The following is a 96008-nucleotide window of genomic DNA, read 5'->3' as shown; positions in this document are numbered from 1 at the left end:
CGCTTTCCAGACCTTAAAAAGGCATACGAGCTGGCATTGGAGCTCAGTAACATTTTCACGACTACAAAAGAAAAAATATACGGACTGACCAGGCTGGCTAAGTGGCACGAAAAGGTCAGGCAATCCGGCTTCAAATCATTCAATACCGTTGCCCGCTCGATTGAGAATCACTACAAGACCATTGTTAACTATTTTGATAACAGAAGCACCAATGCATCCGCTGAATCTTTCAATGCGAAGATCAAAGCGTTCAGGGCGCAGTTCAGAGGAGTCAGGAATGTAGAATTCTTCCTTTACCGCCTTACCCAGTTATATGCTTAATCCAAGGTGCTCCACAACATTTGGTCTTGATCCTGTAGTTCGACGCTTTGCGAAAAAAGACGCTGGAAAATACCCGTAAGACTCTGATTGACAACCCGTTTACGACGTAAACATCTTGTCTAGAATGGCTGGTAACGCGATATTTAACCACTTAAATGTTAGCGTCATGTTGGAAAAAACTTTCGGCCTGTTTTTCTATTTGAAACACGCCAAGAATCAAAAAGATGGTTTACGTTACGTTTACCTCAGAATTACCGTCGACGGCAAACCTGTCGAAATGTCTACAAAACAACTTTGGAGCCCCGCCAGATGGAATGCAGATGCGGGCAGAGCAATTGGCCAAAAAGAAGACACCCGCACGCTCAATGCCTATCTGGACATGCTAAGCGCAAAAGTTTTTCAGGCAAAGAAAATTTTGATTGAGGATGATAAGGAATTGTCAGCCGAAGCATTGAAGAATGTGCTGCTTGGCAAGAGCAATGAGACTCGTACAATCCTTGAAGTATTTCAGCGGCACAATGAGCAAATGGAAGCATTGGTCGGCCAAGAGTTCGCCCCGCTCACCTTGAAGCGGTACAAAACCGCCAAGGAGCATACCGCTTCCTTTATCAAGTGGAAGTACAAGAAGGATGATATGGCGATCAGGGATTTGAATTATGAATTTATTACTGAATTCAATTTCTGGCTGCGTAGCGCCCGAGGTTGCAATCACAACTCGGCGATCAAATACATGAGCAATCTGAAAAAGGTTGTGCTGATCTGTGTTAATAACAAATGGTTGAAGAAGGATCCGTTCCAGGGCTTCAAGTTGACGAAGAAGGAAGTTGTGAAGAACCCACTGTCCAGGGACGAACTAAAACGGCTGACAGAAAAAGTTTTCGAAGTTGAAAGGATCAACCAGGTGCGGGACATCTTTCTATTCTGCTGCTACACTGGACTTGCTTATGTAGATGTGAAGCAATTAAAAACGACGGATATTGTTGTCGGCATGGATGGCGAACCGTGGATTGACACTACCCGCCAGAAAACGGATGCGCCTACACGCATTCCGCTGCTAGATACAGCGCTGGAAATTATCGAGAAGTACAAGGAACATCCGCAATGCTGTGCGGCTGGTGTTGTGCTGCCGGTGTTGAGCAATCAGAAGATGAATGCTTATTTGAAGGAGATTGCGAACCTGTGCGGGATTTGGAAGACTTTGACTTTTCATATTGCGCGGCATACGTTTGCGACCACTGTGACGCTGAGTAATAAGGTACCGATTGAGACGGTTTCTAAAATGCTCGGGCATCGGTCTTTGAAGCAAACTATGATTTATGCGAAGGTACGATTGTAATACAATCGCCGGTTGCTGCGCACCCGATCTGGCCTTCCCCTCCAAAGTCGGTTCAGGTTTGTGAAGGAGTTTTTAATGTTTGAAAGTGTAGATAGGATCGTGATGAAAGAAGAAAAATCGAACAAGACAAAGCATGTAATCTTCCGGTTAACACCCAAAGAATACGCCAATCTGGAAGCCAAACGAAGCCGCACAACTTGCCGGAAATTAAGTGAGTTCTTACGGCTCCTGATTTTCAACCGACCGGTAACTGTGATCGAAAGGAACGGTTCACAAGATCAGATGATCGGCGAACTGTCGGAGCTGCGCGAAGAGCTCAACCGGCTTGGCAACAACTTCAACCAGGCGACCAAACGCCTCAATGCGGTCAACCAAATTTCAGAATTCAGAAACTGGATCGCCAGCTACGAAGCTGAAAAGACATTCCTGTTTTCAGTCCTGGACAAGATCAAATCGCAAACCGATAAATTGGCAGACAGATGGTTGCAGTGATCCACACCAGCAGCCGACTTCGGTCAGTACTGCATTACAATGAAAACAAGCTGGAACAGGGACATGCGGAATGCATTTCGGCTATCAACTATCCAAAGGATGCGGATTCTCTGAGTTTTGATCAAAAGCTGAACCGGATTCAGCGGCAGCTGGCTTTGAACAAAAGGACAAAGGTTAATACGGTTCACGTGTCTTTGAACTTTGATCCGTCGGAAAAGCTGAGCAAAGAACAGCTTGCGGAGATTTCAATAGCCTATTTAAAAGGTATTGGATTTGAGAAACAACCCGCGCTCGTATACGAGCACCGGGATGCTGGTCACCCACATGTGCATATTGTGACGACCAACATCAAAGCTGACGGAAGCCGGATCTCGTTGCACAACCTGGGCAAAAATCAATCGGCGAAAACCCGGAAGGAGATTGAGATAGATTTTGTTTTAGTGAGGGCACAAGATCGAAAAACGCAGGAGTTTACGTTGAAGCCCGTCAGCATTAAAGCAGAGTATGGAAAGTCAGAAACCAAGAAGGCCATTGCCAATGTGCTCGAAAAGGTTCTGAACGATTACAAGTTCACCACGATGGGAGAATTGAATGCAGTGCTCAACCAATATAATGTTGCAGCGGACATTGGCTCAGAGGGTTCGAGGATCAGAACGAACAATGGCATTTTATACCGTGTACTGGATAAGAATGGCAACCGGGTTGGAGTGCCCATCAAAGCAAGCGACTTTCATTTCAAGCCAACACATAGAAATCTGAAAGTGCGTTTTCTGTACAATGAGATGAATCCGAACCGTACGAAGGATTCGTTACGTATTAAGAATAGGATTGATTTTACATTGTATGGCAAACAAAACGTGTCATTGCCCAGGCTGATCAATATTCTTCAAAAAGACGGGATTGATACGGTGATTCGAAAAAATGAGGAAGGCAAGCTGTACGGGATCACATATTGTGATCATCGTACTAAATGTGTTTTCAATGGAAGTGAATTGGGCAAGCAGTATAGCGCGAAGGGCATTACCGAGCGATGCATCGAAGATCCTTTTCCTCTTCATCAGCAAAAGTCTCAAAGGATTGGGATGGAAGTGGGGAAGGCTGCCAGTTCGGGTAATGTTTGCCAAGTCGGAAATGGTGGTTCGTTGGAGAAAGAAAAGTCTCTTGATTCTTTGTTGTCTCCCGTTAAGGAGGGTGAGTACACGCCGCATCAGTTGAAGAAGCCGAAACGGAAGAAGCAGAAAGGGCTTTCGATGGGGTTTTGACTTATCGAAGAATTGCGCTTGCACCACAGCGCAACGAAAGGTACAAAGCAAAAAGTGACGACTTCAAATCCATGCGGCTTTTTACCGCGGCTGTCGCCGCTCCTTAAACCGCCTTATGGATTTGCAGCCAAGGGGTGAACCCCGTCACTTTTTTTGCTTTGAGTGAGATTGGCGAATGCGCTGAGGTGAAAAAGTAATAGTTTTTAATCAGGCGTCAATCCGAAACAACTGAGGCACTGCCTTTCCATTTCCTGGCAACGCCCCGGTGACGGCTCGTTCCGCAGCTATTTTTCTGAGCTAAAACAAAAAAGGACTGTCGCCAACAGTCCTTCAATCTCTAAGCTTTCGCCCCATCTGTTCAAGGACTTCCCAAAGTACTTTCAGGTCAAACAGCGCTAACTTTTCAGCCTAATCAAACGGATATCCGATTGACAAAGAACCAGATCATGGATCATTTTGAACGATTGGGATAATTCTCGACGGCCCTGACAATCGACGATATACAGAAACTTTACCTGCCGTTTCGTCAGCGGAGCTGCGACTTCTAATCCGTGACGTGGATCATTCGTTGTGTTGACTCAATCTTTGTTCAACACCTGGGTCATTTGATATTCCAAATTGAAATGGATTTTGATGGATGAATAAGGAGAGGTCACTGCAAACATCAACAAATGGAACTACATCGATCAAGCCTCGGGGCTTTCATCAGTCTGCCTCATCAGGGCCATTTTTGCTGATTTCCACTACTCGTTCCATAAATATTAGGTATGTTTGAGGGGAAGATATATGGGAAAGTTCTCTTTTACAAGGTGATAGAACACACCTATTGATTACAAAAAAATGTAAATGGATCGATCTCAATCTTTTTACTAAATTGAGGCTTCATGCCTTCATTAGGTATTGCCTGTAATCCAGCCAAGTGAAGCATAATATGATATATTCACTAATTAACATGATCAATGACTTGTCTAAGGGATGCTGCATCACCAAACTCTCATACAAAGTTGAAGCTTTTTGCCGATTCAGCGGGCTATTGCCAAAATCCTGATTGTAACGTCAATTTATTTCTTACAGTTGGTCAAACGGAATTTCACATTGCTGAAATGGCTCACATTATTAGCGCAGGACAGGGAGGCCCAAGAACTAATCAATCAACCTCCGAACAAGAAAAAGGAGATTTTTCAAATTTGATTCTTTTGTGTCCAACATGTCATACGAAGATTGACAAGGCTGAGCAAGAATATCCCGAAATAATAATTAAGGAATGGAAAAAGCACCACAGCGAAAAAATAAATTCGGTTTTTAATATAAAACAGTTTAAAAATAGGACCACCGCAAGGCAGGCAATTGTCCCCATTTTAAATGAAAACAAGGCAGTATTTGATATTTACGGCCCCTTAACTGATTATCGATATAATCCCGAAAGTGAAATCCCTAAGTTATGGTTATCGAAAATACAACAGATAATATTGCCCAATAATAGAAAACTACTTCGAGTTTTGGACAATAATTATACACTTATTTCGGACATTGAAGCTAAAACCGTTGAAATTTTTAGACAGCACGTATTAGATCTAGAAGCAAAGCATATCAATCAAGAGGAAATAGAGGTGTTAAAATTTCCGAGTCAATTGCACCTGATTTTCGAAAACTAACTATGAACAATAATCGCGCATACAAATGGCTAACTGAAAAATTAAGTGATAAAGAGAACTTTTCGTCCGTAAAAATTGATGATTGTGGCATAATGAATATATCCCGAATTGAGGGACCAAAACTACGTTTAATAGGTTCTTCACTGGAAATTTTTACCTTAAATGATGTTGTTAATCTCGCTGATTTAGATCACATTGATTTCATCTTGCACGTGCATAAAGATCCATTCATTTATGGTGAAGTGTTTGAATACCTTGATTCGAAGCGTAAAGTCGTCGGTGGCTATGGTGACGTATTTAGAATTGTCGAGCGACATCACAATTGGCCATATTTACCGAAAGATGTCCAATTTATAAAACGTGGATTGGAGCAGCACGATAAGGTCAAAAATGTTCGAAGGTTGGATACCAAGCGTTATGAAGTATCACGATATGGATTAGAAACTGTGACAATTGTAGCCGTTGATGATTACGATATTGTAGCAGAGTCAATTCGAAGTACACTTGACAAGTATAAGAAATTTGATGCCGTGTTTAAGGCAAACCCATACGGCAAAATAAGCTCATCAGCATATAATCTTGCTAGAAATCTAAATATAAAAGTCCTCAGATGGAGTGAACTTTTGGGTCAGCTTAATAATAAATGGAATTAGAAGCAGTATTACTCGGCTTAGTAGAAATTGAAAAACGTATACGTTTAAAAATATCGGGGGTTGAATGTTATATATTTGGTTCGATATTGAAAGATTCATGGAATTCTAACGATATTGATATTTTAGTTCTTTACCAAAATGAACAGCACATCTCGATTGTAAGAAGAGAAATGGAAGAAACCAAAACTGAACTCCCTCTTCATGTATCTTATCTAACGTACAATGAAGAAACTGAGCTTAATTTTATTTCTCGATACGGTGCTAAATTGGTATTTAGAACTTAAAATTAACAAAATGACTCTTTCAAATTTAGTATTAGATGCGCAGACTTTTACAAGTATAGTTAGCCATAGAGGTAACAGGCAACCTATGCTTTGCAGCTTTAGCCTTTTGTAAGAATTCATCACATTCTTCGATAGTCATTTTGCTTGTTCGCAAAGCCTCGCACAAAAAATCCATAGTAGTTATATATGTGATGCTGTGCTCATTGCAATAATCACAAATGTCTTTCAAATTACTACTACCTAAGATATTTTCATTAAACCGTGCAACGGCCATACAGGCGCTTTCACCAACCCCAAATTCTCTTGATAGGCGCAAATATTCTTTTTTGATTTGCGGATTTGTTTCGGGAAAGTTAATTTTTTCAATTAACCGTAGATTGATGAGGTTATCCACTTGTACCCGCTTGCTATAAAAACCTTCTAATTCAGCATAAACTTTATCGATGATCTTCATCGGGTGAGTAAAAATCTTAGGCAGTAACAAAATATATCCGCCCGTCAAAAAATGCGAGATTACGTCAGCATCAATTAGTATAATCTTGTTAACGGTCTTCACTTTCATGCAAATCAACATCAGTTACAGAAAACCCGAGATCTTGCATCAGTGAGTAAAAATGGTGCTCTGAGATTATTCCTTTGTCTAAAAGGTTGTTTGCAAGAGGTGCATATTCCCCAACAGCAGCTTCGGCTGCACTTTTTTCGTATATATATGGGCCAAAGCCTAATCGAAATGCACTGGACTTTACAAACTTTTGGAAATCTTGCGCCTCGTCGACTGAGATTAAACCTAAGTCCCGCAACCTAATTAATAGAAATGCTCGAGAACATTCAAAGATATTTTCAATCTTGCAAATTGTTGCTAATGATATGTTCTTACTTTCCATCTCGCCATGAGGAATATTTGCATATATGGCTTCTCTTGGCATCAAGAAATATGCAGCGAAATTATCAGCATTATACTCTTCCGGGTCACCTTTATCAAATGTGCCTACACGGCAAATTCGGGATTGAAAAAATTGCTGTACGTAAAGGTGATAAAGCTCATGACAGACGGTAAAGTGCTGATGTCCAACAGACATATTTGCGTTAATCAACATGAATCGGTAAGTCTCATCTGCCTCAACTACGCGAAGACACATACCTGAAAACCCTTCGCTCATCGGCCTAAAAAGTGCTACAACGCCAATTTGAAGAAGTAAAGCACGAAGTGGTATTGGCTCTGAACTACTATAACCCCAAGACTGACGTAAGGAACGAGCTTTATCTTCAAGAACTAGTTTATTTTCTTTCCTGGCCTTCATACCTTTTTAACTTATTCTTCATGCTGATGAAATTTCTAACGACAGTCCGAAATCTAGCAATTTCATCAAGATCAGTCGGCTCCAACTCCCCGGCACGAAAAGCGAATGCTGTATTGGCCGTTTTGTTTGCTGCGTTTTTTTCATAGAAGTCATAGGCACTGATACCAAATAAGGACGCAGCTCTTTCCAAGGAATCAGTTGGCACACCTCTTTCTCCATTCTCATAATGACTTATACAGGACGCAGTAACATTTAGGTAAGCAGCTAACTCTTGCTGACTCATTCCTAAACGCACCCGAAATTGGCGTAAGTTACTGCCTATTATATAGTTATCGTTCTCCACTGACGTGCTTTAGTTGTAACAAATATCGTAAATATTATTTAAAAACGACAATTTAATGACAGGCTCAACAAATGCATTTTAGATTTTGTCACAAACTGAAACCGGATTAAGGCTGCCTTTTAACTAATCCCTTACCAAGTCGCTATGCCCCGTGGGGGTGCCTGGTGAGTCTGCGAAAGGCTATCAAAGTTCTGTATGTGCCTAATAGTTCATTTCACAAACACATTTGCTCGCAGTCCAGCCGAATTTCGCGTCTTACAACCTTGCCCAGTTCCCTGAACCATCTCGAGTGATCTTTATCTGCTAGCGTTCCTGCATTTTCAACTCGAAGTATGGCTTTGATACTTCAGTTACAGACTAAAAAGCCTATTAGTTTTCCTCTGGCAGCCATTGCGTAGCGTTGTTTACAATCTTCTTCATTTTCGTTAGCATCCCACTCACCCGAACTTACTTTGGCAATCAGTTCGGATATGACCCGGTAGCGTTCAATGGAAAGTGATTGATAGGCATCCGTAATGTAGATGTCGTCTATGGTTTTTCGAAACGCGTCGCGGTTATCAGGAATTCCGGGCGACGCGGGAAAGTTTGCGATTACGGTTGACGCATCTGCACCCACATCAGACGTATACGGTTGGCGTATGGTGAGCGTTCACGAGGGGACAATGTCAGATCTAATTTTGCTATCAAATGGATCTGTTTCGCGGATGTCATAATCCGCCTGCTTAAAAGTCTCAACAATCTGGTCCGCTATTCTACCTCTATCGATATTCCTGAAAGCCCCTGCCAGTCGTCCCGCTAAGGTGGTGTGCCCGTTTTCTAAAAGTATATTTAGCAACTCTGAAGCATCTCTTACCAACGAGAGCGCTGTACTTGGATCAATAGCATTTCGTATATAGATGGTTGCAGAACTATATATTAGTGCCGCTCGCAGCGTATAAATGTGCTTTCCGTTTGAAGCTACTGTAAGCTGATCTGCCTGTGGCAATTCGCCCCACATGTTAAATCGCGAAGTTTTGTATGCTAGCGGCGTAGGGTTGTTGTTCCCCAGCGGAGATCGCATAAGCAACTGCTGTGGGACCGCTTGGTTTCCTGCACGGTTGCAATAGTTTGGCAGACAGAGAGCAGTTATTATCATACCTGTATTTGAGAAACACGGCAACAAAATCCCAGTAGGAACAATATCAGGCTGTGGTTTCGCCATATCAATCTATCAAATCAAGCGGTTGTCAATCTATTGAATCTCGATGTGTCACTACTATTAAACCGCGTTGTTGTAATTATATTAAATATGGTTGTGATATTTCTATTAAATCGTGTTGTGATAGATTTATTGGATCGTGACAAGCACAATTAACGCTTTTAGCGATAGATTGCCCCCTGTTACACGATCAAGCGCCAGAAGATACTTACCATTGAAGTCTATTCGCTAGGTTTACCAAGCAACTTCAAATCTTGCAACTTTCTTCCAAGCTCGTCATCTGCGGCCAGTTTAAGGAAATCTTCGTGCAGATTTAGAACCCTCAAAACATTGAAATAAGCCCCTATCGATACACTAGGGCTGCCTTTTTCGATATGATAAAGTGTGGTACGGTCGATTCCCGCACGCTCAGATACTTGAATGGTCGTAAGTTTTCGGCGTTTGCGAGCCAGTTTTATATTTTCGCCCAGCTGCTCAAACATCTTCACAAATTTCGGCAGAATGACATGCTTTCTTGTCTTCATATGTTGCTTATTCCAAACAAAAAAGATAACAATGTTGAAAATATGCAACATTATCCGAACTATCGAGTGATCGTTCCCCGATTTTGCCAGCTTGGACCTTCACAAACTGCCCGCAGCAAGTTTCTTCCCAGATCAAGTAGAGACTTACTCGTACAATGATTTGAGAGTGGAACCCTTGACCTAGATTTACCAAAAACTAATGAGCGTTTATGCTACTACTAACTCTTAGACGTAATTACATCATGATCTTTACTCCACATCACCTTGACCAGAAAAATAGTTTTCAGACTCTGTTTGTTCTGCATGCCACCTTTCCCATTGGTCCTTTTCGTGTTTGAAGATTTCTGCATTGATCGTTCTTGGTATAAATCCGGGAACGTCGTCATCAGCCGTTTTTCCAAACACATATCTATGAGCATGTTCTGCGATCATACGACGTAGAATGTTCGTTTGCTCAACGGAAAATCTGGTACCACGTTGCGGCGGTTTCTTACCAACACGAGTGTAAAGCATATGATCAGGACTGAGCGGCATTAGTATTTCTGAACCGTTGTTTCCAAGGCCACCTTTGAAATCATACTTCCCAGGTGAGTAGTAGTTCAACCGAATGACCGGCTTGTCTGTCGTGATCCAACTCATTCCTTTTGCCGGACGCATAATTGTCCATTTATGCAGGTGCAAAATTTTGGCCGTATTATTCAGTTGGTGTTGCATTGTCCATAACCACGAATTTCGTCCTGCGGCTGTCTCAACCTTTAAAATACCGAACTCTTCGCCTTCCTTTATGTCAGTATATACTTTTATGGGAAGAGTTGGATTAATTTTCTCCGTGGCACTCTCGCCCTCGTTATGCTGATGTTTCTCTAATTTTTCAGGAAGTTCCGCCAGAACTCCGTCCATTATTTCCATTATTGTTTCAGAGTAATTTGTCATGTGTTCAATCAGTCGAGCGGGAGTCCTGAGATCGTGTAAGGCCAAGAATCGAACCAACTTGTGCCAGTCATCAGAAGTAAGCCGATCCTCATTTACCACCTTCTCAATACAAGCTTCTGCCGGGAACTCGAATTGCTCTGCAAACCGACGCTCAATCTCATCACTTTCCACTCCGTTAGATCTCAGGGCATAGAGGTATTCTTGATAGGCAGTTTTTGCAATGCTCTGCTCATTCCAAAACGGAACATTCTGGTGTGAGACCAATCTGTGGTAAACAAAAACCTTTTTGGGAGAAGACTCCCAGCGTTTGAGATACCCCTGCGATAGATAATGATTGTCTTTGCGGAATTCTGCAGCTGCCATTTGTCCTCTACTTTTTGAGATAGTGAATTAAAATATGTACAATTTAACCTTGCGCAACTAAATTATAAGACTAAGTATTTAGCTTTCAAGGGAGAGTGAAATTTCGTAACTTCGCCCCAGTAATATCGCACTTACCACCGCCAAAACCCACAGGCATTTTCCAAACTTTGAACACCTAAAACCACCCGAAAACGCACTCAAAAACCAGCGAAAACCATCATCAAACCAGCCAATTTTCGCCAAAAGAATTATACATAACAAATATACTGTTGTACTATATGTATAAAAAATAGTGAGTCATTCGTGTAGTTTACCTCAAATAAAGGAGACAAAATCTTGATTACAAGCCGATTAAGAGCAAAGTTCGAGACCCGTCTCCCTCTCCAACATAAGATCCCGATTTTTCAGGACCTCTTTTGTGCCCAACATTCCAGCTTTGCTAGCGCGCTATTTGGAGACAATTTTAATGCGGACTGGCCCCTTGATATGCTTAACATCAACAGGCACTCCCTTTTGTGTGATCACTATGCTGCCTTTGTTATGCAAATCAATTGCCACCTCGCGTACATCTTTCATGTGCTTACGCCAGTCGTCAGGAAATAGTATGCGTGCAATTTCAGAAGGGCAGGTACTTTTTTCAGCGCCGCGATGGATGGCAGTGGATAGGATGGTTGTCGCTATTTTTTCGTAATGCTGCATGTTATACTATTTGCGCTGGTGACACTTCTATCACATTATTTTAGTGGTGCTGCAAAAAATCGTCTCTCTGTTATGCAGCCCTTTACTTCCCATTCAAACCCAACCACTTTCCGCCACAAATCCAAAAACTGGACCATGCCGTTTCCAATATGGCCGCGTATATTTATACTGGCATCGTGATTAGCCAACACCATTGAACCAATCGCCCATCAGGGGCGTATCTCAGATGGAGGCATCACTTTTCCCACAATACATTACAAGACGGTAACAACTAAATATATGGATTTACGTACGACATTATCAGTAAATGAGAGCTTTATCGAAATGCTGGTAGATTGCAAAAACCGCGGGGCGAAGGCGGAAATGATTTTGGATATCAATGGGCTGGAACGGGCTGAGGGTGTGATACAGCAAATTCACACGGATGATCCCAACCCTTACATTGAACTGCAAGACGGGACAAAGATTGTAGAAAAAACCATCATCGCGCTCAATGGTATTTTCCGGCCTGAGTATTCCGGATGTTAGCTTCCTGGGCACAAAGCAAAAAGTAACAGCTGAAAATGGATAAATCGAACGGGTACGAAGCCTACGCAACGACATTCATTCGGTGTCGCTCCAAGGGCATCGATGGGGTTGGCGCGTCATCGGTGCGGCTCTGGGCCAGGTCGCTGCCTTCAAATGCGACGGTGCTGGATGTGGGTTGTGGCGCAGGCGACCCGATTTCGAAGGCATTGGTAGACGAAGGTTTGAATGTTTATGGCGTCGATGCGTCAGCTTCGATGGTGCAGACTTTCCAGCGGAACTTCCCGAATATTCCCGTCGCCTGTGAAGCCGCAGAAGATTCCTTGTTTTTCAATCGGCAGTTCGATGCCATCATAGCCTGGGGACTTATGTTTCTTTTACCGGAAGAAACACAGGAAATGGTAATTCAAAAAATGGCCAATGCGCTGCATAACGGCGGAAAGCTGCTGTTTACGGCTACTTCCCGAAAAATGAAATGGGATGATGCCATTACCGAAGTTGAATCACGATCGCTTGGAGCGGAGCGATACAAAGAGCTGCTGGCCGCATCGGGACTTTCGGTCATCGAGGAGTTTGAGGACGAGGGGGAGAACCATTACTATCATGCGGTGAAGCTTTAAGCCCCCTTACCTACCCTCCTTCACCTTCACATCCTTAAACATCACTGCATTATCACTAACCCGTACCGGCTTCCCGCTGGCGGTGGTGACGTTTCTCAGTATCACCTCATTGGTTTTTACATAAGGATATTTTTCCTGGTAGGAACCGTCCTTCATTTCCGGGTTGAAATTGGCGAAAATGGCCGGGCCCTGGTAGGCTTCCGGATGCTGGGAGTCGTCGATCCGCAGATTTTCGATGGTAATCCGTTCGGGCATGTAGCAGGTGTAGCCGAAATCGTGCTGGCCTGAGTAAGAGCCGCTTACCAGCGACGGATTGGCAGGCTTGCCGTTCACCGGGACGAATACGCAGTCGCGGATCACGACTTCCCCCTGCCAGGTGCTGCCGTAATCGGGACGAAGATTTACAATGCTCCTGCCACGAATGGTGGAGTTTTCGATCAGTAACAGCCCGCTGCCGATGGCATTGATGCCCATATGCCCGAGGGTCGAGTTGCGGATGGTAGCATTGGCAACACCCTGGTGCGCATCGAAGCGCGAGAGCGTGCAATGATCGTAAAGCATATTCTTGCAGAAGTTCGAGCCCAGAATGCCCCAGTAGGTATTATCGTTGATATCGTTTGTCTGGGTACAATTCACAAACGATATGTTGAGCGCCCGGTTAGCCGAAAGGTCATAAGTACCCATGGTAACAGGCTTGCCGGCCGCACCAATGGTACTGTAAGTTTTGTGGCCGGTGAGGACGGCATTCTTCACGGTTACGTAGGAGCAGTCGCCGATATTGATAAAGCCTCCATAGGGCGCGCCGTGGTCGCCTTCGCCGGTAATTCGGTGTTCCAGACCTTCCAGAAGCACATTCGAGCGCCTCACCGCGATGTTGCGGTTGTAATAGGTATACTTGGATTCAGCCTGGTTGGCGATGGTGGTGAAACGCCCGCCAGTGATTTTCAAAGGTTTTTCGTCAATGGGCAATGCGGTGATCTCGGTGATCTGGTCGAAATTCCAGATGATCGGCGCATTCATGTCTACTTTTCCGTTCTTGTCGACCACAAAAATGTCGGTCTGGGAAGAGCCGTTATTTTGATTCAACCCAAACCTTATGTACTGTTTTACATTGGAATTGGTAACCGTAACCAGGCACGGACCGGGCAGCATTGCGTCGATTTTTTCCTGGTTTCGTTTTAATGACTTGACGGTTTCGAGCTTAAATGGTTTCAGTCCTGAGCTGACGGTAAACACGGATGCATTGCGATTTTCCACTTCCTTATCATCGATAATAAATGCCGCTTTGCCGAAATCGGTGTCGGTCTGGATCACCGCGGTGCGCTCTTTTCCGCCGATATAGTAGGTCGCGCCGTCGTCGGCTTTCACCGCAAGCCCGTGCAGGTTGGCGAATGCATGCGTCGCCGCAATTGCATCTATGTCGTCGGCTTTACCATCGCCCCGCGCGCCGAAATCCCCATAGCGGACGCTGCCGGCCGCTTTGTACTTCCTGACGTCTTTCGGCGCTACATTCACTTGCAGTTCACCTTTTTCGTTGGTAAATACTCCCGTTTTCTTGTTTTCGGAAGTCACCACCACACTTTTATCCTGCCCCAGCGTCAGCAGCGGGAAAGTAAAAAGAGCAAACATCAGTAGCATGTATTTCGCCATAAGGGTCAGTTTTTTGTAATTATTAATTTCAAAAGACGCCCGCAGGAAAAAATACTTTTTACATCGATCAATACTTCAAATCCCTGATTTTCTTGACCACTCTGTTTGCAATAATCTTATAACCAAAGTTATTAAGGTGAATCTGATCCGTAGGGTTCGGGGCGCGCATTCGATGGGGAAAAACTCCCTTTGCGATATCCTCCGAATCTTCTGCGGTAGGGGTAAATCCAATGTCATTCATTTCCGAATCGGTGGGCGGCGTCATCCCCACGTAGGAATCCCGGTACAACATCGCCAGCTCGTCGTTGAGCGCGGTAACCTTGGCAAAGCCGTCCGTTCCCTTGTGTTCGCTGGATGCGAGCATTATCCCCAGCACCAGGTATCGCCGGGGCTCGGTAATGTAATCGATCGAGCTCTTGATTGCCGAAAGAATGCCATCCACGGGTTTCCCTTCTCCAATGTCGTTCCGCCCATACCAGAGGATTTGCGTAGCCGTCCGCAGGCGTGTTGCGTCATCCAGTTCGAAAACGGAATCATCGGGAATCTCCGTGTCGACCGGCTCTTCCGCCGGGGTTTCTGCCGTTAGTTCCGTGTCGGTCCGCAAAACGGGCTCTACCAGGTAGCGTTCGCCAACATCCGGCAAAAACTTACGCGTGATCGTACATTTCACACCTGCAAGGGTACCGGTCCTGCTATAAACGTCTTCGTCGAGCCAGGTCGACAGGAACCAGGTACTGATCTTCGTAACAACCACTGGCTTAGCACCGTTGAACTTGCCTCCTTCTACCGACAAGGTGATGGGAATACCACCCTGCCTTACCGCGATCGATAACGAAACCTGGCCGTTGATCCCGTCGCTAAAAACCGGACGTTCAGTGAAAACATCTCCTACCCACTCACCGAACGGCCTCGTGCCGCCCGTGCCGGCAGTGAGGCTGTCGCCGAAGAAAGCGAGTGTTTTATCGCGGTTATCCTTTTTGGGAGGGATGATTTTGTCGAGCAGGTTATCGCAGGAGCTCAGGAGCATTGTAGAAAGGGCGGCCGCCCCAGATTGACGAAAAAAACGTCTGCGGCTCATTTCCCCACCGCTCTTGCGTCCGGGGACAGTGTGTTGGAATGCCTTCATTTTCATGGATGGAACGTTTGCGTGTTGCGCATACGGGGTACGGATGCAAATTATCTACGCAATAATCGTTCCACAGTGCTGAAATTAGCTGCAAAGGCTGTCAGGGAATTTCTACAAGTTTTCAATCAAAACGATTAGGATTATTTCCAATAATATGGATTAAATCCATTTTCTTTGACCATCCAATATTGCTATACATAAATTGGGTTTTAGGGTTGTATAAATGATGACATTCCGGAAGTATTGCCTCCGGAATGTTTCTGTTTTCGGGACAAAGCCAATTATTCCGACCGCAGGCTTTTTACCGGATTCATTAGTGCAGCCTTAATGCTCTGAAAGCTGATCGTAAGCAATGCCACGCCCACCGAAAGTGCCGCAGCCAGCACAAAAACCCAAAGTTCAATATCGATTTTATAAATGTAATCTCTTAAAAATGACTGCATTGCATACCAGGCGATCGGCGCGGCTATGACGAATGCGATGAGCATCAGTTTCAGAAAGTCGCGCGAGATTAGCTCCACAATGCTGTAAACCGTAGCACCGAGCACTTTCCGAACGCCAATTTCCTTGGTACGCTGCGTCACTACAAAGGAAACCAGGCCAAACAACCCCAGCGAACCGATTAGCACGCCTAGTGCGGCGAATATTTGCAGGAAATTGGAAAGCTTGCGTTCGCTATCGTAGAAGCTTTTAATGTCGTCTTCCAGGAATTTGGGCTCGTAATAATGGTTGGGAAACATGGCTTTCCAATGCTCGCCGATATGCGCGATGGCTTGGGATTTTTTAGAATTGTCGATCCGGATGCTGGCCAGTTGAAAATTCCAGCCCGCGTACACATACACATGCGGCATGAGCTTGGTTTTGAGATCTTCGGAATGGTAGTCTTTCACCACGCCCACGACATTCAATTTCATCCCCCAGAATTCCAGTTGTTGGCCTATTACTTTTTCGGCTTTCCTGAAACCCAGGTCACGTGCTGCCTTCTCGTTGATCATCACGTCGGCAAACTGAGTGCCTTTGCTTTGGCGCGTCGTGTCGCTGGCTGTCAGCATACGGCCGGCAAGCAACGGAATGCGGAAGAAGTGGAAGTAATTGGTGTCGATATGTTGAAGACGGAACGTTTCCTCGCCGTCGGGCAGGCCCGGATGCTTCATCGTTCCCCACCAATGGTTACGCTTGCTGGCCGGGGTAGTGAGGCCGAATGCGACTTCACGAATCTCCGGATGCTGTTTCAGCTGCTGTCCGAAACGCTCCCGGAGAACGGAACTCCGGTCGGGCATAGTCACAGTCACGATGCCGCTTTTATCGAAGCCAAGGTCTTTTTCATAAAAATACCGGATCTGCTTCATCGCCAGCAATGTGCATATTACCAGTACCTGCGCAATCACAAATTGCAAAACCACCAGCGACGAACGCAGCGAAATACCTCTGCCCGGCAACATCACACGGTTTTGCAACGCCCTCACCGGCTGAAAACCCGAAAGAATGAGCGCAGGATACAGCCCGGCAAAGAGCGTTACCGCAATCGCAAGCACACCCAGGAACAGGAATGTACCGGCATTCCAGACTGTGGAGCCGTCGATACGCGTATTCAGAAGCTCCGAAGAATAGGTAACCAGCTTGCCTGCGAGCAATGCGCCCAGAAATGTTGCCAGCAACACTACCAGACCCGTTTCTCCGAAAAACTGAAAAATCAGCTGTTTTCTGCCGCTGCCCAGCACTTTGCGTACCGCCACCTCACGCCCCCGTTGGATAGCTTGTACGGTAGCGAGGTTCACGAAATTGATACAGGCGATAAATATGAGGAATATGCCAATGCTGGTGAGCGTGTAAAGCATCCACTTTGGCATGGAGTAATTGAATGGATCTTTGCTGGTGTCGAAATGCATTTCCGAAAGAGGCTGCAATTCAACTGAGGTTACCGTTGTTTCCTCAGGCCGGCTTTTCGCAAAACGGGTAAGCGCTGCCTCGATCGGTGCGGTCGATGCGCCGGGTTTCAGCAATACAAAGCCCTGATGCATGGAATCACCGCCGCTGAGCTTGTCTTCTTGCGCCAGATCGGGTTGTATTTTCTTGATTGTCTCCCATGAAATGATCATTTGCATCGGGAATTCGGTATTAACGGGCAGATTGCCGATCACGCCGGTTACGGTAAGTTCGGTTTGGGTATCGTAACGCAGCTGCTTACCCATCGCATTGCCTTTGAAAAGCTTCTCCGCGGTTTGCTCGTCCAGCACCACCTGCCCCGGGGCGCCGAGCGATTGCTTCGGATTGCCGGCGATCCAGCGGACATCCAGCATTTCCAGCATGGCTGGTTCGGTAAAAAAGATATTGTTCTGGTTGAAAATAGCCGTTCCCACCTGTACCGCCGCGGGGTTCATTCCATAGAAATTGGCGGCCGATTCCACTCCCGGAAACTGGGTTCTAAGTAGCTTAACCGTCGTCTGGTGTACATGCGACTGCTTCTCACCAAACTTGTCGGTCGATTTGACGCGGTAAATGCGGTCGGCTTTGGCATGAAAACGGTCGAAGCTGTATTCAAACCGGACAATCCAGAAAAGCGTAATGGCTACGCCCAGGCCGAGGGTAAGGCCCGTCAGGTTAATGGAGGAGTATAACCTGTTCTTTTGCAGGCTCCGGTAAGCGGTTTTAAAGTAGTTTCCGATCATATTTCAAAGCAGTTTACATTTGAAACAGCACATTCTAGATGTGTTTCAAAAATAGTCTGCCAAGCAAAAAAGGCCGTCAAAAACGGCCTCTGTACGCTGATAATGAAGAAGTTCAAAAATGCGGCTGTCCGCAACCGGACAAAATCCGTTCAGCATTGGACAGCCTCAAACCACTATCTCCACACCAAAACCTTCTGCTGCACCACCCGGTCGTGCCCGGCCATGCGCACTACATATATACCCGAGGCCGTATTGCCCAACGGGATGTTGACAGGCCCGCTCCTGCCGCCTATTTTCTCGGTTAGTATGATCTTCCCGCCGGCATTGACGATCTCGACGGTCTGGAAAGGCTCGTCCACGAACAGGTTCATCTCACTGCTGCTGATCAGCGAAGGCCGGACAAACAGGTCGCCCGAGCTCTCCCCGCCGCGGCTGACCGTGATGATTTTGGAATACCTGAAACTCTCGTCGGTATCCGTCATTTTCAGACGGTAATAGAGGTTTCCGTTCTCCGAAGTACTGTGCGAGAATGAATACAGATTGCCGGTTGGTGCATTAGCGCCCTGGATAATGCCTATCGCCTCAAATTGTCGGGCATCCCGACTGTGCTGGATCTCGAACGATTTGAAATCCTTTTCCATCACCGTTTGCCACGCAAGCCTCACACCCTCTGCACTGGGCGCCCCCGAAAAATCAACCAGGGTAACCGGCAGCGGGTCTTCTGCCTCTATGCGGTATACCGCAGTGGCCGTCACCGCATAAATTTCCCCGGCCTCGTCCTCCCCAATATCCCTGACGCCCGTGAATGTCGAAGTCTGGTATTCTTTCACCGAGCCATCCGAATTAATCTTATGAATATCCCCCGAACCGTAGTCCATTCCGATATAATAGCCGTTCATCACGGGCCAGTCGTTTCCACGATACACCACCCCGCCTATCACCGAATTTCCCCTTGCCGTGCGGGTTCTGTATGTGTAGGTAGGTTTGATAAAGCTCGCCGAATCGGGGCATTCATTGATCGCGATACCGGGCGTGTAGCCATTTCCTTCGAAGCAACGCCATCCAAAGTTGGCAGACGACGCATTACCAGCCGTAACATGGTTGATCTCCTCCCAGCTATCCTGCCCAACGTCACCGATCCACAGGCCATAATTTTCGCGATCGAAACTCCAACGGAACGGATTTCTCAGCCCGCGGATGAAAATTTCATTGCCAAACGGGTTGCTGGGCGGTATCACATAAGGCAGGCCGGAGCCTAATGGCGGGTTCACATCGATCCGCAGGATTTTGCCCAGCAAACTCGAAGTGCTTTGACCGTTGATATTCGGATCGTAACCTGCGCCGCCGTCGCCGGTGGATAAGTATAAGTAGCCATCCTCATAACCGAAATGCATTTCACCTCCGTTGTGGTTGTCATTCACGGGATGCTGGATTTTCAGGAGCTCGACCCGTGTGCTGGCAGGCACCACATTGCCCAACGGATTTGCAGAGGTATACCTTGCGAGCACAAGGTCACCGTTTGTATCGGTATAGTAAGTGTATACAAATCCATTGACATTAAAATCGGGATGGAAAGCGATACTCAGCAAGCCGCCCTCGCCCGCCGTTCCAACGACTTGCCCGCCGCTATTCATATTCAGAAATTCGATGGGAGTAGTTAAGGCCCCCGGGTTGAACGCCGTAATGATACCGGAGCGCTCTACAATAAAAATCCTGTTTGAATTATCTCCTGCATGTACAAGCTGCATCGCGGACGTCAGCCCGCTGATAACTGCTGTCGAGTTGATTTGTACATCGGGAATTTGTGCGCTGATACGTAACGCACCGAGAATAAAGCAACATACCAGGAGGTAATTCCGCAGTATGGGATAGTGGTTGATATGTTTCATACTTAACGTGGTTAATAGATAACACTACTTCTACTATTTTCTACGAAATGATACTACAATTCTCGTGCCCGCATTCGTGTTGGGAAATTTGGGCAAAGAAAAAGCCTCCGGAACGTAACTTCCGGAGGCTCAATATTTTGTACCAGACAAAAGTCGGTCAATAGTAGAATGTGCCGTATTCGCTGCTGATGGTGAGTTTTTTCTCGTTTGAAGCTTCTACCCGACCGATTACCTGTGCATCGATTCCGAATGATTTCGAAATCTCGACCACCCGCGCCGCGTGGCTTTCGGGCAGGTAAATTTCGAGCCTGTGCCCCATATTGAATACTTTGTACATCTCCTGCCAGCTTGTGCCGCTTTCTTCCTGGATCAGCCTGAATAATGGCGGTACGGGAAGCAGGTTGTCTTTGATAATGTGAAGGTTATCAACAAAATGTAGAATTTTTGTCTGAGCTCCGCCGCTACAATGTACCATGCCATGGATTTGCGGCCGCATTTCGTCGAGCAGCGCCTTGGCTACGGGTGCGTATGTACGTGTGGGTGAGAGGATTAATTTACCAACATTTAAGGGGGCGCCGTCTACTTCGTCGGTCAATTTTTTGTTGCCGCTGTAAATGAGATCGTCGCTCACTTCGGGATCGAAGCTTTCGGTGTATTTGGAAAGGTATTTACCCAAAATATCATGTCTTGCCGAAGTAAGGCCATTGCTGCCCATGCCGCCGTTGTATTCGCTTTCGTAGGTTGCTTGTCCGTACGAAGCAAGGCCCACAATCACGTCGCCTGCCTGGATATTGGCATTATCCACCACTTCGGAGCGCTTCATGCGAGCGATTACCGTGCTGTTGACCGTCACCGTGCGCACGAGGTCACCTACGTCGGCCGTCTCGCCGCCTGTGCTGTAAATCTCGACGCCGTAGCTGCGAAGCATGTCCAGCACTTCCTCAGCGCCATTGATCACCTCGGCGATTACCTCACCGGGAATGCGGTTTTTGTTACGGTCGATCGTCGATGAATAGAGCATCGGGCCGGTTGCGCCTACGCAAAGGAGATCGTCGGTGTTCATTACGATCGCGTCCTGTGCAATGCCTTTCCAAACGGAGATATCGCCCGTTTCTTTCCAATATAAATACGCCAGGGAAGTTTTGGTACCGGCGCCGTCGGCGTGCATGATCGTGCAGTAGTCGGGATCGCCTGCGAGGGTATCCGGTACTATTTTGCAAAAAGCCTTTGGAAAAAGCCCTTTATCGATCTTTTCGATGGCCTTATGCACATCTTCCTTTGAAGCCGATACACCGCGCTGGAGATAACGGTCGGTAGTTTTCATCTGAGCGTATTAATTAGTAAGCTATCCTTATTCCGCCACAAAAGTACGGAAAAAGGGGGCTCGAACCTTTACTTTCATGAAAGTAGTGGTTAATATTGGCCCCTTAAAGTCCTGAACCTACTTTCGATTTCATGCTTTTTCTGATTCGTTCAGTTGTTGTAGTAACCTTTTTGTTTGCCGTCAGTTCGCTTACCAACCGTTCTTTCGCACAGGCCCCGAAGTCCCGGGAGGTCGCCGCAGACACATTGAACCCGATCGAGTCGCTCGTATCGTTCGCTACTGAGCATTTACATATTCCCTATCGCTCCGGCGGCTCATCCAAAAAGGGCTTCGACTGCTCCGGTTTTGTCCGGTACTGTTTCAACCAATGGGATATTGCGCTCCCGCATTCCAGCGCCGCCCAGGCCGAGCACGGAGAGGCAGTAGAACTCGACAATGCCAAACCCGGCGACCTGATTTTCTTTAAAGGGCACAGTACCAAAAGCAAGCGCATCGGCCATGTAGGCATCATCACCGAAGTAGCACCCGGCTACGTCAAATTCATCCATTCAGCCTGGAAAGGCGGCATCCGGTACGATTTGTTGAATGCAGCATATTATAGTAAGCGGTTTGTGGCGGTTAAAAGAATGATCGGTGGCGGGACGAATGATTGAATGATTGAATGATTGAATGATTGAATGATTGAATGATTGAATGATTGAATGATTGAATGATTGAATGATTGAATGATAACCAAATTCTTTTTCCTTATTCATTTTTATCTCTGTTCATCTTTTTTATCTCTGCTCTTTCTCCTTTCCTCTCAATCTCAATTTCTTCTCTCTCCTGTGATCCGTCGACTCAAGTCGACGGCAAGATGATGCTCCTCTGCCGTCGACTTAAGTCGACGGAAATAGGAGATAGCTAGGAATTAGTTTTTTTGTTTGAATTTGTCCAGCCATATTTCAGCATGAATCTGTTGATCTCTGTTTCAAAGGTTTTGCCTTTGTGGTGCTCTTCCTGCCTGAGTATGTAGCCACGGACACGCGTTACATGCGCCTCACTGACACTTACAGCCCAATAATCATCCTGCCACACAAACTTGGTTCTCGTCAACTTATTCTTATTGATCCAGTAAGCTGATTCTCCCTTGATTATCTTCATTACATCCCCGAGTGTCTGCTCGCGGGTGAGACACAACAGGCAATGCGCGTGGTCCAGGTAGCCATTAATCATATCCAGCTCGATCCCCTTCGACATTGCATATTCCTTCATATGCATAAACACTTTCCTCCGAATCTCGTCGCGCAACACAGGTGCGCGATACTTTGTTGAAAAAACAACATGAATCCAAATCCGACTCCAACTCATACAGTACAAGTTTAAAACGCGTCCAACAACTAACCCCTGGCGGTCTTATTGATACGCTAAGTCTCAAATTTGGTCACACACAAAAACACAAAAAATCAATGGACGTCGACTTCAATCGACGGAAAAAGGTTATAAATGAGCCAATGATGCTAAATTTGTAGTGAAATTTTAGATTTTAAATTTATCATTCCTGCATTTTGAAACTCTGGCAAAAGGAAAATACTGTCACTTCTGAAAAAATAGAACGCTTTACGGTAGGGCGCGACCGCGAGATGGATTTGCATCTGGCCGAATTCGACGTGCTGGGCAATATCGCCCACGCCACCATGCTCGAAACCATCGGGTTGCTGACGGCCGACGACCTTGCTGCATTGAAAACCGAGCTCAAAGCCATTTACGCGCAAATCCAGAAAGGCGAATTCGTTATCGAAGAAGGCATCGAGGATGTGCATTCGCAGGTAGAATTGCTCCTTACCCGCAAGCTTGGCGATACCGGCAAGAAAATTCACAGCGGCCGCTCGCGCAACGACCAGGTGCTCGTGGATATGAAGCTGTACACCCGGGCGAGGCTTTTTGAAGTGGTGGAAGCAACAGAGAAGCTTTTCGATGTGCTGACCCGCAAATCGGAAGAACATAAAAACGACCTGCTGCCCGGCTACACGCATTTGCAGATCGCCATGCCGTCGTCGTTCGGACTGTGGTTTGGCGCCTATGCCGAGGGCTTGATCGATGATATTATCCAGTTGAATGCCGCCTATCGCCTCGCCAACCGCAACCCGCTGGGCTCCGGTGCAGGATACGGCTCCTCATTCCCGCTGAACCGGCAAATGACGACCGAGCTGCTCGGTTTCGAAGGAATGCACCATAATGTCGTATACGCGCAGATGAGCCGCGGGCGTACGGAACAAGCCGCATTGAGTGCGATAGCATCTTTGGCCGCAACGGTGTCACGACTCGCCATGGACGTTTGCCTTTACAACAGCCAGAATTTCGGCTTCATAGTATTACCCGACGACCTCACGACCGGTAGCAGCATTATGCCGCACAAAAAGAACCCGGACGTGGCCGAACTCCTTCGCGCCAAAACCAACCGCATGAAGGCATTGCCGATGGAGGTAACGATGGTACTGAGCAACCTGCCGTCGGGGTACCACCGCGATATGCAGCTGCTGAAAGAAATCCTGATGCCTGCATTCGACGAAATCCTCGACTGCCTCGACATCGCCGCATTCATGCTGGAACATGTGAGAGTAAAACAAAACCTGCTCGACGATCCGAAATACGACCTCCTGTTCAGTGTGGAGCGTGTGAACGAGCTCGTGATCGCCGGCGTACCGTTCCGCGATGCCTACAAGCAGGTAGGTGCGGAAATAGGCGATGGTACTTACACCGCGCCGCGCGAATTGAAGCACAGCCACGAAGGAAGCATAGGCAACTTGCAAACGGATGCTATCCGTCAGCGAATGGAGCATGAAATAGCCGCGTTCGGTTACGAGCAGATAACCACCGCTTTGGAAGCATTATTAAAGTAATACAATGAAAACCCGGTCCGCCATCGTCTGGATGCTCTGCTGCATTGGATTTGCCCTTGCGGCAACCACCAGCGCGCATCGCTCCGCCCATGCCGGACCGGGTAGTTTCAAAGTCATTTTCTTCCTCGATCCCGAATGCCCCGTCTCGAACGCGTACATGCGCGAGATCAAAAGCATTCATTCGGATTATGCAAAAAGAGGCGTCGCATTCGAGGCCGTATTCCCCGTCCCGACCGTCAACCGCGAAGACATCAGGCAATTCTTACTCAAATACCAAGCGACCATTCCCGGTTATCAGGATGCAGGTTTGCAAAAAGTAAAACGGTACCAGGCTACCACCATGCCGGAGGCGGTTCTAGTGAATGCAAATGGCGAAATACTCTACCGCGGCGCGATCGATAACTGGTATTATGCTTTGGGAAAAAACAGGGCGAAAGCTACGGAGCTGTATTTAAGGAATGCTATCGAGGCCGTTTTGAATGGCGAAATGGTAGTTAAGAGCAGGACGGAGGCGATCGGGTGTTTGATCAATCAGTAATCCGAAATTCGGCATCATACAAAAAGGCAGGCCAATGGCCTGCCTTTTGCGTTATTTAACTAAATCTATATTACAATTATTGCTTATCCCACCATACGCGGCCTTGTGCGCTTGCAAGATCACCGAAGCCCGGCTGTGCCGCCATCGCATCGTAAGCTGCTTTCTTGTTAGCAAAGTTCGGGTCCGAAGATGAAGGAAGCGTGATCGGCGAACGACGTGGAACTACCAGCGTTACGCTCAGATAGCTCATTTTAGGCAAAGGAACTACCGAATTTTCGTTTGGCAAACCTGTGCGCTTCCACAACGCCCATCCTTCCTGAGGCTGTCTCATGAAGTTCAGGTAGCTCTGGCTTGCAATCTGATCCATTGCTTTCGCCGCTTCGAATGCGATACCAGGCTGAGCGAGGTATGCCATGATTTCTTCTTCCTTGGTAGCCGTGTAGTTGGTCAGCTTCGCCCCCTGGCCAACTTCGTCGTAGAATTCAAGTGAGCTACGAACACCTGCTTCGTACCAGCTTTTCGCAGTGCCTGTTCCCATAGATTTGGTCGCAAGCTCCGCACGCATGAAACAGAATTCGGCATAAGTGATAACAGGAATGTAAGAAAATCCTGTACCTGGGTTACCCGCTGCATCCGAACGGCCCGCATTGAAAAGGCGGGGCTGAACGAATGACAAAGTGTCCACAGTTGTGCTATTAGAGGAGATCAGCTTCGGCGTGTAATAACGCTGGATAGTCGCAGTCTGACGCGAAACGTCAGGACTTGTGAAACTGCCGACATAGCGTCGTCCTTCTTTGATACCTGCCGGCAACTTTTTGTCGGCGATCAGCAAGTCGATATTTGCCTGGGTATATTGGTTAGGCGCGAAGAACGCATCGATCCGCGGATCTTTCTTATCCCACATAAAGTCAACCATCGGCTTTGGCGCGCGGAGTTCGTCGGTCGCCCAGTTTCCACCTGCGGCATCGCCGGTGAATGTGGCGTTACCGATAAACACCCAGCCGTCCTTATTACTGCTCATCAGGTCGGTAGCCGGCATTGCCAATACTTCGTTGATAATCGCGTTACCCGCAGCGGCGTCAGCCTTTTGCACGCGCATCGCCATGCGAAGTCTCAATGCATTGGCAGCCTTCACCCATTTCGCAGGATCTCCGTTGTAGTATTGGTCGAATTCTACCAGCGAGTATTGCGGCACGGTAGGTGATTGCTTCAATACTGCAACCGCAGCTTTGATTTCACCGTCAAGCTTGGCGAACAATTCCTGCTGGGTATCGTATTTAGGCTGCAATGTACCGCCGTAACGTCCCTGGAAAGCCTCTGTGTAAGGAATGCTTCCGTAAATATCGGAAACATAGAATGCATAGTAAGCTTTCAGGATCCGTGCGATCTGGATCATCTGGTTGTAGCGAGGCTGCTCTTCGGCGCTCAATTTGCCTACCAGTTGTTCCAGGTCGTAAAGGCGGTCGCCTACCCCGTTGTACAAACGTCCGTAACGGTTTGCGAAGTTATCGTAATTCAGGGTAAATGAGCCCTGGTTACCGTTTGTAGGCGTATTGTACTGCATCCAGGGCATGATACGACGGTAAAGGTCGTAGAATGCCTCGAAATCCTGACGGTGGATACCATCGGTTGCTTGCAGGAACTGGTTCTGAGGTGGGATCTCGGTAAGAGCGTCCGGGTTTTTGTTGATATCAACAAAGGCTTGTTTCTCGCAGGAGCTCAGAAATCCTACGGCCGCCATCAATATGAGTTTACTCTTGAAAGATTTCATAAATAATGCTGTTATTAAAATTTGGGCTGTAATGAAACTGATTACAATCCTACGCTAACTGAAACACCGAGGTTACGTGAGAATGGCAGACCGCCGTATTCCATGAACTCGCCCGCTTTGTTGCTGTACAAACCTTCGGGGTTGATACCGTCTTTCGCAGTTTTGTACAGGTAACCCAGGTTACGTCCAACCAGGCTAATACGAAGGCTCTGGATTTTCGCTTTGCCCAGCAATGAAGCAGGTACGTTATAACCGATCGAAACTTCACGCAATGCAACCCATGAGTTTTCGAAAGTCGAGTACTCGCGGATACCTGATGACCATTGGGTCAGGTTCAGATAGTAAGCATAAGCGGGGATTGGTTTCACATAACCGGCTGTTACCGCATCGGCATAGCTCATTCCACCCAGATCCTTAGGCTGGCCGTCCACTACTACCTGGAAGCCTTGTGCAAGCACACCGTCAGGAATGATACCGTCGTTTTTCACAACGCCGTCCGCATCGGTATAAGTTACACCACCCAATTCCGTGTTACGACCTGGCAATGTGAATTTGAATGCACCTGTCGAAGAACCGTACTGGTGCGTCGCCGACGACATCAGACCGCCGATTTTAGCATCAGCCTGAACAGTCGCTGTGAAGTTTTTGTAACGGAAAGAGTTGACATTGCTCGCCAGGAATTTCTCCATTACCGTTCCAAGCTCCTTCTCGGCCTTGTCTCCGTATGAACCATTGCGAACATAACCGACACCACCTTCACCGGAGATACTTCCGATTACACGCTTGCCATTGGCAGGATCGCTCGGGTTATCCGACTTGTAAAGCGCGAAGCCATAAGGCGTAATAAGCGTTCCGTAATCTTTGCCTACACGCGCCACAGATTTAATATCCGCACCAAATCCAAGTGAAAGTTCGTAAGTATCTGTTCCTTCAACCAGTTCAAGCACTTTGTTACGGTTACGGGAGAAGTTCACGCTGGTATTCCATTCAAAATCATTTTTCTTGATCGGCGTCGCGGTGATGAGGATTTCCACCCCTTTGTTCTGAATTCTACCGGCATTAACGATTCTCTTGCTTACACCCGACTCAGGAGTCGTGTTAAGGCTGAGGATTTCGTTTTTGGTAATCTTGTTATAAACCGTCGCATCGATTCCCAAACGGTTGTTGAAGAAACGGATGTCAGCACCGAATTCGACTTCTCGCGCCAAACGGTTTTTCAATGCATAGTTCGGCAATGTGTTATCCCGGAAACCAGACCAGTTTACAGTACTTGACCCGTTAGGTAGCGTATAAGCAGGTTTTGGCTCGTAAGAACCGGTTTGGTTAGTAGACCACGGATCCGTGTCTCCACCTGTGTAACCCAAGCTCGCACGAACTTTACCGAATGACAACCAGGTAGGAAGGTTTTTCAACGATTCAGTCGCGATCCAGGACAAACCTACCGATGGATAAGAGTAAATATAATCTCCGCTTCCGTTAGCGTAAGTCAATGTCGACGACCAGTCGGTACGATAGCTCGCGCTCAAAGTGATCGCATCCTTGAAAGTCAAATCACCGTAAGCATACAAAGCGTCGATGCGTTTGGATGGCAACAGTTCGTTTCTTTCAAACAACAACGGGTTGATACTGTTCGCCAATGAGAAGTTATCAGGAACGCGAAGACCGCCGTTTGTTTTTACATTAAACCGGCGTCCACCGATCAAACGGTTCGTTTCACCACCCGCAGACAAGCTCAGGTTGAAATCAGTACCCAATTGCTTGTTGGCAGTCAAGAGACCCTGGAAACGCGTTTGTGTCTGATTCTCTGAATATTCGCGGTATTCACCACCAGAGAAACGTACGTTGTCACCTCTGTCTTTATTATTTCCTGTGTAAAGCTCGTTTTGCACGTTACCACGTACGAGGAAGCTCAACCAGTCGGTAATGTTACCTGTCAGGTCAATGTTTCCACGGAATACTTTCTCGTTTCTGACCTGCTTGTATTCAAATGTCTGGAACATGAACTCCGTAATGTTGTACGGGTCGGCAGTACCGCGACGACGTCCGCCTGCAACCGGATCGATATAGTTTTTAGACCAATACTCGATATCCATGCTGCGTGGACGGTTGTAAACGAAACGGAATACAGGGTTGTAGTTACCGCCCTGACGGATCGGGTTCACCATGTCGTTGTCGGTATAATCCGCGCTCACATCGAGGTTCAGTATTTTACCGATTTTCTGAGTACCGCGAATGTTGAAGTTGTTTCTCTTCAACTCGGTACCGGCAGCCATGATAGACGTGTTTTTCAAAGAAGAGAAAGACGCACGGAATGAGCTGCGGTCGTTACCACCTTCAACTGCTAGGTTGTGGTTGATGTACTTTCCAGTCTGGAAGAAACTCAATGGATCGTTTGCTTTCCAGGTTACCATACGGCCATCCAGATCACGTACCTGCTGTCCTTCGAATTTAGGACCGTACGAGAATGGGAAGTTAGGACGATCCACCTCAGGCACACCGTCGGCACCGTTGGCAAATGTAGGGCTCAAACCTGCACCGTAGTCGTTCTGCAGATCGAGGAATTTATAAGCATTCTCGAATGTAGAAGTATGGGTATAAGTCACACCCAGGCCTTTATCCACACGTCCCTTTTTGGTTTGAACGACCACCACACCGTTCAAAGCCTCGGAACCATACAACGAACTCGCAGCTGAACCTTTCAACACGGTCATCGACTCGATGTTGTCCGGGTTGATGTTCTTCATGATGTTACCAAAATCCTGTGCAGCACCCCAAGAGTCGGCACCGGATGTGTTCGGGCGAATCAAAACACCGTCCACGACGAAAAGTGGTTGCGTGTTAGGGCTCAACGATGCATTACCACGAATACGGATACGCGATGAAGCCATCGGACCACCGGTTCCCTGGTTGATCATCACACCCGCCACTTTACCTTGCAGCGCGTTGACCATGTTGGCATTGTTGGCACGGGAAATGTCGGCACCTTTTACTTCCTGGATGGAATAGGCAAGTTTGCGGACTTCGGTTGACATACCGAAACCCGTGATGACTACTTCATTAAGCGTTTTGTTGTCTTCGTCGAGGTTGACGGTCAATTGGGTGGCGTTACCCACCGGTACTTCTTTTGTTACAAATCCAATGGATGAAAAAACAAGCACAGCTGAACTGGAAGGCACAGCAATGCTGAACTTTCCGTTGGCGTCTGTAGCGCCGCCCGTGTTGCTTCCTTTAATGAGGTAGGAAACGCCGGGCAAAGGATTCTGATCCTTGTCAAGCACCGTCCCGTTGACGGTCTTTCTGTCTTGGGCAAAACTCCAGGTACTTCCAGTGAGGAGGAGGAGCAATGTTACCAGACGTGTTAAAGCAGTACACTTTTGTCTCATGGTAAACTTGGTAAATTGAATTTTTAGGTGGTTTAAGTTAACTGAGTTACATACTCTGATCCGAAGACCGGCAACCAACTTACGCTGGCTCCCACTTTGCACATCAAAAGCATTGTAATGTCAAAAATAAATATTTTTATTAACAAAAATATAACATTTATTAAAAAATATTAATAATTAACATACAATTGTGATAGACTATTTGCCGATTGACTCTTTTAACCGTATTTTCTGAATGACCTGTAACCCAACGCCTCTACCCTGCGTCTGGCCGTTTACAATGGCCGATCGGTAGTGTATCCCGCCGTAAAGCCGACTGATTCCCGCCTCCTCTGCCGCTGCCGAAAATGAAGCAAAATGCCTCACCGGCAGCCCGTACGGCGTTTCCGTATTATCATCAAATGCAAATCCCTTTCCTAATTGCGCTTCCAACACCTCAGCGGCAGCTGTCGAGATCACGCTATGCCCGCTGGTGTATTCGGGAAAAGGCGGCGTTTGCAGCAAAGGGCGCCACTTTTCATCCATATAGGCATTGATCACCGTTTCAGGTCTGATGAACTGGCTGCGGTACTTTTCGTCCCAGCAACTGATAAAGCCGTCGAACAATGCAATGGAAGTAAGCAGGTACACGGCCGACGATTCAATCCAGCTTTTACCGGCGCTCTCCGTGGCTTGTCCGGCAATCGATACCCAATGGCCGCCGGGCGAAAGCTTCTTCGTCGCGAAGTTCAAATGTCCCTGTGTGTTGAGGTAAAATGGGTTGCAATCCCAGAAACTCGCGATCAGTATTTCCTCTTGACTAAGACTGCGGGTTTTGTCATAAACCTCTTTTACCTCTTTCATAAAAATACTCGCAGGCGCCGTATCGAATGCCGGTGGCGGCAGCGGCTTGAATTGCGCCGCCGAATCGAGCGAAACCGGGCGGATATGGCTCCAATAGGGCTCCACGGCATCGATGTAGCCCGGAGGCGTCGGCGTCCATTTGCCTTTTTCCTTACTATATGCGTACCGGCGCTTTTTCCGGGTGGCGGCGTAGTTGTCGCGTGCCGACCACGACAGAATGCTGTCGCTTACCATTTCGCCAAGCCGCAGGGAATTTTGAAAAACAGCCTCGTCGGGCTCGCCTACGCTTGCCAGAATGCTTTCGGCGCTGTCTTTGAGCATCGGTTCCGAAAAGACGAGCCGACCGCCGGTCCGAAAAAACGCGTATAATGCGGCCAGTTCATAATTCACGCCATTCGATGCGGCCATTCCCGGCGCGTGGGGCGCTTCGATCCTGGGGAATTCGTTGGCCTGGCCATGCAGGCTTTTATAACCTTCATGGCCGAGAACGAGTGTTTCGTAAGCCGCGGCATTCGCATATAAATAGATCCTGCTTGCTACCGGAGGCGAGAATATATCATGCACGATCACGCGCGTGAGGTTCTGCTCGGCGCGGTGCAGCAGCGCGGTACCCGGTTGCGCATGCACCACGCCCGCGAGCACGCACATTACGTACACGAAGCATTTGACGGCCCTATTTCGCATCACTTTTTCCATTCCACCAACACGGGCTGATTGTTATTAACGGTATATAATATACGCTTTTTATTTAACAAAACCGCAGAGCGAATATCGCCGCCTGCCCATAAGCCGCTTTCCGAAGGTGAAAGCACCTCGAAACGAAACGGCGCCACCTGCTTCAATACCGTTCCAACAGACGCGTCGCAAGGCCCGAGCTGAACGCGGTAAGGCGAAAAATTACCGGCCAGGACCAGATCCGTTTTATTATCGCCATTCAAATCGTGTGCGATAATGCTGCTCGTCCGTGAAAACTGTACGGCTTCCGGAAGCGGGTGTCGTTTGAAACCGAAGTTGCCCAGATTTTCCAATACTATGCTGCTCAGTTCTTTGCAATGGACTTTTCTGCTTTTGTCAACGGCCTCTTTACCAAAAACATCTTCAACCGTAGCATCTGCGTAACCCGCGTAATTGGTATACTTTCTTTTGAGGGCGGTTATCTGGTCGAGCATTTCGTCGCGGGAGAACATGGGGTAGCTTTTCTCGCCGATATAGTAAGTGCAAATCGGGTCGATCACGCCGTTTTTGTCGAAATCGTCGTAATAGATCGTCACCGGCTTCTCGGGTGTTGGTTTGTATTGACTGTTTAAACCTCCATTACCGAGTATAAAATCCAGGTCGCCGTCGCCGTCGAGGTCAGCGGCTTCGATGGCTGCCCACATTCCATCGGAGTTTTTCAATGCTTCAACAGGCTGATTTTCAAATGTGGTACCTGTGTTTTTAAAAGTCATGACCGGCATCCAATCGCCTGCGAGCGTCAGGTCAGGCTTTTGGTCGGCATTCAAATCCGTGAAAATGGCGGCGGTAACCATGCCAGGATTGAGCAGGGAAGGCACTGCCGGGGTAGTATCCGTAAATTTCACATTGCCGCCCTGCGTATCATTCCTCAGCAGATAACTCCTCGCCGGCATCGGAAACGACCCCGGTACCGCCCGGCCGCCTACAAAAAGATCCGGATCGCCGTCACCGTCCACATCCGCGGCGGTAATGCATTGTTTGGGGTTACGCATCGATGGCAATGCCAGTACCTCTTCGCGGAAAGTGCCTTTTCCGTCGTTCAGATACAGGTGATCGCGGTACTCGGGTGCATTCTCTTCAAACTCATTTCCTCCGCTAACTACATAGAGATCAAGGTCACCGTCGCCGTCCGCATCAAAAAACAATGCATTTACCTCCTCGCAATTCACATTCTGCCGCCAGGGCTGGGCCGCGGCGCCTTCGAAGGTTCCGTCCTGTTTTTGAATGTAAAGCACGCCAAACTGGTGCGAAGCGCCGCCGAGAAACACATCGTCCAGCCCATCGCCATTTACATCACCTTTGGCTAATGCAGGCCCGAGCCGGGAAAGCTGGTAAGGCAGCAAAACCTCCACTTTGAAATCCACAAAATCATTTTCCTGATGCACAAAATCAATCCCCGCTGCTTGTGCAGCCACATTGCGAAACAACGGTGCAGGAGCATTCGTATTTTGCTTTGAATCAACAGCTTCCGCCTCTTTCAATGTTACCAACCCGGCCGGCTGATTGACGAGGAAAGTAATTTTTCCCGAAGGCCACGAAACCCTAACCGAGTCCGCCTTTCCGGCATTAGCCAACCCGAAATGCAGGTCGGTAGTGACCGTCGACTGGTACCCTCGCACGGGGTAGAGCTCGGCATATTGCATAACTCCTCCCACATACACCCGCGCCGTCGCGCCGAATGCGTGCGAATTGGCATTCAAGCCCTGCAAACGCAGCGTCAGGCCCTTTTTATTGATTTGATTCTGATAAATAGAAACCGGCTCATTAATGTGCGAAATGACGATATCCAGGTCGCCGTCGCCGTCAAAATCGGCGTAGGCGGCTGCATTGGAAACCGCCAGTTCATTCATGCCCCATTTTTCGGAAACGTCTTCAAAACCAAAACCTTCCGGCCTTCCATTGTTCCTGAAAATGTAGTTTCGGAGCTTGTTAGAAGGCATTTTCTGCACCAGGTCATAGGTTTTGAAATTCAAATTACCCTTTCCCGCTTCCTTCATCTGCTCGTCGGCGACGGTGTATTTCAGGAAATCCATATTGGTAAAATCCCGCAGGTAGCCGTTGGTAATGAGCAAATCCTTCCAGCCGTCGTTGTCGAGGTCGGCCATGAGCCCCGCCCAGCTCCAATCGGTATTGCTGATGCCCGCCAGCTGGCCTATTTCGCTGAAACGGGTATTCCCCGCCTCATCGAGCCCACGGTTCAAATGCAGCATATTACGCATATTCTGGTGGTAATAGCCGCTGTCGAGCAGCAAATGGTACTGGTCGTACATATCCGGACCTTTGAGCAGCTTCTGGCGATGGTTATCCTCGGGCAGCATATCGAGCGTCAGCACATCGGGCAGGCCGTCGTTGTTGAAATCGGCCACGTCGGCACCCATCGAGAACTTCGAAACATGCGTGAACGACTTACGCAACGACTCCGTGAATGTGCCATTGCGGTTATTGACATAATAGCAATCCACCTCGGTGTAATCGCTCGTCGTGTAAAGATCCGGCCAGCCATCCTGGTTGATATCCGCCACCACGACGCTCAACCCGAAGTTCAGCGCATTGTTGATAATGCCCGCTTTCTGCGTCACATCTTTGAATTTCAGCTTCCCTTTTTCGCTTACGTTTTCAAACAGCCGGTTGCCGAAATACGGGTTCGGCGTCGCCCGCATTTCCCTGGTATTCAGGAATGGATTGACCGTATGATTGGAATGATTGAGCAAAAACATGTCCAGGTCGCCGTCTTTGTCATAGTCGAAAAAAGCGGCCTGCGTGGACTGCGAGCCAATCGCATTAAGCCCCGCTTCCACGGCAACCTCCTTGAAAACCGGCACGCCGCCTTTCACTCCCTGGTTGATGAACAGCTCATTATTCTTATCAGCCAGTTTTCGGTAAAATCCTGAATGACAAACATAGATATCGGGCAACCCATCGCCATTCACATCCGCTACGCTCACGCCCGTGGCCCATTTGCCATTGCCTTCGAGCTTTGCTTTGCGGGTTACGTCCTCAAATGCAATGCTACTTTCCGTCGACCGGTTCAGGAACAGCTTGTTGGGAACCGTATTACCGGAAATAAACAGATCGGGCTTGCCGTCCGCATTGAAATCGCCCACACCGATCCCGTTTCCGTTGTAGAGATATTCATACCGGAAAATGTGCAGCGAATCGTTCTCTTCGATCCGGTTCGTGAAATTCACCCCGGTTTCTTTCGGGGGCAACTTCCTGAAAACAGGTTGGGAGAAAACGGGAAATGGCAGCAAAAACAACAGATAATAGTGTTTACCCATGCAATACCGTTTATGAACCAGTAAGAATCAATTCCACTTGAAAACCAGCGCGTCGTCACCGGGCTCCCGGTCGACGTACATCAGGATGAGCGTCATCATCTCCTGATCGCTCCGCATGTTACCCGTCGACAGCACCAGCTGCGGCGGATTATGCGGGTTTGCGGGGTTACTTGCCGTATTATCGTAAGTTGCTTCCACCGTCACCACGGCCCCTTTGGGCAGCAATACCGGCTTTTTGTATTTGTAAATTTCCTGCCAGCGGAAATCCCACGCAGGCACATGCACGAGGGGGATCGTATCGCCCGCAGCCTGCGTCGCATACGCCTTGAACTCCTTGCCCAGGTAATGCATATGCGGCCACGCGTACAGGAGCGAAATGTCGGGCTGGTTGTTCGCAATGCGCAGTTTAAAACTGTTCACCTCGTTGGCGAAGATCATCAGCGGCGGGGTAATCTCCTTCTCCCCGATTCCGCCCGACCCGAGGCTGATCACCTTTACTTTGCGTTTAATGGGTGTTTTTTTGAAGAAAACATTCAACCCATCAATGCTTTCGGCATCCAAGGAGCTCGGGCCGAAATGCACCGTAAGCAGCACCACGCCCCGTTTGGGCATTATCCAGCCCATATCTTCGGGATAAGCTTCCACCGTCGTGCCGGGAATCCAGCCGCCGTAATAGGTCATTTCTTTTTTATACTTGACCCATTCATAATACTTGTCACCTTCCGCTCCGCTCAGGTCCACGACATTCACGGTATTATGCAGGTCCACCGAGGCGTCGGGCACCGGGTGGATCGCAAAATTGGCGTGATGGATAAGCTTTTTGTTATTCGAAGTAAATTCAATGGCCTCCACATTGGCCTCCTGCGCCATTTCAAACGGGATCTTGAACATGACGAAGCGCTCTTTGGCGTCGCCTTTCAGCGTGAACGCCTCTTTCATGCTCAGTTTGAGGTCAGGTTTGCGTTTATAAGCGGTTCCGGCATCGAGACGGGCCTGTAACTCCTGCTCGGCTTTCGCATTGGCCTTGCCTTTGGGCGTACCGGCGTCGATCCATTCGACGATTGCTTTGATATCTTTTTCGCTCAATGAGCGGTCGTTCGCAAAGGAATTGTAATGGTTATCGGCCTTCCAAGGTGGCATGTACCGTGAGCTGACGACCTGTTTGATGAATTTGGAGCGTTTGGTAACGTCCTCGAACGTCACCAGCGGGAACGGAGCTGCCTCGCCCGCACGGTGGCACGGAACGCAATTGGCATGAATAATCGGTTGTACATCCTTATAAAACTCGGGAGCCTGGCCTGCACACCAATCACACAAAAGCAAAAAAACCAGAACTAGGCCTTTTCGAAACAGCATGGTAATGAGTGGGTTTAACTCATGCAATTTAAGAACTTTAAATTTAATTTTAAGAAAATTTAATAATTAGGTCATAAAATTGGGTTAAAGCTTGTCTAAGTCACCAATTGAATACACAGTTCCAATGCTTCTAGACTGATATTCAGTACCTCCGTATATTAAATGCAGGCTGACTTCATTTGCCATTTTCTGAAAATAGGTCAGCCCGCTGAAAAAGTCATTCTGAATTGTTTTCCCAGACTTAATTTCGACTGCCTTGGTGCTCATTCCTTCCTGAATGATCAAATCCACTTCATGCTGCGAATAGTCCCGCCAAAAGTAGAGTTTCGGTTGCCGACCGGTATTCAAGATGTTCTTTTGAATCTCATTAATAACCAGATTCTCGAATAGCGCACCTTTCGCAAAATGCACATTCAACTCCTGCACACTGGTGATGCCAAGCAAATGCGACGCCAGGCCCAGGTCGTAGAAATAAACCTTCGGCGTGCTGACGATCCGTTTACTGAAATTCTGGTGATACGGTTGCAGCCTGAATGCGATAAAGGAGGTTTCGAGTACCGACAGCCACGCGTTTATCGTCTTATTATCAATACCGAGCTCGGTACCAAGGCTTTGTTGATTGAAAAGCTGCCCGATCCGCCCGGCCAGCAACTGAACGAAGCGCTGAAACAAACCCAGATTCAGGATGTTTTTCAATTGGCGAACGTCTCTTTCGATATAGGTTCTGAGATAATTATCGTAAAAAGTGGTGGAATCGATGTCTTCCGTCAATTTTCGGGGATATGAACCCGAAATAATGTATTCCTCCCAGCTTTGCGGCTTATAGGTCGAAGTTCCAAGTTCTTGCAGCGAGAAAGGCAACAGGTAGAAAATAGCAACCCTGCCGGCCAGAGACTGGGTTATCTGCTCCATCATGAGAAAGTTCTGGGACCCCGTTAATATGTACTCGCCTTTCCGCTTACGATCGTCTGTGAAAACTTGAAGGTAGGAAAACAGTTCCGGCACATACTGGACTTCATCAATGATCACCCCGTTCTGATAAGTTTCCAAAAACCCTACCGGGTCCTCCTGCGCAAATGCGCGCGTACTTAGGTTTTCCAGGTTTACATACTGATAATCCGGCCTGACCATCCTAGCCAATGTCGTCTTCCCCGATTGTCGTGGGCCGGTCAGGCTGACGATCGGGTATTTTTCCAGCATTTCATCGACCTTCGTCGCAAGCTTCCTTTCTATCATTCTGTAAATTTAGGAATTGAATTCCTAAATTTACAGATATCTATTTAATTAGATAACTATCAATACAATAAGTTGTATTTACAACACAATCGCCGTCCCCGCTCCGCCCGAAACCGCATTCGCCAGCTCATCGGCATGGCAGATCGTTACCTGCGTAACCCCGGAGTTTAATGCGGCGAATGCATTATCCAGTTTTGGAATCATTCCCTTGTTAATGGCGCCGGTTGTTTTGTATTCTTCGTAAGTAGCGGGTATCAGTTTAGCGATTACCGCGTCATCGTCGTCCGGATCGGAGAGCACGCCTTTTTTCTCGAAACAATAAATAAGGTTTACTTCAAATGCTTCCGACATCGCTACGGCGGTGGCAGAGGCCATGGTATCCGCATTGGTATTGAGCAGCAGGCCTTCCGCGCTGTAAGTCAATGGGGCGATGATCGGCGTGAGGCCGCTGGAAAGGATCGCATTGATTTGTTCGCCGTTTACAGCTTCGATATCGCCGACAAATCCGTAGTCGATCGTTTTCACGGGGCGTTTCACGGAGCGGATAATGCCGCCGTCGGCACCCGTGAGGCCAATGGCATTACATCCTTCGGCTTGGAGTTGGGCTACCAGATTTTTATTAACGAGCCCTCCGTAGACCATCGTTACCACGTCCAGCATTGGCTTATCGGTAATGCGGCGGCCGTCGACCATCTGCGTTTCGATCTGCAATTTCGCGGCTACCTGCGTGGCTACCTTTCCGCCTCCGTGAACGAGGATTTGGGGGGCGTCGAGCTGTGCGAATGCTTTCAGGAAACGGGCGCAGGCTTCGGGATTGTCGATCACATTACCGCCGATCTTGACTACGTATAAGGTCTGGGACATGTTAATAACTGTTAACTGAACTGGATTTGAGGCGACAAAGGTAGCAGAAACGCGAATCGGTGTAAAGGGAATTTCAATTGATGAATTTTTTTGTGAAAATTACGTTCGATAAGAAAGCTCTATCAAAATTGTAGATTGTTCGCCGGGCGACGTTCGCCGGGCTGGCATCATAGTTACAGCCCGGCAAAGCCATTTCCCCAAATCATCGATATGAAACGCGGTATTATATTCATTCTCAGTATTTGCCTTTTTGTAGCCGGCTTCGCGCAGGCGCAGGTCCAGAAAGCCAAGGCGCACTGGACTTACTCTTTTTCCAAACCGGAAGTCAAAAAAGGCGAGACCGTAGACCTGGTTTTTACCGCAACCATCGACAAGGACTGGTACATGTATTCCTCCGACTTCGACCCGGACCTGGGCCCGATGCTGACCACATTTACATTTGAGAAGAACAAAACTTTCGAAACCGTCGGCAAACTGAAACCGCAGAATCCGAAGACGAAATTCGAGGAAGTATGGCAGGGAAATGTGCGTTATTTTGAAGGGAAGGGTGTTTTTAAACAAACTGTCAAAATTCTGGCCGACAATCCGGTTATCAAAGGGACTTCCGAATACCAGACTTGCAGCCACGTCAGCGGCCTGTGCATTCCGGGCGGGGAAGATTTTGAATTCAAAGGATTAAAAGTAGCCTCCGCAGCCACCTCCGCTACTGAACAACCCACCGTAGGCGCTGCCAAACCGGACGATAAGTCGGCAGTGGCCCCAAAGACAGCGCCAACCGCTCCTACAAATGCAACAGACACCGCCGTAGCCGTTTCCGCATCCGACATTCCCGCCGATACCAATAGCGCTACCACCATCGAAACGGCACAAAAACCCGCTTCCGACGATCCTAACTCGGGTGGTTCATTGTTAGGTTTCGCATTGGCCGCATTCCTTTCCGGTCTCGTCGCATTGCTTACCCCGTGCGTTTTCCCGATCATTCCGATGACCGTGAGCTTTTTCACGAACCAGGAGAAGGGCAAATTGAAGGCGTTTGTATATGGTATTTCAATTATTCTGATCTATACATTAATAGGTACCGTCGTGTCGCGGCTGAACGGGCCGGCATTTGCCAACTTCCTCAGCACGCACTGGCTGCCTAACCTGCTCTTTTTCGCCATTTTCATCACATTTGGTTTATCGTTTCTCGGCCTTTTCGAAATTGTACTACCGAGCGGTTTTGTCAATAAAATGGACCAGAAAGCCGATCAGGGCGGTTATGCCGGGGTTTTCTTCATGGCATTCACATTGGTACTGGTTTCATTCTCCTGCACCGGGCCGATCGTCGGCAGCTTGCTCGTAGCCTCCGCGGGTGGAGAAGTGGTGAAACCGATAGTAGGTATGGCCGCATTCTCGGCGGCTTTCGCAATACCATTCACCTCATTCGCATTATTTCCGCAATGGCTAAAATCGCTGCCGAAATCAGGCGGCTGGTTGAATACCGTGAAAGTGGTATTGGGTTTCCTTGAACTGGCTTTGGCATTGAAGTTTTTCAGCATTGCCGATCAGGTATACCACTGGCATTTGCTCGACCGCGAAGTGTACCTCGCCTTCTGGATCGTCATTTTCGCATTGCTCGGTTTTTATTTATTAGGTAAAATCCGCACGCCACACGATTCGCCGATTGAAAAAGTGAGCGTTCCCCGCCTGCTGCTTTCCATTATCACATTCACCTTCGTCGTGTACATGCTCCCCGGGATGTGGGGCGCGCCGCTCAAAGCATTGGCCGGCTACCTGCCGCCGCAATCGACATTGGATTTTGATTTGAACAAAAGAACCGCCGCAGCGGCCCCATCCGCGATTTCCGCAGAAACCCGCAAATACGCCGACCTTTTCCATTTGCCTCATGAACTCGAAGGCTTCTTCGATTACCAGGAAGCATTGGCTTACGCGAAAAAGGTCAACAAACCCGTTTTCATCGACTTTACCGGCCACGGCTGCGTAAACTGCCGCGAAATGGAAGCACGCGTATGGGTTGATCCGGCCGTATTGCAGCGCCTGAACAACGATTACGTGATCGTCGCCCTCTATGTCGACGACAAAACCGAGCTTCCCGAGGCGCAATGGTACACTTCCAAATACGACAATAAAGTAAAGAAAACCATCGGCGCCCAGAATGCAGACCTGCAAATTGTGAAGTATAACAACAACGCGCAGCCACATTACTGCCTCGTCGATCACGAGGGAAATCTGCTGGTGCAGCCTAAAAACTACGACCTCGATCCCGCGAAGTTCGCCGCGTTTCTGGATAGCGGGAAGGCGGCGTTTGAGAAGAAATAACCTTCAATCAGTCGCGTAGCGACGTAATATAGGTAGCCATACGTTGGATACACGTCTTTCAAATCCCGTAGGGATGCAACTTTATATGCCCTGCATTTCTTATATTGGGTCTGAAACAATCCTATTATGGAGCAAATCATTCAGAAAGCCGCCCAATTCTTCCGGGATAAGCCCGTTAAACGCGCATATCTTTTCGGTTCGGCAGCCCGTGGTGAACGAACCGCCGAAAGCGATGTTGATATCCTGGTAGACCTCGATTACGAGAATGGTGCAGACTTCTTCGCATTTATCGACATGCAGGAAGCACTCACCGAACTCCTCCAAACCAAAGTCGATCTCGTCAGCTCCAACGGCCTGTCTTCTTTCATCAAACCTCAGATCGATCAGGAGAAGCAATTGATCTATGAAAAAATCTGAGGGCGACAAAGTACGGCTACTGCATATTCTTGAAGCAATTCATTACATTCATTCTTTTATCGAAGGAAAAGTAAAGGGCGACCTATACGACGATCCAATGCTTCGTTTTGCCGTTGAAAGGCAACTGGAAATTATAGGAGAAGCAGCCAATCATTTATCGGACGACCTCAAATCCACTCGCCCGGAGATCGAATGGAGAAAGATCATTGCGTTCCGGAACTTCGTAGCGCATGAATATTTCGGCATTGATCTTGAACTGGTTTGGGATATCATAATCAACAAGATACCTGCATTAGAAAATACAGTTTCCCAACTGCTATCGGAACAATAGCGCATTAAATGCAACCCAAATGGCTTCCTCGTTGCTCGATACGCTTCTTACCCCTATCATTACGAAATTTTCCAATTCCCGGGATTGAAATCCCGGGCTAACAAAACCGACCGAAATTATGCTCAAACGCTGGCTTACCGCGCTGACGCTACTCACTACCTCAACGATTTTTGCCCAATCCATCCGGCCGCCGGCCACTCCCCTCGTTACCATCGATCCGTACACCAGCGTATGGTCGTTCGGCGACCAGCTTGCGGGCTCCATCACCAAACACTGGACCGGCAAACCACACCCGATGGACGGCTTCATCCGCGTCGACGGCAAAGCTTATCGCTTCATGGGCGCCTCCACGGCCGAAATGAAAACCATTTTGCCGACGGCCAAACAGGAACCTTACACTGCCAAATTCACTGTCACAAAACCCGACCCGAAATGGTGGTTTAAGGACGGGTACAATGTCGGCACCTGGAAACAGGGCCCCGCGCCCTTCGGAACGCACGAGCGCAATGACGCGATGCTCAAAGGCGGTACCGAATTCCCGCAGGAGCTTTGGTATCGGCGCGATTTCAACCTCACGAATGTCGATTTTGAAAAGCCTGTCCTGAATATCTTCCACGACGACGATGTGCAGGTGTTCATCAACGGCGTACCCGCCTACGATTGCGCGCCTTGCTTTACGAGCGATTACGAATTCAAACCGATCAGTCCCGCGGCAGCGAAGGCATTAAAAAAGGGCAAGAATACATTGGCAGCCTATGTGAAGAATGGCGCCGGGCCAGGTTACATTGATATTGGCCTCGCCGACGAAATTGCTCCGAAAGGCGCGGACGCGGTAGCATTGGCCAGGCAGACTGGCTTTGAGATGAAGGCTACGCAGTCGATTTATCGCTTCGACGCCGGGCCGGTCCAGCTCACCGTGCGTTTCGTCGCTCCATTGATTATGAAAGACATGGATTTGCTCTCGCGGCCGGTCAACTACCTTATATATGAAGTAAAGTCAGCCGACGGCAAGCAGCACGATGTGAGCATTATGAATGCGGTAACCGGACTTTGGGCTACCCATGACAACACGCAGTCGGTAGTTGGTAAAGAGGCTAATCAGGATGGTTTGACTACATTGTCCCTGGCTAATTCGGTTCAAAACCTGCTGGCCAGAAAAGGTGACGACGTACGAATCGACTGGGGTCAGGCTTATCTCGCGGCGCCGCAAGGCTCAGTGAAGGGTTCGGCTATCGGACTTTCAACCGATATTATTAAAGAATTTGCTTCCAAAGGCACCCTGAGCGTCGACCAGGCCGGCGCGGCCCCTGCCGACACCAGGTCAATGGGGCTGATATTGAATGCGGGAAAAGTAGGAGCTGAAAGTAAGTCGCTGCATGCTTTGGTGGCATACGATGATGGCTATTCGGTTCAGTATTTCGGCCAAAACCTGCGGCCCTGGTGGAACAAAGATGGCAACAAAACCATCGCCGGCGAATTGAAAAGCGCCGAGGCCGACTTTGCCAAAATCCTGCAAACCTGCGAGGAAACCGACAAAACCATTTACGACGACGCATTCAATGCCGGCGGCAAACAATACGCCGAGCTTTGCGTACTGGCCTACCGCCAGGCTATTTCCGCACACAAACTCGCCGCCGACCCTACCGGCACGCCATTGTTTTTCTCCAAAGAAAATTTCAGCAACGGCTCTATTGGAACGGTCGATATCACTTATCCATCGGCGCCATTGTTCCTGCTCTACAACCCGACGCTGCTCAAAGGCATGATGGAACCCATTTTCCACTACTCGGAAAGCGGTAAATGGACCAAACCTTTCGCCGCGCACGATGTAGGCACCTACCCGCTCGCGAACGGGCAGACATACGGCGAGGACATGCCCGTGGAAGAATCCGGCAACATGCTCATTCTCACCTACGCCATTACCAAAGCGGAAGGCAACACCGATTATGCCAAAAAGCACTGGAAAACCCTCAGCATTTGGGCCAATTACCTGAAAAAAGAAGGTTTCGACCCTGCCAACCAGCTTTGCACCGACGACTTTGCGGGACATTTGGCGCACAACACCAACTTGTCTATCAAAGCCATCATGGGTCTGGCCTCCTACGCCAAACTCGCCGAACAACTCGGCGAATCCAAAGAAGCCGCCGAAGTAACCACATTGACCAAAGACTTCGCCCAGAAATGGGTGCAAATGGCCGCCGACGGCGATCACTACGCATTGACTTTCGACAAAAAAGGCACGTGGAGCCAGAAATACAACCTGGTATGGGACAAGCTCCTGGACCTTAACGTCTTCCCAAAAACCGTCGCCCAAAAAGAAATCGCCTACTACCTAACCAAACAGCAACCTTTCGGCCTGCCGCTGGACAGCCGCAAGACCTACACCAAATCCGACTGGATTGTCTGGACGGCCACGCTCGCTGAGAAGCCGGAGGATTTCCAGGCATTGATTCAGCCCATTTACAAGTATGCGAATGGTACTGCTGATCGCATTCCGCTGTCGGACTGGCATGAGACGACCAATGGGAAATCCGTCGGGTTTCGGGCACGGTCTGTGGTTGGGGGGTATTGGATGAAGGTGCTTGGGGAGCGTTGGAAATAGCTATTTTTAGTTGTTAAGTCAAAGGGTCAGAGGTTGTCAGGTATGGCGATTTCTGGCCTTTTTTTTGTTGATATAGTTTCAAAAAGGTTACATCTTTAAGCTATAAAAACCAAAAGCCAATTTCTCTCTATGCATTTGAAGATTTTACTCATTTCCTCTATCGCCCTTGCATTGACTTTTTCTGCCAAAGAATCATTTGGGCAAATGAAAATCGGCACGAATTCGACGGATATCGAGCCCAGTTCCAATCTTGAAGTGGAAGCTTCAACACCTGGTCGGAAATTTAAAGTGGATAAAACCACCGGGCAATTGACAATTGCAGACGGAACTCAGGCCATCAGCTCAGTGCTCGTATCCGATGCGGATGGTAAGGCAAAATGGAGCCTTTTGACTCCCAGCAACCTGTCTCAGTTCCCCAGAATGCGTGCCGACGGCGCACAAACAGGACCACTCGTGAATGGCGAGCGCATAAATCTCAGCTATCCGAGTTTTTCAGTTGTACAAGGAGGCTTCCATATTCCCGCAAATGGTACTTATAAAGTACTCTATTCGGGTTGGTACCAGATAGAAACCAGGCTGACTATCGAAAACAATGCTGGCTGTACCGGATCGTCTTTTATGGGCCTGGAAGTAAGCCTGATACGCAATGGCGAAGCCAGCACTTATCCGATCATCGATGAAAGACTCGCACCTGTATTCGAGGATAAGTACATAACCAAAGCTTCCACATTGGTACAACTGCTCGCCGGAGACTATACTTCTTTCTCCATTCTCCCGACCATCAAATCTCCCCAGGCCGGATGTTCGGTCAAGGTGGTTGAAGGAAGCTACTTGATCAGCTACGTCCCATGATTAACGCGATCCAAACCACGATAAAAAATCAGATTTCAGCTCGTGGCCCGCAGTACTTCTTCCTTTTCAATTTACTACTCCTTCTCGTATTAAGGTCGGTTGAGATATCAGCACAGCAGAAAGTATTTGGTAACGTCTTCATCCCTGCCGGCGGAGAAGTTACGGTTTTTGGAGCGCAGGACTTAGGTAGCGGAAAGATAACCACTGCCAGAGGCATTGCGCATGGGACGTTGAATACAACTGCATCTGCGCAGTTCACAAATATTAACGGAACCCATTTTGTAGACGGCGCAGTAAAGAAACTGAATGCAGGTCTATCATTTTTTCCGGTCGGCGATGGCACATTTTACGGGCCATTTACAGCATCATCAGCTGGCACGACCGGCATGTATTTTCATTCCGACCCGGCCGGAGCATCGTTTCCTGTCACGGCCCGGCAAGCCACGCTTTCCTTTGTCAACAACTCCGAATATTGGTTAATAGAGGGAGCAAATACTACTCCGGTCACCCTCACCTGGAACAAAGCCAGCGCTCTCGCGGATCATCTGAGCAAATTGGACAATATCAGAATTGTAGGCTGGAAAAACGGCATCTGGACTGAAATTCCTTCCCGGCTGGACGCTAACTCAATTCTCGGAGGGCCCTCTTCTCCACAATCTGGATCTATTACCAGCTCCGAAGCAATCAAACCCGACGACTTCAAAGCATTTGCCATCGGAACAAAATCCGAAACGCTTCCTGTGACATTGGTTGAGTTTAATGTAAAAAAGGAGTCATCAACTGCTATATTAAGCTGGACAACAACTTCCGAAACAAACAGCCACCACTTTGCCATTGAGCGGAGCGGGAATAGCAAAACCTGGCAAAATATTGGCATTGTAAAATCTCTCAGAGAAAGTTCCGCCCGACATGAGTATCACTTCGTAGACTCCGCGCCCATCCATGGAATCAACTACTATCGTTTAAAGATGGTAGATGCTGACGAAACCTTTGCATACAGCTCGGTTCGATCGCTGGATTTCGATTTTGCGTCGGAAGGCATCACTACTTATCCCAATCCAGCATTTAATGTACTGAAAATCCAACCCCGGATTACAGACGGCAACCGGCGTAGCCAGGTCACTATCACGGATTTGAATGGCCGGAGGTACGGAACCTCGACCCAATGGACCGGTGACGATTTGAATATAGAAAAGCTTCCAAGCGGAATATATATCCTTTCTGTGCCGACACAGTCAGGAGAAATGGTGCAGACTAAATTCATTGTCCAGAAGTAATATCGAGCGTAAAGTTCAAACGCATGCCGGCAATACTAAATCTGCAAGGATCATTTCCGTTCACACAAGTATCTCTGCCGGCTGCTCATTGATAATTAAAAATTAGGTTAATATAGCCATCTACAACGCCTTATGCTGAAACGGGCCTGGTTTCAGGCTTGACAAATATTAAGTTAAAACTTAACTTTATGTCAAAGTTCAGCATTCGGATATCAGATAAAGTCGGGCCTACCAGAATCAAATTGTATAAACTTTTCATTCAGAAAACCTGCCAGGTTGACGATTTTGAGGAAGAGATTTCGAGGAACTGCAGACTAGATCGCGAAGTAGATAAGATTTACAACATTCTGGAAAAGGTGTGCAATCTTAAAATGTTGCCAAAAACGATGTTTCGCCTGCTTCACTTAGGGGAGTTCTCCTACCAATTGTACGAGGCAAAAAGCAAAAGCTTACGCTTTTATCTGATCAAAGTCGAAAGGACTGGAAAGATAATCCTTTTGGGCGGGCGCAAGAGCAATCAGAAAGCCGATCTGAAATATCTGATAAAATTAATGCATGACATTGAGTCCGAAGGCATAACAAATATTACTAACCTATGAAAACACGCGAGGATCTTCTAAAAAGCCCTGCCTACTGGTTAACAGATGTGCAGATTGAAGTTTTCAATCTACTCAATAGCTACATGGAGGAAAACAATCTCACCCAAAAGCAGGTGGCAGAAAAATTGAATGTATCTCCTTCCTACGTGTCTCAGATTCTGAATGGCAATTTCAATTTCACCATTTCCAAGTTGATTGAACTTGCATTGCTCGTTGGCAAGGCGCCTATTATCAAATTTGAGACGATCGAACAAATCTTGAATGCAGAGGCGGCGCAAGTGCAGGCGGAAAGCAAATCTAGAAAAAAGAAAATTGCCAGTTTAAACAGCCCGGTTTCGAATATCTCCGTTAGTTAGATCTGCCAACCACCATGTCTGAATTCTGCCCCTACGAAACCTCATTCAACCGCGGACCTAATTTCCGGGTCAAGTACCGGCTTTATTCTTATGAAGAAGGCGGCCGCTACAATCCCGCTTTGCAGCATTACAAATGCGACTTCCACTATAAGAATGAAGGCAAGTTCAAGCATTCAATCTACATGATCTGGCCGGAATTTGAGGATGAGAACGGTCGCATTCTCGATGGGACAGAATTTGTACCCTTATCCGGAACTGCCACGATGTGGATCGTCACCAAGGACTTCATCCCTTACCATAAGGAATATTTGAGGGTCGGAACGATCGGATATTTTAAGGAAGGCAACAGAAGTGTCGGGGAATGCGAGGTAATTGAACTGATTGAGTTTTGAGCTTTTCCCCTCTACCTACACACGTGACTGGTGCCGTGATCATCCATTTGGAAACCCGTTACCTCCTCTTTATTTCCAATCCCCTACCGCAGGAAAACCCAAATGTATTTTGCTTGTGTTTTCTCTGTTAACTACCCAACTTACACCCACCTTAAACACTATCAATATGAAAAAGCAACAACGGTTTGCCCTGCTATGGTGTGGGTGTTTCGAAAGGCCCCGAACGCTGATAATGGCGTTAGGTCGCCTAACGCAGGGCATTTTCATTCCACCTAACACATTATCAGCATGACAACTTCATCACACACGACCGAATCCGAGGATTCGGTGTGCCTCGCTTACGGCAAGCAAGTAAAAGAACTTTTGAATGTAGGCAGCCCCGCGGAAATTCGGGATCACTTGTGGTCGATTTACAGTGATTCGATGGCATTCCAGCAGGAGGCCGGCTACAATCCGCGTGTTAGTGACATTTTCATGACTTTTCGCGAGCTGACGCTTTTCATACAGCGCATTGAAAGTGTGAAAGCGTAAAAAGCAAATGCCCCGCCATCAAAACAGCAGGGCATTTGCATTATATCTGTGCCATCAGGCACATTTATCAAAAGACTATCAAGCCTCCAAAACCATCTCCTCCTTCACTTTCCGCTTCTTCCGCTTAGCAAATCGCTCCTTGATCCGATCCACCACATAATAAGCGCTAGGTACGAGGAACAAGGTCAAAGTAAGTGAGCTGGTGAGGCCGCCGATGATTACCCAGGCCATGCCGTTCTTCACCTCGGCACCGTCGCCGGATGCGAGGGCAATGGGGAGCATACCCGCGATCATCGCGATGGTGGTCATCAAAATCGGGCGGAGACGTTCCTTGCCGGCTTCGATGAGGGCTTCTTTCAATGCATAACCTTCTTCTTTCAGCTGGTTGGCGAAGTCGACGATCAGGATCGCATTTTTGGCTACAAGACCAAGTAGCATGATCATACCTACGATCGAGAAGATCGTGAGGCTTTCCATGGTCAGGGCCAGGGCGGTTAATGCGCCGACGAGGGCTACCGGGATCGAGAAGAGTACCACAAACGGGTAAATGGTACTTTCATAAAGCGCTACCATAATAAGGTAGATCAGGATGATACCGAGCAGCAATGCCACGCCGAGGCTGCCGAATGCGTCGGCCTGGTTTTTCAGGTCGCCGCGGTACTCGATGCTAATGCCTTCGGGGAGCTTCACTTTCGCCATTTTGGCCTGAATGTCGGCGCCGATGGAACCGGACGGGCGGCCTACTACCTGCGAGTTGATGGTGATCGACGACAGGCGGTCGATGCGTTGCAGGACGCTTTCACCCATTCCCTCGCGAATGGTCGCGAATTGCGAGAGCTCGAAGGTCTGGCCCTGGCTGTTCACGAAATTCAGGTGGCGGATGTCGTCGGCTTTGGAGCGGTCGAACTGGTCGAGGTTGACCATAATGTCATACTCCTTGCCATTTTGCTTGAATTTCGAACGGTCGTCGCCACGGAATGCAGTTTGTAAAGTCGCACCTACTTCGGCTGCATTGATGCCGAGTTGCGCCATTTTCTCACGGTCGAGGGTTACGCCTACTTCCGGTTTCGGGTCGTCCACGGAGTAATCTACGTTGGAAGAACCAGGCACGGAAGTCACGATGTCTTTCACTTGTGCAGCAACTTTCCGGATCACTGCCATATCGGTACCTTTCACAGCTACCTGGATCGGCGCCTGGTTCGCATTACCGGTGATCGAGGTCGGTGCGACGGTCACTTTTACGCCCGGGATTTGGAGGATCTCGTTCTGGATATTCTGGCCAAATTCTTCGGACGAAATGGTACGCTCTTTTTTATCCACCAATTGCACGGTCAAATCGGCAATGTTGCTGTTGGAAGTGGTTCCCAAGCCGGTGCTGCTGTAACCGACATTGGTAAATACCTTGGTAACCTCCGGTTTGCCGAGCAGAATCTTCTCCACACGCTGTGCTACCTGATTGGTTTGGTATACCGAAGCAGTAGGCGCCAATTCAATGGAAACATTCAACTCGCCGCGGTCGCTTTGCTGCATGAAAGCCGCTCCTACGAATCCGCCCGGTACCAATGCGATAGAACCGATAATCAATGCAAACGAGAGCAGGAAAATGTAGCGTTTGTGACCCAGTACCCAGGTCAGAATCCGACCGTATTCTTCTTTTACATTATCCAGAAGATGCTCAAAACCGAGGTTCAAACGACCCCAGAGGCTGTTTTTATCCAAAACTTCTACTTTACCGAAACGCGAGGCGAGCAACGGGGTTAATGTAAACGATACGAGCAAGCTCATCAATGTCGAGAACACGACCACGAGCGAGAATTCGCGCAAAATATTACCGATCAAACCCTGCGTCAATGCAAGCGGCACGAATACCACGACGTCTACCAATGTAATCGCCAATGCGGTGAAACCGATTTCGGCGCGGCCGTCCAATGCGGCCTGCCAGCGGCTTTTGCCCATTTCCATGTGGCGGTTAATGTTTTCCAACACCACAATGGAGTCATCGACGAGGATACCCACCACGAGCGAAAGCGCCATGAGGGTCATCAGGTTGAGCGAGAAGCCCATCACACTCATCAATATAAATGTCGGGATCATCGACGATGGCAATGCCACGAGGATGAACATCGAGCTCCGGAAACTGTGCAGGAACAAAAGCATTACCACGGACACAATCAGTACCGCAAGCCCAAGGTCGAATACCACGGCGTCAGCCGAAGCCAAGGTGTAAATGGACTGGTCGGAAGCAATGTTAAACTTCAAACCTTGCGCTTCGTATTGCTTTTCAAGGCTGGTCAAACGCTCGCGGGTGAGCTTACTCACGTCTACGGCATTCGCGTCAGATTGTTTCTGGATTTGCAATGCCACGGACGGGCGACCATTGATGTGGTTCACCGCAGTAGCATCCGCAACACCGTCGTAAACCTCTGCAATGTCGCGCAGGAAGATCTGTCCGCCATTGGAAGATTTACCTACGATTACATTTCTCAAATTGGCAACGGTAGTGAGCTTCGCGTCGAAACGGATGGACAACTGGTCGTCCTGGGTTTTCACCTGGCCGGCCGGGTAAGAAGTGTTCGCATTGTTGATCGCAGCCGAAACCTGGCTGATCGACAAATGGTAGGCCTTCAATTTATCCTGGCTGATGTTTACCTGGATCTGGCGCTCGGTACCACCAATAATGGTCACCTGCCCCACTCCGGTCACGTTCGAAAGCTGCGGTTTCAGCTTGTCATCGATGAGGTCGTACAATGCGGATGGCGAAAGGTTCGCGGTCACACCCATTCTCAAAACCGGGATTTCGTCCGTAGAGAATTTGTTGATTACGGGACGATCCGCGTCATCGGGCAGAAGCGAAATCACTTGCTCCACCTTCCGCTGCGCTTCCTGCTGCGCCAGATCGACGCTAATGCCTTGTTTCAACTGGATAATCACAGACGACACACCTTCCTGCGAAGTCGAGTTGATCTGGTCCAGACCTTCAATGGCGGACACAGCGTCCTCAATATGCTTCGTCACGTTCGTTTCGACTTCATCCGCGGAAGCTCCGCGGTAAGTCGTCATTACGCTCACAACATTGGCCTCAAATTTGGGCAACAAGTTGTAAGACAATTGGTTGTAGCTAATCAAACCGAACAGTATCAGTACCACGAATACTACGGTGATGAAGAGCGGTCTCTTTACGGCTACTTCGGTAATTGACATAGTTCTTTCAGTTTGCTGATGAAGATTATTTTGTAACGGTCACCGCCGCGCCTTCGCTGAGGTTGATCTGTCCGGTCGTAACCACCGTCTCGCCGGCTTTCAGGCCTGCCAACACTTCCACATTGTCGCCTGCTTCGCGGCCTACTTCAATTTTACGTTGTTTCGCCACGCCGCCTTCCACCACGTATACATACGGGTTACGCACGCTTTCCACGAGCGCGCTGCGCGGGATCAGGAGCGACTGCGCGCTGCTTTTTTGCTGAAATTCCACAGTTACGAACGTACCGGCTTTCAGTTCGGTAGAGTTTTTCACCACAATTTCCACCGGGTAGTTGTGCGACTCGTCGCCTTGCGGGGCGATGTAGGAAATCACGCCGTCGATCTTCTTACCGGGGAAAATGCTGGTGCTCACCTGCACGTGCTGGCCTTCTTTGAGCTTGTAAACATCGTTTTCGTTGATCATCACCTGCACTTTCAGACGCGATACATCGAGGATCGTTCCAAGCGAAGTACCCACGTTCACAAATTCGCCCGGCTCGATGTTTTTCTTCACAATGCGGCCGCTGATCGGCGCCTGAATGGACGCGTCACTGATCTGCTGCTCGATCTGCTCGGCCTGGTTCAATGCATTGTCGTAGTTGTATTTGGTATCGTTCACCTGCACTTCGGTGGCTGCATTGCCTGCCAAAAGTTTGGAATAACGATCCGTATCCTTTTTCAGTTTATTGATATTCAGCTCCGTAGCTTCGAGGGAAAGCTCTTTCAATTTGCTATCCACTTTCACAATAGTTGCACCTTGCGCCACGTGCGAGCCGAGTTCGTATTTCACAGCCAGTACCTTACCTGCCGCGGTAGCCATAATTTCGGCTTCTTTGAAAGGAATGAGGCTCCCTGTGCGGATCAGTTGCTGGTCTGCGCTGCCTTCCTGTACGGCGGTGGCCGTTACCGGAATGGTTACATTCTTATTTTCGGGCATTTTCTTCTTCTCGTCGATCTTGGCTTTGTTAGCAACCAGCCTCACGCCGATCAGAACGCCGATAACGATGATGGAACCGATGATGATGAGTTTTCGCTTCATAATTTTGAATGACTGAATGACTGAATGACCGAATGACTGAATGTCGAATGAGTCAATGAGTGAATGAGTGAATAATGTTGGTTTGTTGATGAAGTGCTATGGTAATGCGGTGTAAAATTCGTTGAGGCTGCCGGTGGATTGCTCCAAACCGAGTTTTGCCTGGTAGTAGCTCAGCATGGAATTGATATAGTTGCTTTGCGACTCCTTATACGAAGTCTCTGCATTCAATAAATCCGTCAGCGGCACAGTGCCTTTGCGGTATTGAAGCGTCGTCACATCGTATACTTCCTTCGCGAGGCTTACGTTGTTTTCGTCGCTGGCCAGACTGGATTTTGCTTTTTGTAGCTGGGTCAATGCATTGCTGTTCTGCAATTCGTAGTTCTGTACATTGAGTTTCAGCTGCTCTTTCTGCGTCATCAGGTTCAGATCGGCCTGTTTGAATTGCGCGTCGCGGCGGAAGCTGTCAAAAATCGGGATGTTCAGTTTTAAACCGATAGCGCCGTAGCTGAACCAGTTGCCCCAGGAAGTACCGAGGTCATTACCGAGCGCCTGCACGCCATAGCGGCCGTAAACCGACACTTTGGGTAGATACCCCGCCTTAATGCGCGCCTTTTCGAGCTGTTGCAGCTCCATATTCAGGTTTTGTATTTTAAAATCGGTCAGGTTGGAAGCATTGAACTGACCCGGCTCGACGAGCTTGAATGGCTGGTCGAGCGGATTATCTGCCAAAACGAGCTGCTCGGTAAGCGACATGCCCATCTGGAATTTCAACTGGTTTTCAGAAAGCGTAAGATTGCTTTCCGCCAATGTCAGCTGCGATTTGATATTGTTCAAATTCACCTGCGTGCGGTCGTAATCCACTTTTTTGATCACGCCGTTATCGAGTTGCAGTTTTAATGTGCTGAGGATTTGGCTGGTTTTATCCAGGTTATCCTTCAAAAGCGCGATCTGCTGCTGCGTCACAAAAACCTGGTAATAGGCGTTCGCTACATTATATATGATCGTCTCCTTTGTCTTCTTCGCGTTCAATGCGGCGTTCTCCTGGTTCGGCTTGTTGGCTTTGATACCGATCAGCATCGCCTGGTCGAACACCACCTGGTCTACCTGCGCCGACGCATTGCTCTGGTACTTGGTACCCAGCGCCACGCGGCGGTCTTCCCCGCCAAACAGCGCACCCGGCAACACGGTCGATTGCAATTTCAGGTTATCGTCGAGCGACCCGGTACCCGCTACTTGCGGCAGATAACCCGCCAGTGCCTCACGTCCCTGCTGCACGGCCGTACTCTCCTTATACTGAGCTATTTTAACATTCCCGTTGTTCTTGATCCCGTAGGCAATGCAATCTTTCAGACTCAGCGTCGTCTGCGCCCAGCCCGGCACCGCCGAGGCGGCGGTTAACACGATTGCGGCGATCCATTTACTTTTCATTTTGACCTGTTGTTGATTGTTGTGGCTAATGCAAGATAGTTGATACCTCTACTGGTGATATATCAACTATTAATTCAAAAAAATTTATTTGTCTACTACTTTGACGACCCTGTCCAGATAACCGAGGAACGTCGTCCATTCCTGCTCTGTAAAATGCTCCATTATCTGGTTGTTGAATGCGATCGCCAGCGACTGAATGCGCTCACAGACGAACTTTCCACTTGGCGTCAGCGAAATGAGGTTCTTTCTTTTATCCTCAATATCACTTTCGATTTTCAAGAAACCATCCTTATGCAAAGTCTGCACAGAGCGTTGGATTCCAGCTTTATCTTTTTGCAAAATATTGGCAATGTCCTGCTGCGTCCGCGCCTGTTCCTGGAAATATACAACCATCAGGATCGGCAGCTGCTCCGCCAGCACGGGAATACCTTCATTGACAAGCTCCGCATTCATTTTCTTGAAAACCGTTTTGGTTACGGCCCCCAATTTGAACTGCAACGAGTTCTTCAATTCTTCCCTAAGGTTCTGCCAGCTATCTATGTTTGCGCTCATGATGTTACAAAGGTATATTGTGTTGATATGTCAACCAAATTCTAATTAAAAAAGTTTGCGATAAGATGACTAATGGTTGGATACGTGTGACGAGCGGCCCGGTACACCCTACGTACACACGAGGGCGGCATGTCCCCATACCGCCCTCGCATCACTCGCTAATGTCTATAATTACTTCCCAAGCGTCTTGAAAAGCGAACCTTTCGCGACTTTATCGGTCAAAGCCATGCCGTTGATAATCGCCAGTTCGTCCAGCTTTCCATCCGGCTGGTTGTTGTCTTTCAGCACCTCGCGCAATGTCGCGTCCCGTTGCGCGGTTTTAATACGGATACGTTCCGGCTGGCGGTTGAGGATATTGGCATCAGAAACGGATTTGAAACCCTGCGCCACCGAACGGAACTGACCTGCATTAGCCGCATAGTTACCAGCCGCCGCCACGCCATGAATGGCATAGATGTTGCCGCCGTACTGGATCAGCCACGTACCCACCTGAATGGTGTTCGCGGTTGCAGCGGCAGCCTGGCCGTTGGCCCCTTGCTCGGACTGCTGCGATACCATCACCAGCGCCGGGTTGCCATTAATGGTTGTTTTATCGTTTTCAAGCACTTTCAGGCCGTAATTTTTCACGACTGCCTGTGAAGCTTCTTCGAGCGTCTTGCCCTGTGCGAGGGTAAATAGCATCATCGACTTGCCGTCTTTGGCCGCCATCTGGAACTGTGCCGGCGAGTTTTCGTACTGCCAGCCGCTCGGTACCGGGAACTGGAATTTCAGGGAAGGGTGGTAAAAATTGTTATTTTCCACAAAGCCCTGCTGTGGGTCGGCACCGTATATAATGCCCTCAATTTTCCGCAAATATACGTCCCGGTTCACGTTGTACTTACCCGGATGCGCTGCTTGGTATTCGGCGGCCAGCTTGCCTACTTTGGTAAAACGGTCACCCGGATCAGGGTGGGTCGATTGGAATGTAGGAATGGCTTGTCCGGCTTTTTCAGAGATTCTTTTGAGTGTACCAAAGAAATCGGCCATTTCCCTGGCATCGTAGCCGATTTTACTGGAATAATCAACCCCGATTTTGTCCGATTCGGTCTCATGATCGCGGCTGTAACTTAAAAAGAGCAGCCCCAGCGCCTGCTGCGCCTGGTCGCCCAATGCGCGTACCTGCGGGGAAAGGATCATCCCTGCGGCAAGGCCTACCTGCCCGAAAATCTGGGAAGTTTGCTGGCGGGCAGAGTGACGGGCGGTAATGTGCCCGATTTCGTGCCCGAGCACCCCGGCGAATTCGGCCTCGTTATTGAAATGCGCCATAATTCCCCGTGTGAAATATACGTAACCGCCAGGTACGGCAAATGCGTTGACAACCGGCGAGTCGACGATGAAGAATTTGTAGGGCAAATCGGGACGATGGGAGATTTTCGCCATGGCCATACCCTTTTCGTTGATGAAGGATTGCAGGTTTTTATCGTCGTAAATGCCCATTGTAGCCACGATAGACGGGTGTGATTCGGCACCAAGCGCGATCTCTTTTTCCTGCGACATGAAGACGATCTCTTTTTTGCCCGTCACCGGATTTTTGGAACAACCTGCGAGCATTCCAGCCGCCACAAAAGCCGGCAGAATGCGAAATGCGTATTTCATTTTCATAAAAATTTGAAAAATGACTTGTTAGAAGGAGTTGTCAAAATTAAATGTTCTCGGCAATTATATGCAAAGAATCATGCCAAATAGTGGTGGAAGGGGCGACGGCTGACCGCTGACCGCCGACGACCGACCGCCGACCATAGACCATAGACCATAGACCGTGCATTCGATAGTCCATGTTCAGGCCGAAGGCCGATCATCGCCATCTGCCATCGGCGGTCGGCGGTCGGCGGTCGGCGGTCAAACAAAAACATTTCCATTCCGCCCGCATATTCTCTAAATTACGTCTTCGTCCGAAAACCGGATAAATCGATTTGATATGAACAGACCTGACAGAACCTGCATGCCACACCATTTACGCCACTATGACTTTTAAAAAAATCACATACAGCGCACTTCCTTCCTGGCTGGCCCGAATGGATTTCCTGGGGCTTTTCGAGAAAGACCCATTCGGCAACTTTCTGGCTATCAAAAGATTACTCATATTCATCCTCGGCTGGGCTACTTATTACCGCTACACCGCCGTAAATAAAACACGCATTACCGGCACCGAGCACCTGATGGACCTCCCCGACCAGGGCGTGCTGTTCCTCTCGAACCACCAGACCTATTTCGCCGACGTAATTGTGTTCTTTCACATATTCTGCGCCGTGAAATGGGGTTATAAAGACACCATGTCGCCGCCATTTTACCTGCTTTCGCCAAGGGCACGAATGTATTATGTAGCTGCTGCCGAGACTATGAAAGGTGGTTTTTTACCCAAAATATTCAGCATGGGCGGCGCGATTACCATCGAGCGCTCCTGGCGGGCCAATGGCGAGGATGTCAAACGCCAGCTCGATACTTCGGCGCAGGACCGCATCGGAATGGGCTTGCAGCACGGCTGGGTGGTAAGCTTTCCGCAAGGTACCACCAAACCATATGCCCCTGTACGTAAAGGCACTGCGCATTTGATCAACGACCAGCAGCCGATCGTGATACCGGTGGTGATCAATGGTTTCAGAAGGGCATTCGATAAAAAAGGGTTGCGTTTCAAAAAACGCAATACCCGGCTGACGGTACAATTCAAGCCCCCCATGCATTTCAGACCCGACGAGTCGGTGGAAGAAATGGTCGCGAGAGTAACGCAGGCGATCGAGCAGGAGGCACCGGGCGACGCCTCGCCGTCCGACGGATCGCAGCATCCCGAAATGTAGGTGGTATGCTTTTTTAAAACCAATTGTTATGGGAAAGAAAGTATTGATCACCGGCGGCACGGGTCTGATTGGCAAACGCCTCACGCAAATGCTGCTCGAAAAAGGCTATGAAGTCGCGTACCTTAGCCGCAAAAAGGCAAGCATTGCTTCCGTTCAGGTCTTTGAATGGGATATTCAAAAAAATTATATCGAAGAAGGCGCACTCGACAATGTGCATTTTCTCGTGCATTTGGCGGGTACCAACGTCGGCGAAGGCCGCTGGACGGAAGAACGCAAAAAAGCGATTCTTGAAAGCCGCACCGAATCCATTAAACTCATCGCCCGCAAACTCGCCGAAAAGCAAAGTCAACCGGCCGCATTCGTATCCGCGTCGGGTGTCAGCTACTACGGCCAGGACACTGGCGACCGCAAAAACGCTGAAAATACACCCCCAGGCGACGATTTCCTCTCGCACGTGAGCGTCGAATGGGAGAAAGCGGCTGATCAAGTAGCCGCATTAGGCATCCGCACCGTCAAACTCCGCACCGGCATTGTGGTCAGCAAAGACGGCGGCGCTATCCCGAGAATGGCATTGCCCGCCCGTTTCGGCGTAGGCGCGCCGCTGGGCTCGGGTAAGCAATGGATCTCCTGGATCCACCTCGACGATATGTGTAGAATGTATATGGAGGCGCTTGAAAACGAAAGCTGGCACGGAGCTTACAATGCTGTTGCCGCACCGCCCGTAACGAACGAAGACCTTACCAAAGCCATTTGCAAAGTGCTGGGCCGTCCGCAGTGGTTTCCAAATGTCCCCGCATTCGCATTAAAACTCGTTTTCGGAGAAATGGCAGCGGTTGTGCTCGGTGGGAACTATGTGGTGAACGAGCGGATCGAGGGGGAGACGGGGTTTCGGTACCGGTATGGGGAGTTGGAAGGCGCGTTGAAAGCAGAGCTTGTTTGACCGCCGACGACCGACCGCTTACCGCCGATTTCCGTTTTGAGATCGATATGCTATTTTTTTGTAATCGGCGGTCGGCGGTCATTCTTCCTCATCCTCCTCCAACTCCTCTTCCTCAATCGTCAGCACCTGCGCCGTTTCGAGCCATTTTTCCCGCTGTATTTGTGCCTTAAAATCATCCAGCACGTTCAGCTGCACATTGCCGTTGCTGAAAACAGACATTTGTAAGCCTACAAATGCAAGCGCTTCGTTCAGGCGGTCTTCGAGCGGGGTGGCGCTGAAAATGCATTCTCTCCAATACCATTCCAATGATTCGCCGGCTACTTCTTCTACGATGCCGATGTAGTCCTGCAAAGTATAACCGATAAATGGCTTGCCGAAACGCACCCATAGCAGCTTCATTACGTCGTCCAGCGACTGGGCGTGATTGGTTTTTTTCCTCAAATACAAATCCAGGATGAGCGCTACCAATGCGCCTTTATGGTAGACCGACACTTTCCGGTTTGGAATGCCCTTTTCATAGCCATCCAGCCAAAGGTCGAACGACGATTCCGCGAGCGACTGCGCGGCATGGGCGCTGCTTTCGAAATGGCGCTTCATATATACCTGTAACTCCTTTACGTATGCATCGTCGTTGAAAACGCCGGCGCGGCGAAGGAACAAGTCGCCGTAATAGGTCGTGCAGCCTTCGGCCACGAAGCAGGTTTCAAAGTAATTCTCTTTGGTAAAATCATAGGGCAAGAGCTCCGTCGGGCGAATGCGGATGATGTTCCAGGTGTGGAAAAGCTCGTGCGAGCTTACGCCCAGGAGATCGGAATAGAGGCCTTCGCCTTCATCGTCGGGCCCGAGCACGATCATCGTGGAGTTCTGGTGCTCCACGCCGTGGTAGAATGCGGTGGGCAGAATCAGGTTCAGGAAATGGTAATCCTTTTCGGGAAACTCTTCCATCATCGCGATTTGTTCGCGGGAGAAGCGCCGGAAATCGCGCTCGATGCGCCGCCAGTTGGGTTTGAGGTTACCATGCATCCAGATTTTGAAATGAATGCCGCGGACATTATACTCGCATTTCTGCAAAGTTTCGGATGCCAGCATCGGACTATCGACCAATTGATAAAAATCCCTTGCCGACAATGCATTGTTCCCTGCCGATGGCAATCCGCATGCAATCTGGTAACCTTCGGGTAAATCGAGCTCAACGCGGTAAGGTTCGCCGATGCGCCCTTCGGTATACATGCAGAAATTGACAAAATTGAGATACCACAATTCCTCGTCTACATAGCTGCTCCCCGCGTTTTGAATGGATGCATAATAAGTATAATGTATCCGCACCTCGTTTTCACCGGCAGTTCCAACCCGCCATCGGTCTTTGGTTACCTTATGCAGGGGCAGTTTGTTACCGGCGGGTGAGGTCGCTTCGATAAATTGAATATTTTTGGCGAAGTTTTGAAGCTCGTACCGCCCCGGGCGCCATGCCGGCAGCTGGATTTCGATCTGTTCGCTATTGATTTCGGGGATGGTGTAGGTAATGTCAAGAAAACGGGTTTGTGGGTCAGGAACCGAAATGTGATAAAGCATAGACGAAACGCGTGGTGTTAAGAGGAGCCGGCAGCGCAGTTTCAATTAGACAAAAATCAGATAGTCCTACGTTACCAGTTACAACAATCTAAAATAAACGATTTTAAGATGAAAAGTAAAATTCTCCTGCCTATCCTGTTTCTCCTGGCGGTTTTGATCAGTCCTTCGCTCATGGCACAGAACGACGAATACTACCGCCCCGATTCACTTCGGAAGGACCAGCCGGAAAGAAAGGAAGTTCCTCCCGTTGAAAGAAGACCACAAGACCAGAAACCCGTTCTGGCGGAGAAGAAGAAACTGGACGATTTCAAGAACAAGAAATTCATAGACCGTGTCCGTCTCGGCGGTAGCTTCGGGGTGAGCCTCGGTACGCTTACCAATATTAATGTATCGCCCATGGCCGGTTACGAACTCACGGAGTCGCTCGTAGGTGGTGTAGGCGCGACGGTGATGTATTTCAAATCCAAATGGGCGGGAGTCGATGCCGTATATTATGGCGGGAGAGCGTTCCTGATGTACTCCATTATCCCCGAACTGCATGCGATCGGCGAAGTGGAAGCTCTGAATGTAGAAGCGGATACTTATAAAAAATACGATGCCCGGAAATGGATCACTTCACCAATGCTCGGGCTTGGGTACAGCCAGCCTATTGGCGGTCGCTTCATCAAGGCGCTTCACCTTCAGGCGTTGTATAATTTTAATTACGACAACCAGGTGGATGACTATGGGAATAATGTCAATCCGAACGGACTTTTCCTCGGCCAGCCGATCGTGATCCGTCTGACATTCCTGTAAAATTCCTTTCTGCTCACCAGAACTTACCGTCGTTGAAACCTGGCGGTTGGTGGGCTCATTTTTTTAGTCTTCATTTGAACTAACCATTCAGATGAAGACTTTTTATTCAATATCAACTTCAATTATGGAAAACCCCGTATTAATCTTCGGCGCAGGCGACCTCGGTATGCAGGCCCTCGATATTTTCAGAAGGAACAATGTACTCGTCTACGGCTTCCTGGACGACCACGCAGAGCTGCACGGAAAAGAATTCGGCGAAGTGAGCGTGCTTGGCAATACCGACGACACGAGCTACCTTAATATTATAGGTTCCAAATGCGAGGCATTCATCGCCATCGGCGAGCGTTCCGTGCGGGAACGGCTGGTAGAATCGCTGAACGAGGAATACAAGAATATGCCTGTGAATGCGATCCACGACAGCGCGGTGATCTCCGGTATGGCGGCGATCGGGCATGGCAACCTCATTGCGGCACGTGCTACCATTGGCGCACGCACGGTGATCGGCCATCATTGCCTCGTACAAACGGGTGCTATCATTGATACATCGGCCATTGTGGGTGATTTTGTGACCATAGGCGCAGGCGCGGTAATCAACGACCGTGTGAAACTGGCCGACGGCGTGTTTATCGGTTCCGGAGCGGTGATCGTGGCGGGCATTGAAGTAGGCAAGAATGCACGGATCGGTGCAGGATCGGTGGTGGTGGAGAATGTACCGGCTGGTGCGACCTATTTCGGTAATCCGGCGCGGAAAATCTGATAACGCACAGCATTAGTGCCGGAATGCCAACAATTTTCCGGCCCAATGTTTTTTATTAAACTGAAACACATTACCTTTGCACTCCTTTTGACAGAAAAAGTGAAAGAGCTAAGTAAATACAACATAGACATTTACGGTTTGGAAGACAAACAGTATGACTATGATATGGAGTCTGGCGATGCTTTTTTTGAGGAAATGGAGCAGGATCTGATCGAGCACGGGCATTTCAAAACGCACGTGGTACTGAACAAATCGGCGACGATGATCCAGCTTCGTTTTCAAACAATAGGAAGCGTAACCCTGACTTGCGACCGCAGCCTCGAACCGTTCGAAGAACCGATTGATTCCGACGAACGCATTATATTAAAGTTCGGCGATCACAACGAGGAACTCACGGAAGAAATCGAGATCATCGGCCGTAACACCAACAGGGTAAACGTAGCACGGTACATTTTCGATTTCATCGCGCTGTCGCTGCCAGTTAAAAAGCTCCACCCGAGCCTACGCACGGAGGAAGACGAGTTTGACCTGGAAGATGATGAGGAAGAAGGAAAGCTGGTTTACACTTCCGGTGGAGAAACGGAGGAAGGGGAAGAAGGGGAGGATACAGAAAAAGTTGATCCTCGTTGGGAAGCGCTAAAAAAACTGAAAAAGTAACTTTCTTTTTCGACCCGTCGGTTAAAACCGACGGTAAAGGATTGAAAGAAAAAAAATCTATTACCGTCTGCTTTAGCTGACGGAAGGAGAAAAAAGAGAATCGATTCCCGTCGATCTTAATCGACGGAGGAGACTATAAATAGTAAATAACAATAGACCAAAAATATCATGGCACATCCTAAGCGGAGACATTCCAGCACCCGTCGCGATTCACGCAGAGCGCACGATTTCCTTACCGGAAAGCAGTTGGGAACTGATGCTACAACCGGAGAAATCCACCAATTGCACCGTGCGCACGTACACGAAGGCAACCTGGTTTACAGAGGAAAGGTTGTAGTTGAGAACTATACTAAAACGGTTTAGTTTCAGTCGATGAGCAATTCAATTTCGCAGCAGCCCTATAAAAGTTGTTGCGAAATTCTTTTTTACTGCGGCACATCTGCTAAATTTACACCTTCGGTTTCTAACTTATTTGTCAAAATAACAGCGTGTAAATGAAAATTGCGGTAGATGCTATGGGGGGAGATTTAGCTCCGCAAGCAATTGTTGAAGGGGTGATCCAAGCCTCTTCTGAGCTACCATCCGAGGCGAGAATCGTTTTAATTGGCCGTGAAAACGTGATCTGGGATATTTTCAACCAGCACAATTTTACGCCTACTAATGTTGACGTCGTTCACGCAGAAGATGTAATTGAGATGGGGGAACATCCTACCAAAGCCCTTTCTCAAAAACCCAATTCCAGCATTGGCGTGGGTTTCAAACTTCTGAAAGAAAAAGAGGTAGACATATTCTGCAGTGCAGGAAATACAGGTGCCATGCACGTGGGCGCCCTTTTCAGCATTAAAGCCATTGAAGGTATTCTTCGCCCTGCCATCGCAGGCCTTGTGCCACAGGTTGGTGGCGGTTATGCCGTTATGCTCGACATCGGTGCCAATGCCGATTGCAAGCCGGAAGTGCTCTCGCAGTTTGGCGAAATCGGCTCGATTTTCGCCCAGCATACTTTCCAGATCGACAAGCCGCGGGTTGCATTGATGAACATCGGGGAAGAAGAGCAAAAAGGCTCCCTCACTTCACAGGCCACCTATCCCCTGCTGAAACAAAACAAGCGCATTAATTTTATCGGAAATATCGAAGGGAAAGATCTCTTCACCAACAAGGCCGACGTGATCGTAACCGACGGCTTTACCGGCAATATTTTGTTTAAACTCGGAGAGTCTCTTTACGAGATTTCGAAGAAAAGAGGTTTCCAGGACGATTTTATCGACCAAACGAACTACGAGTCCATTGGAGGCAGTCCCATTATCGGGGTGAATGGAAATGTGATGATCGCGCACGGGGTTTCAACGCCTCTGGCCATCAAAAATATGGTTGGCTGGGCTTACAAGCAGGTGAAATCCAAAGCTTATCTGCATATTGCCCAGGCATTGAGCTAACAACGGATGCTGACAACCACATGACTATGAAAAAACTGAAACTGTCCCTTTTTACCAAATCTATTCGGATTTTGAATAGTTGATTTATCATGACCCAAATTAAAGCCTCTATAACAGGAATACAAGGTTATGTGCCTGATTATGTGTTGACTAATGCAGAATTAGAAACAATGGTTGCGACAAACGACGAATGGATCGTTAGCCGCACAGGTATCAAGGAAAGACGTATTCTGAAAGGCGAAGGTTTAGGAAGTTCACATATGGGCGCGGAGGCTGTAAAGGGATTGCTCGCCAAAACCGGTACAAGCCCAGAAGAAGTCGACCTGCTCATTTGCGCTACCACCACACCCGATTTTGTTTTCCCTTGCACTGCTAACCTTATCTGCGACATGGTCGGCATCCGCAATGTCGGAAGCTTCGACATCCAGGCCGCTTGCTCGGGTTTTATTTATGCATTGACACTCGGCTCGCAATTCATCGAGACCGGAAAATATAAAAAGGTGATCGTCGTAGGTTCGGATAAAATGTCCGCCATCGTCGACTACACCGACCGCAAGACCTGTATCCTTTTCGGAGACGGCGCGGGCGCTGTGCTCCTGGAACCTGATACCGAAGGAAACGGCATTCTCGACTCGATCATCAAATCGGATGGGGCGGGTTATCCTTACCTCAACCAGAAAGCCGGGGGAAGCCGCTACCCGCCTACCCATGAAACGGTAGATAACAGGCTGCATTACGTTTATCAGGATGGTGCGCAGGTTTTCAAATTTGCCGTGACCAACATGGCCGACATTGCCGCCGACATTATGGAGCGCAACGGCCTGAACAGCGGCAACGTAGCATGGCTGGTCCCTCACCAGGCCAACCGCCGGATCATCGAAGCCACCGCCAACCGCATGGGTGTAGGCATGGACAAGGTGATGATGAACATACATAAATACGGAAATACCACGGCGGCGACGATTCCGCTCTGCCTGTGGGATTATGAATCACAACTTAAAAAGGGCGACAACCTGATACTGGCCGCTTTCGGCGGAGGCTTTACCTGGGGCGCGATGTACCTCAAATGGGGTATCGGAGCGTAGGCATGTGATTTTCATTAAAGCATTATCATACAATTCATTAGCATAAAAATGGCAACTACTGCAGATTTGCGTAACGGTTTGGTGATCCATTTCAACCATGATCTTTTTCAGGTGATTGAATTCCAACACGTGAAACCCGGAAAAGGCAACGCGTTCGTACGTACCAAACTGAAAAGCCTTACTAGCGGCAAAGTTCTGGATAACACATTCTCCTCAGGCGCAGGCATCACGCCCGTACGTGTGGAGCGTCACAAGTTCCAGTTCCTATATAAAGACGAAGTTGGCTACAACTTCATGAACTCGGAGACATTCGACCAGGTACTGATCGACGAAAAACTGGTGACCAACGCCGACCTGATGAAGGAAGGACAGGAAGTTGAGATCCTGATCAATACTGAAACCGATGGTGCGCTCCTCTGCGAATTGCCTCCGTTTGTCGAGCTGACCGTTACCTACTCGGAACCCGGCCTGAAGGGCGACACGGCTAACTCGCCCAAGAAAGCGATCGAGGTTGAAACCGGCGCCCGGATTATGGTTCCTTTGTTCATCGAAGAAGGCCAGAAAATCAAAGTTGACACACGCACATACGATTACGTAGAAAGGGTTAAATCTTAATTAAATGGAAACCAGAGAAATTCAAAAACTGATTGACTTCATTGCCCAGTCGGGACTTGATGAAGTGAATATTGAAACGGCAGATCTGAAAATCAAGGTAAAACGCTTTGCCACTGCACCGGTCGTAGCCTACACATCGGCACCCGTTGCGGCATCTGCGCCTGCAATCGCTCCTGCGGCTCCCGCAGCGGCGGCACCGGTAGCATCGGCTGAGCCAGCGGTTTCCAAAGAACCAGCTTCTTCGAACCTCATTACCATTAAATCCCCGATGATCGGTACATTCTACCGCGCATCGAGCCCTGAAACGCCTGCATTTGCCAACATCGGTGACGAGATCAAGCCGGGTAAAGTTGTGTGCGTGATCGAGGCGATGAAACTGTTCAACGAAATCGAATCCGAAGTATCAGGTAAAATCGTCAAGATCCTGGTTGAAAACGCAACTCCGGTAGAATTCGACCAGCCATTGTTCCTGGTTGAACCTGCATAATGCAGCGAACGAAAACTCACTGAATTAAATGTTTAAAAAGATACTCATTGCTAACCGGGGCGAAATCGCCCTGCGTGTAATCAGGACCTGTCGTGAAATGGGCATCAAGACTGTCGCAGTATACTCGACAGCCGATCGCGACAGCCTTCACGTGCGGTTTGCCGACGAGGCCGTTTGTATCGGTCCTCCACCCAGCCGGCAATCGTACCTGAGCATCCAGAATATCATTTCGGCAGCGGAAGTAACCGGCGCGGACGCGATCCACCCTGGTTACGGATTCTTGTCGGAAAACGCTGAATTCTCGCAAATCTGTGCCGACTATGGTATCAAATTCATCGGCGCAACCGCTGCCCAGATCAACGGGATGGGCGACAAGGCTACTGCCAAAGCGACGATGATCACAGCTGGCGTGCCGGTAGTACCTGGTTCGGAAGGCTTGCTCGAATCGCTTGAACAAGGCAAAGAACTCGCAGAAGGCATCGGTTACCCGGTAATCGTGAAAGCGACTGCGGGTGGTGGCGGACGCGGAATGCGTGTGATCAACAAGCCCGAAGAATTCGAGAAAGCGTGGAACGACGCCCGTACGGAATCTGCGGCTGCATTCGGGAACGACGGTTTGTACCTCGAAAAATTCGTGGAAGAGCCTCGTCACATCGAAATCCAGATCATCGGCGACCAGTTCGGGAAAGTATGCCACCTCTCGGAACGCGACTGCTCGATCCAGCGTCGTCACCAGAAGCTGGTAGAAGAAACGCCATCCCCTATCATCACCCCTGAGTTGCGCGAGAAAATGGGTGCTGCGGCGATTAAAGGCGCTCAGGCGATCGGCTACGAAGGTGCCGGTACCATCGAGTTCCTGGTCGACAAGCACGGCGATTTCTACTTCATGGAAATGAATACGCGTATCCAGGTAGAGCACCCGATAACAGAAGAAGTTACTGATTTTGACCTGATTAAGGAGCAAATCAAAGTAGCGGCAGGCGAGCCAATCTCAGGGCAAAATTACACGCCAAAGCTTTATGCAATGGAATGCCGTATCAATGCGGAGGACCCATCAAACGGATTCCGTCCGGCGGCGGGTAAAATCACCAACCTGCATTTCCCCGGCGGTCACGGCGTACGCATCGACAGCCACGTGTACAGCGGCTACACCGTCCCGCCAAACTACGACTCGATGATCGCGAAACTGATCGTGAGCGGCCAGTCACGCGAGGAGGTGCTTACCCGTATGAAGCGTGCATTACAGGAATTTGTGATTGAAGGGATTAAAACTACGATCCCGTTCCATATTAAGTTGATGGATGACCCTGGGTTTAAGTCAGGGAATTTCACTACGAAGTATTTGGAATCGTTTGATTTTTCTGTTCTTTAAGAACTTAAAACTCGGGTAAAAGAACTTAGAAATTCGAGCCCTCCGTTCACTGAAGTGAACGGGAATAGATATAAGAGCGGCCGGCAGGCTTACTGTCGGCCGCTTTTTATGTTTGAGTTTTGACCTTTAAATCAGTCTATCAATGCAAGCATCTTTTGCGTAGCTTCCATCCCTACCTTAATCGTCCTGACCGATGGTGTCCCGTGATAGTAACCTGCCAAATGCAAAGTATCGTAGGCTTCGTTCAAATAGGAAAGCAAGGTCTTGTGATGCTTACTTAGCCGAATTCTGTATTCGTCAATGCTGTTAGGCTTCGTAAACTTAGCCCCTTCCTTCTTCCGCAAATATTCGTCGGCAATCATCAGTGCGGCATTATAAGCTGTTCCTGACGCCATTTGCACATACTTGATGTCTTTGTACTCTTGCCCTTCTTTGTTGGCCTTTGTACTGAGTATCTCCCGGGCATTGTCCAGATAGCGCGTGATTTCTTGATAGTGATTCATCGGTATAGTGTTCAAAATAATTATTCAATATTACGGATTCACGGTTTCATGCATTAAAGCATCCGCCTCTTCCTCCATCATTCTCTCACCCTCCAACCGGTAAGGCTTGTTGAATGCCTCCTGCCTCATCGCAAAACGCGTGGCCAGTTTACGGATGACTTCCTTGGACATACCCTTCTTGTAGTTTAAAATCTCGGAGACATAGCCTTTACTCACGTTCAGCAGCTCGGCAATGTCCTTCGCCTTCATCTTGTGATCCTTCATGAGAATTTTCAGCAACTCGACCGGATCGGCGTCACTTCTTATAGTACTATGCTCTGCGTCATAGTGATCTATCAGGACAGTCAATAGGTCAATTTCTTCTTCATACCGATCAGGATTCTCCGATTCCAACATTTGGATGAGCTCATTACAGTAATTGTTGTACTGCTCCAAATTCCTGATAACCTTGTATCTCAACGTTTCCATGCTAGTATATGTAAATTGAATATTGCAGTCCTCGCTTGCATAAATGTGTGTATTCCGCGTGTGTCCCGATCCAACATATCGACAAATGCACTCGATTTGGCCCGAAAAAGTATTTACAAATCATACGGTAGTTGTTTCCGGCAATATCAAACACAACCCTGTCAGAACCGTTTCCAAGAATGTCCGCCGAAGGGTAGGTTTCCCGTATTTCCTCAGGAGCTTGCCAGCGCGCTGTCTTCAAATTTGTCAGCCAATTTTTGAATGACGATTTACTTCTTGCGTGATCAAGGATAAAGTTGTCAATGGTTTGTTCTTTAATCAGATGTATCTTCATATTAACGTGTGTGAATATAAGAAAAGTTCTCGTAAAGAGAACTTTTCAGTTGAACAATAATTCCAAAACTTCAATACAAACCTACACCACCTGCGGCAGCGCGTATGGCGAGCGGTATTTCCTCGTCAGCAGTTTGTTAGCCTCCTCATCCCCTACAAACTTCTCCGTCTTGTTATCAAATGTCAATGCGCGGCCGACGCGGTAGGCTATGTTGCCTAAATGTGCCAGGCCGGAGGATAAATGCGCCGTTTCAACCGGCCCGTTGAGCAGCTTTGGATCTTTGGCGATGACGGCGTCGATGAAGTTTTTGTAGTGGTCGCCGCCGGCCTTGCGCGAGGGGCCTGCTTTTTTGTCCTTGCCGAGGAAAGTTTCGTAGTAATCATAACCTTTTACCACCATGTAGCCTTCGGAGCCATAAAAGATGTTACCGATGCCCACGCCGCCTTCGTCGTTGGTCATCCAAGGGCGTACTTCAAACTCGATGATCTTCTTTTCCTTGGTGTAAACGTAAGACGAGCTCAGCACTTCCGGTGTTTCTTTGGCGTCGTTCCAGAGGAATTTGCCACCGGAGGAAGTGATTTTGTCGGGGAAAGTGTCGACGCCGAGGCCCCACATGCACATGTCGGTTTCGTGGATGCCCTGGTTGCCGATATCGCCGTTGCCGTAATTCCAATGCCAGTGCCAGTCGTAATGCACGTAGTTGCGGGAGAATGGCTTCATTTCGGCCGGGCCGGTCCAGAGGTCATAGTTCAGGCCGGCGGGGATCGGTTCGGTACCTTTATCACCAATATCCGGGCGCCATTTGTAAACGAGTCCGCGGGCCATGTACACATTGCCGATCAGTCCGTCGCGGAGGTGTTTCACGGCTTCTTTCAATGCTTCCGAGCTGCGGAGCTGGACGCCGTGCTGTACCACTCTTTTGTATTTGTGGGCGGCTTCTACCAGTTTACGGCCTTCGTGCAGGTTGTGCGAGCCCGGCTTTTCCACATACACATCTTTACCGGCCTGGCACGCCCAAATGGCGGCCAATGCATGCCAGTGGTTTGGCGTGGCGATACTGACGGCGTCGATGGTTTTGTCGTCAAAAACCTTGCGCAGATCGTTTTCGGTTTTGACCTTCTTGCCGGTTTTCTGTTCGAATTCCTGCGCACGTTTCTGCAAAATGTTGTTGTCCGGGTCGCATAGCGTGGCTACTTCCACATTGCTCAATGCATTGAAACCCGAAATGTGGCTCTGGCCGCGCCCGTTAACGCCTAACACGGCCACGCGTACGCGGTCGTTCGCGCCGAACGCGCTCGCGGGGATGACAGACGGGATAGAAAGCGCCACGGCCGCTCCTGTGGTGTTTTTGATAAAGCTCCTTCTCGATACTTCGTTTGGTTTGTCCATTTGAAAGAATTTAGGATTTCGAAAGAAATACATTTTACCTGACGGGCAATGAGTTAGACGAAATTCAGAAGTAACTCCCTTATTCGTTACCTATAAAAAAGTACTACTCATTTCAAATTAAGTACTATTCCAACCTACATAATCTGAACGATCCCGTAGCCGCTTACAAACAGGATAGACAGTACGCTGACCCAAAAGAACAGATCATAAGTCACCGAAGGCTTCAATGCAACCGGTAACTCCCGGTAGCGGAATACGAGCGACACATACACGACCAGCAACAGCAAAACCGAAGTTGCGATACCACCCAGAATAACCATCATCACCGGCGCCTGAAAAAACAGGAACAAAATGCACCACACCGCCGGAAGGACCCAGGATAGTATGCCGATACTCTGCTTCTGCTCCTGTGCGGAATCAAATTTCATCCAGCCAATCTGCCCGAACGCATCTGCCCAGACACGCGCCCAGCTCGCGGCGGCGGTAAATAATGTGGAATAAAGCACGAAGAATGCGCCGATCAGGAAGATGTTCTTTGCCCACGGTCCCAGCGTCTCGGTGAAGATGCGGGAAAGTGTATCCACCATCTCATAGCCCTCCGGTACCGTTCCGCCGGAATGCAGCACCGCCGCCCCTAGGAGGTAAAATGCCGCGGTAACGATGGTATAAACGACCATTGACATCACCGCATCAAGATACATTACCTGAAACCAGCCTTTCGCCCGCTCCGACCATTCCTTGGAACCATCGTTCGGCCCGGTGTAGGCGGCATAGCCTTTTTCAATGCACCAGTAATTGTAATACATGATTTCATCACCGCCTACGCCCGTTATGCCGAATGCACCGAATGCGGTAGCAACTAATGCAGTAGGCAGCGAAAACTGAAAGCCGCTTTCGATCTGCGGCCAATGAATGGCATATTGTGTCCATTGCAGGGAGAAGAGTGAGATCAGAATGACCACCGTGAACAGGATGATCATCACAAGCGAGCCTTTTTCTATCGGGCCGTAATTGCCCTTGTAAACCCAGAACGAGGTAATTAATACAGAAACAATGGCCCACCAATTGACGGATATGAATGGAAAGCCCATGTGCAGCACAATCGCGACACCTCCCACAATGCCGCCTACCTGCAAGAGTTTCAGCCCTTGCAACGAAAGCCAGAGCCAAATGCTCCAATGCGCCTTCCCGAGCTTCAAACCGGGCAGGTTGTTGAAGTTATGCATGATGAATGTGCCGGTATAAATGGCATTCTTGCCGAACTCCAGCTGCAATGCCACTTTGACCAGGCAACTGAGAATAATCAGCCAGAACATGACGAAACCCGCTTTCGCACCTAATGCGGTGGTGGCGATGAGCTCGCCCGAACCCACAATGGCCGCTGAAAGAATGAAACCGGGACCGAGGTATTTTAGCCTGCCCGCGAAAGTGGTTGGCGGGGATAAAATTTTGGACATAAACGAGAATTTATGTCCAAAAGCGAAGATCAACTAATATTTAATGCTATCTCTATAAATTCCCCACAGCCTGGTGAATCTGCTTCACCGTATCGACATAATTTGTCTCATTCGGAAGCCCGAAAAGCGATTTCTCCTTGATAATCTTTGCCACATTTTCCGGCACGAGCTTCTCCCAACCCGGTTCGCCGCGCTTGATCATTTCAAGCACGAAATCGGTGGTGATATGCATATGCTCGGTGTTGTAGTTCTTGATATCCTCAATCTTGTCGTTCACGATCAGGTATTGGAACAATGGCCGCAAATGATCGGGTACCCGGAAGTTTTCGCAGCTGTAAACCGAGCCGTCGGGCTGCAATGTAGGATAAATATACAATTTCACCTTTCGGCTGAACAGCGTCGCGAACGATTCGAGAATGCCGCCTTGCAGGAACTGGTAATGCTTTTCTTCGAAAATATCTTGCAAATTTGGGCTACCGAGCAGCAGACCGGATTTCAGTTTCGTCAAGCGCGAGAGATAAGCTACCAACCGGTAATACTCATGATGGTTGGAAATCATCACCATATGCCCCAGCGAGCAGAGAATGTCCACGCGGTCGAGGAAGTCCTTCTCGTCGATATCACGGTCGCCGGCTTTGAGGTTATGCAATGTGAGCTCCGAAATGAGCACCACTTTGGATTCATCAACATCTTCCTCGGCCAGGAACTGCCGCTGACCATTGCTGATCAGGTCGATATGCACGTTCGTGATCGGGCGCAAGCGGCCGCGCATCATGAGAATGTGCTTTTTGTACAATGCTTCCGAAGGCTGTAACACACCGCCGTCGCTGCCGAACAACGCGGCGTCGGTAAAGCCATTTTTCACGAGCCGCAAGCTCATGAGGCGGTTATCGACTTTGGCAAAATCCGGTCCGCTGAAACGTACCATGTCGATTTCAATGCGATCGATCGTCAGGTCGTCCATGAGCGACATGAGCAGGATTTCGGGCGATTTATAGTAGTAATAACAACCATAAATCAGGTTCACACCGATAATACCCAATGCCTGCTGTTGCAGGATATTCTCATCGTCGCGCATACGCACGTGGATCACGACGTAGTTCGTCGGGCCCATGGGCGTAAGCTGGAATTGCAGGCCGATCCAGCCGTGCGATTCGTTCGTTTTCTGGAAATTGAGGGCTACTACGGTATTCGCAAATGCAAAAAAGGTGCTGTCCACACCGCGTTTTTCCGAAAGCCTTTTTTCGACCAGGTTATATTCGCGGTTGAGCATTTTCATCAGTCGGGATTCCACCACGTACCTGCCTCCCTCTTCCGTCCCGTATATCGCGTCGCTGAACGTCATGTCGTAGGCCGACATCGTCTTTGCAATGGTTCCGGATGCGCCGCCGGCTTTGAAGAAGTAAGCCGCCGTTTCCTGACCCGCCCCGATTTCCGCAAACGATCCGTAGATCCGTCGGTCGAGGTTGATCCTTAATGCTTTTTGTTTTGTACCAAGGTTCTTTTCGTACATAACGGTATATTAGTATAATGAAGAAGCTTACATGTAAATATAAGAAAAATACAGTTCAGCATTAAGCGCAATTTGTGATCTTCTGCCAGCAGAATGGAAAAGTTATATAATTTATTCACTTACGGCACTTTGATGCAGGGTTTCGACAACCCCTATGCGCGCAAACTCCGGTTGTCTGCAAACTATATCGGAAAAGGGTATTTCAATGGAAAATTGTTCCGCGTCGAGTGGTACCCGGGCGCGTTGTACGAGCCTGATGCGCCTACGCGCGTACATGGGGAAATTTATCAGTTAAACTCCCTTGAAATACTTAATGAACTGGATGAATATGAGGATGTTTTGGAAGACGAGGCAGCGAGTTTGTATGTCAGGAAGGTGGTACCTGTCAGATGTAGTCAGGAATTGGTCAGGGATAGTCAGGAAGTGATCATTCCTTGTTGGGCATATTTGTACAACCAGCCGGTTACTGATTTACCATTGATTGAAAATGGCTATTTCAAAACTACGCCCTGAGACTTTCTCCGATAATGCGCAGGCCGTCCAATGTTAAGTTTCTGTCAATTTCTGTAAACTCGTCGCGCAGGGTATCGATGATGGACGATAAACCGCCTGTGGCAACGGCAATGCATTCCCCGCCCATCTCGGTACGGATGCGGCCCAACAGCGATTTCACCAAACCTTCATAACCCAGCAAAATACCCGCCTGAATCGCTTCGACTGTATTTTTGCCGATGGCGGACTGTGGAAGCTGCAACGGCACTTCCGGTAATTGCGCAGTGTTGGCGAACAATGCTTTCACGGCCGTGATCAGCCCCGGCAATATAGCCACGCCCAGGATTTTGCTGTCTTTGGAAACAGTAGTAAAGGTTAATGCAGTACCAAAATCGACGACCACGCAATTCTGCTGATACCGCGTAGAAACGGCCACCGCATTCGCAATCAAATCCGCGCCAATTTCGTGGGGATGGTCGATTTCAATAGACAATGCAGGGTAAACGTCCGGCCCGACTACGATCACACCGTCGCCAAACAGCGAACGGAGCATTCTCAGTATAATAGGCGTCAATGCGGGCACGACGCTGCTTACCACCACCGTTTCCACATCCCCGAACCACAAACCTGCTTCCAGGAAATGCAGCCGGAGCTTCGATTCGTAATGCGCCTCGTTTTCCTGAACGAGTGAGCGCATCCGCCAGATGTGCTCCCAGTTACCGGAATCATGAAGCCCGAAAACGGTGTCGGTATTGCCAAGGTCGACGGCTAACAGCATAACAGAGAATTTACATGTAAGGGCAAATTAAAGGCATTCTTCAAATAAAACTTCATAGCGCCCCGGTTTTGCCTCCGTTTCTTTTGGTTTATACCTAATTTTAGCCCCAAATAAAAACGCGTGCTTGCCTGGCCATTCAATATGTCTTTTTCTACCCGCTGCGGATTTCCGATACTGCTTTTTTTAATACAAATACTGAACCACAAGGCTCATGCCCAGGCCATTCCTGAATGGCAGGACCCGCAGGTGGTCAGCATCAATACCGAGAAGCCACGCGCCGATTTTTTCCCTTACGCTTCGGAAAAAGCCGCATTGGCGATGGACAAAAAAGGCCCGTTCGTGCAGTCGCTGAATGGCACCTGGAAGTTCAAATGGGCACAGCACCCAGCGAAGGCGCAGCTGAATTTCTACGACCCCAAAACGCCCGATGCAGGCTGGGACAATATCCCGGTACCGTCCAACTGGCAGGTCGTGGGCGCACGCGAAGGCCGCAAATACGACCGCCCGATTTTCAGTAATATCAAACACCCATTCAAAGCCACACCGCCGCGCATTACAGCGGATACCAATGCGGTAGGTATGTACCGTACCACTTTCACGGTGGCCGATGTAAAGGACAAACAGCTGTTCCTCCATTTCGGCGGTGTGCAATCGGCTTGCTATGTGTGGTTGAACGGCGTCGCGATCGGTTACCACGAGGACGGCATGACGCCGTTTGAATTCGATGTGACGGAAGATGTGAAAGCCGGTGTGAATAACCTGGCCGTGGAAGTAATCAACTGGTCGGATGGCAGCTACCTCGAAGACCAGGACTATTGGCGCCTTTCGGGCATTTTCCGTGATGTGAACCTGCTGATGCTGCCCAAAGTAGTGCTCACCGATTATTCCGTAAGAACCATTCTGGATGCGAACCACGAAAACGCGACGCTGAAACTGAGCGCGTATGTCAAAAACTACGGCCAGCAGCCCATTCACGCGCACCAGGTGCTTTTTACATTGTATGATGTTTCCAAAAACGTCGTCGCCACGCCGGTGAGCCAGATGGTCGGTACGCTGGAAATGGGTAAGGAAGGTGCCATACGCGCCGAAATGCCGGTTCCTGGCCCTGCCAAATGGAGCGCCGAAACACCGAACCTTTACACACTGACGGTGCAGCTCATGAATTCGGATGGCAAGGTCCTCGAAGCGACTAGCCAGCGGGTAGGTTTCAGAGATGTGAAGATCAAAAGCGGGCAATTGCTCGTGAATGGGAAAGCGGTAACCATTAAGGGCGTCAACCGCCACGAATTCGATCCGGAAACGGGCCGCGTGATCAGCCGCGAGTCGATGATCAAGGACATTACCTTAATGAAGCAGCACAATATCAATGCCGTCCGGACTTCGCATTACCCCAATGCTTCCGAATGGTACGACCTGTGCGATCAATACGGCCTTTACGTAATGGACGAGGCGAATATCGAAAGCCACGAATTGTGGGGCAAAAACATTATCCTGGCCGATAACCCGCAATGGCGCTCCGCATTTCTGGCGAGAGGCAATGCCATGGTCGAGCGCGACAAAAACCACCCGTCGGTGATCATCTGGTCGCTGGGTAATGAATCGGGAATGGGGCAGAACTTCGTGGATATGGGCGATTTCATCAAGCTCGCCGATCCTACCCGGCCTATTCATTATGAGGGAAGAAAGGATTACAAACCTACGACGCTGAGTAGTTTCGATATCGTTTCGGTGATGTACCCGTCGACGCAGGACATGGTGGAGCTGGTTAAAAAAGACAAAACCCGTCCGCTGATCGTCTGCGAGTACGCGCATGGGATGGGCAACAGCATTGGGAACCTGAAAGAATATTGGGATTTAATCGAAAAATACCCCACTATGCAAGGCGGCTTCATCTGGGATTGGGTGGATCAGGGACTGAAACTGAAACGCCCCGACGGTACCGAGTACTGGGATTATTTCAACTACATCGACGGCGCCAATGCCGGCGACGGCCTCGTAAACCCCGACCGTACACCGCAACCCGAGCTGAACGAGGTAAAAAAGGTATATCAATATGTGAAATTCGAAATGCCGGACACGCTCAAAGCCGGGGCAAAAACTGTTACCCTGCAAAATACCTACGATTTCCAGTCGCTGAATGCATTTGAACTCGTGTGGTCGGTCATCGAAAATGGCAAAGCAGTGGGCAAAGGCGGCAGCATTACGAACCTGAATGCATTGGCGCGCCAGAAACAGCAGATTAGCATTCCCTACGAACTTCCCGCCGCTTCCAAACCCAATGCGGAGTATTTCCTGAACATCAGTTTAAGACTAAAAGAAGCCACAATCTGGGCACCGAAAGGCCATGAAGTCGCGTGGCACCAGGTGCCGGTAGTGAAACCGGCCGCGCCGCGCCCTAACCTCAGCCTGTACAGCGAGCGCCCGCTCCGCATTGCCCAGGTTACAGCTGCCCGCGTGCAGATTGTCGGCACCGATTTCACCGTAGTTTTCGATAAAAACGAAGGCCGGATGATTTCTTTCAAAAACAAAAAGGACGAAATGCTCGAAAGCGGCCCATATGCCAATTTCTGGCGGGTGCCGACGGATAATGACGAAGGCGGCGCCGCGAAAAGCTATGCTTCCCAGTGGCGCAATTGCGGCCTCGACACCTTGGAGCGCGTTTCCTCGGAAATGAAAACCCAGAAGCCCACCGCGCAGATTTACAAGGTGACGCTCAACCAGACATTGAAACAAGCCAAAGGCGAAATGGATGTGCAGTCGGTGTATATGGTTTATGCTTCGGGCGACATTCATGTACAAAACACATTCACCCCACGGGGCGAATGGCCGTCGCTTGCAAAAGTGGGAATGCAGCTGAAAATGCCCGCCGCGTTTACCAAAACGCAATGGTATGGCAACGGCCCGCACGAAACTTATGCCGACCGCAAGACGAGCGGAAAAATAGGCGTTTACGCCGGAACGGTGGCCGAGCAGCATTTCCCTTACATTACCCCACAAGAAAACGGTAACAAAACCGCCGTCCGCTGGGCCACAGTTACCAATGCGGAAGGCATCGGCTTACTCGTATTAAGCGATACTGCATTCAACTTCAACGTGCATGATTATACGGACAAAGACCTGCTCGCCGCCAAACGCCGCGCGGCGGTGCTGAACCGCGGTACTTCTACCGTCGTAAATATCGACCTGGCGCAAATGGGCCTCGGTGGGGACGATAGCTGGTCTCCCCGCGTGCATGAGGCGTACCTGCTCCCCGCACGCACGTACACGTACTCGTACCGGATGCGCCCGATCGAAAATACTTCCAATATCGAACAAATAGCAGCCGTGCGCCTGCCTTATGTGGACCAGAAGGAAACGAACGAAACCGTAGCAATTACCGAAACCGCCGCAGCAACCGATGAAGCATTGAGCGAAGAAGATGAGGAGGAAGAAGAGGCCGTAGCCGCGCCGGTACGCAAAACTACCGTTAAAAAAGCGCCGGTACGGAAAAAACCGGTTCGGAAAAGAAAGCCTGCCCGCAGACGTCGCAGAAGATAAGGAAAAAGACTTGGCAAGTTCAAGAAAGGCTTACCAAGTCTGTAACACCCCACAGTTTTAATAAAGACCTGAGATCCGGGTTCCGACAACGCTATGAATGTTGCCGGACCGTGGGACCGCAGGTCTTTATCATTTTTTGGGAGACAAAATATATTGCGACTTCACCTTGATGATCTGCGCGATTTTCACGAAAACCACTTTGGGCACTTCGATATTATGGTCCACGAGCGCTACTTCAAAATCGGAACTGATCGTGATCTTACCGCCCTCTATCTTCATCTTTCCCTTGATCGTCCGCTCTTTGGTAACGCCGTGAACCGTAAATTTCCCGGTCGCCGACGCGTCATATTCGCCGTCTTTGGTATAATCCGGCGCCTTATCGACCTTCCCTGCGAACGTAGCCGTGGGGTACTTCACCGATTCGATATAGTTTTCGTTGAAATGTTCCTGCATGAGCTTGTTCGGAAAGGAAAACTCCCGCATGTTCATCCGTATCGCGATCTCGTTGTTGGCCGTGTTCAGGATCACCTGCGACTTTTTATTCTCCGCTTCGATATTTTCCAAAGGCGTAGTCGCCGAGAACTTCGTATTGCCGCCGGAAGTGGTGAACATTTGCCCAAATGCGGTCGCGGAAAGCAAAGCGGTGCTGAACATGGCCAGGCAGGCCACGCGAAAAAAATGCAGTTTCATAGTTTGGATCAGTTTGGCTGCTTCTTATTCTTCTTGTCAAAGCTGAATGTACGGGAAATGTTGAACCCGTAATGGATGTCGCCTTTGCCCCAGCTGCCGGTGGTTTCGCCGATAAACTGTTTCTCGATCATGCCGAGGGAGTTGGTAAAATGCAGTTGGAAAACATGCCCGCCGGTCTCGATATCGACGCCGAACGACATGGAATCGTGGTAAGGGGCCGTAACCGTGTTTTTCTCACGCGCTGTGTAAAAGTATTCGCCATTCAGCGAAACGCGCTTCGAAAGCTTGAACCGGCCGCCAATACCCACTGCCAACACCACTTTTTCATCGCCCTGCACATCCGGCATGGTACGGTAGAGGTAAGTTGGCGATAATTGCAGCGACAACCGTTCACCGAATTTCCGTGCGATAAGCACTTGCGCCGTGTAATACAGTTTATCCTGAAACTCCCGCTCCTTATCCAGCGTAGCTACCCCGGTACCACCGAACAATGTGATCGAAACCGGGATATTCCGCGCTCCGGTGCTTTGTTTCAGCACTTTATATTTCGCAAAAGCGTCATACACTTTCTGCGACGTGCTACGGCCGATTCCTATTTCAAAATCATCGGTCAATCCGTATTCGAAACCCAGGCGCATGGTAGCCTGGTCGAGCCCGAAGAACTGGTAGGCTCCCGAATTCAGCTTCCCGAAACGGTGCGAAATCCGGAAATCGAGGTGCTTCTTCTTCATCGTTTCCACCGACTGGCCATTCACCACGCGGGTCGATTTGAAAGTGGCGGATACCGGAACGGTTTGCGCGCTGTCTTGCTTCGACAGCTCATTCAGCAGATCATCCTGTGCATATAATACTGTTGATAAACACATCAACATCACGAGTAGGCGGAGTACTTTCATGGTATAACGGATTAAGCTTTCACGGTTAAAGTGTTGCCGTCAGCGGAAACGGTCACTGTATACGTTTTGAGCGGATTGACAGCCGGTCCTTGCTTTACGGCGCCGGTCAATGTGAATTCGGATTGGTGTACCGGGCACTGAATATCGTTCTGGTTTTTTCTGTAACCTACCGTATTACCCTCGTGCGTACATATTTTCGATAAGGCTACATAACTGCCGGTTGTCGGTAAAGCCACGAGGACATCTCCGATAACCCTGCCGGTACCCGCGGTTTTCAGGTCGGTATAAGGAGATTTGGTCATATCCACCGTGAAATTGATATTGTTGCCGGTGGTCGTACCCGATACGCCATTGCCACCGCTTCCCGGATCTGGGTCCGGATCCGGATTGGGATCGTCGTCTTTCGATCCGCAGGCTGTCATAGTGGTGCCGAGGCAATAGAATGCCATTAACGTTGAGGTACTCAGCCCGAGGCTGCGGAGAAAATCTCCCCGCTTCATGCTTCCTTTTTCAATTGAGTTCATAGTAGTAATGAATTAATTAGAAGATACAATGCAATGGTAATGTGGGCATAGTGCTCACTTGAAAACAGGAGTGTAGCGCACCGATAGCCAGAGGCCGGTAGTAATGAGGTTCACTTTTCCGTAACCGACGCGTTTGAGCGGTATCCGGATCGACGGTTCTGCAAGCAGGGAAAGCTTGCGGGATATTCTGTATTCGTAACCGGCGGAAACATTGGCGTGGCTGAAAAAATACCAGCCGGTTGTTCCATTCCAGCCTCGATTCATAATCTTAGGATCGTTCTCGTCGACGAAATAGTATTTGTACTTTTCGCTGTTCATGTGATAGGAGGAAAAACCGCCGCTTGCAAACCACCGCGACCGCTCTCTCAGCACAATGTCATAGCGCAAATTCAAAGGCACTTCCAACACTTTACAAATTCCATCGATACCCGTCATCGGAGGCGGATAATAATGTGGCTTTGCTGGTATCTGATAGGCGTCTGCCGGTGCATAGTAATCCTTCCTGCTCCAAACTGCGCCACTTTGAATAAATAGCCGCGGCAACACCGCATATTCCACCAGCAGCGACACCGACGTGCCTGGTTTCGAAAAATCCTTCAATCCTACCGTGCTCAAATCCGGTGAATAGCCAAATCTGACGGCCCAAAGCGGCCGGTCATCTGCCGAAATGGACGATTGCTTCGGCGGCGCTGGCGCTTCCGGGAGTTCATATACCGGCTCCGAAATCCCGGGCAATGCCAATGTATTCCATTTCAACCCCTTACCATTCAATGCGGATGCCGAAATCAATGTCCTGACCGGTTCATCAGCTATCACCGTGGATTCGCTCGCGATTACCTGCTGGCCGTTTGCTTGCGGCAGAGCAGTCTCGCTGTCCGGTGTATTCGCATTATTTTTAAAAGAAAGAGCCCCGTCGCCTCCTTCCACTTTTGAGCGGTTAGGCTCTAAGTACACTCCGCCTGCCTTAGATCGGCTCCGGGGCAATAGTTTTCTGCCATTGTTCGCAACAGCAGCATTCAATTCTGATTTAGAGGAAGATTTACCAGGATCTCCTTCACTGGTTTTCAGTTTGTTACCAATATCTTTTTTGCCGTTACCAGCAACTTTGTCTCTTTTGGCAAGCGGTTCATTTGCATTATCCACAGCCGGGCTTCCATTATCCACATTCGCATCAGCCCCACGCTCCTTCTTCACATCCGAGCCCACGCCCGAACCTCCCGCCCCTTCAACAACATCTGACTCCCTACCAACACCCGACTCGCTATCAGCAGCCTCCAAGCCTCTATCCTCCCCTACTCCTTCCTCCCTTACTCCCATTCCTCCATTCTCCCCATTCCCAACAACACCTGACTTCTCCTTCCCTTCTCCCTTTCCTCCATCCTCCCCTTTCCAGGAGTACAATACCATCCCGATCGGTATCAGCAATGCCAGCAAGCCGGCAGGCCACCATTTCCGCAACCATCCGGCCGGAGATTTCCCATCCTGCTGGTCGAGGCGCTTCCGCAGGTCATTCCAGTCGTCGGGTTCGTATGTCGGATCAAGCTCTTCGGATGACTTTCTGAAGAGCTTGTCCAGTTCGTCATCTGGCAACTCTATCATAGTCGTCAATATTAATCTTGGATAACATTTCTCTCAACTTTTCCCTTGCTCGCGACAAATTTGACTTTGACGCCCCAACCGAAATACTCAGTTGTTCTGCAATTTCTTCGTGTGTGTAACCGTCAATGACCGACAAACTGAATACCAGCCGGTATGCCGGTGTCAGGCGCTGGATCAGTCCGACCAGCTCTTCATGCGAAAGCTTGCTGATAACCGTTTCGTCGACGGACACTTGCTCCGCCACCTCCACGTCGTCAAAAACATCTCTGCGAACTTCCTGTCTGTAATGATCGAGGGCTGTATTAATCATGATTCTGCTCAACCAGGTTTTAAATGGCCGGTTTGCATCAAAGCTTTCGAGCTTCGTGAAAACCTTCAAGAATCCATCGTTGAGTATTTCCTTCGCCTCTTCCCGGCTGCGTGTATAGCGTAAACAAATGCTCATAGCATAGCCGTAAAACTGCTTATACAACAGCTCCTGACTGCGGCGGTTTTTTTGTAAACAGCCGTCGAGTAGTTCTTGAAGAACGGCGGAGTTATACTCGGGCATGCTATTTGCTTTTTTTGAACTTATACGTCGAATTGAAAAGCAGGGTTGCCTGGGGTTCGAAAGTTTTTTACAACATTTTTTATACCGGCAAAAAGGCACATCGTCCGTTCATTGAAAAATTAGGAATTTTTGCGCACAATCGCACGTAAACTTGGTGGTAATGCCCTTCCTGAGCGGCCCTACCCGGGCGGCTTTGAATTAATGCTTATTTTTGCAGGCTAACTATCGAATGTTCATCCAACCGGGTTAAAACTGATTTCCGGTGTACACATAATCTAATGGCCAACAATGAAACCCGATCCCCGTTTGCAGTCAGAAAGATCAAGTGGGAAGGCCTGAAAATCACACTCCAGCTATTGCGCTACCTGCGTCCCTACCGTATGCTGTTCGCGGCGGGAATGCTGTTTCTGGTATTGTCCACGGCCACGTCGCTCGCATTTCCGAAGCTGGTAGGAAGCATTATCGAGGTGATTGAGGGCAAATCCCGGTTCACGATCAACCAGATCACCATGCTGCTTTTCGTCGTCCTGCTCGGCCAGGCGATATTTTCGTTTTTCCGGATTTATCTTTTTTCCAAAGTGAGTGAAATGGCTGTTAACAATATCCGGATGGATGTTTTCAGCAAAATCATCACATTACCTGTCCCGTTCCTGGAAGAGCGCCGCGTGGGCGAGCTCACCAGCCGCATTACTTCCGATGTTGCGCAGCTGCAAGGCTTGCTATCGTTCACACTCGCCGAGCTTTTCAGGCAAATGGCGACGCTGATCGTCGGGATGTCCATTCTCTTTTATACGTCCTGGAAACTGACGCTCTTCATGCTGGCTACGGTCCCTATTCTGGGCGTGGCGTCGGTATTCTTCGGGCGTCACACGCGCGTACTCGCACGCAAGGCGCAGGACCAGTATGCGGCTGCGAATGTGGTGGTAGAAGAGACGCTGCAATCCGTGAATGTAGTGAAGGCATTTACCAATGAACCGCTGGAAATCAATCGTTACCGCACGATCCTCGACCGTGTGATCGACCTTTCGCTCCATGCCGCCCGGCTCCGGGGCGCATTCGCTTCATTCATCATTTTTGCAATGTTCGGCGGGATCGTGGGCGTGATCTGGTACGGAGCGGCATTGGTACAGGCCGGCGAGTTCGGGCTTTCCGACCTTTTTACATTCATCCTCTACACCACCTTCATCGGCGCGTCGATCAACGGGATGGGTGACTTGTACGCGCAAATTAACCGCACGGTAGGCGCTTCGGAACGCATTTTCGAAATACTGGGAGAAACGCCGGAAGTTTCCGCCGACGAAGCACAACATGCGGTAGCAAGCCAGATCGAGGGCCGGGTAACTTATCAGGATGTGCATTTCGCTTATCCATCGCGCGCGGACCTGCCGGTGCTGAAAGGCGTTTCGCTGGATGTTCAGGCGGGTGAAAAAATCGCTTTGGTAGGATACAGCGGCGCGGGCAAATCGACCATTGTACAGCTCCTGATGCGTTTTTACCAACATCAATCCGGCGAAATACTCGTCGATGGGAAGCCGGTAAACGAATACGGGGTTTCGGCATTAAGGAAAAATATCGCGATCGTACCGCAGGAAGTAATGCTTTTTGGCGGGACGATCTATGAAAACATTGCTTACGGAAGACCTTCCGCATCGCGGGAAGCTATCATCGATGCGGCAAAGCGTGCTCACGCACTGGAATTTATCGAATCTTTCCCCGAAGGTTTTGAAACCATAGTAGGTGAAAGGGGTATCAAACTCTCCGGCGGCCAGCGCCAGCGCATTGCCATTGCCAGGGCTATTTTGAAAGACCCCAAAATCCTCATTCTCGACGAAGCGACCAGCTCACTCGACGCCGAATCGGAAAAACTAGTGCAGGTTGCATTGGACGAATTAATGAAAAACCGCACCACGATCGTGATCGCGCACCGGCTCGCCACGATCCGGAAGGTCGATATGATCTACGTGCTGCGCGATGGCCGCATTGCCGAGTCGGGCACGCACCAGGCATTGAGCACCGTTCCCGACGGCGTGTACGCCAATCTCATCAAACTACAATTTGAAACCGCTGAAACCCTTTCATGAAAAACGCCGAGCCAAACCATTCCGCATCATTTTTTCAAACACAAAAAGAAAAAGCGACGGTCGCGGAACAACAGGAACATGAAAGGTTCAAACGCATTGCATTACTCCGCCTCGCTGCCTTCGCGGGAATGGTGCTGCTAGCGGTGGTTTGGAATAAAACAGGCATTGCTTACTGGGGAATCGGGATACTGGTGTTGCTGGTAATCTTCCTGATTTTAATGCGGAAACAGCAACAGGCACGCATTAACCGCAATTTTCAACGAAACCTGATCGAAATCAACAATGACGAGCTCGCTCGCATGGATCTGCGTTTCAAAAGGCCTGAAACCGGCACGGAGTTTCGTGAAAAGGACCATAATTACTCCGACGACCTCGATATTTTCGGAGAATACTCGCTTTTCAAACTCCTCAACCGCACACGCACCGCCGAAGGAAGCCGCCGCCTGGCCAACTGGCTTAAAAATCCTGCAAATGCAACCGAGGTAGGCCTTCGCCAGACAGCTGCCAGCGATTTTGCCCGGCATCCCGAACTCATCCAGGCGTGGGAAGCGACCGCGCTACTACACGAACATGCCGCGAAGCACGTGGGCGAATTTCAGGCGTGGGTAGTAGAGGTGTTCCCGGCGCCGTTGAAAAAGGCATTGTCCTGGCGATGGTACCCGGTAGTGTCGCTTGTGATCGCGGTATTGTATTTCGCGGGTATTTTGCCGGGCATTGCATTGCTGGGCAGCCTCGCCATTCATCTTTTCATACTGGGCCGCTACACCGATTTTGTGAAAGTGTTGGCCAACCGCACCACTTCGATGGGGCAAACGCTTACCGCGTACTCGGAGTTGCTGCAAAAAGCGGAAGACGCGCCGTACCAATCGGCCTGGTGGCAAACCAGGAAGGCGCAGATCACAGGCTCGTCGGCGGCATTGGCGAAAGTCGGGAACCTGTTCGAAAAGCTGGATTACCGCAACAATCCTTATTTCGCGATTTTCATAGGCATTCCCACGCTCTGGGATATGCATTGCCTGGCCAGCCTCGAAGAATGGAAAGCCGCACACCACCAGCACCTCACCGATTGGCTGGATGTACTGGCCGATACCGAGGCCATGAACAGCCTCGCCGGCCATGCATTTGCCAATCCGGCATACATTGTACCCGAAGTTAATGACGCCGCGGAAGTTACGATCACCGCTACCGCGCTTGGCCATCCGCTAATTCCCGCCGCGAAACGGATCAGTAATGACTTTGCAATGCAAGGCACCGGCAAGACGATATTGGTCACTGGCTCCAATATGTCGGGGAAAAGTACCTTTTTGAGAACCATTGGGTTAAACCTCGTCCTCGCGCAAATGGGCGCGGTGGTAAGCGCGGGCGCATTTGCGTGCTCGCCTGTACGCGTGTTCAGCAGCATGCGCACGCAGGACTCGCTGGAAGAAAGTACCTCTTCTTTTTATGCCGAATTAAAAAGGCTCCGCAAACTCCTCGAACTGGCCGATGAGCAGGCTAATGCACCGGTGTTCTACTTACTCGATGAAATACTGAAAGGTACCAACTCCGCCGATCGCCACCGCGGCGCAGAAGCATTGATCCGCCAGCTGCATTCCAAAACAGCATCGGGTATGGTATCCACTCACGACCTCGAACTCGGTGAATGGGGCGCGACCGAAACCTACATCCACAACTTCCATTTCCGGTCGGATGTGGAAAACGGCCAGCTACATTTCGACTACCGGTTACACGAAGGTATTTGCCGGAGTTTCAATGCTTCGGAGCTGATGCGGATGATGGGGATCGCCATCGGGCCCGACAAAACCCCGCTTGCACACTGATACCGGGCATTTGCTAGGTTCTTTGAGGATTTACGTAACTTTACTGTTTACATTTACGTTTGAAACACTGATCCGGCAGCGGAGATCGAACTTCTTTTGATTAACAATTAACCCGTAACGATTACAAAACCTGAATGGAATTACAGAAAGCATTGGAAATATTGATCATGGCAGGGCAGCTTATCCTGGGCCTGTCGATCCTGGTGGGGTTGCATGAGTGGGGCCACATGGCTGCCGCAAAATTGTTCGGAATGAGGGTTGAAAAATACTTTATAGGCTTTCCTCCTAAAATTTTCAGTTTTCAAAAAGGTGAAACAGAATATGGCATAGGCGCGATACCGCTCGGCGGGTTTGTGAAGATTTCGGGGATGATCGACGAATCGATGGATACCGAGGCAATGAGCCAGGAGCCGCAACCGTGGGAATTCCGCTCGAAACCGGCCTGGCAACGGCTGATCGTCATGCTAGGCGGGATTATCGTGAATGTGATCGTCGGTATCATTATCTTCATCGCGATCGCTTACCACGACGGTAAAAGGTTCCTTTCGATCGACGAGGTCAACAAATACGGTATCGTAGCGGGCGAGCTGGCGCAGGAACTGGGCCTTAAAACCGGCGATAAGGTGATCCGCGTTAACGGCAAGCCATTCAAAGATTATAATGAGCTGATCAGCTCCGATGTTTTCCTCGGCAGCAACAGCTCTTACACCGTGCTCCGTAACGGACAGGAGGTGCAGATCGAAATCCCGAACAATTTCATCGAAAAACTCTCCGATCCGGACGAGAAACGCAACTTTATCCTTCCATTGGAGCCATTCAAAATCGGCGAGCTGATCCCCGGCATGCCCGCGGAAGCAGCAGGCCTCGAACCCGGCGACAAAGTAATTTCGATCAACGGAAAACCTATTCAATTCTTCCACGAATTGCAGGCGCAGCTCGAAACCCTCGCAGGCAAGGCTACAACGATGGTCGTACAACGCGGCGCGCAACAGCAAACCCTGAACGTGAAAGTGACCGAGGACGGCACACTTGGTTTCTACCCTGAAACGCTGCTGCATTTCACAACCGTTAACTACTCTTTCGGTGAAGCGGTGTCCATTGGCACGGAAAATGCCTTCGGCGTGGTGTATAACAATATCAAAGGTTTCGGTAAAATATTCCGCGGAGAAGTTTCTGCTTCCAAAGCATTGAGCGGCCCTATCGGCATTGCACGTATGTTTGGGGGCGTTTGGGACTGGGGCCGTTTCTGGCAGCTTACTGGCTTGCTTTCGATGGTACTTGCATTCATGAATGCATTGCCTATCCCGGCACTCGACGGCGGCCACGCGGTGATCCTTTCGTATGAAATCATCTCAGGCCGCAAGCCTTCCGACCGCTTCCTCGAAAACGCCCAGAAAGTAGGTATGGTCCTGCTTCTAGGCCTGATGGCCTTCGCGATCTTCAACGACGTATGGAAAGCTGTTTTTTAAAAGTAGGGAGGAAAGGGAGGATGGAAGAAGGGGAGGAAGGAAAATACTCCCTTTCTTCCCTTTCCTCCTTCCTCCCTGTCCTCCCCTTATTCCCTTTCCTCCTTTTCTCCCTACTACTGCTATCTTTTACGCCCAAACACGACTACCACGTTTCGGTGACGCAAATGCAGTACAATGCGGCTTCGCGATCGTTTGAGGTAAGTATCCGGATATTTACCGATGACCTAGAAAAAGCATTGTCGCAAAGCCATTCCAAACAACGTTTTGTGATCAAGGACAATGATCAAAACGATCGCTTCGTTGAAGAGTACATTCGCAAATCATTTGTTTTGACAGATAGTCAGAAAAAAAATACCCCTATCAAATATGTCGGGAAAGAACAGGAGGCGGATGCAACGTGGGTGTATCTCGAAATCCCCTTTCAGGGCGCTTTGAACGGCTGCAAGCTTTTGAATGTTACGCTTATGGAAGTTTTTGACGATCAGGTTAATATGACCAACGTTAAATTCCAGAGCGAAAAAAAGACACTTTTATTTAAAAAAGGACAGACCTCTCACCTGCTGTAATTAGTTTGTGACCGCTTATAAAAATGCATGACAATATGTGTAGTGGCACGGCTATTTTGTTTTTATAATGCCTTTCTTTTGAAAGTCATTATTTATATATTGGGAAAAGATTATCTGTCAATTTGACAGAATGCCTATGAAATTTGAACCTTCTGATCTATATAGCCGGCTGCTGATGTCCGACTCGGACATGGATAGCCTTGAAATCGTTCCTCTTGGCGGCCCCGATGGCTCTGACGAGCCTTTTGAACTTCCCAACGAACTGGCGATACTTCCGATCAGGCAAACGGTGCTCTTCCCGGGGATGGTTATTCCCGTAACTGTGGTGCGCCAGAAAGCGATCAGGCTTGTTAAAAAGATATACCGTAACTCCGATATTAATCAGCGTATTCTCGGTGCCGTCACCCAGGCTATTCCCAACAAGGAAGACCCTACGGCCGAGGACCTCTACAATATCGGTACCGTCGCACAAATCCTGAAAATGATCACGTTACCCGACGGTAATGTGACGATCATCGTGCAGGGACGCCAGCGTTTCGAGATCAAAGCCATTGTCAACGAAGAGCCTTACCTGACCGCAGAAGTACGGCCGATCGAGGATTCGTTTGTAGGGCCCACCAAAAAAGAGGCGAAAGCATTGCTGCAATCGCTTCGCGACGGTGCGCATAAGATCATGCGCCTGAACCCGGAAATCCCGCAGGAAGCACGCATTGCACTCGATAACATCGAAAGCCCGATCTTCCTGATACATTTCCTGTCGTCGAATATCAATGTAGAAGTCGCCGACAAGCAGAAATTGCTCGAAGAGCGCAACGGCCACAAACAGGCCACGCTTTTGCTGCAATACATGATGCGCGAGATCGAAATGCTGGAATTGAAACGCGAGATCCAGACGAAAGCCAGTTCGGATATCGACCAGCAGCAGCGCGATTATTTCCTTCGTCAGCAGATCAAGGTTTTGCATGACGAACTGGGAATGGACAGCCCCGAGCGCGACCTTGACGAAATCCGCCTGAAAGCCAGCCAGAAAAAATGGGCCGAGCCGGTAAAAGCGCATTTCGATAAGGAACTGACCAAATTACAGCGCATTAACCCGATGGCCCCCGAATACCCGGTAACGATGAATTACCTGGAAACACTCGTGGATTTGCCTTGGGGACAATATACCAAAGACAATTTCGACCTGGTAAGGGCTCAGAAAATCCTGGATGCGGATCATTTCGGTCTGGAAAAAGTAAAGGAGCGCATTATCGAATACCTCGCGGTGTTGAAACTGAAAGGTAACCTGAAAGCGCCGATCCTTTGCCTTTACGGCCCTCCGGGTGTGGGAAAAACCTCGCTCGGCAAATCGATTGCAAAGGCATTGAACCGGGAATATATCCGCATGGCGCTTGGCGGCGTGCATGATGAAGCCGAAATCCGCGGCCACCGCAAAACTTACATCGGTGCAATGCCGGGTAAAATCATCCAGAATATCAAAAAAGCAGGTTCTGCAAACCCGGTATTTATCCTCGACGAGATCGATAAGGTGAGTTCCGACTACCGCGGCGACCCTTCTTCTGCATTGCTGGAAGTACTCGACCCCGAGCAGAATTCGTCATTTACCGATAATTACCTCGAAGTAGAATACGATCTTTCGAAAGTACTTTTCGTAGCCACCGCCAACTCGCTCGACACCATTCACCCCGCATTGCGCGACCGGATGGAAATCATCGAAATGACCGGCTATACGATCGAAGAAAAATTGCAGATCGCGAAACGCTACCTCGTTCCGAAACAGCGCAAAGATCATGGCCTGAAATCGACCGACGTGAAGGTGGACGATGCCGCATTGCTGAAAGTGATCGAAGGCTACACCCGCGAATCGGGCGTACGTAACCTCGAACAAAAAGTAGGCACGGTTGTCCGCAAGATTGCGAAATCGGTAGCGATGGAGCAGGATTATCCCAAGACCGTTAAAGCGGATCAGGTGGAGAAATACCTGGGTGCGGAGATATTCGATAAAGACCTGTACCAGGGCAACGACTTTGCAGGCGTTGTTACCGGCCTTGCGTGGACGTCGGTAGGCGGCGAAATCCTGTTTATCGAAACAAGCCTGAGCCGCGGGAAAGGTGGATTGACATTATCCGGCCAGCTGGGCGATGTGATGAAAGAATCCGCCGTGGCCGCATTGTCGTACCTCAAAGCGAATGCCGACAGACTGGGCATCGATTACCGGATCTTCAACCATTACGACTTGCACGTACACGTACCTGCGGGCGCGGTGCCCAAAGACGGGCCCAGCGCGGGCGTGACGATGGCGACTTCCATGGCGTCGATATTTACGCAGCGCCGTGTGAAACCGTTTATCGCGATGACCGGCGAGATTACCTTGCGCGGAAAGGTGCTTCCGGTGGGTGGTGTGAAGGAAAAAATTCTCGCAGCACGCCGCGCAGGTGTGAAGGAGATTATTTTGTGTGTCAAAAACCGCAAGGATGTGGAAGAAGTACCGGCCAACTACATCAAAGATCTGACTTTCCATTACGTGGACCAGGTCGATGAGGTACTCGGAATCGCGCTGCTTCCTGAAAAGGTAAACAACCCGATGAACTTCGTTTTCCCTGATGAAAAGAAAGAAAAAGAGGAAAGCGGATTTGTTACGATGACAGTTTAGATTTGACTGAAAAAATATACGAAAGAGGTGCTCAAAAGGTACCTCTTTTTGTTTAGGGGTTATACTTTCCAAACGGCGTCATACTGTCAAACCTTTTATCTACTAACAATGTCGTTACCGCAGCTTTCTCCCCAACTGCTCGACCAGCAGCCCGAACTTCTTCCCGATTACGGGAAACTTCTTGCATTGCCTGAAAAAATCATCCAGTTCGGCACGGGTGTGCTGCTGCGCGGCCTGCCCGATTATTTTGTGAACAAGGCTAATGCCGAGGGCATTTTCAATGGCCGGATCGTGGTTGTGAAATCGACCAGTACCGGGGGTACGGACACGTTTTCGGAGCAGCAGAACATTTTCTCCCACAGCATTCGCGGGATCGAAAATGGCCAGCAGATCGACGAATCGGTTATCAACACCAGCATCAGCCGCACATTGGCCGCCGCCAGCGATTGGCTCGATATTCTCGAATGCGCGCATAACTCTCAGCTGAATATTGTTATTTCAAATACGACGGAAGTAGGTATCCAGCTTGTCGATGACAATATCTTCGCCAATCCGCCTTCATCCTTTCCCGGCAAACTGACTGCCTATCTGCTGGAACGTTACAGGGCATTCAATGGCGCGCCGGAGTCGGGCATGGTGATCATTCCTACCGAGCTGATCGTCGGCAATGGCCCGAAATTGAAGGCTATCGTGCTCGAACAGGCCCGCCGGCACGATCTGGATGAAGCATTCGTCGAATGGCTTGAAAAACATAATCACTTTTGCAGCTCCCTCGTGGACCGCATCGTTCCCGGAAAGCCGGATGCAGAAACGATCGAAGCACTTTCCGAAAAACAGGGCTTCCGCGACGACCTGCTGATCGTTTCCGAAGTGTACCGCCTCTGGGCGATCGAAGGCGGCCAGCACGTGCGCGATGTGCTAAGCTTTGCGCAGGCCGACAAAGGGGTGGTCATCGAGCCGAATATCGACCTTTTCCGCGAATTGAAGCTTAGGTTGCTGAATGGTACCCATACATTGGCTTCCGGTCTTGCTTTCCTGCATGGCCTGGATACTGTTCGCGAGGCAATGGAAAACGCCGAAACGGCCCAGTTTATCGCCGATGTAATGCTGAAAGAGCTCGCGCCCTCGATACCGTATGATGTAGATCCGGCGCAGGCCCAGGAGTTCGGAAACCAGGTCCTCGACCGCTTCCGCAACCCGTTCATCCGCCACCAGCTGATCGACATTACCGTACAATACACGGCTAAGATGAAAATGCGGAATATCCCGACGCTACTTAATCATTATCAGAAATCCGAAGAAGTGCCGGCATTGTTCGCCAAGGGATTTGCCGCATTCCTGCGATTTATGAAGCCTGTTATGCATAAAGACAATGCGTATTACGGCGAACGCGACGGACAGCCCTACTCCATCCGCTGCGATGCCGCAGCCTATTTTGATGAAAAATGGAAGAATGCCGCGTCGCCGGTCGATCTCGCGCAGCAGGTTTTGAGCGATGTGTCACTTTGGGATACCGACCTTACATTATTGCCGGGCTTCGCCGACGCTGTAAAAGGTTACATGACCGAGCCAGTCGTCACCGGGACTTCCACGCTTTGAGCTGATTAACGAGCTCATTGGCCGATATTTCGTCGGAACTGAAATAGATCTCATCCTCATTTGTTGTCTTTATCAGCAAATAAGGGTGGGATTTTTTATTGATATACAGTTGCACAATGCGGCCGTCGTCGGTACGGAACGAACCTTTTGAAAATTCACCTCCTGCAAAACCGTGCATGCGGCCTGCGATATCAGGCAAGCTGTCCGTTACATTATAATAGGTGACTTCGCCGCGCGGAATTTTCATTCCATAAATACCCTTGATTTCAAGCTCGTTGGCCAAGAGAAATATCTGGCTGTTTTTCATACTCACAAAAAACATATAACCTACCCCCACACCCACCACCACGAGGATCGCCATTACAATGTATGTACCCGAGCGCTGCCCGCTGGTACCACGGTAAAATTTGTTCCCACGCGCGATCATATACACATATGCCAGCAACGGGTACAACACCATGAAAACCGTCGCCCAATTACCATTGAAACCGTTCAAAATCCAGAAGCCGACGAACAGGCTAATGCCCAGAAAAACGTGGAAACGGTTGAAAAAACGCAGGTAGGACACGATATCGATCTTCGCCCGGTCCGACTCAGACATCATATTATATCCCGAAAGCAAGTATTTCGCATTCCCGGGCGTCACGCAGAACCCCAGCAAAACAAAAGTCACAGAAAGAATTATTGCGGCAGTAAGCATAATTTGTCACGGCTAATTGCCTTATAAGTTACAAAATTATGCGGTAAAAAGTCAATTGACTTTCATTTTGATAAATGCTTATATTTGATAAAAAGCACATTATGATTCTCCCATTGAATATACCTGCATATCCGTCTTTCACCGACGACGAGTTGGTCGCATTCTGCATGGCCAACCCTGACATCATGGTGGAAAGGGATGAACATGGTCAACTACACATCACTATGACACCAACTTTTGTACTTGGAAGTTCCAATAACAGTGAATTGATTATCGAATTAGGCCTCTGGAATCGCAAGTACAAGACTGGGAGAGTGATAGAGTCTAATGGAGGCTTTTTCCTAGAAGATAAGTCGATGCGAGTGCCGGATGTCGCCTGGATACATATTGATCGCTGGAACGCGATGAGCAAAGAAGAGAAACGATCATTTCCTCGTATGGCTCCGGACTTTATAATTGAATTAAAGTCTGAAACCGACAGCCTGCGCTATCTGCAAAAGAAAATGGCCAAATGGATTGAAAACGGCGTGAGGCTTGCCTGGCTCGTGTGTCCGGACAGCCAGACGACCTACGTTTACGAACCGGGCAAGCCTCAGCTTGTTGTGCATTTTGAAGAAACGCTGTCAGGCGGCGAAGTGCTTATCGGTTTCTCCACGCGCCTGAGCGATATTTTAGAATACTAAATCAGCTATTCGCCCTGAACTCCTTCACGAGCGCGATGCTTTCTGCTACTTTTTGTTCGATCCAGGGGTAATTGCCTTCCGCAATCGCTTCTTTAGGGAAGAGGTTTGAGCCTAGACCAACTGCATAGGCACCTGCGCTGAACCATTCGTTAATGCTTTCGCGCGTGGGCTGTACGCCGCCCGTTACCATGATCTTCACATTAGGCATAGGCCCACGAATGGCTCTTACAAATTTAGAACCTACTACTTCGCCCGGGAAAAGCTTGACCACTTCCGCACCCGCTTGCTGCGCATTGTAAATTTCAGTCAATGTGGAAATACCGGGGATCCAGGGGATACCGGCTTTCAGGCAAGCTGCGCCTACTGCCGGATTGAGGCAGGGCGTTACGATGAAATCGGTGCCGGCGTCGATGAATTTTTGTGCGGTTTCCGCGTCGTAAATGGTACCGATACCCAGTGAAAGGCCGGGCAGGCTTTCCTTTACATAAGCCAGAAGCTCCGTAAATACATTGTAAGCGTTATCACCGCGGTTGGTGAATTCGAATGCGCGTGCGCCTCCACGGTAAGCCGCATTGAGCACCTCTTTCGCGATTTCGATATCCGCATGATAGAACAACGGCACAATGCCGACTTCGTTCAATAATATCAGTGTTGTTTCTTTATCCATGATTGTTGGCCAGATTGCTAGCGTTTGATTCTTCCTGAGGTCTCTCCCTGACGGATCGCTTCCACTTCAGCGATTGTCGAGATCAGAGCGTCGCCTTCGATGGTATGCTTCAATGCGGAAGCGGCTACCCCGAATTCCAGCGCTTTTTGCTGATCGTCGAAAGTAATGAGGCCGTGGATAAGGCCGGCGATGAATGCGTCGCCGCCGCCTACGCGGTCGATGATCGGGTTAATCTCGATATCTTCCGTTTCGAGCACCTCTGTGCCGTTCCACAAAAACGCCCTCAGCAGGTTATGCGAAGCGCTGATCGACGTCCGTTTGGTATCCACCACGGTTTTCACCTGCGGGAAAGCCTTCTGTAAATTGACGCAGGATTCGACAAAATCGTTTCCGTCAATGTCAAAAATCTCCTTGATATTGATGCTGTTGGCAATCACAACGTCCGTTCCTGCTGTCAGTTCGGGCAGAATATCGGATGGTTTTTTACCGTATTTCCACAGGTTAGCACGGTAGAAAATGTCGCCTGAAACAGTAATGTTGCGTTTGCGTGCGGCTTTAATGCCGTCGAGCAATGCATCCGCAGCTTCCTGCGACAATGCTGGCGTAATGCCCGCCCAGTGAAACCATTTCGCGTCTTTCAGGATATTATCCCAATCGAGTTCTTTCGGGTCGATGGTCGCCAGCGATGAATTGGCGCGGTCGTACACGATCTGGCTGCCGCGCATGGCAGCGCCGGTTTCGAGGAAATACACGGCCATTCTCGGGCCTCCAAAAAGAATGTGCGACGTATCGACGCCGTGGAAATGCAGGTACTGAGCCGCCGCACGTCCGATGGGCGAGTCAGGGAAACGGGTAACATGCGCCGTGCTGTGTCCCCAATACGCCAATGCGGTCGAAACATTCGCTTCGCCACCGGCATACGTTACATTCAATTGACGGGCTTGTTCAAAACGGGAAAAACCAGGAGTGGAAAGCCGCATAAGCACTTCCCCGAAGGATACTATCTGAGCCATATTTTAAACTATTGCCCGTTTGCCAAAGAATGAACTCCCTGACGGGCCATTGAAAAATGATTACGCGCCAAAATTAAGTATTAACATTAAAATAGCCCACAACAAAAATGTCTGGGCTATTCATTTATTAGTGTATTTTAAATTCGGACTTTACTCAAAAACCAAAATATTTGTTGGCATTGTTGTAACTGATATCGGATACCAACTTGCCCAGCCACTGAATGTCGTTCGGCAACTCGCCGTCTTCGACATCCTGACCAATGAGGTTACACAAAATGCGACGGAAATATTCATGGCGCGGGTACGAAAGGAAGCTGCGCGAATCGGTGAGCATTCCCACGAAACGGCTCAGCAAGCCCATATTCGACAATGCATTCATCTGCCGCTCCATACCGTCCTTCTGATCGAGGAACCACCAGCCGGAACCGAACTGCATTTTGCCAGCCACTGTACCGTCGTTATAGTTACCCGTCATCGTCGCCAACACTTCGTTATCAGCAGGATTGAGGTTATACAGAATCGTTTTCGCCAGTTGATTGGTCGAATCGAGTTTATTCAAAAACTTGGAAAGCGCCTGCGCCTGGCTGTAATCGCCGATCGAATCCCAGCCGGTATCCGGGCCGAGTTCGCGGAGCATACGCTCGTTATTATTACGCAACGCACCGAGGTGGAACTGCTGCGTCCAGCCTTTTGCGTGATCCATTTTGGCCATTTCATACAACAGCACCGATTTGAATGCCAATGCTTGGCTTGCCGAAGGTTTATCGCCTCTCAATGCAACCGCAAATGCTTCACGCGCCGTAGCTTCATCGAATTCGGCATAAATATGCTCCAAACCGTGATCCGACAAGCGGCCACCCATCGATGCGAAGAAATCGTGACGGTTCTGGATCGCAGCAAGCAATGCATCGTAAGAAGTAATCTCACCGGTACCGGCTGCCTGCGCCAGTTTGGACAAATATTGTTTGAAATCGTCCGGCGAATCGATCAGCAGCATGGCCTTATCCGGGCGGAATGTCGGCAACACGCGGATATCGAAACCGTCTTCGCCGATTGCGCTATGGTAATTCAATGCGTCCGTAGGATCATCAGTCGTGCAGATTACCTTCACGTTCATGCGGGTAAGCAGGCTTTTTACCGAGTAGTCCGGCTGTTGCAGTTTGGCCGAGCATTCTTCGTAGATTTCCCTTGCGGTATCTTTATTTAAAAGAATATCAATGTCGAAATAGCGCAGCAGTTCGAGGTGCGTCCAGTGGTAAAGCGGATTGCGCATCGTGTATGGCACGGTGGCCGCCCACTGTTCAAACTTCTCCCAATCGCTCGCGTCGCCGGTGCAATAGCGCTCATTGATCCCATTGGCACGCATTGCCCGCCATTTGTAATGGTCGCCGTACAGCCATGCTTGCGTCAGATTCCCAAACTGCTTGTCTTCCGCGATCTGATCGGGCGGCAGGTGGCAGTGGTAATCGATAATCGGCATTTCCTTTGCATA

General features: G+C 49.2%; 82 protein-coding genes (1 of these 82 only partly in view). 41 read left to right on the top strand and 41 right to left on the bottom strand.

Annotated elements, in window-relative coordinates; translation table 11 throughout:
• The 7 genes from BLQ88_RS27355 to BLQ88_RS27325 all read left to right on the top strand — a co-directional run.
• Positions 1-321, top strand: a 321-nt coding sequence (locus tag BLQ88_RS27355; RefSeq protein ID WP_143016944.1) for a transposase, incomplete at its 5' end; no start/stop codon positions are given.
• A 166-nt stretch (positions 322-487) separates the two neighbouring features.
• The gene (locus BLQ88_RS27350) at positions 488-1657 is read left to right on the top strand and encodes a site-specific integrase (protein WP_090156189.1); all 1170 of its coding nucleotides are present in this window, start codon (positions 488-490) and stop codon (positions 1655-1657) included.
• A 102-nt stretch (positions 1658-1759) separates the two neighbouring features.
• Entirely contained in the window at positions 1760-2149 is a 390-nt protein-coding gene (locus BLQ88_RS27345) for a plasmid mobilization protein (protein ID WP_090156188.1), read from the top strand.
• On the top strand, positions 2137-3411 hold the full coding sequence (locus BLQ88_RS27340) for a relaxase/mobilization nuclease domain-containing protein (RefSeq protein WP_090156187.1): 1275 nt from the start codon (positions 2137-2139) through the stop codon (positions 3409-3411). Before BLQ88_RS27345 ends, BLQ88_RS27340 begins: the two co-directional genes overlap by 13 nt.
• A gap of 1004 nt (positions 3412-4415) precedes the next feature.
• On the top strand, positions 4416-5066 hold the full coding sequence (locus BLQ88_RS27335; RefSeq protein ID WP_176885124.1) for an HNH endonuclease: 651 nt from the start codon (positions 4416-4418) through the stop codon (positions 5064-5066).
• Between the two features lie 2 nt (positions 5067-5068).
• The gene (locus BLQ88_RS27330; RefSeq protein ID WP_090156185.1) at positions 5069-5719 is read left to right on the top strand and encodes a hypothetical protein; all 651 of its coding nucleotides are present in this window, start codon (positions 5069-5071) and stop codon (positions 5717-5719) included.
• The gene (locus BLQ88_RS27325) at positions 5710-6003 is read left to right on the top strand and encodes a nucleotidyltransferase domain-containing protein (protein WP_090156184.1); all 294 of its coding nucleotides are present in this window, start codon (positions 5710-5712) and stop codon (positions 6001-6003) included. Before BLQ88_RS27330 ends, BLQ88_RS27325 begins: the two co-directional genes overlap by 10 nt.
• Before the next feature lie 31 nt (positions 6004-6034).
• Here the strand turns inward: BLQ88_RS27325 and BLQ88_RS27320 are convergent, their stop codons facing one another.
• The 6 genes from BLQ88_RS27320 to BLQ88_RS27290 all read right to left on the bottom strand — a co-directional run bounded on the left by BLQ88_RS27320 (position 6035) and on the right by BLQ88_RS27290 (position 11364).
• Positions 6035-6565, bottom strand: coding sequence for a hypothetical protein (locus BLQ88_RS27320; RefSeq protein ID WP_090156183.1), 531 nt, complete (start codon positions 6563-6565; stop codon positions 6035-6037).
• Positions 6546-7304 (bottom strand): ImmA/IrrE family metallo-endopeptidase, encoded by a 759-nt coding sequence (locus BLQ88_RS27315; RefSeq protein ID WP_090156182.1) that lies wholly within the window; start codon positions 7302-7304, stop codon positions 6546-6548. The genes BLQ88_RS27320 and BLQ88_RS27315 overlap by 20 nt, the downstream gene beginning before the upstream one ends.
• The gene (locus tag BLQ88_RS27310; RefSeq protein ID WP_143016942.1) at positions 7282-7647 is read right to left on the bottom strand and encodes a helix-turn-helix domain-containing protein; all 366 of its coding nucleotides are present in this window, start codon (positions 7645-7647) and stop codon (positions 7282-7284) included. The genes BLQ88_RS27315 and BLQ88_RS27310 overlap by 23 nt, the downstream gene beginning before the upstream one ends.
• A gap of 1419 nt (positions 7648-9066) precedes the next feature.
• Positions 9067-9369: a helix-turn-helix domain-containing protein gene (locus BLQ88_RS27300; protein ID WP_090156179.1), complete on the bottom strand. Its 303-nt coding sequence runs from the start codon at positions 9367-9369 to the stop codon at positions 9067-9069.
• Between the two features lie 249 nt (positions 9370-9618).
• Positions 9619-10665, bottom strand: a complete 1047-nt coding sequence (locus tag BLQ88_RS27295) for a DUF4238 domain-containing protein (RefSeq protein WP_090156178.1) — start codon at positions 10663-10665, stop codon at positions 9619-9621.
• Positions 10666-11112: 447 nt separating this feature from the next.
• On the bottom strand, positions 11113-11364 hold the full coding sequence (locus BLQ88_RS27290; RefSeq protein WP_090156177.1) for a DUF3253 domain-containing protein: 252 nt from the start codon (positions 11362-11364) through the stop codon (positions 11113-11115).
• A 279-nt stretch (positions 11365-11643) separates the two neighbouring features.
• Between BLQ88_RS27290 and BLQ88_RS27285 the strand changes: the two genes are divergently transcribed.
• Together BLQ88_RS27285 and BLQ88_RS27280 are read left to right on the top strand one after the other, a co-directional pair.
• Positions 11644-11892 (top strand): hypothetical protein, encoded by a 249-nt coding sequence (locus BLQ88_RS27285; RefSeq protein WP_090156176.1) that lies wholly within the window; start codon positions 11644-11646, stop codon positions 11890-11892.
• Positions 11893-11927: 35 nt separating this feature from the next.
• The gene (locus BLQ88_RS27280) at positions 11928-12509 is read left to right on the top strand and encodes a class I SAM-dependent methyltransferase (protein ID WP_090156175.1); all 582 of its coding nucleotides are present in this window, start codon (positions 11928-11930) and stop codon (positions 12507-12509) included.
• Positions 12510-12515: 6 nt separating this feature from the next.
• On the opposite strand, the gene BLQ88_RS27275 is transcribed toward BLQ88_RS27280, so the two are convergent.
• The 5 genes from BLQ88_RS27275 to BLQ88_RS27255 all read right to left on the bottom strand — a co-directional run bounded on the left by BLQ88_RS27275 (position 12516) and on the right by BLQ88_RS27255 (position 21167).
• A complete protein-coding gene (locus BLQ88_RS27275) occupies positions 12516-14159 on the bottom strand; it encodes a hypothetical protein (RefSeq protein ID WP_090156174.1) in 1644 nt (547 codons plus the stop codon).
• Positions 14160-14226: 67 nt separating this feature from the next.
• Positions 14227-15291 (bottom strand): SGNH/GDSL hydrolase family protein, encoded by a 1065-nt coding sequence (locus BLQ88_RS27270; RefSeq protein ID WP_229212888.1) that lies wholly within the window; start codon positions 15289-15291, stop codon positions 14227-14229.
• Between the two features lie 275 nt (positions 15292-15566).
• Entirely contained in the window at positions 15567-17954 is a 2388-nt protein-coding gene (locus tag BLQ88_RS27265) for an ABC transporter permease (RefSeq protein ID WP_090156172.1), read from the bottom strand.
• Positions 17955-18127: 173 nt separating this feature from the next.
• Entirely contained in the window at positions 18128-19843 is a 1716-nt protein-coding gene (locus tag BLQ88_RS27260; RefSeq protein ID WP_090156171.1) for a PQQ-dependent sugar dehydrogenase, read from the bottom strand.
• 157 nt (positions 19844-20000) lie between these two features.
• Entirely contained in the window at positions 20001-21167 is a 1167-nt protein-coding gene (locus BLQ88_RS27255; RefSeq protein ID WP_090156170.1) for an AIR synthase-related protein, read from the bottom strand.
• Positions 21168-21298: 131 nt separating this feature from the next.
• Between BLQ88_RS27255 and BLQ88_RS27250 the strand changes: the two genes are divergently transcribed.
• The gene (locus tag BLQ88_RS27250; RefSeq protein ID WP_090156169.1) at positions 21299-21820 is read left to right on the top strand and encodes a C40 family peptidase; all 522 of its coding nucleotides are present in this window, start codon (positions 21299-21301) and stop codon (positions 21818-21820) included.
• A 250-nt stretch (positions 21821-22070) separates the two neighbouring features.
• On the opposite strand, the gene tnpA is transcribed toward BLQ88_RS27250, so the two are convergent.
• Positions 22071-22517 (bottom strand): IS200/IS605 family transposase, encoded by a 447-nt coding sequence (tnpA, locus tag BLQ88_RS27245; protein ID WP_090156168.1) that lies wholly within the window; start codon positions 22515-22517, stop codon positions 22071-22073.
• 197 nt (positions 22518-22714) lie between these two features.
• Between tnpA and argH the strand changes: the two genes are divergently transcribed.
• Together argH and BLQ88_RS27235 are read left to right on the top strand one after the other, a co-directional pair.
• A complete protein-coding gene (gene argH, locus BLQ88_RS27240) occupies positions 22715-24049 on the top strand; it encodes an argininosuccinate lyase (RefSeq protein ID WP_090156167.1) in 1335 nt (444 codons plus the stop codon).
• Positions 24050-24053: 4 nt separating this feature from the next.
• Entirely contained in the window at positions 24054-24587 is a 534-nt protein-coding gene (locus BLQ88_RS27235; RefSeq protein WP_090156166.1) for a thioredoxin domain-containing protein, read from the top strand.
• Positions 24588-24663: 76 nt separating this feature from the next.
• Here BLQ88_RS27235 and BLQ88_RS27230 read toward each other — a convergent pair whose 3' ends face one another.
• The 7 genes from BLQ88_RS27230 to argB form a co-directional block, all read right to left on the bottom strand.
• Complete coding sequence (locus BLQ88_RS27230) at positions 24664-26358, bottom strand: SusD/RagB family nutrient-binding outer membrane lipoprotein (RefSeq protein ID WP_090156165.1); 1695 nt, start codon at positions 26356-26358, stop codon at positions 24664-24666.
• 41 nt (positions 26359-26399) lie between these two features.
• On the bottom strand, positions 26400-29741 hold the full coding sequence (locus tag BLQ88_RS27225; protein WP_229212887.1) for a SusC/RagA family TonB-linked outer membrane protein: 3342 nt from the start codon (positions 29739-29741) through the stop codon (positions 26400-26402).
• Between the two features lie 198 nt (positions 29742-29939).
• Complete coding sequence (locus BLQ88_RS27220) at positions 29940-31280, bottom strand: vanadium-dependent haloperoxidase (RefSeq protein ID WP_090156163.1); 1341 nt, start codon at positions 31278-31280, stop codon at positions 29940-29942.
• A complete protein-coding gene (locus BLQ88_RS27215; protein ID WP_090156162.1) occupies positions 31268-34597 on the bottom strand; it encodes a VCBS repeat-containing protein in 3330 nt (1109 codons plus the stop codon). Before BLQ88_RS27215 ends, BLQ88_RS27220 begins: the two co-directional genes overlap by 13 nt.
• Before the next feature lie 27 nt (positions 34598-34624).
• Entirely contained in the window at positions 34625-35953 is a 1329-nt protein-coding gene (locus BLQ88_RS27210) for a c-type cytochrome (RefSeq protein WP_090156161.1), read from the bottom strand.
• Between the two features lie 84 nt (positions 35954-36037).
• Positions 36038-37189: an ATP-binding protein gene (locus BLQ88_RS27205; protein WP_090156160.1), complete on the bottom strand. Its 1152-nt coding sequence runs from the start codon at positions 37187-37189 to the stop codon at positions 36038-36040.
• Positions 37190-37267: 78 nt separating this feature from the next.
• Positions 37268-38053 carry an acetylglutamate kinase gene (argB, locus tag BLQ88_RS27200; protein ID WP_090156159.1) on the bottom strand — a complete coding sequence of 262 codons (786 nt, stop codon included), beginning with the start codon at positions 38051-38053 and terminating at the stop codon, positions 37268-37270.
• Positions 38054-38263: 210 nt separating this feature from the next.
• Between argB and BLQ88_RS27195 the strand changes: the two genes are divergently transcribed.
• The 9 genes from BLQ88_RS27195 (at position 38264) to BLQ88_RS27150 (ending at position 47729) form a co-directional block, all read left to right on the top strand.
• Positions 38264-40372 carry a protein-disulfide reductase DsbD family protein gene (locus tag BLQ88_RS27195; RefSeq protein WP_090156158.1) on the top strand — a complete coding sequence of 703 codons (2109 nt, stop codon included), beginning with the start codon at positions 38264-38266 and terminating at the stop codon, positions 40370-40372.
• 126 nt (positions 40373-40498) lie between these two features.
• Positions 40499-40789: a type VII toxin-antitoxin system MntA family adenylyltransferase antitoxin gene (gene mntA, locus BLQ88_RS27190; protein ID WP_090156157.1), complete on the top strand. Its 291-nt coding sequence runs from the start codon at positions 40499-40501 to the stop codon at positions 40787-40789.
• Positions 40776-41120, top strand: a complete 345-nt coding sequence (locus BLQ88_RS27185) for a HepT-like ribonuclease domain-containing protein (protein WP_090156156.1) — start codon at positions 40776-40778, stop codon at positions 41118-41120. Before mntA ends, BLQ88_RS27185 begins: the two co-directional genes overlap by 14 nt.
• A gap of 118 nt (positions 41121-41238) precedes the next feature.
• On the top strand, positions 41239-43722 hold the full coding sequence (locus BLQ88_RS27180) for a glutaminase family protein (RefSeq protein ID WP_090156155.1): 2484 nt from the start codon (positions 41239-41241) through the stop codon (positions 43720-43722).
• A 129-nt stretch (positions 43723-43851) separates the two neighbouring features.
• Positions 43852-44574 (top strand): hypothetical protein, encoded by a 723-nt coding sequence (locus BLQ88_RS27175; protein ID WP_090156154.1) that lies wholly within the window; start codon positions 43852-43854, stop codon positions 44572-44574.
• Positions 44571-45851, top strand: a complete 1281-nt coding sequence (locus BLQ88_RS27170; protein WP_090156153.1) for a T9SS type A sorting domain-containing protein — start codon at positions 44571-44573, stop codon at positions 45849-45851. Before BLQ88_RS27175 ends, BLQ88_RS27170 begins: the two co-directional genes overlap by 4 nt.
• A gap of 595 nt (positions 45852-46446) precedes the next feature.
• Positions 46447-46806, top strand: a complete 360-nt coding sequence (locus BLQ88_RS27160) for a helix-turn-helix domain-containing protein (RefSeq protein WP_090156151.1) — start codon at positions 46447-46449, stop codon at positions 46804-46806.
• 14 nt (positions 46807-46820) lie between these two features.
• Positions 46821-47198, top strand: a complete 378-nt coding sequence (locus BLQ88_RS27155) for a hypothetical protein (RefSeq protein ID WP_090156150.1) — start codon at positions 46821-46823, stop codon at positions 47196-47198.
• Positions 47199-47486: 288 nt separating this feature from the next.
• On the top strand, positions 47487-47729 hold the full coding sequence (locus tag BLQ88_RS27150; RefSeq protein ID WP_090156149.1) for a hypothetical protein: 243 nt from the start codon (positions 47487-47489) through the stop codon (positions 47727-47729).
• A gap of 78 nt (positions 47730-47807) precedes the next feature.
• On the opposite strand, the gene BLQ88_RS27145 is transcribed toward BLQ88_RS27150, so the two are convergent.
• The 5 genes from BLQ88_RS27145 to BLQ88_RS27125 form a co-directional block, all read right to left on the bottom strand.
• Positions 47808-50930: an efflux RND transporter permease subunit gene (locus BLQ88_RS27145; RefSeq protein ID WP_090156148.1), complete on the bottom strand. Its 3123-nt coding sequence runs from the start codon at positions 50928-50930 to the stop codon at positions 47808-47810.
• A 25-nt stretch (positions 50931-50955) separates the two neighbouring features.
• Complete coding sequence (locus BLQ88_RS27140) at positions 50956-52008, bottom strand: efflux RND transporter periplasmic adaptor subunit (RefSeq protein WP_090156147.1); 1053 nt, start codon at positions 52006-52008, stop codon at positions 50956-50958.
• A gap of 96 nt (positions 52009-52104) precedes the next feature.
• Positions 52105-53436 (bottom strand): TolC family protein, encoded by a 1332-nt coding sequence (locus BLQ88_RS27135; RefSeq protein ID WP_090156146.1) that lies wholly within the window; start codon positions 53434-53436, stop codon positions 52105-52107.
• A gap of 84 nt (positions 53437-53520) precedes the next feature.
• A complete protein-coding gene (locus BLQ88_RS27130; protein WP_090156145.1) occupies positions 53521-53988 on the bottom strand; it encodes a MarR family winged helix-turn-helix transcriptional regulator in 468 nt (155 codons plus the stop codon).
• A gap of 171 nt (positions 53989-54159) precedes the next feature.
• Entirely contained in the window at positions 54160-55629 is a 1470-nt protein-coding gene (locus BLQ88_RS27125; protein WP_090156144.1) for a M48 family metalloprotease, read from the bottom strand.
• A 362-nt stretch (positions 55630-55991) separates the two neighbouring features.
• On the opposite strand from BLQ88_RS27125, the gene BLQ88_RS27120 reads away from it, so the two are divergent.
• Both BLQ88_RS27120 and BLQ88_RS27115 read left to right on the top strand, forming a co-directional pair.
• Positions 55992-56822 carry a lysophospholipid acyltransferase family protein gene (locus tag BLQ88_RS27120; RefSeq protein WP_090156143.1) on the top strand — a complete coding sequence of 277 codons (831 nt, stop codon included), beginning with the start codon at positions 55992-55994 and terminating at the stop codon, positions 56820-56822.
• Positions 56823-56850: 28 nt separating this feature from the next.
• Positions 56851-57762, top strand: a complete 912-nt coding sequence (locus tag BLQ88_RS27115) for a TIGR01777 family oxidoreductase (protein ID WP_090156142.1) — start codon at positions 56851-56853, stop codon at positions 57760-57762.
• A gap of 78 nt (positions 57763-57840) precedes the next feature.
• Here the strand turns inward: BLQ88_RS27115 and BLQ88_RS27110 are convergent, their stop codons facing one another.
• Entirely contained in the window at positions 57841-59334 is a 1494-nt protein-coding gene (locus BLQ88_RS27110; RefSeq protein WP_090156141.1) for a M61 family metallopeptidase, read from the bottom strand.
• Positions 59335-59442: 108 nt separating this feature from the next.
• On the opposite strand from BLQ88_RS27110, the gene BLQ88_RS27105 reads away from it, so the two are divergent.
• The 9 genes from BLQ88_RS27105 (at position 59443) to accC (ending at position 66535) form a co-directional block, all read left to right on the top strand.
• Positions 59443-60129 carry a hypothetical protein gene (locus BLQ88_RS27105; RefSeq protein ID WP_090156140.1) on the top strand — a complete coding sequence of 229 codons (687 nt, stop codon included), beginning with the start codon at positions 59443-59445 and terminating at the stop codon, positions 60127-60129.
• 124 nt (positions 60130-60253) lie between these two features.
• On the top strand, positions 60254-60886 hold the full coding sequence (locus tag BLQ88_RS27100; protein ID WP_090156139.1) for an acetyltransferase: 633 nt from the start codon (positions 60254-60256) through the stop codon (positions 60884-60886).
• 45 nt (positions 60887-60931) lie between these two features.
• Entirely contained in the window at positions 60932-61543 is a 612-nt protein-coding gene (locus tag BLQ88_RS27095; RefSeq protein WP_090156138.1) for a YceD family protein, read from the top strand.
• 168 nt (positions 61544-61711) lie between these two features.
• On the top strand, positions 61712-61906 hold the full coding sequence (gene rpmF / locus BLQ88_RS27090) for a 50S ribosomal protein L32 (protein WP_015813599.1): 195 nt from the start codon (positions 61712-61714) through the stop codon (positions 61904-61906).
• 131 nt (positions 61907-62037) lie between these two features.
• Positions 62038-62976, top strand: a complete 939-nt coding sequence (gene plsX / locus BLQ88_RS27085; protein WP_090156137.1) for a phosphate acyltransferase PlsX — start codon at positions 62038-62040, stop codon at positions 62974-62976.
• An 89-nt stretch (positions 62977-63065) separates the two neighbouring features.
• Positions 63066-64061 carry a beta-ketoacyl-ACP synthase III gene (locus BLQ88_RS27080; RefSeq protein ID WP_090156136.1) on the top strand — a complete coding sequence of 332 codons (996 nt, stop codon included), beginning with the start codon at positions 63066-63068 and terminating at the stop codon, positions 64059-64061.
• Positions 64062-64109: 48 nt separating this feature from the next.
• Positions 64110-64676, top strand: coding sequence for an elongation factor P (gene efp / locus BLQ88_RS27075; RefSeq protein ID WP_090156135.1), 567 nt, complete (start codon positions 64110-64112; stop codon positions 64674-64676).
• A 4-nt stretch (positions 64677-64680) separates the two neighbouring features.
• Positions 64681-65163, top strand: a complete 483-nt coding sequence (accB, locus tag BLQ88_RS27070; protein WP_090156134.1) for an acetyl-CoA carboxylase biotin carboxyl carrier protein — start codon at positions 64681-64683, stop codon at positions 65161-65163.
• A 28-nt stretch (positions 65164-65191) separates the two neighbouring features.
• On the top strand, positions 65192-66535 hold the full coding sequence (gene accC, locus BLQ88_RS27065; protein ID WP_090156133.1) for an acetyl-CoA carboxylase biotin carboxylase subunit: 1344 nt from the start codon (positions 65192-65194) through the stop codon (positions 66533-66535).
• A 131-nt stretch (positions 66536-66666) separates the two neighbouring features.
• On the opposite strand, the gene BLQ88_RS27060 is transcribed toward accC, so the two are convergent.
• From BLQ88_RS27060 to BLQ88_RS27035, 6 genes are all read right to left on the bottom strand, one after another.
• The gene (locus tag BLQ88_RS27060) at positions 66667-67038 is read right to left on the bottom strand and encodes a DUF5618 family protein (protein ID WP_090156132.1); all 372 of its coding nucleotides are present in this window, start codon (positions 67036-67038) and stop codon (positions 66667-66669) included.
• A gap of 30 nt (positions 67039-67068) precedes the next feature.
• Positions 67069-67506: a helix-turn-helix domain-containing protein gene (locus tag BLQ88_RS27055; protein WP_090156131.1), complete on the bottom strand. Its 438-nt coding sequence runs from the start codon at positions 67504-67506 to the stop codon at positions 67069-67071.
• Position 67507: 1 nt separating this feature from the next.
• Positions 67508-67840 carry a type II toxin-antitoxin system HigB family toxin gene (locus BLQ88_RS27050; protein WP_090156130.1) on the bottom strand — a complete coding sequence of 111 codons (333 nt, stop codon included), beginning with the start codon at positions 67838-67840 and terminating at the stop codon, positions 67508-67510.
• An 81-nt stretch (positions 67841-67921) separates the two neighbouring features.
• The gene (locus BLQ88_RS27045; RefSeq protein WP_090156129.1) at positions 67922-69229 is read right to left on the bottom strand and encodes a Gfo/Idh/MocA family protein; all 1308 of its coding nucleotides are present in this window, start codon (positions 69227-69229) and stop codon (positions 67922-67924) included.
• Positions 69230-69363: 134 nt separating this feature from the next.
• On the bottom strand, positions 69364-70686 hold the full coding sequence (locus tag BLQ88_RS27040; protein WP_090156128.1) for an Nramp family divalent metal transporter: 1323 nt from the start codon (positions 70684-70686) through the stop codon (positions 69364-69366).
• A gap of 52 nt (positions 70687-70738) precedes the next feature.
• The gene (locus BLQ88_RS27035) at positions 70739-72199 is read right to left on the bottom strand and encodes a nicotinate-nucleotide adenylyltransferase (protein WP_090156127.1); all 1461 of its coding nucleotides are present in this window, start codon (positions 72197-72199) and stop codon (positions 70739-70741) included.
• A 93-nt stretch (positions 72200-72292) separates the two neighbouring features.
• Here BLQ88_RS27035 and BLQ88_RS27030 point away from each other — a divergent pair, with 93 nt between their 5' ends.
• On the top strand, positions 72293-72712 hold the full coding sequence (locus tag BLQ88_RS27030; protein ID WP_090156126.1) for a gamma-glutamylcyclotransferase family protein: 420 nt from the start codon (positions 72293-72295) through the stop codon (positions 72710-72712).
• Here the strand turns inward: BLQ88_RS27030 and BLQ88_RS27025 are convergent.
• Positions 72702-73469 carry a type III pantothenate kinase gene (locus BLQ88_RS27025; RefSeq protein ID WP_090156125.1) on the bottom strand — a complete coding sequence of 256 codons (768 nt, stop codon included), beginning with the start codon at positions 73467-73469 and terminating at the stop codon, positions 72702-72704. The genes BLQ88_RS27030 and BLQ88_RS27025 overlap by 11 nt on opposite strands.
• A 141-nt stretch (positions 73470-73610) precedes the next feature.
• Here BLQ88_RS27025 and lacZ point away from each other — a divergent pair, with 141 nt between their 5' ends.
• The gene (gene lacZ / locus BLQ88_RS27020; RefSeq protein ID WP_090156202.1) at positions 73611-77006 is read left to right on the top strand and encodes a beta-galactosidase, LacZ type; all 3396 of its coding nucleotides are present in this window, start codon (positions 73611-73613) and stop codon (positions 77004-77006) included.
• Between the two features lie 129 nt (positions 77007-77135).
• Here the strand turns inward: lacZ and BLQ88_RS27015 are convergent, their stop codons facing one another.
• The 5 genes from BLQ88_RS27015 to BLQ88_RS26995 are packed head-to-tail and all read right to left on the bottom strand — an operon-like array spanning position 77136 to position 81265.
• Positions 77136-77696, bottom strand: coding sequence for a YceI family protein (locus tag BLQ88_RS27015; protein ID WP_090156124.1), 561 nt, complete (start codon positions 77694-77696; stop codon positions 77136-77138).
• 8 nt (positions 77697-77704) lie between these two features.
• Positions 77705-78592 (bottom strand): DUF5777 family beta-barrel protein, encoded by an 888-nt coding sequence (locus BLQ88_RS27010; RefSeq protein ID WP_090156123.1) that lies wholly within the window; start codon positions 78590-78592, stop codon positions 77705-77707.
• 11 nt (positions 78593-78603) lie between these two features.
• Positions 78604-79116, bottom strand: a complete 513-nt coding sequence (locus BLQ88_RS27005; RefSeq protein ID WP_090156122.1) for a QcrA and Rieske domain-containing protein — start codon at positions 79114-79116, stop codon at positions 78604-78606.
• A 54-nt stretch (positions 79117-79170) separates the two neighbouring features.
• Positions 79171-80715, bottom strand: a complete 1545-nt coding sequence (locus BLQ88_RS27000; protein ID WP_090156121.1) for a porin family protein — start codon at positions 80713-80715, stop codon at positions 79171-79173.
• Complete coding sequence (locus tag BLQ88_RS26995) at positions 80696-81265, bottom strand: RNA polymerase sigma factor (RefSeq protein ID WP_090156120.1); 570 nt, start codon at positions 81263-81265, stop codon at positions 80696-80698. Before BLQ88_RS26995 ends, BLQ88_RS27000 begins: the two co-directional genes overlap by 20 nt.
• 278 nt (positions 81266-81543) lie before the next feature.
• On the opposite strand from BLQ88_RS26995, the gene BLQ88_RS26990 reads away from it, so the two are divergent.
• The 6 genes from BLQ88_RS26990 to BLQ88_RS26965 all read left to right on the top strand — a co-directional run bounded on the left by BLQ88_RS26990 (position 81544) and on the right by BLQ88_RS26965 (position 91453).
• Positions 81544-83346 (top strand): ABC transporter ATP-binding protein, encoded by a 1803-nt coding sequence (locus BLQ88_RS26990; protein WP_090156119.1) that lies wholly within the window; start codon positions 81544-81546, stop codon positions 83344-83346.
• Positions 83343-85166, top strand: coding sequence for a MutS-related protein (locus BLQ88_RS26985; RefSeq protein WP_090156118.1), 1824 nt, complete (start codon positions 83343-83345; stop codon positions 85164-85166). The genes BLQ88_RS26990 and BLQ88_RS26985 overlap by 4 nt, the downstream gene beginning before the upstream one ends.
• 152 nt (positions 85167-85318) lie before the next feature.
• Entirely contained in the window at positions 85319-86635 is a 1317-nt protein-coding gene (gene rseP, locus BLQ88_RS26980) for an RIP metalloprotease RseP (protein WP_090156201.1), read from the top strand.
• Positions 86617-87201 (top strand): DUF6702 family protein, encoded by a 585-nt coding sequence (locus tag BLQ88_RS26975; protein ID WP_090156117.1) that lies wholly within the window; start codon positions 86617-86619, stop codon positions 87199-87201. The genes rseP and BLQ88_RS26975 overlap by 19 nt, the downstream gene beginning before the upstream one ends.
• A 136-nt stretch (positions 87202-87337) precedes the next feature.
• Positions 87338-89854 (top strand): endopeptidase La, encoded by a 2517-nt coding sequence (gene lon, locus BLQ88_RS26970; protein WP_090156116.1) that lies wholly within the window; start codon positions 87338-87340, stop codon positions 89852-89854.
• 108 nt (positions 89855-89962) lie between these two features.
• Positions 89963-91453 carry a tagaturonate reductase gene (locus BLQ88_RS26965; RefSeq protein ID WP_090156115.1) on the top strand — a complete coding sequence of 497 codons (1491 nt, stop codon included), beginning with the start codon at positions 89963-89965 and terminating at the stop codon, positions 91451-91453.
• Here BLQ88_RS26965 and BLQ88_RS26960 read toward each other — a convergent pair.
• Positions 91431-92126 carry a DUF3784 domain-containing protein gene (locus BLQ88_RS26960; RefSeq protein WP_229212885.1) on the bottom strand — a complete coding sequence of 232 codons (696 nt, stop codon included), beginning with the start codon at positions 92124-92126 and terminating at the stop codon, positions 91431-91433. The genes BLQ88_RS26965 and BLQ88_RS26960 overlap by 23 nt on opposite strands.
• A 128-nt stretch (positions 92127-92254) precedes the next feature.
• Here BLQ88_RS26960 and BLQ88_RS26955 point away from each other — a divergent pair, with 128 nt between their 5' ends.
• The gene (locus BLQ88_RS26955; protein ID WP_090156200.1) at positions 92255-92836 is read left to right on the top strand and encodes a Uma2 family endonuclease; all 582 of its coding nucleotides are present in this window, start codon (positions 92255-92257) and stop codon (positions 92834-92836) included.
• Position 92837: 1 nt separating this feature from the next.
• Here the strand turns inward: BLQ88_RS26955 and BLQ88_RS26950 are convergent, their stop codons facing one another.
• The 3 genes from BLQ88_RS26950 to uxaC all read right to left on the bottom strand — a co-directional run.
• On the bottom strand, positions 92838-93503 hold the full coding sequence (locus BLQ88_RS26950) for a bifunctional 4-hydroxy-2-oxoglutarate aldolase/2-dehydro-3-deoxy-phosphogluconate aldolase (protein WP_090156113.1): 666 nt from the start codon (positions 93501-93503) through the stop codon (positions 92838-92840).
• 17 nt (positions 93504-93520) lie between these two features.
• Positions 93521-94516: a sugar kinase gene (locus BLQ88_RS26945; protein ID WP_090156112.1), complete on the bottom strand. Its 996-nt coding sequence runs from the start codon at positions 94514-94516 to the stop codon at positions 93521-93523.
• 154 nt (positions 94517-94670) lie between these two features.
• Positions 94671-96008 carry the 3' portion of a glucuronate isomerase gene (gene uxaC / locus BLQ88_RS26940; protein WP_090156111.1) on the bottom strand. The gene runs 90 nt beyond the window's last position, so 1338 of the gene's 1428 nt are visible here — the last part of the coding sequence; its start codon lies off the right edge, out of view — the gene reads right to left on this strand; it ends in the stop codon at positions 94671-94673.

The sequence above is a fragment of the Dyadobacter soli genome (assembly GCF_900101885.1).
Classification (GTDB): Bacteria; Bacteroidota; Bacteroidia; order Cytophagales; family Spirosomataceae; genus Dyadobacter; species Dyadobacter soli.
Note: the sequence above shows the minus strand (reverse complement) of the source record. Positions and strands in the feature narration are given on the sequence as shown.

What these genes read in the sequence shown, in the direction of transcription:
- BLQ88_RS26990 (WP_090156119.1), top strand. Translation starts at nt 81,544, where the DNA reads ATGGCCAACAATGAAACCCGATCCCCGTTTGCAGTCAGAAAGATCAAG.
- BLQ88_RS27220 (WP_090156163.1), bottom strand. Translation starts at nt 31,280, where the DNA reads ATGGAAAAAGTGATGCGAAATAGGGCCGTCAAATGCTTCGTGTACGTA.
- BLQ88_RS27315 (WP_090156182.1), bottom strand. Translation starts at nt 7,304, where the DNA reads ATGAAGGCCAGGAAAGAAAATAAACTAGTTCTTGAAGATAAAGCTCGT.
- BLQ88_RS27140 (WP_090156147.1), bottom strand. Translation starts at nt 52,008, where the DNA reads ATGAAGCGAAAACTCATCATCATCGGTTCCATCATCGTTATCGGCGTT.
- BLQ88_RS27345 (WP_090156188.1), top strand. Translation starts at nt 1,760, where the DNA reads ATGAAAGAAGAAAAATCGAACAAGACAAAGCATGTAATCTTCCGGTTA.
- BLQ88_RS27330 (WP_090156185.1), top strand. Translation starts at nt 5,069, where the DNA reads ATGAACAATAATCGCGCATACAAATGGCTAACTGAAAAATTAAGTGAT.
- BLQ88_RS27255 (WP_090156170.1), bottom strand. Translation starts at nt 21,167, where the DNA reads ATGAAAACTACCGACCGTTATCTCCAGCGCGGTGTATCGGCTTCAAAG.
- BLQ88_RS27230 (WP_090156165.1), bottom strand. Translation starts at nt 26,358, where the DNA reads ATGAAATCTTTCAAGAGTAAACTCATATTGATGGCGGCCGTAGGATTT.
- BLQ88_RS27015 (WP_090156124.1), bottom strand. Translation starts at nt 77,696, where the DNA reads ATGAAACTGCATTTTTTTCGCGTGGCCTGCCTGGCCATGTTCAGCACC.
- lon (WP_090156116.1), top strand. Translation starts at nt 87,338, where the DNA reads ATGAAATTTGAACCTTCTGATCTATATAGCCGGCTGCTGATGTCCGAC.
- BLQ88_RS26975 (WP_090156117.1), top strand. Translation starts at nt 86,617, where the DNA reads ATGGAAAGCTGTTTTTTAAAAGTAGGGAGGAAAGGGAGGATGGAAGAA.
- BLQ88_RS27160 (WP_090156151.1), top strand. Translation starts at nt 46,447, where the DNA reads ATGAAAACACGCGAGGATCTTCTAAAAAGCCCTGCCTACTGGTTAACA.
- BLQ88_RS27115 (WP_090156142.1), top strand. Translation starts at nt 56,851, where the DNA reads ATGGGAAAGAAAGTATTGATCACCGGCGGCACGGGTCTGATTGGCAAA.
- BLQ88_RS27350 (WP_090156189.1), top strand. Translation starts at nt 488, where the DNA reads ATGTTGGAAAAAACTTTCGGCCTGTTTTTCTATTTGAAACACGCCAAG.
- BLQ88_RS27000 (WP_090156121.1), bottom strand. Translation starts at nt 80,715, where the DNA reads ATGATAGAGTTGCCAGATGACGAACTGGACAAGCTCTTCAGAAAGTCA.
- accC (WP_090156133.1), top strand. Translation starts at nt 65,192, where the DNA reads ATGTTTAAAAAGATACTCATTGCTAACCGGGGCGAAATCGCCCTGCGT.
- BLQ88_RS27145 (WP_090156148.1), bottom strand. Translation starts at nt 50,930, where the DNA reads ATGTCAATTACCGAAGTAGCCGTAAAGAGACCGCTCTTCATCACCGTA.
- BLQ88_RS27040 (WP_090156128.1), bottom strand. Translation starts at nt 70,686, where the DNA reads ATGTCCAAAATTTTATCCCCGCCAACCACTTTCGCGGGCAGGCTAAAA.
- BLQ88_RS27050 (WP_090156130.1), bottom strand. Translation starts at nt 67,840, where the DNA reads ATGAAGATACATCTGATTAAAGAACAAACCATTGACAACTTTATCCTT.
- BLQ88_RS27110 (WP_090156141.1), bottom strand. Translation starts at nt 59,334, where the DNA reads ATGCTTTATCACATTTCGGTTCCTGACCCACAAACCCGTTTTCTTGAC.
- BLQ88_RS27185 (WP_090156156.1), top strand. Translation starts at nt 40,776, where the DNA reads ATGAAAAAATCTGAGGGCGACAAAGTACGGCTACTGCATATTCTTGAA.
- BLQ88_RS27275 (WP_090156174.1), bottom strand. Translation starts at nt 14,159, where the DNA reads ATGGCGAAATACATGCTACTGATGTTTGCTCTTTTTACTTTCCCGCTG.
- argB (WP_090156159.1), bottom strand. Translation starts at nt 38,053, where the DNA reads ATGTCCCAGACCTTATACGTAGTCAAGATCGGCGGTAATGTGATCGAC.
- plsX (WP_090156137.1), top strand. Translation starts at nt 62,038, where the DNA reads ATGAAAATTGCGGTAGATGCTATGGGGGGAGATTTAGCTCCGCAAGCA.
- BLQ88_RS27205 (WP_090156160.1), bottom strand. Translation starts at nt 37,189, where the DNA reads ATGATAGAAAGGAAGCTTGCGACGAAGGTCGATGAAATGCTGGAAAAA.
- BLQ88_RS27300 (WP_090156179.1), bottom strand. Translation starts at nt 9,369, where the DNA reads ATGAAGACAAGAAAGCATGTCATTCTGCCGAAATTTGTGAAGATGTTT.
- BLQ88_RS26995 (WP_090156120.1), bottom strand. Translation starts at nt 81,265, where the DNA reads ATGCCCGAGTATAACTCCGCCGTTCTTCAAGAACTACTCGACGGCTGT.
- BLQ88_RS27340 (WP_090156187.1), top strand. Translation starts at nt 2,137, where the DNA reads ATGGTTGCAGTGATCCACACCAGCAGCCGACTTCGGTCAGTACTGCAT.
- BLQ88_RS27130 (WP_090156145.1), bottom strand. Translation starts at nt 53,988, where the DNA reads ATGAGCGCAAACATAGATAGCTGGCAGAACCTTAGGGAAGAATTGAAG.
- accB (WP_090156134.1), top strand. Translation starts at nt 64,681, where the DNA reads ATGGAAACCAGAGAAATTCAAAAACTGATTGACTTCATTGCCCAGTCG.
- efp (WP_090156135.1), top strand. Translation starts at nt 64,110, where the DNA reads ATGGCAACTACTGCAGATTTGCGTAACGGTTTGGTGATCCATTTCAAC.
- BLQ88_RS27235 (WP_090156166.1), top strand. Translation starts at nt 24,054, where the DNA reads ATGAAAACCCGGTCCGCCATCGTCTGGATGCTCTGCTGCATTGGATTT.
- BLQ88_RS27320 (WP_090156183.1), bottom strand. Translation starts at nt 6,565, where the DNA reads ATGAAAGTGAAGACCGTTAACAAGATTATACTAATTGATGCTGACGTA.
- BLQ88_RS27105 (WP_090156140.1), top strand. Translation starts at nt 59,443, where the DNA reads ATGAAAAGTAAAATTCTCCTGCCTATCCTGTTTCTCCTGGCGGTTTTG.
- BLQ88_RS27045 (WP_090156129.1), bottom strand. Translation starts at nt 69,229, where the DNA reads ATGGACAAACCAAACGAAGTATCGAGAAGGAGCTTTATCAAAAACACC.
- rpmF (WP_015813599.1), top strand. Translation starts at nt 61,712, where the DNA reads ATGGCACATCCTAAGCGGAGACATTCCAGCACCCGTCGCGATTCACGC.
- BLQ88_RS27030 (WP_090156126.1), top strand. Translation starts at nt 72,293, where the DNA reads ATGGAAAAGTTATATAATTTATTCACTTACGGCACTTTGATGCAGGGT.
- BLQ88_RS27170 (WP_090156153.1), top strand. Translation starts at nt 44,571, where the DNA reads ATGATTAACGCGATCCAAACCACGATAAAAAATCAGATTTCAGCTCGT.
- BLQ88_RS26955 (WP_090156200.1), top strand. Translation starts at nt 92,255, where the DNA reads ATGATTCTCCCATTGAATATACCTGCATATCCGTCTTTCACCGACGAC.
- BLQ88_RS26985 (WP_090156118.1), top strand. Translation starts at nt 83,343, where the DNA reads ATGAAAAACGCCGAGCCAAACCATTCCGCATCATTTTTTCAAACACAA.
- BLQ88_RS27225 (WP_229212887.1), bottom strand. Translation starts at nt 29,741, where the DNA reads ATGAGACAAAAGTGTACTGCTTTAACACGTCTGGTAACATTGCTCCTC.
- BLQ88_RS27060 (WP_090156132.1), bottom strand. Translation starts at nt 67,038, where the DNA reads ATGAATCACTATCAAGAAATCACGCGCTATCTGGACAATGCCCGGGAG.
- lacZ (WP_090156202.1), top strand. Translation starts at nt 73,611, where the DNA reads ATGTCTTTTTCTACCCGCTGCGGATTTCCGATACTGCTTTTTTTAATA.
- BLQ88_RS27055 (WP_090156131.1), bottom strand. Translation starts at nt 67,506, where the DNA reads ATGGAAACGTTGAGATACAAGGTTATCAGGAATTTGGAGCAGTACAAC.
- BLQ88_RS27180 (WP_090156155.1), top strand. Translation starts at nt 41,239, where the DNA reads ATGCTCAAACGCTGGCTTACCGCGCTGACGCTACTCACTACCTCAACG.
- BLQ88_RS27155 (WP_090156150.1), top strand. Translation starts at nt 46,821, where the DNA reads ATGTCTGAATTCTGCCCCTACGAAACCTCATTCAACCGCGGACCTAAT.
- BLQ88_RS26950 (WP_090156113.1), bottom strand. Translation starts at nt 93,503, where the DNA reads ATGGATAAAGAAACAACACTGATATTATTGAACGAAGTCGGCATTGTG.
- BLQ88_RS27080 (WP_090156136.1), top strand. Translation starts at nt 63,066, where the DNA reads ATGACCCAAATTAAAGCCTCTATAACAGGAATACAAGGTTATGTGCCT.
- BLQ88_RS27325 (WP_090156184.1), top strand. Translation starts at nt 5,710, where the DNA reads ATGGAATTAGAAGCAGTATTACTCGGCTTAGTAGAAATTGAAAAACGT.
- mntA (WP_090156157.1), top strand. Translation starts at nt 40,499, where the DNA reads ATGGAGCAAATCATTCAGAAAGCCGCCCAATTCTTCCGGGATAAGCCC.
- BLQ88_RS27005 (WP_090156122.1), bottom strand. Translation starts at nt 79,116, where the DNA reads ATGAACTCAATTGAAAAAGGAAGCATGAAGCGGGGAGATTTTCTCCGC.
- BLQ88_RS26945 (WP_090156112.1), bottom strand. Translation starts at nt 94,516, where the DNA reads ATGGCTCAGATAGTATCCTTCGGGGAAGTGCTTATGCGGCTTTCCACT.
- BLQ88_RS27250 (WP_090156169.1), top strand. Translation starts at nt 21,299, where the DNA reads ATGCTTTTTCTGATTCGTTCAGTTGTTGTAGTAACCTTTTTGTTTGCC.
- BLQ88_RS27195 (WP_090156158.1), top strand. Translation starts at nt 38,264, where the DNA reads ATGAAACGCGGTATTATATTCATTCTCAGTATTTGCCTTTTTGTAGCC.
- BLQ88_RS27035 (WP_090156127.1), bottom strand. Translation starts at nt 72,199, where the DNA reads ATGTACGAAAAGAACCTTGGTACAAAACAAAAAGCATTAAGGATCAAC.
- BLQ88_RS27285 (WP_090156176.1), top strand. Translation starts at nt 11,644, where the DNA reads ATGGATTTACGTACGACATTATCAGTAAATGAGAGCTTTATCGAAATG.
- BLQ88_RS27290 (WP_090156177.1), bottom strand. Translation starts at nt 11,364, where the DNA reads ATGCAGCATTACGAAAAAATAGCGACAACCATCCTATCCACTGCCATC.
- BLQ88_RS27095 (WP_090156138.1), top strand. Translation starts at nt 60,932, where the DNA reads ATGTTTTTTATTAAACTGAAACACATTACCTTTGCACTCCTTTTGACA.
- BLQ88_RS27260 (WP_090156171.1), bottom strand. Translation starts at nt 19,843, where the DNA reads ATGAAACATATCAACCACTATCCCATACTGCGGAATTACCTCCTGGTA.
- BLQ88_RS27295 (WP_090156178.1), bottom strand. Translation starts at nt 10,665, where the DNA reads ATGGCAGCTGCAGAATTCCGCAAAGACAATCATTATCTATCGCAGGGG.
- BLQ88_RS27010 (WP_090156123.1), bottom strand. Translation starts at nt 78,592, where the DNA reads ATGAAAGTACTCCGCCTACTCGTGATGTTGATGTGTTTATCAACAGTA.
- BLQ88_RS27215 (WP_090156162.1), bottom strand. Translation starts at nt 34,597, where the DNA reads ATGGGTAAACACTATTATCTGTTGTTTTTGCTGCCATTTCCCGTTTTC.
- BLQ88_RS27100 (WP_090156139.1), top strand. Translation starts at nt 60,254, where the DNA reads ATGGAAAACCCCGTATTAATCTTCGGCGCAGGCGACCTCGGTATGCAG.
- BLQ88_RS27210 (WP_090156161.1), bottom strand. Translation starts at nt 35,953, where the DNA reads ATGCTGTTTCGAAAAGGCCTAGTTCTGGTTTTTTTGCTTTTGTGTGAT.
- BLQ88_RS27265 (WP_090156172.1), bottom strand. Translation starts at nt 17,954, where the DNA reads ATGATCGGAAACTACTTTAAAACCGCTTACCGGAGCCTGCAAAAGAAC.
- BLQ88_RS27125 (WP_090156144.1), bottom strand. Translation starts at nt 55,629, where the DNA reads ATGAAAATGAAATACGCATTTCGCATTCTGCCGGCTTTTGTGGCGGCT.
- BLQ88_RS26965 (WP_090156115.1), top strand. Translation starts at nt 89,963, where the DNA reads ATGTCGTTACCGCAGCTTTCTCCCCAACTGCTCGACCAGCAGCCCGAA.
- BLQ88_RS27280 (WP_090156175.1), top strand. Translation starts at nt 11,928, where the DNA reads ATGGATAAATCGAACGGGTACGAAGCCTACGCAACGACATTCATTCGG.
- BLQ88_RS27135 (WP_090156146.1), bottom strand. Translation starts at nt 53,436, where the DNA reads ATGAAAAGTAAATGGATCGCCGCAATCGTGTTAACCGCCGCCTCGGCG.
- BLQ88_RS27150 (WP_090156149.1), top strand. Translation starts at nt 47,487, where the DNA reads ATGACAACTTCATCACACACGACCGAATCCGAGGATTCGGTGTGCCTC.
- BLQ88_RS27175 (WP_090156154.1), top strand. Translation starts at nt 43,852, where the DNA reads ATGCATTTGAAGATTTTACTCATTTCCTCTATCGCCCTTGCATTGACT.
- BLQ88_RS27270 (WP_229212888.1), bottom strand. Translation starts at nt 15,291, where the DNA reads ATGAAAATGAAGGCATTCCAACACACTGTCCCCGGACGCAAGAGCGGT.
- tnpA (WP_090156168.1), bottom strand. Translation starts at nt 22,517, where the DNA reads ATGAGTTGGAGTCGGATTTGGATTCATGTTGTTTTTTCAACAAAGTAT.
- BLQ88_RS27025 (WP_090156125.1), bottom strand. Translation starts at nt 73,469, where the DNA reads ATGCTGTTAGCCGTCGACCTTGGCAATACCGACACCGTTTTCGGGCTT.
- BLQ88_RS27120 (WP_090156143.1), top strand. Translation starts at nt 55,992, where the DNA reads ATGACTTTTAAAAAAATCACATACAGCGCACTTCCTTCCTGGCTGGCC.